70 protein-coding genes and 2 tRNA genes (2 of these 72 cut by a window edge) are annotated in these 115343 nt (G+C 42.4%); 40 read left to right on the top strand and 32 right to left on the bottom strand.

Annotated features, from left to right (window positions below; all coding sequences use genetic code 11):
• The 13 genes from ACTJKG_RS06115 to ACTJKG_RS06055 form a co-directional block, all read right to left on the bottom strand.
• On the bottom strand, nt 1–218 hold the 5' end (the start) of the coding sequence (locus ACTJKG_RS06115; RefSeq protein ID WP_172333198.1) for an alkaline phosphatase family protein. It extends 1132 nt beyond the left edge of the window; 218 of the gene's 1350 nt are visible here — the first part of the coding sequence; its start codon is at nt 216–218; its stop codon lies beyond the left edge, outside the window.
• Between the two features lie 11 nt (nt 219–229).
• The gene (eboE, locus tag ACTJKG_RS06110) at nt 230–1441 is read right to left on the bottom strand and encodes a metabolite traffic protein EboE (RefSeq protein WP_440738639.1); all 1212 of its coding nucleotides are present in this window, start codon (nt 1439–1441) and stop codon (nt 230–232) included.
• On the bottom strand, nt 1438–2622 hold the full coding sequence (locus ACTJKG_RS06105) for a 3-dehydroquinate synthase (RefSeq protein WP_440738638.1): 1185 nt from the start codon (nt 2620–2622) through the stop codon (nt 1438–1440). Before ACTJKG_RS06105 ends, eboE begins: the two co-directional genes overlap by 4 nt.
• Nucleotides 2623–2664: 42 nt before the next feature.
• Complete coding sequence (gene eboC, locus ACTJKG_RS06100; protein WP_253952130.1) at nt 2665–3549, bottom strand: UbiA-like protein EboC; 885 nt, start codon at nt 3547–3549, stop codon at nt 2665–2667.
• Between the two features lie 7 nt (nt 3550–3556).
• Nucleotides 3557–4462: a TatD family hydrolase gene (locus tag ACTJKG_RS06095; RefSeq protein WP_253952131.1), complete on the bottom strand. Its 906-nt coding sequence runs from the start codon at nt 4460–4462 to the stop codon at nt 3557–3559.
• Nucleotides 4463–4551: 89 nt separating this feature from the next.
• Nucleotides 4552–5382 carry an EboA domain-containing protein gene (locus tag ACTJKG_RS06090; protein ID WP_253952132.1) on the bottom strand — a complete coding sequence of 277 codons (831 nt, stop codon included), beginning with the start codon at nt 5380–5382 and terminating at the stop codon, nt 4552–4554.
• Nucleotides 5383–5484: 102 nt separating this feature from the next.
• Nucleotides 5485–5850 (bottom strand): transmembrane 220 family protein, encoded by a 366-nt coding sequence (locus tag ACTJKG_RS06085; protein ID WP_172333203.1) that lies wholly within the window; start codon nt 5848–5850, stop codon nt 5485–5487.
• A 265-nt stretch (nt 5851–6115) separates the two neighbouring features.
• On the bottom strand, nt 6116–7330 hold the full coding sequence (locus tag ACTJKG_RS06080; RefSeq protein WP_172333204.1) for a DUF4998 domain-containing protein: 1215 nt from the start codon (nt 7328–7330) through the stop codon (nt 6116–6118).
• 53 nt (nt 7331–7383) lie between these two features.
• Nucleotides 7384–8613, bottom strand: coding sequence for a DUF5000 domain-containing lipoprotein (locus ACTJKG_RS06075; protein WP_172333205.1), 1230 nt, complete (start codon nt 8611–8613; stop codon nt 7384–7386).
• Nucleotides 8614–8648: 35 nt separating this feature from the next.
• The gene (locus ACTJKG_RS06070; RefSeq protein WP_172333206.1) at nt 8649–10574 is read right to left on the bottom strand and encodes a RagB/SusD family nutrient uptake outer membrane protein; all 1926 of its coding nucleotides are present in this window, start codon (nt 10572–10574) and stop codon (nt 8649–8651) included.
• A 27-nt stretch (nt 10575–10601) separates the two neighbouring features.
• Nucleotides 10602–14075 carry a TonB-dependent receptor gene (locus ACTJKG_RS06065; RefSeq protein ID WP_440738637.1) on the bottom strand — a complete coding sequence of 1158 codons (3474 nt, stop codon included), beginning with the start codon at nt 14073–14075 and terminating at the stop codon, nt 10602–10604.
• 252 nt (nt 14076–14327) lie between these two features.
• Nucleotides 14328–15455, bottom strand: a complete 1128-nt coding sequence (locus ACTJKG_RS06060) for a FecR family protein (protein WP_172333208.1) — start codon at nt 15453–15455, stop codon at nt 14328–14330.
• A 107-nt stretch (nt 15456–15562) separates the two neighbouring features.
• Nucleotides 15563–16150 (bottom strand): sigma-70 family RNA polymerase sigma factor, encoded by a 588-nt coding sequence (locus tag ACTJKG_RS06055; RefSeq protein WP_440738636.1) that lies wholly within the window; start codon nt 16148–16150, stop codon nt 15563–15565.
• A gap of 422 nt (nt 16151–16572) precedes the next feature.
• Between ACTJKG_RS06055 and ACTJKG_RS06050 the strand changes: the two genes are divergently transcribed.
• From ACTJKG_RS06050 to ACTJKG_RS06020, 7 genes are all read left to right on the top strand, one after another.
• Nucleotides 16573–17184 (top strand): TetR/AcrR family transcriptional regulator, encoded by a 612-nt coding sequence (locus ACTJKG_RS06050; RefSeq protein WP_172333210.1) that lies wholly within the window; start codon nt 16573–16575, stop codon nt 17182–17184.
• A 144-nt stretch (nt 17185–17328) separates the two neighbouring features.
• The gene (locus ACTJKG_RS06045; RefSeq protein WP_440738635.1) at nt 17329–18708 is read left to right on the top strand and encodes a TolC family protein; all 1380 of its coding nucleotides are present in this window, start codon (nt 17329–17331) and stop codon (nt 18706–18708) included.
• Nucleotides 18709–18713: 5 nt separating this feature from the next.
• On the top strand, nt 18714–19790 hold the full coding sequence (locus ACTJKG_RS06040) for an efflux RND transporter periplasmic adaptor subunit (RefSeq protein WP_440738634.1): 1077 nt from the start codon (nt 18714–18716) through the stop codon (nt 19788–19790).
• Nucleotides 19787–22843 (top strand): efflux RND transporter permease subunit, encoded by a 3057-nt coding sequence (locus tag ACTJKG_RS06035; protein WP_440738633.1) that lies wholly within the window; start codon nt 19787–19789, stop codon nt 22841–22843. The genes ACTJKG_RS06040 and ACTJKG_RS06035 overlap by 4 nt, the downstream gene beginning before the upstream one ends.
• Before the next feature lie 342 nt (nt 22844–23185).
• Nucleotides 23186–26212, top strand: a complete 3027-nt coding sequence (locus ACTJKG_RS06030; protein WP_440738632.1) for a SusC/RagA family TonB-linked outer membrane protein — start codon at nt 23186–23188, stop codon at nt 26210–26212.
• Between the two features lie 37 nt (nt 26213–26249).
• Nucleotides 26250–27794: a RagB/SusD family nutrient uptake outer membrane protein gene (locus ACTJKG_RS06025; protein ID WP_440738631.1), complete on the top strand. Its 1545-nt coding sequence runs from the start codon at nt 26250–26252 to the stop codon at nt 27792–27794.
• A 99-nt stretch (nt 27795–27893) separates the two neighbouring features.
• The gene (locus tag ACTJKG_RS06020) at nt 27894–29177 is read left to right on the top strand and encodes a glycoside hydrolase family 71/99-like protein (protein WP_172333216.1); all 1284 of its coding nucleotides are present in this window, start codon (nt 27894–27896) and stop codon (nt 29175–29177) included.
• Nucleotides 29178–29245: 68 nt separating this feature from the next.
• Here the strand turns inward: ACTJKG_RS06020 and ACTJKG_RS06015 are convergent, their stop codons facing one another.
• Entirely contained in the window at nt 29246–31855 is a 2610-nt protein-coding gene (locus ACTJKG_RS06015) for a galactose oxidase (RefSeq protein ID WP_440738630.1), read from the bottom strand.
• Nucleotides 31856–32262: 407 nt separating this feature from the next.
• Here ACTJKG_RS06015 and ACTJKG_RS06010 point away from each other — a divergent pair, with 407 nt between their 5' ends.
• The 20 genes from ACTJKG_RS06010 to ACTJKG_RS05915 all read left to right on the top strand — a co-directional run bounded on the left by ACTJKG_RS06010 (nt 32263) and on the right by ACTJKG_RS05915 (nt 64514).
• Entirely contained in the window at nt 32263–35499 is a 3237-nt protein-coding gene (locus ACTJKG_RS06010) for a SusC/RagA family TonB-linked outer membrane protein (protein ID WP_440738629.1), read from the top strand.
• Nucleotides 35500–35503: 4 nt separating this feature from the next.
• Nucleotides 35504–37231 (top strand): SusD/RagB family nutrient-binding outer membrane lipoprotein, encoded by a 1728-nt coding sequence (locus ACTJKG_RS06005; RefSeq protein ID WP_440738628.1) that lies wholly within the window; start codon nt 35504–35506, stop codon nt 37229–37231.
• A 14-nt stretch (nt 37232–37245) separates the two neighbouring features.
• The gene (locus tag ACTJKG_RS06000) at nt 37246–38376 is read left to right on the top strand and encodes a glycoside hydrolase family 99-like domain-containing protein (protein WP_172333220.1); all 1131 of its coding nucleotides are present in this window, start codon (nt 37246–37248) and stop codon (nt 38374–38376) included.
• A gap of 89 nt (nt 38377–38465) precedes the next feature.
• Nucleotides 38466–42092: a glycoside hydrolase family 2 protein gene (locus ACTJKG_RS05995; protein ID WP_440738627.1), complete on the top strand. Its 3627-nt coding sequence runs from the start codon at nt 38466–38468 to the stop codon at nt 42090–42092.
• 309 nt (nt 42093–42401) lie between these two features.
• Complete coding sequence (locus tag ACTJKG_RS05990; protein WP_440738626.1) at nt 42402–44135, top strand: glycoside hydrolase family 71/99-like protein; 1734 nt, start codon at nt 42402–42404, stop codon at nt 44133–44135.
• A gap of 74 nt (nt 44136–44209) precedes the next feature.
• The gene (locus tag ACTJKG_RS05985) at nt 44210–45751 is read left to right on the top strand and encodes a GDSL-type esterase/lipase family protein (RefSeq protein ID WP_440738625.1); all 1542 of its coding nucleotides are present in this window, start codon (nt 44210–44212) and stop codon (nt 45749–45751) included.
• Between the two features lie 250 nt (nt 45752–46001).
• Nucleotides 46002–46895 carry a family 43 glycosylhydrolase gene (locus ACTJKG_RS05980; protein ID WP_440738624.1) on the top strand — a complete coding sequence of 298 codons (894 nt, stop codon included), beginning with the start codon at nt 46002–46004 and terminating at the stop codon, nt 46893–46895.
• Between the two features lie 679 nt (nt 46896–47574).
• A complete protein-coding gene (locus ACTJKG_RS05975; RefSeq protein WP_440738623.1) occupies nt 47575–50682 on the top strand; it encodes a SusC/RagA family TonB-linked outer membrane protein in 3108 nt (1035 codons plus the stop codon).
• 18 nt (nt 50683–50700) lie between these two features.
• A complete protein-coding gene (locus ACTJKG_RS05970; protein ID WP_440738622.1) occupies nt 50701–52044 on the top strand; it encodes a RagB/SusD family nutrient uptake outer membrane protein in 1344 nt (447 codons plus the stop codon).
• A gap of 19 nt (nt 52045–52063) precedes the next feature.
• Entirely contained in the window at nt 52064–52954 is an 891-nt protein-coding gene (locus ACTJKG_RS05965) for a cyanophycinase (protein ID WP_440738621.1), read from the top strand.
• Nucleotides 52955–52968: 14 nt separating this feature from the next.
• A tRNA-Cys gene (locus ACTJKG_RS05960) sits at nt 52969–53039 on the top strand.
• Between the two features lie 28 nt (nt 53040–53067).
• A complete protein-coding gene (locus tag ACTJKG_RS05955) occupies nt 53068–54429 on the top strand; it encodes a DoxX family protein (protein ID WP_440738620.1) in 1362 nt (453 codons plus the stop codon).
• 24 nt (nt 54430–54453) lie between these two features.
• Nucleotides 54454–56073, top strand: a complete 1620-nt coding sequence (locus ACTJKG_RS05950; protein ID WP_440738619.1) for a hypothetical protein — start codon at nt 54454–54456, stop codon at nt 56071–56073.
• A 43-nt stretch (nt 56074–56116) separates the two neighbouring features.
• Complete coding sequence (locus ACTJKG_RS05945) at nt 56117–57370, top strand: YeiH family protein (RefSeq protein ID WP_172333228.1); 1254 nt, start codon at nt 56117–56119, stop codon at nt 57368–57370.
• Nucleotides 57371–57382: 12 nt separating this feature from the next.
• Nucleotides 57383–58000, top strand: coding sequence for a c-type cytochrome (locus ACTJKG_RS05940; protein ID WP_172333229.1), 618 nt, complete (start codon nt 57383–57385; stop codon nt 57998–58000).
• Nucleotides 57978–59258 (top strand): sulfite dehydrogenase, encoded by a 1281-nt coding sequence (gene soxC, locus ACTJKG_RS05935; protein WP_440738618.1) that lies wholly within the window; start codon nt 57978–57980, stop codon nt 59256–59258. The genes ACTJKG_RS05940 and soxC overlap by 23 nt, the downstream gene beginning before the upstream one ends.
• A 76-nt stretch (nt 59259–59334) precedes the next feature.
• A complete protein-coding gene (locus ACTJKG_RS05930; RefSeq protein ID WP_172333230.1) occupies nt 59335–59613 on the top strand; it encodes a hypothetical protein in 279 nt (92 codons plus the stop codon).
• Nucleotides 59614–59627: 14 nt separating this feature from the next.
• The gene (locus ACTJKG_RS05925) at nt 59628–60512 is read left to right on the top strand and encodes a hypothetical protein (protein WP_172333231.1); all 885 of its coding nucleotides are present in this window, start codon (nt 59628–59630) and stop codon (nt 60510–60512) included.
• Nucleotides 60513–60699: 187 nt separating this feature from the next.
• A complete protein-coding gene (locus ACTJKG_RS05920; RefSeq protein ID WP_440738617.1) occupies nt 60700–63804 on the top strand; it encodes a ligand-binding sensor domain-containing protein in 3105 nt (1034 codons plus the stop codon).
• 65 nt (nt 63805–63869) lie between these two features.
• On the top strand, nt 63870–64514 hold the full coding sequence (locus ACTJKG_RS05915; protein WP_172333233.1) for a response regulator: 645 nt from the start codon (nt 63870–63872) through the stop codon (nt 64512–64514).
• A 35-nt stretch (nt 64515–64549) separates the two neighbouring features.
• Here ACTJKG_RS05915 and ACTJKG_RS05910 read toward each other — a convergent pair whose 3' ends face one another.
• From ACTJKG_RS05910 to nirB, 6 genes are all read right to left on the bottom strand, one after another.
• Complete coding sequence (locus tag ACTJKG_RS05910; protein WP_440738616.1) at nt 64550–66019, bottom strand: rubredoxin; 1470 nt, start codon at nt 66017–66019, stop codon at nt 64550–64552.
• Nucleotides 66020–66021: 2 nt separating this feature from the next.
• The gene (locus ACTJKG_RS05905; protein WP_440738615.1) at nt 66022–69555 is read right to left on the bottom strand and encodes a molybdopterin-dependent oxidoreductase; all 3534 of its coding nucleotides are present in this window, start codon (nt 69553–69555) and stop codon (nt 66022–66024) included.
• Between the two features lie 5 nt (nt 69556–69560).
• Nucleotides 69561–70856: an MFS transporter gene (locus tag ACTJKG_RS05900; protein ID WP_440738614.1), complete on the bottom strand. Its 1296-nt coding sequence runs from the start codon at nt 70854–70856 to the stop codon at nt 69561–69563.
• Nucleotides 70857–70880: 24 nt separating this feature from the next.
• Nucleotides 70881–72422, bottom strand: coding sequence for an alginate export family protein (locus tag ACTJKG_RS05895; protein ID WP_440738613.1), 1542 nt, complete (start codon nt 72420–72422; stop codon nt 70881–70883).
• A gap of 574 nt (nt 72423–72996) precedes the next feature.
• The gene (gene nirD, locus ACTJKG_RS05890; protein ID WP_172333238.1) at nt 72997–73347 is read right to left on the bottom strand and encodes a nitrite reductase small subunit NirD; all 351 of its coding nucleotides are present in this window, start codon (nt 73345–73347) and stop codon (nt 72997–72999) included.
• Nucleotides 73348–73398: 51 nt separating this feature from the next.
• Nucleotides 73399–75888, bottom strand: coding sequence for a nitrite reductase large subunit NirB (nirB, locus tag ACTJKG_RS05885; protein WP_440738612.1), 2490 nt, complete (start codon nt 75886–75888; stop codon nt 73399–73401).
• A gap of 284 nt (nt 75889–76172) precedes the next feature.
• Here nirB and ACTJKG_RS05880 point away from each other — a divergent pair, with 284 nt between their 5' ends.
• The gene (locus ACTJKG_RS05880) at nt 76173–76523 is read left to right on the top strand and encodes a DUF7009 family protein (protein WP_440738611.1); all 351 of its coding nucleotides are present in this window, start codon (nt 76173–76175) and stop codon (nt 76521–76523) included.
• 64 nt (nt 76524–76587) lie between these two features.
• On the opposite strand, the gene ACTJKG_RS05875 is transcribed toward ACTJKG_RS05880, so the two are convergent.
• Nucleotides 76588–76661, bottom strand: a tRNA-Ile gene (locus ACTJKG_RS05875).
• Nucleotides 76662–76725: 64 nt separating this feature from the next.
• Here ACTJKG_RS05875 and ACTJKG_RS05870 point away from each other — a divergent pair.
• A complete protein-coding gene (locus tag ACTJKG_RS05870) occupies nt 76726–77355 on the top strand; it encodes an HAD family hydrolase (protein ID WP_172333241.1) in 630 nt (209 codons plus the stop codon).
• Nucleotides 77356–77375: 20 nt separating this feature from the next.
• Here the strand turns inward: ACTJKG_RS05870 and ACTJKG_RS05865 are convergent, their stop codons facing one another.
• The gene (locus ACTJKG_RS05865) at nt 77376–78248 is read right to left on the bottom strand and encodes a nucleoside phosphorylase (protein ID WP_172333242.1); all 873 of its coding nucleotides are present in this window, start codon (nt 78246–78248) and stop codon (nt 77376–77378) included.
• A gap of 255 nt (nt 78249–78503) precedes the next feature.
• Here ACTJKG_RS05865 and ACTJKG_RS05860 point away from each other — a divergent pair, with 255 nt between their 5' ends.
• The 11 genes from ACTJKG_RS05860 to ACTJKG_RS05810 all read left to right on the top strand — a co-directional run bounded on the left by ACTJKG_RS05860 (nt 78504) and on the right by ACTJKG_RS05810 (nt 97772).
• The gene (locus ACTJKG_RS05860; RefSeq protein WP_440738610.1) at nt 78504–79595 is read left to right on the top strand and encodes a phosphatidylinositol-specific phospholipase C1-like protein; all 1092 of its coding nucleotides are present in this window, start codon (nt 78504–78506) and stop codon (nt 79593–79595) included.
• 122 nt (nt 79596–79717) lie between these two features.
• Nucleotides 79718–80329 carry a GDSL-type esterase/lipase family protein gene (locus ACTJKG_RS05855; protein ID WP_440738609.1) on the top strand — a complete coding sequence of 204 codons (612 nt, stop codon included), beginning with the start codon at nt 79718–79720 and terminating at the stop codon, nt 80327–80329.
• A 32-nt stretch (nt 80330–80361) separates the two neighbouring features.
• On the top strand, nt 80362–81090 hold the full coding sequence (locus ACTJKG_RS05850) for an esterase family protein (RefSeq protein WP_440738608.1): 729 nt from the start codon (nt 80362–80364) through the stop codon (nt 81088–81090).
• A gap of 189 nt (nt 81091–81279) precedes the next feature.
• Nucleotides 81280–81819, top strand: coding sequence for an RNA polymerase sigma-70 factor (locus ACTJKG_RS05845; protein ID WP_172333246.1), 540 nt, complete (start codon nt 81280–81282; stop codon nt 81817–81819).
• A gap of 87 nt (nt 81820–81906) precedes the next feature.
• Nucleotides 81907–82980, top strand: coding sequence for a FecR family protein (locus ACTJKG_RS05840; RefSeq protein ID WP_440738607.1), 1074 nt, complete (start codon nt 81907–81909; stop codon nt 82978–82980).
• A 298-nt stretch (nt 82981–83278) separates the two neighbouring features.
• The gene (locus ACTJKG_RS05835; protein ID WP_440738606.1) at nt 83279–86551 is read left to right on the top strand and encodes a TonB-dependent receptor; all 3273 of its coding nucleotides are present in this window, start codon (nt 83279–83281) and stop codon (nt 86549–86551) included.
• Nucleotides 86552–86555: 4 nt separating this feature from the next.
• A complete protein-coding gene (locus ACTJKG_RS05830) occupies nt 86556–88040 on the top strand; it encodes a RagB/SusD family nutrient uptake outer membrane protein (RefSeq protein WP_172333249.1) in 1485 nt (494 codons plus the stop codon).
• A 136-nt stretch (nt 88041–88176) separates the two neighbouring features.
• Complete coding sequence (locus ACTJKG_RS05825) at nt 88177–90378, top strand: alpha-N-acetylglucosaminidase (RefSeq protein WP_172333250.1); 2202 nt, start codon at nt 88177–88179, stop codon at nt 90376–90378.
• Between the two features lie 3 nt (nt 90379–90381).
• Entirely contained in the window at nt 90382–93327 is a 2946-nt protein-coding gene (locus ACTJKG_RS05820; protein ID WP_440738605.1) for a beta-galactosidase, read from the top strand.
• A 15-nt stretch (nt 93328–93342) separates the two neighbouring features.
• The gene (locus ACTJKG_RS05815; RefSeq protein ID WP_440738604.1) at nt 93343–94470 is read left to right on the top strand and encodes an acyltransferase family protein; all 1128 of its coding nucleotides are present in this window, start codon (nt 93343–93345) and stop codon (nt 94468–94470) included.
• 17 nt (nt 94471–94487) lie between these two features.
• A complete protein-coding gene (locus tag ACTJKG_RS05810; protein ID WP_440738603.1) occupies nt 94488–97772 on the top strand; it encodes a GH92 family glycosyl hydrolase in 3285 nt (1094 codons plus the stop codon).
• Nucleotides 97773–97777: 5 nt separating this feature from the next.
• On the opposite strand, the gene ACTJKG_RS05805 is transcribed toward ACTJKG_RS05810, so the two are convergent.
• The 10 genes in view from ACTJKG_RS05805 to ACTJKG_RS05760 are tightly spaced (at most 36 nt apart) and all read right to left on the bottom strand, a layout consistent with a single transcriptional unit that may run on beyond the window.
• A complete protein-coding gene (locus ACTJKG_RS05805) occupies nt 97778–98299 on the bottom strand; it encodes a hypothetical protein (RefSeq protein WP_440738602.1) in 522 nt (173 codons plus the stop codon).
• The gene (locus tag ACTJKG_RS05800) at nt 98292–99566 is read right to left on the bottom strand and encodes a phthiocerol/phthiodiolone dimycocerosyl transferase family protein (RefSeq protein ID WP_440738601.1); all 1275 of its coding nucleotides are present in this window, start codon (nt 99564–99566) and stop codon (nt 98292–98294) included. The genes ACTJKG_RS05805 and ACTJKG_RS05800 overlap by 8 nt, the downstream gene beginning before the upstream one ends.
• Nucleotides 99563–100843 (bottom strand): condensation domain-containing protein, encoded by a 1281-nt coding sequence (locus ACTJKG_RS05795; RefSeq protein ID WP_440738600.1) that lies wholly within the window; start codon nt 100841–100843, stop codon nt 99563–99565. The genes ACTJKG_RS05800 and ACTJKG_RS05795 overlap by 4 nt, the downstream gene beginning before the upstream one ends.
• Nucleotides 100840–102123 (bottom strand): condensation domain-containing protein, encoded by a 1284-nt coding sequence (locus ACTJKG_RS05790; RefSeq protein ID WP_440738599.1) that lies wholly within the window; start codon nt 102121–102123, stop codon nt 100840–100842. The genes ACTJKG_RS05795 and ACTJKG_RS05790 overlap by 4 nt, the downstream gene beginning before the upstream one ends.
• A gap of 36 nt (nt 102124–102159) precedes the next feature.
• Nucleotides 102160–103365 carry a glycosyltransferase gene (locus tag ACTJKG_RS05785; protein ID WP_216650443.1) on the bottom strand — a complete coding sequence of 402 codons (1206 nt, stop codon included), beginning with the start codon at nt 103363–103365 and terminating at the stop codon, nt 102160–102162.
• Nucleotides 103366–103386: 21 nt separating this feature from the next.
• A complete protein-coding gene (locus ACTJKG_RS05780; RefSeq protein WP_440738598.1) occupies nt 103387–104592 on the bottom strand; it encodes a glycosyltransferase in 1206 nt (401 codons plus the stop codon).
• A 26-nt stretch (nt 104593–104618) separates the two neighbouring features.
• Nucleotides 104619–105380 carry an alpha/beta fold hydrolase gene (locus ACTJKG_RS05775; RefSeq protein WP_440738597.1) on the bottom strand — a complete coding sequence of 254 codons (762 nt, stop codon included), beginning with the start codon at nt 105378–105380 and terminating at the stop codon, nt 104619–104621.
• Nucleotides 105371–105670, bottom strand: a complete 300-nt coding sequence (locus ACTJKG_RS05770; RefSeq protein WP_166086025.1) for an acyl carrier protein — start codon at nt 105668–105670, stop codon at nt 105371–105373. Before ACTJKG_RS05770 ends, ACTJKG_RS05775 begins: the two co-directional genes overlap by 10 nt.
• Entirely contained in the window at nt 105658–109941 is a 4284-nt protein-coding gene (locus ACTJKG_RS05765) for a beta-ketoacyl synthase N-terminal-like domain-containing protein (protein WP_440738596.1), read from the bottom strand. The genes ACTJKG_RS05770 and ACTJKG_RS05765 overlap by 13 nt, the downstream gene beginning before the upstream one ends.
• 29 nt (nt 109942–109970) lie before the next feature.
• On the bottom strand, nt 109971–115343 hold the 3' portion of the coding sequence (locus ACTJKG_RS05760) for an SDR family NAD(P)-dependent oxidoreductase (RefSeq protein ID WP_440738595.1). The gene runs 1674 nt beyond the window's last position; the window shows 5373 of its 7047 coding nt (coding positions 1675–7047); the start codon falls outside the window, past its right edge; the stop codon is at nt 109971–109973.

Genomic DNA, 115343 nt, shown 5'->3' with positions numbered 1-115343 from the left:
CTATCGGCATGATCATACCAGCCATTACCCACAATACCCGTGTCTGATGGGAATTTCCCTGTTAAATAGCTGGATTGAACCGCGGTGGTAACTGCAGGTAATAACGGCTCAATGGTAGTAAGATGCCTTTGACTAATATATTTTTGAAGAAAAGGAGTGTGTTGCCCTATTACTGAAGATGATAATCCTACAATATCAATCACTACTGTTTTATTCATGGTATTTGTTTTTATGATGATAGTTTTGTTTTAACCCACGCCAGCTCCCTGATGATCGATTCATTCAGAGGGACTTTTAACGACGAAGGCAAAACTTCCCAGGTATAAGTTTCTACTTCCAGATGGTTGGTGAAAGGGCTGCTTTTTTGAAGCGAAAGTACTTCTGTAATATCTGACTGGGTAGATTTAACCAGGCCCATGTCTTCGACAAAGATGGGCACGTGAAAATGAGCCCGCCACTCTGTAACTTCAGGATCAGGAGCATCAGCTAATGCTTCTGAAAGATCAGGATAGCGTATCAATGAGCTATCATTGCGTTTAGCGATAACCTGATGGAGGTAGGTTGGCTCGTCAAATTTTGAAAGCTCATTGGTTACTTTCGATCTTTCTTCTAACAGCTCCGGAAACTGTGCTTTTAATGCCGCGCTGATTTGAATTTTGCCGACCTTAATACCTTTTGTCCTGAGCTGTTCAATGATGGTTGTGTGCGGCTCATAACCAATAGCAAAGTGACAAACATCATAACATAAACAAACGTGCCTTTTCAGTAGCTCCACTGCTTCATCTTGGGTTATGCCCAACTTTTCCGAACAGTAGATTTTACCTTTCGCAAGCAGATCGTTTTCAAACCAGTTAATAAACTCCGGTCCCGATTCCAGGAAACCATCTGGTTCTGGTTCAATATCGAGGTGTAACAAAGTACCGGTAGATTCATAGATATAATGTAACGCTTCTACAACAGACAGAATATTTTGTGTGGCAATATTTTTAGCTTGTTCACTTTCTTCGGCGGTTGTAAACCAGGGCTTATAAGTAAGGGGAGAGGTTGAAATGCCGCCATCCATTCCCTCGGGTAATAGCACTGCCAGTATATTAAATAACCGGATGGTATAAGCCATGCGTTCCTTCGTAGTCCAATCGGGCGCATGTACCTGATCTTTAACCCGGGTATGATGAAAGCCACCATAGGGAAAGCCGTTCATAGTAAAAACATAGCCACCAACAACTTGCAGCCATTGTTTAAACTCTTCAAGATGACCGTCGTCTAATATTTCTACACTGGCCTGGTTAGAAAGACGCAAACCGATTCCCATGGGTTCATGGGGAGATAGCGATTTTTTAATTATCGGAAAACTTTCTTTTAAAAGGGTAAAATGCGCGGCCCAGCTTTCACCTGCGTAGATGTTTGTACAGAAAGTTAAATGGCCTGAATTTAATTTCATAAGACAGAAGATGAAAGATTGTGCGCTGTTTGCTGGTTGAGCTCAAATAAAATTTCACCTGCTTTTTTAACCAGCGCGGCATCAATTTCATGAGCTTCTTCGCCTTTGCCTATAGCTGTCAGTAAGGTGACGGTCAGTTGCCCGCCCAGATGTTCGCGGAACTCCTGTAAACCTAATAATATAGGGCTGTTATCATGTTCAACCTGAAGTAAAGGGTGGGTAAGTTCAAACCCTAACTTTTGGATCAGGTTTAGTACTCTGTCTGATTCATCGCTTGATAAACGACCTGATAAATTGGAATATACGGTATCTAAAGCGATCCCCATAGCCACGGCTTCACCATGCCTGATCTCATAATTGGTGAGGTGCTCTAATTTATGTGCACTCCAATGCCCAAAGTCAAGCGGGCGTGAAGAGCCGCTTTCAAAAGGATCGGCACTGCGGATATGTTCCAGGTGCAATTTGGCGCATTGCCATATTTGATAGTTCATAGCATCCCGGTCTCGCTGAGCTAATAAGGTGGCGTTTTCTTCTAACCAAGTGAAAAAAACTTTGTCTTTGATCAGGGCGACTTTTATGGCTTCAGCTATGCCCGATCGCCAGTCGCGATCGGATAGTGTTTCCAAAAACAGGTCATCATTAAAAATCGCGACAGGAGGGGAGAATGTACCCAGGAAGTTTTTCTTGTTAAAATAATTGATGCCGTTTTTAACCCCTATACCGGAGTCATTCTGCGACAGAACGGTAGTGGGTATCCGAATATGCTTAACGCCCCTGTGGCTAATAGTAGCCGCATAGCCAACCATGTCCAGTACGGCACCACCTCCAATTGCAGCAACGAAAGAATGCCTGTCTATACCATAGCTGTTAATGGCTTCCAGAACCAGGTCCAAATAGCAGGTATCGTTCTTTACCGTTTCGCCACCCGGAATAATCAATATATCCTGCACTAACTGCGTTTGGTTATACTGAATAAAATAGTCTTTTATCTGGCCAATTAAAGCAGGATGATTATTTGCTACACCCTCGTCAATCACAAAAAGTATCTTTTTTACAGAAACGGAAGGATTGTTACCCGTTAAAAAGTCATTAATAAGTTTATTAGCAGGATCAAAAAGTGCCGATGTGAAAAAGACGTTGTAACTAAATTTTACCGTAAATGATTGGTGTAGCGTATCCATATAGTATGGTATTGGGAATGATTATTAATGAGCATTATGAAATTAGGTAACAGCAAAAAGCTTAGACAACCACATAGATACCGGTAATAAGGCAGCGATGCCTAAAGCCGGGTAGATGGAACTAAAAGTAACTGCCCAGGCAGCATCCATCAATATGAGTGATATAACCCCTGCTTTAACTGCCGCGCCTATATTTTTACCAATAGGTTGCTGTATGGCTTTGCTAAGGGGCTTAAATATCATCCATGCAAATGGCAACAGAAAAATAAGTGACCATAACCATTGTTGGTTGATAAAGGAAAAATACAGAATGGAACCTATAACCAGTGCGTAAAGGCAGGCCGCTATATACAGGTTTTTTTGGTTACCGCCATGCACTTCGCCCCGGCTTGTCATGGTGATAGAGAATATGTAAATAACGGGTATCAAGGCAAGCCAGTAATGGCTGTAGAGCATGGCGGGGATGATACTTACGCCCAGTAACAGATTCAAACCTCTACAGATTCCCATGCTTAATGGGCCAAAAAAGGAGTGATGCTTACCGACCTTATTATACAATAAAGCAAAAAATGCGATAGCGAGAGCAAGCACACCTGATGTTAAGTTATGTAGTGCTGCCAGGATCACGCCTGTTAAAAGCAATATTGTACCGAGTAGCGCCGCTTCTGTTAAAGTTACCAGCCCACTTGGGATGGCTCGTTCAGTGCGTTCTATACGATCTAAATCGGCATCAAAAACATCGTTGAAAACTATCCCGCCACCATATAAACAGGCTGTTGAACAGCACAACAATACTATGGAAAGCCAATGATCTGTAACCGTAGCTGTAAACACACCGGCAATAGCAATACCAGCCAATATATCAGCCACCGAAGTGACGATATTGGCAGGCCTCATCATCCGTAAATAAATGAATAACTTTTTCAACGCTGTTTTAACTGATGATAATAGAAGATTTATCGATACGTGGTTGCTGCCCTCCGCGTAAAATGGTATTTCCCTCAAATTTTCCGCTTTGATCGATGCTTTTTTGGTTTGTGAAATCGGCTTCGTCGATCTGGCCGCTTTGGGCAAATGCGGTTATGGCATTGCGATAGGTTATGAGTTCAATATCCTGATCGCTCAGGCCCCGCATTTTCATCAATGCGGCAGTTTTAGGCACTGCCAACGGATCACTAATACCCCAATCGGCAGCTGAATTGATCATGATACGCTCCGGTCCGTATTGGATGGCGATGTCAACCATGCGCTCATTTCCCATTTTTGTGAATGGATAGATGGTAAAAGCAGCCCAAAAGCCACGGTCGAGCACTTCTTTAACGGTTTCTTCATTGTTATGATCAACAATCACCATATACGGATCCAGGCCATGTTCCTGGGCAATATCCATACTGCGCTGCGTGCCTCTCTTTTTATCGCGGTGCGGGGTATGAATTTGTACAGGCAGACCAGCTTCTTTAGCAAGCTCTAATTGTAGCCGATAATATTTTTCTTCGGCTGCAGTCTGATCATCAAAACCTATTTCGCCAATACCAACTACGCCATCTTTGTAAACAAATAATGGTAAAAGCTCCATCACCTGTTCGGCTAAAGGTTCATTATTTGCTTCTCTTGAATTTAACCCGATTGTACAGTAATGTTTGATGCCAAACTGAGATGAACGAAATCTTTCCCAACCTATCAAGCTGCTATAATAATCTCTAAAGCTGTCCAGCCCGGTGCGCGGTTGACCGAGCCAAAACGCCGGCTCAATGAGAGCCACAACACCGGCATCGGCCATAGCCTGATAATCATCGGTAGTGCGGGAAGTCATATGGACATGTGGGTCAAAAAACTTCATCCCTTTTACCGAATTTAAATCAAATGCCTCAAGAGTTTTTCTCTCCTCCTTATCTTTTTCTATCGAATGACTACAACACATAATATATTTTAATTTACAGATACCTTAGTCCAATTTAATGCTTTATCAAAAACTACCATCTTTAGCTCAGGAATATTACTTAACCATTGCTTTGCAGGCTCAAATCTGGATTCTGAAATGGCCAACGCTATAGCTTCTTTTTCTATCATATCATCGCGGGCGACGCCTATTTTAATATCTTCAAAAATTTTCTCATCAATAAATCCCGATACCAATCGCCATAATGCTGGATTTACTTTGCGCCCGGCAGCCCAACGTTCACGGGCATAGTCGCTCAATACCAGAGCTAGCTCTTTATTAGTCCGTTCATCCAAACCAACTATTGATGGTATATTTTTTTCAGTAAAGAAGGCCTTTAGCACCAGTTGGTTCCAGGCGGCCTCATCCAGGTATTGTGATGGATACGGATTGTTATACATAATGGCTTCTAAAACCGAGCCGATATTACTGCGGATGCCTTCGGCGCATCGCTTCGTCCACATCTCGGGATAAGCAAGAAAAGGTAAAGCTGAATATAATGCTACTGCCTCATTCATTTCGGCCGATAAAAACAGATTTTCGATGGTTTGATAATATTTGTCTTTATCTGATGTGTCCCATTGCAAAAGCAACCATACCCGACATAACCTGTCAATAGTCCAATTTGTAAATGGGCCTGTAGTTACTTCGGTAGACGGGGCGGATTGTGGATTGTTTATTGTAATCGTGGATTTTCCAGTTTTTCTGGGAATGATCATAAATCCTGTATTCAGAGCCGAATAATTATTGGGCAACTCATGGAATTGTTGAAGCCACGACCAGGTATCCGATGAAACATTAGCCCCGATAATATTAGCCATAGAGGCTTCCACTTTTGTTATATCATAAACAGGCATAAAAAGTCAAATCAAGGGATGAGCGTAATGAAATATTGAGGGTGTGTAAAAAAGCCCATGAAGTACTCATGCAATAAAATAATTGATCAGCAAAGCTGCCGAAATGATCAATAGTCCGAAGAACTCGCGCGTTTGCTCGATGTAAGGTTTGGTTGCCTGCATGCTTTCAACCAGGCTTGGTTTCTTATATTTTGTTATCCAATCACGTACGCCATCTTTCGCAAAAAACAGGATTATCGCATAAATCAGGTAAAAAGCTATTAATAAAAGCCATATGGTAGGATAGTATTTGCCAAAGACAACCAGTCCGCAGCTAACAGATGCACTCAGGTAGATAGGCACCCAAAGCCAGGGGTCAACATCATTTAAATTAAGGTATGCAAATACCAGAAATGATAAACAAAAAAAAATGTTTAAAATAATTAGGATCATAAAATTTGAATTAATGCGGTATGCAACTACAGTGCTGGAAACCATGCATCCTAAATGCTGTGAGATCCATCTTGCTATCGATTGCAAAAGCTAATATGAGAGTAAAAAATCTGAAAAGAAAATTTCAATTTTTTTACTTGGAATCAAAGATGATTTTTCGGGCTCCTTAGTATCCTCTAAAAGGAAAATATGATGATTCAATAAAACAAAAAAGGTTCCCGGGGAAATCATTCCCGGGAACCTTTTTTGTTAGTTCATACCATACTTACTCTATATTCCAAAAAGTTAGTTCACTCATGTTGCTATAGTTAGGATCGCCGCTTGCTGTTTTTAAGATCCTTATTCTGATGTAACGCACCGGCGGCGGATTGCTTTTCAGATCAAACTTCATGGCTTGCTGACCATCGTCTGTCCTTACGCATTCCTTAAGCTTGGTCCAGCCTTTTGATACCATCTCCGCTTCCCAGCCCGGATCATTTCCTTTTAAAGTTGTAGCAGCATTTTTAATATCTGCAATGCCCCATACTTCAAAGTCGATGGGGTTGTGAGATTGATTTCGGCCTGTTTCTTCAATTCTACCTAAATTGGTATAAATGGCGCCCATATCAAATGTAATGTGATGCGGTAAGGGGTGATCGCCATCGCTATGGAAAATATTCGGATAAGATTGCGGGCCAACGCTTCCGTCCCAAAGTTTACTTATACTTGTCTGCCCCTCATAAGTCCCCACATCATTAGGGAGTGAATTTTCATTAAACAATTTTTTATCGCATTGAACGTAAAGCAACGTGATATCCGGAAAATCATCAAACCTGTCAACTGCGAAGGTATCAATAGCTGTTCTTTCGGGTATATATGATGATTGGTACTGAATCTTGGTTCCCTGCTTATAATGGGGAAGCGTGATAGAATTACTATCGGGCGAAAGGTTCATGGAAACGGTTTCACCAGAAGTGTTGGTATATCTGATCACTGTATTTATATTGATGGTATCAGGGCTATTAAAAATCAGGTTTACTGATCCGTCGGCATTATTTTTAAACGGGCGTGTTCCGTTATAGGCCCTGTTGAGTAAGGTGCTGGCATAAACAGGGCCATAAACCTTCACGTTATTTACCTCGAACGGAATTGATTTATTACCTTTTGCATCAAATGAGTAAATGGTAAAAGTGTAAACAAACTCCTTAAGCCCCGTTATAGTGGTGCGTACACTATCTGTTTTAGTTGAAATTTTAACTATTTGAGAGTCAGCTTTATTGTTCCAGTATACTACATATTTAACAATGCTTGGGTCTGAGCTTGATTTCCATTTAAGGCCTATCCGCAGATCTCCGGGCTGCGTAATTACAGCGCCCACCGCTCCTGTATAAACAATTTCCTGATTGCCCAGAAATTTTTTAAAATCTGTTTGCGTTTTATTACAACCGTATATTGTTATTAATAATATACAGCCAAACAGCGTATATAGAAGATTTTTCATACTCTTATTTTTAATAAGTAATTAATTTATTCCTGCTTTTTTAAGCCGGAATATCAATCAGGTTTACCATAAAATGATACTTCAATTATATGTGCAAGCGTACCGCCTGACCATGTTTTAGCTATAGAGATACGTAAGTATTTAACTGAAGGAGCATCAAATGGAATATTGAACTCCGCACCCTGATTAAAGAAATCCTTATCGCTTTGGTTAACAGCTGTTGGTGGTAAACCCGATGGAGGTGCCGGCCAGTGGTAATTACCCAGATTTGTCCAGTCGCCTATAACCGTTCCTACCGGAGCACTAATTGGTAGTACAGCATCGGCAGGTAAGGTTTTGTTGGAGCCCCAGATACTAAAATCACGCGGATTACCATGTCCATATTCAAAACCTTTGCGCCCCCACATCTTAAAGCGGCTTAATTTATAGGTTTTACCTACGCTAAAAGTACAGGTAAAAGGTGGTGTTGAATTTGAATTGGTGTGCCATCCGGGGTCATCTAAACTACCGTCCCACAATTTGTTCACCGTCCAGCCTCCGCCTTCATAAAGCTCATCATCACTTGGCAGCGCATAGGTAGCAAACAGCCCCTTATCCAGTAACTCTTCGTATAATGGGGTCAAATTCTTTTTCAAAGTATCTGAGATATTACCCCATTCATCGGTGATGTACACACCAAAATTTCTTGGAGTTGATTTAAAGCCCCTGATAGAAAAATCAATGGTATCGCCCTTAGTAAAATGCTGCTCCTGTACCTCCATTGATTTTGTTACGTCATCAAAAGCGGTAACTATTATACCGATATCTCTTTTTAGCGGATTCAATGCTTTTACATTAACCCCACCAAAGTCTGCCGATATAGCTGCGGTTGGTCTTACTAATTGATAAACAGGGGTTTTAGGGTGTACGGTAACCGTAACCGGATCGGACATTACTTCTGCTTTGCTTACAGCATAAAGGGTAACCTGATAATCCTTTGATTCGGCAAAACCGTTAACTTCCACCGTATCTTTATAGTATGATGATTTGGTTTCCCTGGCAACCTTATCTCTTATACTGTATTTGGCTAATACATAAAGCAGGTTTTCTGAATTTGGGAGGTTATATGTTATGTATGAACCACCATTAAAATTATCTACTTTAATATTGGTAACTACCCCGGGTTTTGTTTTATCTGTAGAGATGGGGCCGGTATTAAATCCATCGTTTCGCTTACAGGAAATTATACCTATCATTAGCAAACCCATAAGGAGCTGCAACGAATATCTATTTATATTTTTCATGACTTTTCAATTATCTGTTGAAATCCTTTGTAGGCCTACCAGTTTGGATTTTGAACGAGGTTATTATTAATTATCAGGTTATCAGCCCTTATTGGCCACATGTAGTTCCTGTTATTGAAAACAGGCGTTAAAATGGTACGCGGACGGTAATAGTTTACAAATGATTCTTCAAAAACGCTCCATCCCTGCAGGGGCCTGGTCATTACGTTTTGTAATTCCTTCCAACGGCGCAGGTCCCATCCGGCTTGCGCTTCAAAGGCCAGCTCAATACGTCTTTCCTGGTGTATTATTTGACGTAAACCATCTTTATTGGTAAACTTAGTTGGAGTTTTGGAATAATTTGTCCACGCCTCAACAACACCCGGTAAACCTGCCCTGATTCTAACTTTATCAATGTAGGGTATAACTTCTCCAGATGATTTTCCCTGCTCATTTAGTATTTCGGCATAGAGCAGATACATACCAGCAAGCCTTATTACCGGAAGATGAAAATCTTCCCAGGTCATGGTTTTATCATAGACTGTTAAATAATTAACCAGTTTTTTGGGCCAGTATCCTGTTACATTTATCCTTATGTTATCTTTAGGGCCCGCGAATGATGATGGGCCTTTGCCTGCAACATACAAGGCGTTTTCACCATCTCCTAAAACTCCATTACCATACCATACGCCGCCATCAAAGGCCAAATCAGCGTAAAACCTGGGTTCGCGGTTAAAATGTGCTTTTACGGTTTCGTAACCATTGTGGATGTAAAATCTATTAGCGTCGTTGCCGATTTGTTTGTCATACCGATTTGCATAATCCCATGTTTTATCTTCATTAATGGGCACCCCATTATTGGTATAAAACAGTTCCTGCTGGCTTATTGGAGCTGCAATTGTGCCCTGGGCGATTAAATTACCTGCTGCTCCGGCTGTTAGCCTCGGCATAAAATACTCCTGGTTACCAAACCCGAAATGCCCGTTCAATGCCCATATCAGTTCGGGGTTTGTTTCCCATTTATCGGTAATGGTAGTTTGTAGGTTTAATACTTTTTTTAATGAATCGGTAAGGGTTGCGGGAATGTTAGCTGTAAGATCACTCGGTACATGCAGCCTGTATCCGTTTGCCTCTGCCGCTTTAATGGCATCCAGACATGCTGTGGCCGCTCTGTCCCATTTTGTAGCATCATAAGCCGCATTAAAAAGCGCCTGACCATCTTTGTTCTTTAATGATGCCAGATCGGGATTACCATTAAACAGGGGACTGGCAGCGGTTGTCAGAACCTCGGCCTTTACGCATAAGGCAATTGTTTTGGTTATCCGACCCAATTCCTCTGTCTGGTTCTGGATAATTGGAGGTAGGCCAGGTATAGCCTGATCCAGCAGTCTGACTATGTAATTTACTACAGAATCGGCAGGCGCCCTTTTTACTTTTGTTTCTTCTGTAGTGGCTGTAATAGGCAGGTTTACATCAATAATAGGGATTGGGCCATACATCCTGAACAGGTAGTAATTGTAGTAAGCTTTTAAAAATTTTGTTTCAGCAATCCATCTTTCCTTTTCAGACGGGCTCAGATCAATGGGCTTGTTAATATTTTCGAGCATGGTATTGCATTTCCTGATGGCTACAAACAATGCCTGGCCGCTATTCTGCCCATCCCAATAATTAAGTGCTGGATTTTGAGCACTTTGAGTTCCGCGGATAAGGTTAAAACCAATGGGGTTAACGCTATTGTTATCCTGAAGGTCATTAGGAAAAAGAACTTCACCCGAAGTTACAAAGCCTACATTGGTTTTTACGTCAGCAAAGTTTTGCAGCGCGTTGTAACATCCAAAAAGATAATTTTCGGCCTCGTTACGGTTTCTGAAGGCGTAATCAATAGTGCCGACATTGTCAGGTACAACGTCAAGATACTTTTTACATGATACACCCACCATGGCCAGTGTTATCACGAGTAAATATTTGTAATATGATCTCATATTCTTAAACTAGTAGTCAGTTAATGATTATAGGTTAACATTTATACCTACGTTAAATACCTTTTGTATAGGATAGGCAAAACCATTACCACCTAATTCAGGATCCCACATTTTAAAAGGGCTCCAGGTTAGCAGATTCAATCCATTAAAATATACGCGGGTTTTTCTTACTCCTAAGCTTTTAGCAATTCTATCAGGCAGGGTATAACCGATCTCGGCCGATTTGAGGCGCAAAAAGCTACCATCGCGCATCCACCAGGTACTCTGTTGCCTGTTGTTTTCGATTTGAGCGCCGTTAATACCTAATCTTGGATATAAGGCATACAAATTCTGGTTATCTTCTGACCAGTGATTATCGGCATAAGCTTTTAGTAATTGTGTATTGCCATTGTAATAGTTATCCGGACTTTGTATAAAAGGGCTGGTACGTGCAGGGTCGATAAAGAAGGAAACCTTGGCTTGTCCCTGGAAAAATGCCGAAAGGTCAAAGCCATGCCAGCCTCCGCTTACACCAAAACCATACACTATTTGCGGAATATACGGATCGCCCAAAAATGTTTGATCGGCGCCGTCTATTTTACCGTCACCATTGAGGTCGCGGTATTTAATATCACCTCCCTGAGGCGGGAAGCCGTTTGTACTGAAAATTTGTGTTGGCGAGTTTCGTGCTTCCTCATCATCAACAAATAAGCGCTCGGCTACGTAGCCATAATTACGGTTAAGTGGTTGCCCGGTTAAAAGCCTGTATTTTTCGTTGTAAGCGGGCTCTTCATACTGAACATATTTGTTTGCGGTATAAGTAAAGTTTGCTCGTGCTGATAAAAAGCCTCCATTACCAATACTTTTTTTACCATCAATCTGAATATCAATTCCTTTTGATTCTACTTTACCAATGTTTGCAGCTATGGGTGCTTCCAATCCCATGGTTGAAGGAATATTGTTCCGGTTTTGCAGTACATCATATTTATCGTTTTTGTAAACCTCGGCAGTTACATTGAAGCTTTTCAAAACAGTGAATTCCACACCCAGGTTAAGTTGTTTGGATTTTTCCCAGGTTACATCATCATTTTCATAGTTATTGATCTTAACGCCCCCATGGCTATAACTATTATTGGTGCCGAAGGATGCGCCACCACCGCCATTAAGATTCACATCAGATAAGTAGAAAAATCTACGGTTACTGATCTGGTCGTTACCTACTAAACCGTAACTGGCACGTAGTTTAAAACGGTCAAACACGTTATACAGGTCGCCCCAAAACTTCTCCTCCGAAAGGATCCATGATGCGCCGATAGTTGGGAAAAATCCCAACCTGTGGTTATCTGAAAATCTTTCGGAGCCGTTATACCCAAAGTTAAACTCCAGAAAATATTTGCTTTTGTAGGAATAGGTTGCCCTGCCGGCAAGTGTTTGATTACGGTAAGGCAATGAATATTGCAGCGTATATTGATTAAGATCAGGATCTTTATTATTTGAATATACTTGTTGCTGACGGGTGCCAATTAATGCTCCGCTTATGGTATGATTAGTGCCAAAAGTTTTGTTGTATTCTAATACCCCCTGCAGATAAAGCTGGGTTTGCAAATTATCTGATCCTGGATCCCGGTTGTAATTCAGATATTCCTGAGCTTGACTAGGTTGGGAGTTTATCCATTGCAATGTGTATTGGTTTGATGCTTTATCATAATTGCCCACTGTGTAATAAAAAGGGTTATAAGCCATGCTTGATTCAAAATAAGCATAACGGTTTGTACTGAAGATGGCATGAAAATTTAATCCCTGGGTTACAAAATCGAGGTTTTGATTTAACTCCAATTGAGCCAGAAGTCTTGATTCGTTTGAATTTTTGTGCCCTCTTAACAGGTCGGCATAAGGATTACGGGTTTGTGTGGTATTGGGGCTTGTTCCCGGAACATTACCAAAAAGGATGTGTTTAACATTAAGGTTTGCAGAATCCGGCTCAAAATAGGCTGGAAATAAAACTGGACTGGTGTGTGTGGCCTCATTATAAAGGTCGGTTGAAAAGCCTCCGTCGGCACTTTGCGGCCCATTATACTGGTTAAATGTGCCTGATAGACGAACAACAAGCTCGGTTTTATTGGTTACGTTTATATTTACATTTGAACGCAGCTGATAATTGGTGAACTTAACGTTATTGTTATTATTATTCCTGATATCGGTTCTTAATATACCATTATCATTGCTGTATGATCCGGCAACATAGTAGCGTGCTGCGCCACCACCGCCTTGTATACTCATATCGGCACGCTGCGTATTTGTATGTTTCTTAAATAACAAACCGAGCCAGTCGACAGCAGGATAAACAAAGGAGTTGCTTCCTGGATCGCCTCTCATAGCTGCCTCTGTGTTGGCTATTTTGTTTGCCGTAAAGGGGCGTTCGGCTAATGGATTACGGGTAATGGTAGCCTCGTTATAAAGTTTCATGTAAGTGATGGGGTCGGCAAGCTCAATGCTTTTTACAGATTGCGATCTGGCGTTTTCGACCCTGACATTAATTTGTGCTTTACCCGCTTTACCTTCTTTTGTTTTAACCAGAATAACACCATTACCTCCCCGGGCGCCGTATAAGGCGGTGGCACTCGCGTCTTTTAATATCGAAAAGCTTTCAATATCATCCACATTTAGCCGGGCCAGATCATTTGACGTTAACTCCACGTTATCAATCAGTATTAAAGGACTTTGACGATATCCGAATGTAGTTACCCCTCTAATAAAAAATTGCGCGTTATCCTGTCCCGGTTGCCCGCTAGGTGTATAGGCTATAATACCTGCAACCTGGCCTGCCAACGCGTTGGTAAGGTTACTTGCAGGTATTTTTAAATTGGCGGGTTTTACTGTAGTAACAGATCCTACAATGGCCTCACGTGATTGTTTTCGGCTGTAAGCGGTTACAACCACTTCGTCAGCGGCTTGTACGTCTTCGTCCAGCGCTACATTAAACACCTTATTTTGTGGGGTTACTGTGAGCGTTTGTGATTTAAAACCAACAAAGGTTATTTTAATTACAGCATTGTCCTTTACATCTAAAATAAATTTACCATTAACATCTGTCACTGTACCCAGCTTAGAATTACCAACCACCGAGATGCTCACCCCCGGCAGCGGTACACCCTTGTTATCCTTGACCGTCCCTGTTATGGTTACGTCGGCAACAATTAAAGCTGGTGTAACTGTTGGTTTTGCTACTGCCGACTCTTTAATGATGATAGATTTGCCATCAATAATATAAGAGAGATGGAAGGTTTTCAGAGCACTGTTCAACGCTTCTTCAAGAGATGTGTTTTTAAAGTCGACACTCAGTGTATAGTTCTTTTGAGGCCCTTTGGGCGACCAGAATACATTATACCCAGTTTGGCGATTTATTTCACTGAATAGCTGTTTTAATGTGACATCGTTTTGTTTGTAAGTTATTTTTTGTGAAAAGACCGATGCACTAACCTGCATAAATGCAAGCAGGAGTATAAGGCTCGTTATTTTCATTATAAGAAGGAATTTCTTGGTGTAGCACGAAGGCTTACAAATGTTTGTAGTAAAATTTTTGTACATTTGTTTAGGCTGGTTAATGTTAAAATTGTTATCTCCAATAGCGTTTTAGTTTAATAAGCTTTAAGATCAGAGACATCGCGAGTGTCTCTGATCCTGCTTTTAAACTATTTCCTTTTTATTAGCTGGAATCTTTCATTTTCTTCTCGGTTTAAATGGTTTAAAAAGTTTATAATTAATTTGGTTTATTTATTTTTTAGCGACTCTGATTGTAGATCCGCTAATGATGAACCGGTCATTTGTAATCTGCTCCATTATTTTTAACAAGGCTGATAGATTAGCAAAGCGGGTAGTAACCGCAACGATCGTTTCTTTTTTTACACTTTCATCTTCATATACAATTTTTACATCGTACCACCGGGCTATCTGCCTCATGACGCTTTCCAGCGGCTCTTCATTAAACCTGAAATTACCATTCTTCCAATCTATGGCTTCACGTGGATCAACTGTTGATATTTTAAACGTTGTTGTAAGATCAGCTTCCTGCCCCGGTTTTAATGTTGCATTTTTATCTCCTGCTATAATTTTAACAGCCCCCTCTAAAAGTGTGGTTGTGGTGTTTTGCTCATCCGGATAGGCATTTACGTTAAAATGAGTTCCTAAAACCTCAATTACCTGTTTATTGGACACTACCCTGAACGGGAGAGCTTTATTATGTGCTACTTCAAAATAAGCCTCCCCGGTAAGCTCAACCCTGCGTTCATTGAACGAGTCAAAACTTACCGGATATTTTATTGATGATTCCGCATTAAGCCATACCCGCGTGCCATCTGATAACAGCAATTGATATTGGCCACCTTTGGGGGTTTGCATCGTATTATACTGCGGAAGGGTATTTTTAACAGCATTGGGGTTGGCGCTATAAACCAGTTTACCATCGGCTGTTTTGGTGATTTGGCTTCCACTTTGTTGCGCTATTTTACCGGTTGCTACATCGGTCAGAAGCACCTTAGATCCATTTGCCAATACTAAAATGGCTTTATTGCCACCAGGTCTAATAGGATGTTCCTGTGCTATCGTCTGGTTTTGGGCTGTTTTGTATTTATTAAAAAATAAAATAGTACCTGCAGTAAGCATAATCAACAGCGATGCCGCAACGGCCCATCCCTTATAATTAACGGAGCGTTTTTTTTGAAAATCTATCTCATCGAGGAGGCGCATCAATATTTCTTCGTGAACATCGTCTTCCTCCTCAGGGAACTCTGAATCCTGACTGGAAACAGAACTATACCAGTTTGCCAGCGCCTGTTTTTCGGCATCCGTGGCTATCCCTTGCTGGTGTTTTTGTATTAAGCTATAAATGGTTTCGCGGTTCAATTGGTATTGCGCTTTATATAATGGTATGTTACATGAAAAGGGCGTTACCCTACATCAGTGATAAAATAAATTTAAAAATTTTGAGGAGTGATGTTAAAATGGCAGTTTTAAAGGAGGGAACGGTATAATAGAATAGATGTCAATGCTAATATGCCGTATTTTTTGAGTCCACCTCGGATAATCTTGAGAGCCCGGGTCAGATTGGCTTCGACACCTTTTTCGGAAATTTGCATCTGGATGGCAATCTCTGAATTCTTCATACCAATTTCGCGACTATACCGAAATACAATCCGGCACTTTTCAGGAAGTTCCTCCACTATACCATCAATGTATAGCTGCAAAAAGCGCGCGTCTAATTTGTGTTCATCGTTGGTGAAAAGTTCAAAATCAATATTTTTATTGGCAAGCGCAGCCCGTCGTTGCTCTTTCTGATAGTAATGGTATATACTTAACTTAATGGAGCCCGCCAAAAAAGCGGGTAGGTTTTGAATATCGGTAAGATGACGTTTTTCCCATAATGAAATAAACACATCATGTACAATATCTTTAGAAACAGTACTATCCTTACAATGATTCCATGCAATGGCCAGCATTTGTTTCCAATATCTATTATAAATTTCGGTAAACGCGGCCTGCCCATCCTTTTTTAAGGAAAGGGCTAATCTTTCATCGCTGTATGTGCTATAATCTGGCATAAAAGTACAACTCTAATTAAGAGACATTAAAGAGTACCTAACAGCCTAAAGATGGCATAACATTCCAGGCATTCAAATAAATAGCGCTTTTTGTTTCAAGTAAAAGTTTTATCATAATTTTTATTAGGGGTGAATATAATTATATCTGCATCTGTAATGGCAATTATACTATCAAGATGATTTTACCTGAGTAGTAAATTAAAATTCCAAAGCAATTTCAAACTTATTGATTATGTATGAGCTAATTACTTTTTGCTTGTAATGGTTTAAAATTGGTTATGAACGAACAAGTCAGATGGCTAATATAGTAAAATTCGGGAAATCATAATCGTTTTTTAAATGATGAACAGAATGAAAGCAGAAAAAACCATTATTTGGATAATGAACAACGTTCAGTATATTTGCGCGACATTTTAGCATTCATGGGAGTTACAGAAAGAAAAGAACGGGAAAAAACGGAGATGAGGGAGCTGATCACAGCTGCAGCCATGAAAATGTTCCTGGAGGATGGCTATGCTAAAACTTCCATCCGGGGCATAGCCGATGCAATAGAATATAGTCCGGGTACCATTTATTTGTATTTTAAAGATAAGGATGAGCTATTGTATGAAGTACAAGCTGATGCCTATGGCCGTTTGTTTGAAGTGTTTAAAAAAGAAGCAACAAGCACCGATCCGCTTGAAAAACTCAATCAGCTTGCCCGTGCCTATATCAATTTTGGGTTAAACAACCCCGAACTTTATGATTTGATGTTTATCATTCGTGCTCCGATGAACGTAGACGAGGAACTTCACAAAGTTAATGGAGCGAACTGTCTGAATTTTTTGATCGATTGCCTTACAGATTGTATTAATAAAGATCTGCTTCGTATGACCGATGTGCAACAAGCTACTTTACAAATTTGGAGTACTGTACACGGGTTGGTATCCCTTAATTTACGTTGCCGTTTAAAAATTATGGTCGAATCGGAGGAAGCTGTGCCTCTGGTATTAATAAAAACGATGGAAGATTATTTAGCGGCTGTAACAAAATAGATTTTTTTTAATCTATTAATAAACAGTGTTCATTATATAAACATTGAATATTTTTAAAATAAGTTGATAGAATAAAAGTATGTGAAACACCATACCAAGTAATATTTAATAATTTTTTTACTTTTTAACTAAACATAGTTCATTATGTATACGAGGTTCATAAAAGGATTAATTCCTGTTTTTTTATCGCTATGCCATATAAGTGCATTTGGCCAAAGCGATCATCGGCAACTTGACGAATATGTGAATATAGCATTCGCACAAAATCAGGGACTAAAAGAGCAACAGTTTGATCTGGACAAAGCCATGTTTGCCTTAAAGGAGGCGCAAGCTATGTATTTTCCAACCGTAAGTTTACTTGGAAGTTATACCAAGTCGGCAGGGGGGCGTACCATAGATGTACCGGTTGGTGATCTGGTAAATCCGGTTTACACCGCGCTCAATCAGTTAACCAATTCAACCAGATTCCCTCAACTTAAAAATGAGTCTTTTCTGCTAAGCCCCAACAACTTTTACGATGCCAAGGTGCGTACCTCGTTGCCGCTTATTAATGCGGAGATCCGCTATAATAAGCTGATTAAGCAGCAGCTCATCACCAGTCAGCAAGCGGCTGTAAATGTTTATAAAAGGGCTTTGGTAAAGGATATTAAGACCGCTTATTACCGGTACTATCAATCATTACAGAGTATTGCTACCTATAACAGCGCTATGTTATTGATAAAAGAAAACATCCGGGAAAACGAAAGCATGCTAAGAAATGGTGTTCGTAACGGCACTGCATTATTGCGGTCAAAAACCGAACAGGAAAAAAACAATGCTGCTTTGATACAGGCGCAGCATGCTATGCAAAATGCGAAATTGTATTTCAATTTTCTACTCAATCGCCCGTTACCGGATTCTATAATTATAGAAAGTAAAATGGTTACAGCTGTAGTTGCGATACCCGATACTTCCCTTGGTACCAGTCGTCGTGAGGAAATAAAACAACTACGTACCATGCAGCAGGTTTACACGCTTGATTATCGCTTGCAGAAATCAGGTTTTATACCTAAGGTTAGTACTTTTATAGACCTCGGTTCACAGGGAAATGATTTTAATGTGAACAACAAAACCCGGTATTATTTATGGGGTGTAAATCTGCAATGGGATATTTTTACCGGTGGGCAGCGTAAATATCGTGCCGAACAATCAAGAGCTAATGTAAATGCAACAACTGCCCAGCTCGATCAAACCCAGCAATCTTTACAATTACAACTTGATCAAAGCTTTAATAACTATCAATCTGCCATAGCGACTTATAAAAGTATCACTGCACAGCTCTTGTTTGCAGGCAAATACTATAACGATCAGTTAAAAGCCTACCGGGCAGGGCAATTGCTTTACCTGGAACTGGTAGATGCGCAAGATCAACTAACCAATGCACGCCTGCAAATGGCAGACGCGGAAGCTAACGTACAAATTGCCCTTGCCGAACTTGAACGCGAGCAGGCTACTTATCCCATTAACAATCCTAATCAGCAATAAAGTATATGAAAACCTTTAAATACACCAGTTTATTATTATGCATTCCTTTGATGTATGCCTGCAAATCGCACCCGGCATTCGTAAATAAAAATGAAGGAACTGATACTATCCCCGTGCAAACTCTACCACTAAAGCAACAGAATAATAATGCTGCTATGAATGTATCCGGGCAATTCACTACCGATGATGAAGTAATGCTATCTTTTAAAACAGGAGGGATTATTAATAGCCTCAATGTCAAAGAAGGCGATGCGGTAAAAAAAGGCCAGCTGCTAGCCACCCTAAATCTTACCGAAATTGATGCACAGGTACAACAGGCAAGTCTTTCTGTTGAAAAAGCACAGCGCGATTATCAGCGCACACAAAATTTGTATAAGGATAGTGTAGCCACGTTGGAGCAGCTACAAAATAGTAAAACCACGTTGCAACAGGCACAGCAGCAATGGAATATGGCTAAATACAATCGCCAATATTCAGAAATACACGCGCCCAAGGATGGTTATATATTACGTAAACTGGCTAATGCCGGGCAATTGGTAGCTGCAGGAACAGCCGTTTTGCAAACCAACGGCGCAGAAACCAGTAAATGGATATTACGTGTCGGTATTAGCGATAATGAATGGGCAAGACTGCAATTGAATGATCGTGCCCAGATTCAAACCACGGCATTACCTGGCCAAATGCTTCAGGGAGCAATCAGTCGTAAATCCGAAGGGGTTGATGCCGTTACCGGTACTTTTAGCGCCGATATTACGCTCGACGGTAAAAAAGTTAAAGGGATAGCGGCAGGTATGTTTGGTAAAGCCGTCATTACACCGTCGCGAACAACCATGGGTGGAAGTGAGTGGCAAATTCCTTACGAGGCATTGCTTGATGGAGATGGTACCGCCGGTTATGTATTTATTACCAACGATAATAAAACAGCGCACAAGGTAAAAGTAGCTATTGCCGGAATCAATAAAAACACGGTTACCATTAGTGCCGGGTTGGAAGATGCTAAAGCGCTGATTATTTCAGGTTCGGCTTATCTTACCGATAACGGTGCTATTGTTGTTCAATCACCTAAAACCGCAAGCAAATGAAAATATCAGAATATGCTGTAAAGAACAGCCAGTTTACGCTGGTGATCTTTATTATGATTATTGCTTTGGGGATAACCACCATGTTAAATATGCCCCGGTCGGAAGACCCCGAGATGCATCCGCCTGCTTTTTTGGTTATTGTTAATTATCCGGGAACAAGTCCGCGTGATATTGAAGATAGGGTGGTAACACCATTAGAAAAAACGATAGGAGGGTTAGATGATATTAAACGCATCCGTACCAATATCTCCAACGGGGTTGCTGTATTAAGGATTGAATATAAGTATAGTAGTAATATCGACTCTAAATACCAGGAGATAGTACGGGAGGTAAATAATAAACGAAGTGAGCTCCCCGCCGATATTACCAGTATTGAGATTCAAAAACAACAGCCAACCGATGTAAATGTATTACAGGTTGCCCTGGTATCAGAAAATGCTCCCCGTAGCTTATTGCAGCATTTTGCCGAGAAATTGCAGGACGAATTGGAAAAGGTATCTTCATTAAAACTGGTGTCTATCTTTGGTTTACCGGGGCAACAGGTTAGGATAGAACTTGATCTCGAAAAAATGGCTCAAATGCATTTACCTGTAAGTGCTGTAATTAACAGTTTACACAGTGAAATGGCCAGTGTTCCTGGTGGTAGTATCGATGCTGCCCATCTTACCTTTAATATTAAGAGTAATGATTATCGTACACTCGACGCGGTAAACAGTACGATTGTTTATGCTGCGAATGGTAAAAATATCCTACTAAAAGATATTGCCCACGTGTATTATGGCTATGGTGAAGAAAAGCATATCACCAGATTGAATGGGCATCGCTGTGTATTTGTAACCGCGGCCCAGAAGGATGGCGAAAATATCAATAAAACCCAGGCAGATTATAGTAAGGTGCTTGCTAGTTTCAAAAAGTTATTACCCGCCAATATCGATCTGGTACAAAATTTTGATCAGGCGGATAATGTAAGCAGGCGCTTAACCGGTTTGAGCCATGATTTTATTATCGCTATTTTACTAGTGGCTGTTACTTTGTTGCCTCTGGGTATCCGTCCGGCGATTATTGTGATGATCTCTATTCCGCTTTCACTTGCAATTGGCATTGTGCTTTTACAATTGTTTGGCTTTAATTTAAACCAGTTAAGTATTGTGGGTTTGGTGGTTGCTTTGGGACTTCTGGTTGATGACAGCATCGTGGTAGTAGAAAATATAGAGCGCTGGATGCTGGAAGGCCATAGCCGTTTGGAAGCGACCTTGAAGGCAACCGGTCAAATAGGGAAGGCCGTAGTGGGGTGTACCGTTATCCTAATCATCGCGTTTATGCCCTTGGTATTTTTACCCGAAGGATCGGGAGATTTTATCAGGTGTTTGCCATTGGCTGTTATTTTCTGTGTATTAGCATCTATGCTGGTATCCTTAACCATTATTCCGTTTTTATCAAGCAGGTTATTAAAAAATCATACCGGCAATCCCGAGGGAAACTTCCTGATGCGCGCTTTGAAAAGATTGATCCATGGAAGTTATGCCCGTTTGCTGGATAAAGCGCTTCAACGCCCATTTTTAACCATAAGTGTAGCGGTTGTTTTGTTTGTATCTGCCATCTATCTGTTTGGTGTTATTGGGTTCAGCCTATTCCCGTCGTCAGAAAAGCCGCAATTCCTGATCAATATTACTACGCCTAATCAATCCAATTTGCCTTATACAGATAGCGTTTCTCGGGAAATTGAAAAGCAGTTAAAAAAAGAACCGCTTATTCAATATTATGCTACTAACGTAGGGCATGGTAACCCACGTATTTACTATAATGTAAATGCAGAAAATAACCGTAGCGATTTTGCCCAGCTTTTTGTACAGCTCGACAACGATACCAAGCCCGATCAAAAATTAGCCTTAATTCAGCGCTTACAGCACAGATGGGCGCATTACCTGGGCGCCAAAGTGGAAGTGAAGAACTTTGAACAAGGGCCACCGGTGGTGGCCCCTATAGAAGTACGTTTGTTTGGCGATAATTTGGATACCCTGCGGGCTTACTCATTAAAGGTTGAACAATTGCTGCATCAAACAGCGGGAACCATGTATATCAACAATCCCGTAAGTTTATTAAAAAGTGATATACGGATAGCTGTAAACAAAGAAAAAGCGCAGCAACTGGGCGTAAATTCTTTAGCAGTAGATCAAATTGCAAGATTAGCGGTTACCGGTTTGGATATGGGAACATATTACAATAACGATAACAAATACGGTTATACCGTTTTACTTACCCGGATAAAAGAAGGTCGCCCAAGTATTGATGCTTTCAGGAACCTGTATGTAAATAATGCGCAGGGGAATGCTTTACCTCTAAAACAGGTTGCCGATCTGCAATTGGAAGCTTCGCCTGCGGTTATTAATCACCAGGAAAAAAAGCGGGTTGTATCCATACAGGCCAATGTGCAGAAAAGTTTTCTGGTTAGCCGTGTGATAGATGATGTAACTCAAAACATGGATAAGCTAAAGCTCCCTGCTGGTTACAGCTATGAAATGGGAGGTGAAGTAGAATCAAAAAACAATTCCTTTGGTGGTTTTATGAGTATTATCCTGGTTACGGTGTTTGTATTTATCGCTGTTCTTGTACTGTTATTTAAAACATTTAAAAGTACGCTGATCATCCTTTCGGTGATACCATTAGGAGTAGTAGGAGCGGCGGTAGCGCTTTGGGTTACGGGTAATTCTTTATCATTTGTGGCTATCATCGGGTTAATAGCCCTGGCTGGGATCGAAGTAAAGAACACGATTCTGCTGGTAGATTTTACCAACCAGTTAAGGCAGCAAGGTAAGGGATTGCAGGATGCTATCCGCGAAGCTGGTGAGGTGCGGTTTTTACCTATTGTATTGACATCTCTTACCGCGATAGGCGGGCTGATCCCAATTGCCACATCCACCAATCCTTTAATATCCCCATTGGCTATAGTGCTTATCGGTGGATTAATAAGTTCTACGTTGCTATCCCGGATCGTAACACCGATTGTTTACGAACTGATCCCACCGGCGATAGATGGGGTTAAAGACAAATAGATCTGAAGATAAATAAATCTGAAAGCTAATGAGGGTACAATAGTCAAAACTATTGTGCCCTTTGTCGTTTCATATCTCTTTTTATCTAAACAGGTTTGATCGCGAAGCTTTATCGCCGATAGTTTCTTACAAAAATAGAACGATAGGTTAATGCCCGGCAGAAGCCTTTAAAGTAAATTCTAAATTTATTATTGATATAAATATTTGAATTTAAGTGCGTTGTGTTTATTGCTTTTCTGTTATCGCTACATTAATCTGTTATTAAGATTTTATTAATGCCCGAGAGGTTATTTACTCCCAGTTAAATAAACCAATTTTCTATAACCCAAATTTCAATAGAGCATGAAAAGATTTTTATGTATGCTGTTGGTATGTTGTATAACATGGAGCAGTTATGCCACGGCCACACATTTAAAAAGTAATAAATATACCATAGCAGCTTCGCCTGTCAGCGGTAAGGTTAAGGACAGTAAAGGCGTACCGCTACCCGGTGTATCGGTAAAAATAGAGGGAAGCAATACTGTGGCTTTAACCGATGTAAATGGGGGTTTTAAGATAGATGCGCCAGCTGGTGCTACGTTATTATTCACCTATGTGGGTTTCGAAGACCAGAAAGTTGTTTTGAATGGCCAAACTACTTTGGATATTACCCTGGCAGAGAAAACCATAGGCTTAAATGAGGTAGTAGCCGTAGGTTACGGTATTCAACAAAAAAGAGACGTGACCGGAGCGACCAGTACGGTTACATCTAAAGAGATAGCTAAGCGGCCCCTGGTTAGGGTTGAACAAGCCTTGCAAGGTACTACCGCAGGCGTAACCGTATCCAGTAACAGCGGTCAGCCCGGTACAGGCTTGAGTGTGAAAATACGCGGAGCCAACTCTATCACCGGCTCTACAGAACCTTTGTACGTTATAGATGGGTATGTCGGAGGTAATATCGAATCTATAAGCCCGAGTGATATTCAGTCACTGGAGATATTGAAAGATGCATCCGCGACAGCTATTTACGGGTCACGAGGTGCCAATGGCGTGGTTTTGATCACTACCAAAACCGGTAAAATAGGCAAGCCGGTTATCAACATCAACACCTGGGTTAGTAAGGCAAGTGTTCCCAAAGAACTTGACCTGATGAATGCCTACGATTTTGCCCGGACGGTAAACGCACAATTTGCTACAACAGGAAACCCTCCCGCGTTTTCTGATGACGCTTTGAATAATTTTAAAAACAATCCGGGTACCGACTGGCAAAAAGCAGTACAGCAAAAGCCCTGGATAAGGAGTTACCAGGGTGATATATCAGGTGGTGGCGAAAATGTGAATTACCTGGTATCATTCAATCATCTTGATCAGCCGGGTTTGATCCTGAACCAGTATTACAAAAGAACCACACTGCGTGCCAACCTGGGTATCAAATTGAACGATAGGATGGACCTTAAAGTAAACCTGACCGCTTTATTACCACAAGGTCGTAACACCGGTTATTCGGGAGATATCACTGATCCGTTTGCGCAGGCTACCCAGTGGGATCCTACATCGCCCATACGTGATGCCAATGGTAATTATATTTTACGGGCACAATATGGGTCCATTCAAATAAATCCTGTGGCCCAGGCTAATAACCAGTTGGTTGATGTAAATACTACCAATATCACAGGTACCGGTGTGTTTACTTACCGCATCACCAACGATCTGACGCTTACATCTAATAATACCTATGAAAATCAATCACAGTTAACCCAAACGCTGTATGGGCCACAAACTGGCTTAGGTTTGGCCAATGGTGATTATGCTGCCGCGGCAACCGGCCGGTACCGTGCTTATCAAACCAGTGATTTCTTAACATACAAGAAAAAACTGGGTGATCATTCATTAACGGTTACCGCACTGTATGAGTTTCAGAATCATCAGAACACCAATATTAATGCGCAATCAAAAAATCTGTCAACTTATGCATTGGGTTATTATAACCTGGGTTTAGGTACCACCCAGCTCACCACATCTGGTTATTACCAGGACGCCTTGCAATCATTCATGGGTAGAGTAAATTATACTTATAAAGATAAGTATCTGCTGACTGCCAGTTTACGTTCCGATGGTTCGTCGCACCTTGTTCAAAAATATAGTACTTTCCCTTCTGTAGCTTTGGGCTGGAATGCAGCCCGGGAAAGTTTTGTTGAAAAATGGAACGTTTTCTCCGACTTGAAATTACGTGCAAGCTGGGGTAAAACCGGTAACCAGGCCGTAGCTCCCTATGCTACTATACCGCAGTACGTAACAGGTGGACCGGCCTATTATTTTGATGGCACAACCTCATCTATCACGACACCATTAGGCACACCGGTATCTAACACGCTGAAATGGGAAACTACTACTACCACGGATGCTGGTTTAGATATGTCGTTTTTTAAGGGCCGTTTAACATTTACGGTTGATGCTTATCATAAAAAAATCAGCAATTTGTTGTACGCCAAACAAGTGCCGTCCTATGATGGCGGTGGCACCTATCTGGCTAATATAGGCAGTTTGGACAATAAGGGTATCGAGTTTGCCTTAGGCGGAACTCCCTTAGCCGGTAAAGTGCATTGGTCAACTAACTTTACTATTTCCTTTAATAAAAATAGGATAACCAGTTTAGGTGGCGATGATAATATTGTGGTAAATAACATCGGTTCGGCACAAACTGGTGTATCCATATTAAAAGTGGGCATGCCATTGGGCGAGTTTTATGGCTATCAATTTTTAGGTACCTGGAAAACAAACGAAGCTGCACAAGCTGCACAATTTGGTATGAAACCAGGGGATGCCAAATACACCGATGTTAATGGAGATCATAAATATACTGGCGCCGATTTGATGCCTATTGGTAATGGTACACCTAAGTACAGTTTTGGCTTTATTAATGATGTAAGCTATGGTAATTTTACCTTAAGCTTTATGTTCCAGGGAACGCATGGCAACCAGATCTATAGTGGTACCATTCCTTATACTTTAGGCGGTTTAGGTGATGCCCGTAATGCTACATCAACAACGGCATTAAATATCTGGACACCGACAAATCAAACGGACAACCCCACATTCAGTAGTACCAGCCAGAACTTTATCAACAGCAGTCGCTTTGTTTATAATGCAAGCTATATCAAGCTCAAAAACCTGTCATTAGGCTACACTATACCTACCAACGTTTTAAGTCGCGCAGGATTTAAAAGTGTTGAAGTTTATGTGAGCGGACAGAATATCTGGACGATCACCAAATACCCGGGTTATGATCCGGAAGTTTCTAACTCAACCAATGCTATTACGCAAGGCTTGGAAACAGGTGTTATACCCAACCCCAAGACCTATACATTGGGTTTAAGAGCCACTTTATAATTCACTAACCAATTGCTTTCTATATAAATTATAAAAGATGAAAACAAGATATTCCATAACGGTAGTTTTATTTTTGGCGACATCCATATTCGGATGCAAAAAACAGCTTACCGAAGATCCCAAAGGTAATCTTACACCGCTTAATTACCTCAAAACACAGGCAGACCTGGATGCGGCTGTAGCATCTATTTATGCCAAATATGCGGTGGATGGCGCTTATGCATTTACCAATAAAAGTACTTCCTATTTCGGAGCCGACGATTTAACAACCGATCCCGGACTTAATAAGGGTGATATGCGAGCCTTTGATCAACTAAACGGCAGCAGCACCAACTCCAGTATGCTGGCTCAATGGAATGGCCCGTGGACGGCCATTTACCAGGCTAATAACGTAATTACCAATTACGCACAGGTAAATTCAACTGATGACCTGAAGCGTAAGGCGGCAGGACAAGCTTACTTTTTGCGCGCCTGGGGATATTACAACCTGGTGCGTACCTTTGGCGGTGTTCCTTTGGTTGATAAGTTGATCTCTGTGAACGACAGGCCACCACGTGCTAGCGTAGGCGATATCTATAATCTGATTGTAAGCGATCTAAAGATAGCGAAAAGCTGGTTGCCGGTTAGTTACAACGATCCTAAACAGATAGGAAGGGCTAACCAAATGGCTGCCAGGGCTATGCTTGCTGATGTATATTTAACTATGGCCGGCTGGCCACTAAAGCAAACAGCCAATTATGCCTTGGCAGCGTCTGAGGCTGATACTGTTATCCGATCCGGCGGCTATACGTTGATGAGCAACTATGCATCTGTGTTTACAACAAACAATAACTCCGAGTCTGTATTCGGGTTGCAGTTTAATGTCGGTGGTAGTTCACCAAATCGTACTTACGGAGCATCAAGTGTACCTTTAGATGAAGTGGCTGCCGATGGCTCAAGTGGCTGGGATGATTATTACCCCGAAATAAACTTCTTCCTTAACGCACCCAAGTGTGTCCGTACTGATGCTACTTTTTATACCACGCTTAAATTAAGACAGGGATCCGGTAGCAACGTTACCTTTAAATTGGTGCCATGGAACTCATCCGAAACGCATGCTGGTCACCCATATTACAAAAAATTCAGGACAGCATTGGGCGATGGGGTAGTTGAAACGGCAACCACACTGCAATCCATCAACCCAAGTACTAATAAAACAACAGATATTATCAGATACCCGTTAGTATTGCTGGATTATGCCGAAGCACAAGCCATGTCAGCCGGTGGGCCTTCAGCGGCAGCGTATGCAGCAATTAATCAGGTAAGAACAAGAGCCGGTTTGTCTAATCTGCAAACGGGATTGTCAGCGGCTGATTTTCAAAAAGCCGTAGTTAATGAACGCGCCTATGAATTTGCAGGTGAATTTGGCATACGTTGGTTTGATATTGTGCGCCTGCAATTGCTATCAGAAGTTATAGCAGCACGTGCCAGTAATGAGAACCCGATTAATTTTACCGGCGATATCACTCAGCGTTACCTGGCGCCAATACCTCAAAACGATATGTATATCAATTCATCCTGGTCACAAAATCCGGGTTATTGATCACGCAAATCTTATCACTATAAAAAATGCTTGTTCGTGCGAAAACATGGACAAGCATTTTGAATACTAAAACAATAACCTAATAAACCTCATACAATTATGAAAAAAATACCCTTTGTAGTCATGTGTTTTTTAATGTTAAATGTAGCCGTCTACGCGCAAAGTAGGCATTCAAAAGTTACTCGTTATCCTACTTATCATGGTCTGGTGATGGCCGGCTACCAGGGTTGGTTTAGGGCCGAGGGTGATGGCACAAAATCGGCTTTCAGTCACTATTTTGCATCTGAAAGCCATTGCGGTGTTGATGCCTGGCCCGATGTAACCGAATATATCAATACTTATACCACACCATTTAAGCTTGCCGATGGCAGTAACGCCAAGTTATTTAGCTCTCATGATAAAAGTACAGTTGATCTGCATTTTAAATGGATGCAGCAATATGGTGTTGATGGTGTTTTTATGCAGCGTTTCATGGGCTATGCCAAAAACGTAAAAGATCGTCGTGAAACAGGTGTGGTTATTAAGAATGCGCTGGATGCCGCTTCAAAATATAACAGAGCCATTGCTATTATGTATGATCTTTCTGGACTTAATGCTACCGGCGAAGATTGTTCGGCTATTATAGCCGACTGGAAATACCTGGTTGATTCGTTAAAGGTGACCAACCAGCCCGGTAATAAAACATATCTGAATAACAATGGTAAACCTGTAGTGGCTATCTGGGGCCTTGGCTTTCCGGACAGGCCGTATAATACCCGCAATATTGGTATCCTGAAGTTGATAGATTTTTTGAAGAATGATCCGGTTTATGGTGGTTGCGCGGTGATGCTGGGTGTGCCAACTTTTTGGCGAGATCTGAATGCCGACTGTTTGAACGACCCTTTCTTGCATGAGGTAATCAAACAAGCAGATATCGTTTTACCCTGGACAGTACAGCGTTTTTCGCCCTTACTGCATAACGATATGGATCGCTACCGCGACTTGATGATGGGTGATATGCAATGGTGCAAAGCCAATCATTTAGAGTATGTACCCTGTGTTTATCCTGGCTTTAGCTGGCATAACCTCAGTACCTATGAGTTTCCGGATGATGTAAAACCTGTAGCATCTATACCAAGGCAGGGAGGACGCTTTTATTGGCAGCAGATATCTACCGCTTTGCAGGCCGGTGCATCCATGCTTTATGTAGCGATGTTTGATGAGGTTAATGAAGGTACCGCGATATTTAAAGTAACTGATAAACCACCTGTAAGTAACAGTGCCAAATTTATTGATATGGATGGCAAACCCAGCGATCATTATTTATGGCTAACCGGCGAAGCCGCTAAAATGTTGCGTAATGAAAAGCCGTTAAGCTATACCATGCCAGTACGCGCTAATTAATCATTACACCCCAAAGATTAATTAATAATGTTTGATAAATGATACTGCCAAAGCAGTATCATTTATCATTACGTAACTATCGAATGAAAATCCTTCTTAAATTCTTCGCCATACAGGGCTAAATATTCTTTATTGAAAGCTTGAAAGGTAGATTTGGCCAAGGAGTGTTTACCGAGGAACGATAGGGCTTTACACTTCATGGTCATAGCTTCTTCATTCACCAAGTCAAAATTAAATATGCAATTAGCCAGTTTGATCTGCATTTCCGGGTCGTTTTCCAGGTTTATCTGGCTTGCATATTGCAGCAGGATATCAATAATTTCGTTAGATAGATCAGATTTGATCTGGTCAAGCCATGGGTAATCAGCGCTGGGTAAAAAGCCGCCGCGTTGTGTAATTTCTATCAGCGCTGTTATTTTTTCCTCATTTATCGGTTTGCGATTAGCCATTAACTGCAAATAGTTATAGTAATCCACGTAAACCTCATTAAAATCAATTTCTATTTTCCAGTTACCGGTTTCTTTTGATAGGTGCACATACTCCATTTGGGTTAATAGGCTCCTGAGTTTGGATAAATTTGCCGAGCGGTTATTTTTTGCGCTGTTTTCCGATTTATCAAACCAAAGCAGTTCAATCAGTTTCTCAGGACTAATACCCCGACCAGATCTTAAACTATAAATCAAAATAACCAAGAATAGCTCTTTTATCAGCGAGGTAAACTGCCCTGTAATATCATCGCCTTTAAGGGTATAAAGTTTTAGGTCACCAAAAAGCAGGATGGTTCTTTGTGGGGGTGTAGTAATACCTGTCGCGGTAATTTCCTGAAGCAGCTTCGTAGGTGCTAAGTATTCTTCTGAATTAACTTTTCCGGTTGTATCCGAAATCTCCGGCTGTAATATGGATTTGCGTCGTTTATAATAAACAAAGCCGGCCACCGCGATGATGATCGATAAGAACCCGGCTATATAGTATTTGATACCGGATTTATTTGTTGGCAGAACTATGGCCAGCGGTTGCGCATCAGGAGGACTCGACAGCGTGAAAACACTCACGGTGGATACATTATCCATAGACCGGGCTAATGTCAGGGCAACAAATTGCTGCGTTAAAGGACTATAGTACAAATTGGCGAACGCATGTGTATCAAAAAAACTGAAGGGTATTTTACTGCTGATAGTGTGGTAGGAGGGCTGGTTCAATGAACCGATCATCAGTTGAAGATAGGTGTTATATTTATGGTTGGAGAAGGCCAGTGCCGTATAGGTTTGCGCTTTTTCGTCGATGATCATGGAGTTGGCCAGGGCAAAATCTTCATCAGGCGTTTTAAGGGTATAGATCTTTTTAAAAGTTTTGGCTTTTACGTCATATTTTACCAGGTCGTAAATATTCTTTGGGTTTAACATTTGCTGACCACTTAAACTGCCATACCCACCTAAAAAGTAAGCGTAGCGACCACTGTCTGTAACTCCGCAAGCAGCCAAATAACGAGGGCAAAAGCTGTCGCCCCCGGTATTTACCTCAGCCCATTTCCCCGTGGGGATATGATAGCGGTGTACATTATTTTTATAGGTAAGCTGCCCGTATCCGGCAACTACATATAAGGAGGTATCAGCAACAGAAAAAAAATTATTGGCGTGCCAGTAATCAATGATGGGAAAATAGGGTTCGTCCCTGTTCCAGATATGCGTATTGAAATTATAGGTTGCTACAGTGGCATTTTTGCGGTCGATATAGTAATTATACAGCCTGTGGTCATATATGTTATATACCGACTCATTACTGGGTTTGAGGTTAAACCGGCCATTAGCATAGGCAGCCGCGGTTTGTTTACCGTTTTTAACCGAAATGCTCCACAAAGAGTCGCTGCCTATCACATACACTTCGGCAGTTAACGGATTAAAGGCCATGCTGGCCATACCCTGTGCCTTTACGGTTCTTATCTGCGCCCAGTTGTGGTGCTGGGCCCTGATCCAAAGCGGGTGATTTATAATGCCTTGCTGATTGTTTAATATATCATGCGCTATATATCCTTGCGCCTCATTTAAGGGCCAGTGAAAGCGAGGTTCGCCACCAACATCGATCCTGATATCCCTGAGCTTGAATGGGGGAGCGTCGGTGGTTTTAAAATTAGGATAGTTATTAATACCGAAGCATAGTTTATAAATGTCCTTTTTATTAAGGTGAGCATTAGGTTCTACATATGTATGTCCATTTACATTAAGCAATAGTTGATCATGATCAATATCAAACTCCAGCACCACTTTACTCCATTGGCTTAATAGTCGCTTTTGGGGGATATCAAATCCAATTTTAGTGAAACGATCGTCAACTACTAATTTAAAGTGATTATGGTCTGTGTCAGGACCATCTTCCACCATATCCCTTTTGTTATAAATGAGATCAATATTGCGGTTGCTGTTTTCGATGATACGAAAGATATATCCGAAATAATCGATCTGATCAGGTAAAAAAGAGATCTCAAAAGATAACCGGAAGTTTTGTGTGGGGGTAAATCCTTGTCCGGGGAAAAGATCAAGGCTGGTACGTTGATCGGCTACTACCTCATGACTGTAAAAGCCTAAACCATAAGATTGTTGCCCCCAGATTTTTAAGTGGCAAAGTATAATTATTAAGAAACAGGAAATGGTAAACTTATAGCAATAAGAGGGGAGTTTCATTAATAACTATATTAACAATTTTAATTGGTTTATTAAATTTTTCCTTAAAGTTTAAGTCAGATAAAATGACCTTCCCTTAGGTTTAGATATCGCAGAATCTATATACTCAAAATTAAAAGTATAAACTCACAATCACAACGTAGCGAACATATTTACAATAATGGCAATTTAATACATCCGGTACACTAACATGCGCTTATTATCAGTGAGTTATATTGTTTGATTAATGTTTGTTGAGGTTTTAAATTCTGGCTTTGTGTTGTAACGTGTTGATTGCCTTTGTTTTATGTAAAGTGAAATATTATTGTGATTTTTTGCTGGTTAAGGAATGTTTAAGGTTTCATTAAGGATTGCGGTTTATTTAGCGACACCAATTAGTCCAATTTTAAACCTATTAAATCTTAAACATGAAGAAACTTTTATGTATTCTGTGTTTAACATGGTCTGCGTTAAGCAGTTTTGCACAAAGCCATGTTATTAAAGGAAAGGTGATTGATGAAACCGGGGTTCCCTTGCCCGGGGTTACTGTCACCCTCAAACAAACCCAACGCCGTACGGCATCCGATAAAGACGGTATTTACGCCATTGATTTGGGAACTCTTAACAATAATGTGCTGGTATTTTCATTTGTAGGTTACCAGACCCAGGAAGTAAGTATTACTGGGAAAACGGTAATTGACATTAAGCTGCTGCCCGATTCCAAAGATCTCAGCGAGGTGGTGATCAGCGCGCTAAACATTCCCCGGGCAAAAAAATCATTAGGTGTTGCGCAACAAAGTGTAAACGTAAACGAGATGACAGAGGCTCGCGCGGGCAATATTGCCGATCTGCTTGACGGCAAGGTTTCCGGGTTACAGATATCAACCAGTGGCCAGCCGACGGGATCAACAAGGGTACAGATTCGTGGTGCTAATTCCATTACAGGTAATAACCAGCCGTTGTGGGTGGTTGACGGCGTCCCTATCGACAACAATGACTCCAATGGCCAGGTAGGTAACCTTGACTATGGCAATAATGCAGCCGACCTTAACCCCGATGACATTGAAAGCATCGAGGTGCTGAAAGGCCCGAATGCCGCGGCGCTTTATGGTTCAAAAGCCGCTAACGGAGCTATTTTGGTCACCACAAAAAAAGGCAAGAAAAATGCTGGCATGGGCATTTCAGTGAACAGCAACTACATGGCGTCAAGGGTATTGCAGTTTCCCGAATTTCAGAATGTTTACGGCGAAGGGGGGAACGGCCGGTTATCAGGTACGTTGGTAGGGCCATTAGGATCTGGTGTGATACAAGCCGGTACTGGTGGCGGTCGTAACTGGGGGGTACCCATGCTGGGGCAACCATATTTAACTTTTGACGGTAAACAAACCACCTACTCGCCAAATCCAGAAACGGTTACCGGGTTGTATAAGGTGGGAGTAGCATCATCACAAAACGTGGCTTTCAGTAACGCTACTGATAATTCAGCTATTCGTTTTTCTTATACCCGGTATGATGCTAATGATGTGGTGCAAAAGCAAAACCAGGTGGCTAAGAATAATTTTCAGTTAAGTACCAGCAAAGATTTTACCCCATTTATTAAGATCGAAACACGCCTGCAATATATACAGGAAAGGGTAACCAACCGTACTTATCGTAATGAGGATCCGGCAAACCCACTAAATTATCTGATCAACGCGGTAACCAGCATACCATTGAGCAGCTTGATCCCCTGGAAAGATGCCAATGGAAATGCTTTTAACGGAGGTGGTAACGGAGGGATTGAAAATCCATATTGGGATATCAATGAGAATGGTAACCAGGATGTGCACAATACCATTATCGGCGGGGTAACTGCTACGGTTAAGATTTTTAAAGATCTGCAATTTCGCGCACAGCAATCAGGTAATTTATTGTGGGGCAACCGGTATACTTTTATTCAGAAAGGCTCACTGTCCAACATTAACGGATCATATAACGAATTTCAGCAAAATAATAGGGTATGGAATACCGAAGGCTTGTTGATGTACAATAAACGGATCTCCGATTTTTCGATTGTAGCTAATGTGGGTGGCAACCTACGCAAAACAGATTATTACAATACCAGCGCTGGTACATCATCGCTGGCGGTTCATGATGTTCGCAGTTTGGCCAATACTACCAGTATTATTACGGCTAATGAATCTTTTTTAAGATCTCAGGTAAACTCCGTATATGGCACCGCCAATTTGGGGTATAAGGACTTTCTTTATCTTGACCTGACCGGCAGAAACGATTGGTCGTCAACGCTGCCTCCTGCAAACGCATCGTTCTTTTATCCATCGGCAAGCGCCAGCTTTGTATTTACGGAGCTTTGGAAAGGTATATCACCTAACTTTTTGAATTTTGGTAAAATTAGGGCGTCTATAGCACGTGTGGGTAATGACACAAGTCCGTACAATTTGTATAACGCTTTTGTAAACTCAGGCAACTTTAACGGTATTAATTATATGACGTTTGAGTCGCAACTAAAAAACAAAAACCTGAAACCGGAGCTCACTACCTCAACCGAATTGGGGCTGGAGCTGCACTTTATGAATAATCGCCTTAGCATTGATGCCGATGTTTATAAATCAAAAACTATAAACCAATTGCTTACCGGTAACACTCCACCCGAGTTTGGTTTTACTACGCAAATATTAAATGCCGGCGAGATTCAAAATAAGGGTGTGGAAGTTACGCTCACCGGAACCCCCATCCGCACCAAAAACTTTAGCTGGGATGCTACCTACAACTTCTCGCTCAACCGGAACCTGGTTAAGTCTTTAACTCCGGGTATACCATCTGTATACCTGGGTGGAGCGGTTACTGCAGGTGTTTATGCCGAGGTTGGTAAACCCATAGGTGTAATCAGGGCGCAGGATCAGGCTTATTCGTCTGATGGTTATGCTATCATTAATCCCACTACCGGAATACCTTATTTTACTACTATAAATCCTATTGTAGGCTACGCAAGTCCGCGTGCTTTGATGTCATTTGGATCAAATTTTAGATATAAGAATTTCTCGTTTAACTTCCTGGTGTCAAGCCGTATCGGTGGTTCATTATTTTCCGGAACGGGATATCGTTACTTCATATCTGGTGTGGCGACACAAACGTTGGGCGGACGTGATGCCTGGCTATTTAGCGATGGCGTGTTAGGTGAAAATGCCAACGAGCAAACGGGTATAACCAGTATATATAACCTGCCATATCTGGCAGCTGGTCGTGTAAAAGGTTCCATTTACCCTGGTTACTATCCTGTATTGGGTAGTAACGGACAGCCTATTGTGGATGCCAACGGTAATTACGTAGCTAACTTGTCAGCACCAAATACCAAATATATCTCGCCACAAACGTATTGGCAACAAACTAATCATATATCGCATCTATACACCTATGATGCCTCCTATGTGAAGTTATCGCAAGTAATTGTGGGCTACTCATTGCCGGCAAGACTGCTTAAGGGTATGCCGTTCCGATTGGCGACGCTGTCATTAGTAGGGCGTAACTTGTGGACAATCTTCCAGAAAACGCCGCGCGGTATCGATCCGGAATCCGCTGCTTATTCGGGCAATGCCCAGGGACTTGAAGTGGGTGGATCGCTTCCTTATGCAACCTATGGTGCCGACTTAAAATTTTCGCTATAAAATCATGAAAAAGATCATCATATATTTAACGGTATTACTTGTTGCCTTTACCGTATCCTGTACCAAGGATTTTACCAAAATCAATACAAACCCTGCCAGTTTCACATCAGCAGCACCCGAAGCTGTTTTAACCAGTGCCTTTGTAAATACTATCAATAAGTTTGAATCCAATAATGTGGTTTATCTATGGGAATATTCCCATTTGATCGATCCTGTTGGTCGCTATATTGGTGGTGATGATGGTGGTGGCGCCACCTGGACCTTATTTTATGCCAATGTATTAGGTTCTACACGTCAGCTAAAAAAACTATACCAGGGCAATCCGGCCTATACCAATCGCATGGCTATCACCGATATATGGGAATGTTATGTATACACTTACCTAGTGGGTTGTTATGGCCCGATACCCTATGATAATGCAGGTAAAACAGACAACACCGATGTGGAATACAACGATGAAAATAGTATTTATACTTCGCTGCTTGCCCGTCTTAAAGCTGATGCTGCAACCATCAACACCTCCGGAGATAAATTTAATCCGGATGTGATATACAACGGCGATATGACCAAATGGATAAAATTTGCCAATACCCTACGCTTACGGATAGCTTTAACGGTACAAAATAATCTGCCCGATGTGGCTGCTGCTAACATCAAAGAACTGATGGGTAATGAAAGCACGCTGATTAGTTCAGAGGCTGATGATCCTAAACTAACCTATGGCACAGCTACAGGTAGCCAATCGCCTTATAACGTGATGTTGGTTCAGGGCACATCTTATCAAGGTACGGCTACGCCCGTTATGAGCGATTATGTGTTCACTTATTTCCGTTCCTATCATGATCCGCGTCTGGATGCTTATTTTAACAAGGCTGCAACACCTTTTAATATCCAGGATACGCTGACCAGTAAAAATGACAACCTGCATTATGTGGTTATTTATCCTATTCCGCACCTGGGGCAACCCAAATCACCCGCGCTATTAAGCCAATGGGGACTTCAAAATCCGCCTTTTGCCGGGTCTACGGTGCCGGTTAACTTTAGCACGCTGCCAGCAGCATTGACGGCTGCAACCAGGCCGTTTTATATGATGACCTATGCCGAGGTTTGCTTTATGAAAGCCGAAGCAGCCCAGCGCGGATACGGAGGCTCGCAAACCGCCGAGCAGTATTACTATGCTGGCATCAACGCTAACTTTGCCTTTTGGGGATTAACACCAGCTCAGGCTGCCGCCTACCAGGCGCAGGATGGTATTAAATGGAATACCGCGGGTAAAGGGTTTAACTATGATCTGGGTTTTATCAATACCAGTATTCCCGCCGATAACCTGACCAAAATATGGATACAGGAGTGGATAAACTTTTTTGACGATGAAGCTTTTGAGGCCTGGGTATTACAGCGTCGCACACGCAATTTAGTGCTGCCACCGCATACCAATCCAGGTAGCGTTAACGTCCTTACAACTTACTCTAACCTGAACGATCGTTGGTCTTATCCTATAAAGAATGAAGTGCAGAATAATCCAATAGGTTATGCCAACGGTGTAAAGTTACTGGGGGGGGGCGGCGATTATGTATTTACTCCCTTGAAGATAGAACCACAGTACACTCCAACTGATTGGACGAAGGCGCATGCGTTTGTAGATCTGAGTTTTGTGCAAAAATGGTATGGCAACAACATTGAAGATCTTACCGCGGCAGGTATCAAATACACTGTACTATCTACTTACTAATCAATGATAATAAAATGAAAAAGAGACACATATATCGCTACAGTCTGCTGCTATTGTTAATATCGGCAGGGTTATTTTCCTGTAAAAAAAACGATCCCAGTGTAAAAGATAATTTTTTAAACTATCAGATACCCGATGTTCCTGTAACTTCCAATTATACGGTAGGGGCGTTCTATTACACCTTTACTACACTTAATGCCAATGTTACGCAGATACCAACGGTTGGCAAATATGGCTATACCAACGGCTTGCCGCCTGCCGGAATAATGCAGCAACATATAGCCGATGCGGGAATAGCTAAAATTGATTATTTTATATTTTCGGTACGCTCTCCTACATTGGATAACAAAAACTACCTGGTTGATTCAACCACAGTGAACGCATTTTTAACAGCTCCAAACAGTGCGGGCATAAACTTTGCACTTTCCTATAACCTCAATACGGGGCTGCTGGGTATTACCAATTCTGGTGGTACTACGGGTAATGGCGTAACCATCGAAACTGACCCGGTAAAACTGGCTGCATTTTATAATGATTTTAAAAGGTTGGCCTTTTTTCTTGGCAAAACTAATTATCAAAAAGTTAACGGAAAATATCTGCTGATCATCAACAATGCGCAGGATCTGAATTCCAAAGATAACGTGGCTTTGTATAAACAACTCCGGGTTAATTTATCGATCTTGGGTTTTGATCTGTACATCGTAGGGATGCAAAACCGATGGTCGCCGCCTGAGCGTTATTATTATCGTTTTCAAAACTGTACGGATGCTATGTATGAGGCCAACATGGGTGATGTGGCTGGAGATAATGACCGTTATTGGAATTTTCCCCAATATACCGATCAGAACTGGGCTTACTGGAAAAAGACCATCGAGGCCTGGAACATGGAATTTGTGCCTTGCGTAATGGGCGGTTACAATTACCAGATCAATAATCCAACTACCAATCAGCTCAGCGTTCAACGTACCGCTGATGGTAGCTGGTACAAAACATTTACCAATGTAGCCAAACGTAACGCCTCTAAGAGCAGGCTCATTTTTGTCGACTCGTTCAATAATTTCTCGGTCGATTCGCAAATTGAACCCACACAAGCTTACGGTAACACTTACCTGGATATTACTCGAAAGGCTTTTAAATTGAACTAAAATAAAGCAAGAAGCAGGCATGCTATTAGCATGTCTGCTTCTTGCTCATAGCATCCGGAGAGCTGCAATAACATTAATATATCTACCTAATGAATGTACTTACAAAAACTTTAAGCACGCTGGTATTGCTGGGTTTAACTACCAGTAGATTATACGCACAGGATAATACATTAACTGAAAACTTTGAAAACCCCGGTCATCACTATCAAAAAACAGGTCGGGGGGAATGTCGTATCTCCAATGGGGTATTAACCACCAAAGATGCCTACCTGAGTTTTGGCGATGCCAATTGGAAAAATTATGAGATCAGTTTCAGAGCGAGGGTACCCGATACGGTAAAACAGGTCCAGATATGTGCAGGATTTCGGGCCGGTAACCGCGACGACTGGTATATACTCATGCTCAAAGGAGGAATTCAGCAGGATATCTACCTCGCCCGGTTGGGTTATATGGGTAGTGATGACTTCCTGGCCCTGCGCCGATTGGATTTTCACCCTGAACCGGGAAAATGGTATAATTTCAGAGTACAGGCATGCGGCAAACGTATCAGAGTGTTTTTAAACAACGAAAATTTGCCGCGTATTGATATTGCCGATTCATTAGCTTATTTATCGCCACAAGGGCAGGTAACCTTAGGTGGCAGTTGGATTACCAATGAGTTTGATGATCTGGTGATTAAACCATTAGGGGAAGATCAGTTAAAAAATACGCGTATAGAGGAATATTCAGTAGCCGTAAAAAACAAAGAGGTATTACGTCGGCAACAGCGCAGTACTTATAAACCGATTTCCGTTGAACAGATGAAAAGTGGTCGTACGGTTGTTTCTCTTAATGGTCAATGGCTGTTTTCGCCGGGGTATGAAGCAACAGAACAAACTAAAGCAGTAGACCCCGAAGAAAGTGATCGAAACTGGCATGTATTAACCGTTCCCAATTTTTGGAACCCCACCCGCGTTTGGCTTCACGGAGAAAAATATAATAATGACAGCAAAGGTGTGGCCGATAACTACTATCAAAAAGAAACTGCCCGTTGTGAGGCTTACACATTTGATTATAAAAAAACAAATGTAGGTTGGTACCGCCAATGGATCACTCTGCCAAACGATATCGATGCCAAAAATCTGCAGCTTTCATTTGATGCGGTATCTAAAGTAGCCGAGGTATATATCAATGGACATAAGTCCGGAAGCCACATTGGTATGTTTGGCAATTTTGAATTAGATGGTACGGGTTTATTTAAACCGGGGAAAAACCTGGTGGCAGTAAAAGTAATCAGGGATTATGTAAAGGACATTAAAGATGCAGATAAAGTAATGGACGTCGCAGTTACCGTACCTGTTACCCAAAAAATGATGAAGGATCTGGCACATGGGTTTTTTGGCGATGACCCCGCCGGTATCTGGCAACCTGTATCGTTGATCATTAGCGATCCGATGCGGATACAGGATGTGTTTATTAAACCCAATCTTAGTGGTGCTGATATGGACATCACGGTGAAAAATTACACCGATAAGGCGGTGCCGTTTTCAGTTGCCGCTGATATACATGGTGTGCCGCTTAAAGATGCATTATATAACCATACCATACTTGATCAGCAGCAACTTCAACCAGGCGAGGAACGGACTTTTACCGCAACCATAAAGGGGCTACAACCCAGAATCTGGTCGCCAGAACATCCTGACCTGTATGATTTTAATTTTAAGCTTACAACGGCCGATGGTCATGAAACTGATTCGAAGGTTATCCGGTCCGGCTTCCGCGTGTTTAAGGCCGAAGGTGATTACTTATACCTGAACGGCAAGCGCTATTGGTTGCGGGGTGCTAATCAAACACCACTAGGATTAGCCCCCAATGACACTTTGTTGGCAGATACCTTTACCAAACTCATGAATAAAGGCAATATGCTGGTTACCCGTACGCATACTGTACCCGGTACTGAAACCTGGATGGATGCCTTTGATAAAAATGGTATTGGTGTAAGTTATGAGGGTACTTGGTCGTGGCTGTTTCTGAGTAGCAGTATGCCTTCACAAAATCTTATCGATCTGTGGAAACAGGAATTTTATGATCTGTTAAAAAAATATCGCAACCATCCTTCCTTATGGATCTGGACGGTAAATAATGAAATGAAGTTTTATGATAACGACCCCGACACGGAGCGCGCCAAAGTAAAAATGAAGATCATCTCTGATGTGGTAAAACATATGCGGCAGATTGACCCTACACGCCCAATAGTATTTGACTCTAATTACCATCGCAATACCAAACGTTTTGGTGACGATTTTTATAAAGATATTGATGACGGTGATATCGATGATCAACACGCCTATCTCAACTGGTACGACTATTCTATATTCGATTATTTTAAAGGCGAGTGGCAACAAAAGTACAAAAACAGCGGCCGTCCGCTTATCAGCCAGGAAATGTCGACCGGTTATACGGATGAAACCGGTCATGCCACGCGTTTTTATAACTATGTTCACCAAAACCCGGAGTCGCTGGCTGGCAAATTTACTTATGAATATAGCGATCCTGCTTATTTCATGAAACCGCAGGCCTTTATTACCAAAGAACTGGCTGAAGCTTTACGCCGTAGCGATGACCGTTCTGCCGGGATATTGCATTTCGCCTTGATCACCTGGTTTACCAATGTTTATCAGCATGATCATATCAAGCCGTTCCCGGTATTTTACGATATGCAAAAGGCCTTGCAGCCTGTGCTGGTATCTGCTGAGCTTTGGGGACGGCACTTTTACGCTGGTACAAAATTGCCTGTACGCTTTTGTGTTATAAACGACCAGGAGGATGGTTCTGTATTGCCCGCATCAACACTGCAATGGAAGCTTATGGGTGACAAGGATGCTGTATTAGCGAGTGGAAATATAGCTGTGCTACAGGTTGATCATTATAGCCGTCACTGGATAGAGCCGCAGATCGATATTCCAGATAAACTGCCTCAGCAAAAACAAAATGCCCAACTACAACTGCAATTAATAGTCAATGATAAAACTGTTTCAGTAAACAGTTATGAAGTTTTGTTGGCGGCGAAACCCAGTCTGCAGGCTCGTAAACTGGCAGATAAAAAAATAGTTGTATTTGATGCCTTTAGCAACATAACTACTGTGTTGAAATATTTAGGCATTCAGTATACGGCTTTACCCACGTTGGCAGATGTGCTGAAACAAAAGGCGGATGTATACTTACTCTCCGGACTTGACTCGCTGAGCACCACAACGTCTGATATTGAACAGATCAGGCAGTTGGTTCATAACGGAGGGAAGGTTTTGCTGTCTGGTTCGGGTAGTGTGGCGCACATTTTATATCCGGAATATATCAGGAGTTTGCTTAAAGAGAAAGGCGAGATCACCAATATAGATATTCCCGAGTCTTCCATATTTGATGGCATTGAACCTTTGGAAATACGTTATCTGAATAATAACCAGCCCGAAAGTCCGTCGGTGATATCAGGTGCTTATCGGATTAATCGTGATGCGCATGTGGAGGCACTGGCATCATTCATCAAAATACACGGTTATCTCTCGGGTAATGTTAATGAAAGAATGCGTGCGCTTGATAAGATCAAAGGATTTCCGATTGTTAAAATCAACGACGGCAAGGGAGCAGTGCTATTGTCCGAGATAAGACTTGATAAGGCGATTACCGATCCTGTTGCAGGTAGGCTGTTGATCAATATGCTGCTTGATTTAACCAGGTAAACACATTGGGGCATCTAAATCTCAAAATAAATAATATTGAAATTTATTATATCATATATCTTATTAAGATTTTTTTAAGTATTGATTAATGTTTTAAAAGAAATTAGCAGTTATAACCAATTATTATGCTGTCTGTGATGATACCTTGACAGCGTGTGCTAACCTTAATTAATAGTGTTTGTTCTACTTCCCGTCGTGAAGATGGTGGTTTATGTACGTGATTGGTAGTGGCCTCCGGTCTTAAGATCGTGTTGCGCTTTACCGATAGGAATAATCTTTTGCATTTACTAACCAATAAATACAAACCAAATGAGAAAAATGAACATTTTATGCCTGGCGGCCATCATGGGGCTGTCCGTTAGCTGTACTAAAAAAAACGCGCCCGCCGATGCGCTTAATGCTGCAAAATCGGGTAAACTGAACACTCAAGGATCGCCTCCGGGCGACGTAGTAGGTAAACTGGTGGTAGGCTATCAGGGCTGGTTTTCGGCTACCGGAGATGGATCGCCTAATAACCATTGGGTGCACTGGGCTGGTAATGCCGGAGGAGCGGCACCATCACCCGGGCACCAAACCTTTGAGCTTTGGCCCGACATGCGCGAATATACCAACTCCTATCAAACAGGATATGCCAACCTGGGCAACGGGCAGCCAGCCAAGCTGTTTTCGCCATGGGATGTGCAAACGGTAAATACACACTTTTCGTGGATGCAGCAATATGGTATTGATTGTGCCGCCCTGCAGCGCTTTGGCAAAGGCAACGCACAGTTGGATGGTATTGCCACCCGGGTAATGAATGCAGCTCAAACCTATGGTCGCAAATTTTATGTGATGTATGATATCTCTGGCTGGACTAACTTCCAGTCCGAAATAAAAACCGATTGGACAAATGATATTGTAGGTACGCTCCATCTTACCTCGTCATCTGCCTATGCCATGCAAAATGGCAAGCCGGTGATTTGTATTTGGGGTTTTGGCGTATCCGGGCGGCCAGGCGACGTGAATTCTTATACCGATGTGATCAACTACTTTAAAAATCTGGGTTGCTATGTTATTATTGGGGGGCCGCGCAATTGGCGATCACAAACTGCTAATCTGCCTGCCTTTAATCTGGCCAATATGATTATGCCCTGGGCTACCGGTACTTTTGGGGATGTTGCCGGGGCTGATTCCTATGTGCCTACATTAAGTGCTGATTTTGCCTATTGTAACACAAACGGTATAGACTATCAGGCAGAAGTATTCCCTGGTTTTTCATGGTCAAACTGGAACGGCGGTGCGCAAAACCAGATCCCTCGCCAGCATGGCGACTTGATGTGGGAGCAATTTGCCAACGTTCGCAATCAAGGTATAGGCAATGTATATGTAGGTATGTTTGATGAGTACGATGAAGCTACAGCCATCGCCAAAGCTGCTGTGGATGCATCGATGATACCAACCAACCAATATTTTTTAACGCTTGATGCCGATGGTGTACATGTATCGTCCGATTATTATCTGCGGCTTACCAATGATGGGGGCAAGATGATCAAGGGCCAGATACCACTTACTTTTACACATCCTACACCTTTTGTTGTGGGCGGTACAACAACCACTGTATTTATTGATCATTGCGATACTGCTACTGGTTGGACATCCAGTAACACACTTTCGGTAAACACAACAGATAAGAAGGAGGGAACCGGGGCTTTACAGTCGGTTGGCAGTGGTATAGATGAGTTTAGGAAAAGCTTCACCGCGGTCAACACCGGTGCAACGGCAGCTAATGGGTCTATCCAATTCTGGTACTACGTTTCTGATGCAAGTCAATTTGGCACCAACAACCAGATAGAATTGGGCAGCGGTGGTGCGGCAGATGTAAATGAATACAGTTGGAACATCGGTACACTGGTAAACGGCTGGAATCTGATCACAAAATCATTCAATACGGCTACTGTAACAGGAGGAACGCCTAATTTGGCAGCTATCAACTGGTTTCGCATTTATCATGCAAAAACAGCTAGTATTACTACTCGTGTCGATGCTGTAACAGTTATACATTAATAGTTTATTAATATAAAAATCTAATTCAGGAAGAATCGGGAACGGTTCTTCCTGTTCATGGTACCTATTCAATAATGAAAAAAATAACACTTACTCTTTTAGTTGTAATTGGCTATCTGTGCATGAGCTGCGCAAAAAAAGATTTGGCTTTATCACAGAGCACACCAACAATAAAAAACGTAGCTATTAATGCAGTACCCGGTAATGGTTCCTTGGGCGATACTAATATTAAATATTTTGGCCGTTGGGATTTTAGCAGCACCACACAGTATATAAGTTATTGGGGGGGAGCCTACATCAAGGTGAATTTTACCGGTACTACCGTGAAGATTAAAGTAGTTAATACCACCAACTACTATGCCCGGATTGATAATGGTCCATGGGTAAGCTATATTGGTGCCAGCGGAACTATTGATTTAACATCCACACCATTAGCGGCTGGGACCCATACGCTCAGCGTGGCACAAGGTAAAGATTACAGTTACGTCTTCAACTTTCAAGGTTTGATATTGGATGACGGGGCGGTTACCAATGCACCATCAACTGGTACCGATCTGATAGAATATATTGGTGATTCCATTACAGCAGGATATACCGACCCGCAGGCTAACGTATCTGACTACGCCTGGGTTTGTGCCGAAGCCCTGGGTACCGAACATACGCAGATAGCCTATCCTGGTATTGCTTTAGTAAATGGGTTTGGCTTAAATGCTGATAAAACAGGCATGGATTTACAGTATTTTAAAGCACGTTCACTGGCAAATGCAAATTCGCCTGCATGGGATTTCGGCACATACACACCGAAGATAATCGTAATTAACCTGGGGCAGAATGATAATAGCACGAGTGTGCCAGACGATACATTCCAGGCTGATTATATATCGTTTTTGGCCAATGTACGTGCAAAATTCCCCAATGCCGAAATATTTGTGATGCGTACACTTGCGGGCGTTAAAGTGGCCCCAACTTTGGCCGCCGTGAACGCAAGGGTAGCTACAGGCGATACCAGGCTGCATTATATTGATACTAACGGTTGGTTAACTCCCAATAGTGCCGACTATACCGGAAACTCGGGCGTGCACCCCAGTGTAGACGGTCATATTAAGGTAGCCAATTTGTTAAAACCCATTTTAGCGCCATATTTAACAGGCGGTACACCGCCCGTTTCGGTATACCTTGACCATTGCGATGCCATCAGTGGATGGGCATCTGGAAACACTTTGAGTTTAAATACCTCGGATAAAAAAGAGGGGAGTGGCGCACTACAGGCAGTTGGAAGCAGCATACTTGATTTTCAAAAAGTATTTACGCCGATAAATACCGGTGCTGCAATAACTAATGGATTTATCAGATTTTGGTATTATGTGTCTGATGCCAGTTTGCTTGGTTCCAATAATCAGGTAGAGTTAGGCAGTGGGGGCACAAACGATGTCAGCGAGTATAACTGGGATATTGGTCCGCTAAGTAATGGTTGGAATTTGATCACCAAAACATTTGCGAGCGCGGGTACAACGGGTGGCACGCCAAATTTAAATGCGATCAACTGGTTCCGTATCTATCATGCCAAAACAGGTAGCGTTATTACCAGGATAGATGCTATACAAATATTGCATTAATACTTTATCGAAAACAGGTATTAAAAGGTGTTTTATTACCTGATAAGCCTTCATATTAAGGGAATATTAACTTTTTTTTAATTAGCTGAAGGTTATTTGCTCATGAAACGAGTGGCCAGATCATTTGGCTCCAATACAATTAACCTGTAATAACAAACAAGCTGGATGAGCTAAGCTCAAGTGATACAATATGAAAATAAACAGAACAACGCTAGTTGGGCTATTCCTAACTTTTTATCTTTTTTTTCCTTTGACCGGTAAGGCACAAAATCCAATTATAAGGAACATTTATACAGCCGATCCGTCTGCGCATGTTTGGAGCGACGGAAGACTATATGTTTATCCATCTCATGATGTCGACCCTCCAAGAGGATGCGACCTGATGGATAAATACCATGTGTTTTCGACAGATGATATGGTACACTGGAAAGATCATGGTGAAATACTTAGCGCAAGTGATGTCTCTTGGGGGCGAAAGGAGGGTGGTTTTATGTGGGCGCCGGATTGTGCCTATAAAAACGATAAGTATTATTTTTATTTTCCGCATCCCAGTGGAACCGATTGGAATAAAACCTGGAAAGTTGGCATTGCTACCAGTTCAAAGCCTGCTGAGGGTTTTGTTTCGCAAGGATACCTTGATCTGGGTGATGATAGCCGCTCTATGATCGATCCATGTGTATTTGTTGATGACGATGGGCAAGCTTATTTTTATTACGGCGGAGGCGGTAGATGTGTCGGCACGAAATTAAAAAGCAATATGACGGAAATAGCTGAGCCGTTAAAGACAATGGATGGATTAAAGGATTTTCATGAAGCTACCTGGATATTCAAGAGAAATAAAATCTATTATCTGACTTATGCGGATAATCACACGATAAATGGCAAAGGAGCCAACAGACTGAATTACGCGACAAGCAAAAGCCCTTTAGGACCCTGGGTTTATGGAGGCGTCTATCTTGACCCAACGGGTTGCGACACCAGTCATGGTTCTGTAGTGGAGTATAAAGGCCAATGGTATGCTTTTTATCACAATAGCGTTATCTCCGGTCGTGGGAATCTCAGGTCGGTTTGTGTTGATAAGTTGTATTTTAACAAAGATGGATCAATCCAAAAAGTAATTCAAACGGGCATGTTAAGCCAATAATTGTATTTTTTATTTCCGGGCGAATTGTGGCTTATGTTTCGTCATGATCTTCACTATTTCAACGTTGCCTGTACAATTTCTTTATAGATAGTGTAAAAGCCCGATATTGTTTAACACAGTATCAGGCTTTTCTTTTACGCCTCAGAGTAGTTTAATCTACTTTATTTCTTAGGATTTAATTAAATGCTAAGCATTGGTGTAGTTGAGCAAAGATCTGTTGAACGCTTAATATTGTTATGTAACAAATCTTCTACATAAATTATATTTTATCTATAGATTTTGTAGTATTTAAATTAATTTCTATGTTTGTCGCGTCAAATTAAAAACATAAGTAATGTTAACGTCTTCAAACAGACCACTGGTACATACTTCAAAAATGATGATGAGCTACCATAAGGCAATGCTGGTCATGTGTTGTTGTTGCTGGTAATTACTTTTTCAACTAATACTTTTTTCCTGATAAAAAACACTTAAATGTGCTTTTAAGGTCAAGTTGCCTTGAGTGCATAACTATGCAAAAAAATCTCCAGATGAAGTTATAAAACAACAGAAAAACCGGCAAGGAAGCCTCGCCGGTTCATTTTTCCGGAAAAGATCAGCTACGTAACGCCAATCACTTACTGACCCTTCCGCTAAGTTTCACCTAATAATTAAATTATTAATAAAACCTGTTAAATATATGGAAATATATATCCATGCTAAATCATTTTATAAAAAGCTCTTTAAGTTACTTCTACTCTTCTTTATCCCCGTTTTATCGTTTGCGCAAACAGAACAGCAACCCACCATCAATTCTCATTTAAACGGTACTGTAGTTGACGCTATTACCCGTGAACCATTACCCGGTGCGGCAGTATTGATACTGGGTACAACACATTCGGTAGCGACAGATAGGGATGGTAAATTCTCTTTTGTAACCGGACAGAAATTTCCGTACACACTTATAATTACTTATATAGGATATGATAAGCAAGAAGTTACAGCAAATGGCAGCCCGGTTACTATACTTTTAAAGCAATCTGTGCGTGCATTAAATGATGTGGTTGTGGTGGGATATGGAACTCAAAGCCGCAAATCATTAACAGGTTCAGTATCCACTGTTAGTGCCGATGAGGTACGTAACAAACCAGTAGCCAGTTTTGATCAGCAATTACAAGGTAAGGCGGCAGGTGTACAGGTATCTGCCGGCACCGGGATTCCCGGTGATGGTTTGTTTTTCCGAATCAGAGGGAGTACATCTATCAATGCCGGTAATGATCCTTTGTATGTTATTGACGGTGTTTTTATCAATAATCAATCGCTACAAAAGATTACTACCCAGGGCCAGGCTAATAATCCGTTGTCAGACATTAACCCTGCTGATATCGAAAGCATCAGTATATTGAAAGATGCCGATGCTACTGCAATCTATGGCGCACGTGCGGCTAACGGCGTGGTACTGATCACTACCAAACGGGGTAAATACAACACTGCTCCAAAGGTGAGCTTCAATACCTATTTTGGATTTGCTAAAGCCCCTAAACTGTGGGACCTTGTAACTGGTCCGGAACATGCGGAACTGGTAAACGAACTTTACCGCAATACCGAGGCTGATGCTATTGCCACGGGTAATACAGCGGCAGCTACTACTTATAAATACCAACCTTTTAGGGCACTAACAGATAACCCTGGCGCTTCGCCTGCTCCGCGTGGATTACCACAGGATCAACCTACTTATGATCGTTTGCATGATGTGTTCCGGACTGGTTTTTTGCAAAATTATGACGCCTCGATCTCCGGTGGTAACGACAAAACACGATATTATGTAGGCGGTGGTTATAACAGCCAACAGGCCGACTTGAAAACCAACGATTTTAATCGCGGGAGTTTTAAGTTCAATCTTGATCAAAAAATAAGCAATGTTTTTAGTATCGGCACCAGTACTTTATTATCACAAACTTATCGTACTAACGCCCGTGTAGGTGATGGGCCTCAGGGAGGAATTTTACAGGCTGCCTTGCATACACCAACCTATTTGCCAAAAGTAAATGCAGATGGCAGTCCGGCTAAATGGGCAGGTTTTGACAACCTGGATGTGCTGATCAATAATACTAACATGCACTCCAAAAGTGATCGTTTGATCAGTAATATCTATGCAGATGCCAATATTACACCCGACCTGAAATTCCGCACCAGTTGGAGCGTGGATTATAACACTTACAACGAATATCAATACTGGAACAGCCTGACCAACCTGGGGGCGGCTAATCATAACTTGGGTACATCAAGTATCAGTACCAATTCTATCTGGACAAATGAACAAACGCTTACCTATAATAAAGTTTTCGCCAACAAACATGCTTTCAGCGCGCTGATTGGTAATACGCTGCAAGGCAGTGTGAATTCCCAAACCTTTGCGCAAGGAACAAACTTCCCTAATGATTCTTTCCAGCAGATCGCTTCTGCTGCTACTACAACAGCCTCATCAACAGAAAATAAATACAACCTCTCGTCCTTTTTCTCCAGGATTACCTACAACTACGCCGGTAAATATTTTATAGAAGGTAATTTCCGTGCAGATGCGTCTTCCAAATTCGGTGCAGATCATCGCTGGGGATATTTCCCGTCGGCAGGTGTTGCCTGGCAGGCAAAGGAAGAGGATTTTCTGAAGAATGTCAATTTCCTTAGTAACCTGAAAATACGTGGTAGTATCGGTTTAACCGGTAACCAGAATGGTATCAGCAATTTTGCATCACGCGGCTTATGGCAGGCAGGCTCCAACTATCAGGACAACCCCGGTACGGTACCTTACCAGTTAGCCAATCCCGATCTGAAATGGGAGAGTACCCGTCAGATCAATGTTGGAGTGGATGCAGGCTTTTTTAATAATCGTTTAAGCCTGGAATTTAATGTATATGATAAATATACTACCGGCTTATTATTAAACCTGCCACTGCCTCAAAGCTCGGGCTTTGCTACCATAACCAAAAATGCGGGGGAGATGAGCAATAAAGGTTTTGAACTGGCTATTAACAGCGTCAATATCAAGAACCAGGGATTTACCTGGCAAACCAGTTTCAATATCTCGCACAATGCCAACAAGATTGAAAAGCTACCTATTCCTATCGATGCTTCGTACGCGGCTATACGGATGCAACAGGGGCAGTCCATGAACTCTTTTTATGTATATAAGCAATTGTATGTTGATCCGCAAACAGGTAATGCTATTTATCAGCATGCTGATGGTACCAGCGGCCCAACCGTAACTGCTGCTGACAAAGTGTTTGATGGTAGCGGCTTACCTAAGTTCTTTGGCGGTATCAACAATACTTTTACTTATAAAGGATTTGACCTGAGCATCTTCTTCAATTTTGAAACCGGTAACAAGGTATATAATAACAACGCTTACTTTCTGGAGGGCGGAGGTACACGTGACGACCGTCGGGCTATGGATACTTACCAGCTTAAACGCTGGCAAAAGCCGGGTGATATTACCGATGTGCCTCGCTTAACTGCCCTGGGCTCTAATTATACTTTAAGTCCGGTGAGCCGTTTTATCGAGGATGGATCATTCCTGAGATTGAGCAATGTAAACCTGGGTTATACCTTACCTAAAACTGTTGCCGAACGGATCAAAGCCGCATCGGTGCGCATTTATTTTAGCGGGTCGAACCTGTGGCTGTTAACACACTACAAAGGCCCTGACCCGGAGATCAATGTAACGGCCGATCCTAACGTGCAGGGGTACGATCTGGGTACACCGCCAATTCCGCGTACACTCCAAGTTGGCGCTAATATCACCTTTTAATGAATTAATGAATAAGACATGAAACGAATACTTTATATACTCCCCATTTTGCTGATATTTTCATCCTGCAAAAAGTTCCTGGATGTGCAGCCACAGCAACAGGTGGATGAATCGCTGGCCATAACTGATGCCGGTAGCGCCGGTACTGCGGTTAATGGCATGTACAACAGCCTGGGGGCCGATAACTATTATGGTTCTAATTTCCCGGCTATCTCTTACTTGTATGGCAGTGATGTGGTATGGACGGGCTCACAGGCGGCGCCACAGGAAATATCGGCACATAAAACCACCGCTTTTAACAGCTATATTGGTAATGCCTGGGGCGCCATCTACAAAACTATTTTATCAGCCAACTATATTTTAGAAGCAGTTCCAAAGGTTACTGATCCGCTGTTTACCACGGCTACCAAAAATCAATACCTTGGCGAAGCATATGCGGTTAGGGCATTATCGTACTTTGACCTGGCGCGTGGCTGGGGCGGTGTACAATTGATATTAACGCCAACGCATACACCGTCAGATCATGCCGGGATTAAACGCAGTAGTTTGGCTGATACCTATGCCCAGATTTTAAAAGACCTTAATGCAGCCGAAGGGTTATTGCCGGCTACTACCAACCGCAACCGCTTTACACAGAAAACCGTCTGGGCTTTAAAGGCCAGATTTTATCTGTACAATAAACAATGGGATCTGGCTGAGCAATACGCTACCAAGATCATTAGTGATAATGCCAATTACAATTTATTGAAACCATACAGCGCGTTTTTTGCCAATAATGCTGTCGCTACATCGGAGTCAGTTTTTGAGATCGCTTATAGTACCTCCTTCAAAAATGGCCATAGCGTATGGTTTTTGCCACCGGCATTGGGCGGCCGCAGGGAATGGGCGCCATCAAGCACATTGGTTTCTTTATTGAATGATCCAACTATAGGCGGCGGACGTAGCGCTTTGATAGCACAAACTGCGCCTCCGGGTAACTTATGGTATGGTAAGTTATATTATCGCAATCCTTTGGGAACAGACCCGGCCTATATTATTCGTGTGGCCGAGGTTTACCTGGTCAGAGCAGAAGCCCGTGCACAACAAGGAAATCTTTCTGGTGCTTTACAGGATCTGAATGCCGTTCGTGATCGCTCTGGAGTGGCTGCTACTACTGCAATTACTCAAGCTGATATCCTGTTGGCTATTGAAGCGGAAAGGAGAGTAGAATTTCCATTCGAGACCGATCGTTGGTTTAACCTGGTGCGTACCAATCGTGTGGCTGCAGTATTGGGTATTACCGATCAAACCAAATACCTGTTCCCGATACCGGCAAGCGAATTATTGGCCGATCCCGATCTGACACCTAACCCTGGATATTAATCATCAAAACATTATTATAATGAAAAAGATCATCAATTTATTCTTAGCCCTGGCATTTTTTAACGCAGCTAGTGTATTAGCACAAAACAAAACCAACCCTGTTGGTCCCGAAAAAGGCTCGTTGGTTATTGTAGGTGGAGGTAATGTTGGTCCGGAGATCTGGACCAGGTTTGTGGAGCTGGCCGGTGGGGCCAATGCAAATATCATTTACGTGCCTACCGCGGGTGATGACTCCACCGTAGTAAAGAACGATAAAACTGTTAAAAAACTTCAGGAGCTCGGTGTTAAAAATGTAACCACGCTGCATACCCGCGATCCGAAAGTGGCCAATACCGAAAAGTTTGTAGAACCCATTCGCCAGGCCACTGGTGTTTGGTTTGAGGGCGGTCGTCAATGGAAAATCGCGGATGCATATCTGGGAACATTGACCCAAAAAGAATTTAAAGCTTTATTGGATCGTGGTGGTGTTATCGGCGGTACCTCAGCAGGGGCCACCATACAGGGTTCGTACCTATTCAGGGGCGATACCAAGGGGAACACAATATTAGTGGGTGATCATACCCAAGGCCTGGATTTTATCCATAATGTAGCTATCGACCAGCATATCCTGAAACGCAACCGCCAGTTTGATCTGTTGAGTTTTATCAAAAGCCGCCCCGATCTGCTGGGTATTGGTATTGACGAAAGTACAGCCATCGTGGTGCATCAAAATACTTTTGAAGTGATTGGTGTATCCTATGTCGGAATCTATGATGCCCGCAACTTTGCCGGGGCGGTAAAAAATCCATCCAGTGATTCGGGCAACAACGGACCTTTCTACTATCTCAAAAAAGGGGAAAAATTCGACCTGCTAAACCGCAAGGCCATATTGCCCTCACCAGCATCAACTAAAACAGCAAACAATCAATAATAACAGGACATAATAGCCGGATGACTGAGTGGCTAAGTGAGGGTCTGCAAAACTCTTAACGGCAGTTCGAACCTGCCTCCGGCGTCTACAAACTACCAAAGCAAATTATAACCATGAATGCACTAAAAGGGGGCTTACCTCAAACAGACTGGAAAGGATATGAGAAATGGGCTTTTCGCATCTTTTCAATTTACTTCCTGTTACAAGCTGTTCCGCTCGACTGGAAGTACTATCGTAATCTATTCTCCATCAATTGGCTGCACCTGCGTTTTAGTGATATATTTTATATCAGCCGGTATACGCCGCAAATATTCGGGAATGGTACAACAACTGGCTGGGGGCTTAACTCTTATGCTGATTGGTTGATGATATTGCTTATTGCCATTATTGGTGCGGTTATATGGAATTACCGCGATAGAAATGTAAAAAACTATGACCGCCTTTATTATTGGGTGCGAGTTATTGTACGTTATCGCCTGGCTATAGGGATCATTGCCTATGGTTTTATTAAGTTTTTTCCACTGCAATCGCCATATCCTTCTATCAGCAACCTGAATACCCATTATGGCGAATTTAGTCGCTGGAAGTTATTTTCGTTAAGCTTGGGTATTGTACCCAATTATGAATCATTCCTGGGTTTGGTTGAGTTGCTGGCAGGCGGGCTGCTATTGTTCCGCAAAACATCAACTATTGGTGCCCTGATAGTAGTAGTGTTTACTGGTAACGTGTTTATGTCAAACCTTGCTTATGAAGGGGGAGAGGCTGTTTATAGCCTTTACCTGATCACGTTGGGACTATTCCTGCTGGCTTTTGATATAATCAGATTGTTTGTGCTGATAGGTTTAGAAAAGAAGGTAAAGGCAAATCATTTTAAATTGGAATTATCAGTCAATTGGAAACGCAACCGGTTAGTAATCAAAACAGCATTCATTTTCTTTTTTGTGTTCTTATACGGCTATAAAACCTGGTCGGCTTATCATCAGTCGGTTTACCAGTATCCGCAAACAGCGGGTTTAAAAGATGCTGCCGGTTTGTATGATGTAAGCGAGTTTAGAGTAAACAGTAAAGTATTAGCTTATTCGGCAACAGATACCAGCCGCTGGAAGAATGTGGTATTTGAAAAATGGGCAACAATCAGTATCGGTACCAATAAACAGGTGAAAATTGATTCGGCTGTTACAGAGGAAATTAATGATAAAGATGCCGACCGCAGATATGAAGAAGCGGGTTCCATCGGAAGGCAATACTATAGTTATCAGATTGATGCAGCCAAACAGCAGCTTGTTCTGCAGAATAAAAACCACAATTATCCTAACGATAAGCTGGTATTGAACTATACCAGGCCTGATATCTCAAGTCTGGTATTAACAGGCGTCGACCGACGCGATACAATTTATGCAGTACTTCATAAGATCAATAAAAAATATCTTTTGCAGGAAGCCGCAAGTGGCCGCAACCGGGCAATTAAACTTTAATGACCACCATTTAAAGAATTTATCATGTCAGTAGAAATTCAATCAAACGATATCAATATTTCAGAAGTATCCGGGCGGTATCAGACAGCATCTGCAACTATCTCGGCACAGACAGTAAAGAAAGTATGGAAGCCATATCAAAAAGTGCTATTCCGTATTGCCTTTGTGTTTTTTGTGCTCATGAGTATCCCTATGACGAGCGAATGGTATAAGAATCTGATCGGGATCAACTGGTTTCATCTGCATTACCGCGACCTGTATGATATTGCCCGTTTCCAGCCATCGCTGGTGCGATTCCAGACACCGGCTTATAATTTGATGGGATATGCCGATTGGTTGGCTGTATTAGCTATAGGTATTGTTGGCGGTTTGATATGGACAGCTATTGATCGTGGTAAAACCAAAAACTATGAAACTTTGTATTATTGGCTGCGGGTAATTGTACGTTACCGGGCAGGTATTGGCATTATTGGTTTTGGCTTTACCAAATTATTCCCGGTGCAGCTACCTTATCCTTCGCTGGGTATATTGAATACCAATTTTGGCGATTTGACGGCGCAAAAAATATATTGGCTGTCTATCGGCATTGTACCTTGGTACCAGGTATTCGCCGGCGTGGTTGAAGTATTGGCCGGTGCTTTATTATTTTTCAGAAAAACCACTTTGCTGGGCGCTATATTGCTTTTCGGTGCTTTAGGCGATATTACCTTTGTGAACTTTTCTTATGATGGAGGCGTACATGTTTATGCTTCGTATTTTGTACTGTTTGCGACATTCTTAATTATTTACGATGTACCGAAGCTATATAATCTGCTGATATTAGAACGAGACACAATACCAACAAATTTTTACCCGGTCATCTCTCAAAAGTGGTTGAAATATACCCGCGTAGTTTTAAAGGTAGCCACCATCTGGATATTCCTGGTTGTGTTGTTTTATATCCAGTACATCAACTTCAGATATGACCCTTACAAACAACCCGCAACAACAGGGGTAAAAGAATTAAGAGGTAATTATGAGGTAAGTACATTTAAGATCAATAATCAGGAGATCTCTTATTCACCACTGGATTCTGTACGATGGAGTGAAGCTACGTTTGAAAACTGGTCTACACTCACATTTAAAGTCAATAGGCCTGTGCCTCTTGATCTTTCCAATGGAGGCGGTTCACCCATGCGAGATATTAACCGGACATTTGAACTTACGGGTGTAGCCGGTGGTCAGCGGGTGTTTTATTATGAGGCTGATACTGTAAATCACGTGCTTTACCTACAGGATAAATATGTAGCATCAAACCGGGGGAAAAAGGGAAAGGGAAAATGGGATAAAGCCAGTGCAAAAGGGAAAAAAGGTAAAGGCGATAAAAAAGACTGGATACCTAAGGAAGCCCGGGTAAACATTCGCGATGAAAATACAGCTATTGATAAAATTGCTCTCTCCAACCGTCGTACCCTGGGCATTGCAGAAGAATTAAAAGACAAACGTAAGCGAAATCACATGATATTGAGCTACACTACTACCGATGGCAGTCATGTTATTTTAAAAGGCATCAATGAACGTAAGGATTCCATTTATGTAGTGCTTGATAAAGTGAACAGGCCTTATGCTTTAAAAGATAGTAAATTGCAGGCAGGCAAATATTAAACCTGTCAATTAATTAGCCACCAAATTAACTTATAATAAATTTATGTCATCCACCAAAAAAATAACCTTACACGAAGACTGGACGGTAGTAATCCTTGGCTCGCTGATCATCCTGCTTAGTATCGGCGGCCTTACTCTAACTGTGCCCAAATTTGGCTGGGCCACTACCGATCAGCTATTTAGTGATGTGCTCAAGCCCGCAAATCTGGGTGCTGTCGGCGTTCAATTCCTGTTTGTTTTTGTGATCGCCGCTGTCGGTGCTTTAATTATGGGCAAATCGCTCAAAAACTTCCTGATCATGTTTCCTTTGGTTTACGTGCTTACCATTATTGCACTAATTATAGCGGGTAATAAACAGATCAAATATTATGGACTGGAAGCTGTGATATTCAGCCTGGTGATCGGATTGCTCATTGGCAATCTCTTCAAGCTGCCCGATTGGTTTAAATCGGCTTTGTCAACCGAGCTTTACGTCAAAATAGGTTTGGTTTTGTTGGGTACCAGCGTTATCTTTTCAGATATATTAAAAGCTGGTTCATTAGGGCTTATTCAAGCCTTATTGGTGGTAACTTCAGTTTGGTATTTCGCTTTCTGGGTTTGTAAAAAGCTTAAGGTCGACGATGAAATAGCCATGATGATATCCAGCGCGGTATCTATTTGCGGTGTATCCGCGGCTATTGCCACGGCCGGAGCTATCAAAGGTGATTCCAAAAAGCTATCGTATGTAATATCTATGGTACTTATTACGGCGGTACCTATGATGATATTTATGCCGATGATCGCCCATTATTTTCATTTTAAGGATGAAGTAACCGGTGCATGGCTGGGCGGTAGTATTGATACCACGGGGGCCGTTGTAGCATCAGGATCATTAGTGGGCGAAGTAGCTTTGAAGATAAGTACCATCGTTAAATTCTCACAAAATGTGCTTTTAGGTTTGGCTGCTTTTGCTATCTCCATCTACTGGACATATACCAAACATCCTGCTGGTACTGATCCGGATAAAAAGCCTACGCTAAAAGTGATCTGGGAGCGTTTCCCCAAGTTTGTTTTGGGCTTTATTAGCGCATCACTATTATTCTCCTTCTTTATTTCGCCGGAAACCGGCGCCCATGTAAAAGACAGCTTAAAAAACTTACAAGGTCTATGGTTTGCGCTTGCGTTTACCAGCATTGGCCTGGAAACCAACTTTAAAGAACTGTTTGATCAAAATAGTAAAAAGCCTTTGTACGCTTTTTTGATAGCACAAACCTTTAATATATTTATTACGCTGGCTATCGCCTTTATCTTATTCTGATGTCAATGAATTATGCCAAAGCGGTTTAATATTGGTAATACATTTTTGGCAATTGCCCTGGGCTTGTGTGTTATTGTCATACTTGGGGCATACAATAATAAACTGGCGACTGTAAACGTCTCCGGTTTTGGGGCTGATACTACACAATGGCCCACCAGCTTTGGCTTTGGTAAACCAGCTACCCAGCAGCAAATAATGGCTTGGGATATTGATGTGAGGTCAGATGGATTGGGCCTGCCTCCGGGATCAGGTACTGTAGTTCAAGGCAGAGTGATTTATAATACTAAGTGTATGGCCTGTCATGGATCGCTAGAAAAAGCTTTACCACCAGACGCGAAGTTACCTGCGCCTGTTTTGGTAAGTGATAGCACTTCAAAGGTAAAGGCCATAGGAAATTATTGGCCCTACGCTAGTACTGTATTTGATTATATCCGCCGGGCTATGCCTTACAATTTACCAGGCTCGTTGACAGATAATGAGGTATATAGTGTAACCGCATATTTGCTCAACGCCAATAAAATTATTAAGGCTGATGCCATGCTTGATGCTAAAAGCCTGCCGCAGATAGTAATGCCAGCTCAGCAATTGTTTATTAATGACGACCGTCATGGCGGCCCCGAAGTACGTTGATATGGAAAGTCAGGACAACAAAGTGAAAGAAGATCAACCATTTACCCATAAAAAGATAAGTCGGCGCTTACTATTGGGCGGGGCCGCAACCACGGCCATTGTAGCTATGCAGTCCTCATTGGGTAAGTGGATACAGGTATCGGCCCAGCAACCATTATTAAAAATTGATGACCCTACTAAACGAATAGGGCCCGGGCCAAGTGTGGCAGGCAAACGCTCACCATTTGAGCATCCGGTGCGTATAAAGTCTGATACATCATCACGTACACCTTTGCAGGATCTGTACAGTTCGTTAACCCCATCCGATCTGCATTATGAACGTCATCACGCGGGTGTGCCACTTATCGATCCGGAAAAACATGAATTGTTGATACATGGCATGGTCGATAACCCCATGGTTTTTAAGCTGACCGATCTGAAACGTTTCCCTTCTGTAACGCGTACCTGTTTTCTGGAGTGTTCAGGTAATTTTCGGTCGGGTAAAGAAACGATGAACCCACAGGAGATCTGTGGTCTTACAAGTCAGAGTGAGTGGACAGGGTTAATGCTTTCCACTTTGTTTCGCGAGGTAGGCGTGCAGCCCAAAGCCACCTGGTTTTTAGCTGAAGGCTCGGATGCAGCAGTGATGACTCGCAGCATCCCCGTAAAAAAGGGTTTTGATGACGCTATGATTGTTTATGCACAAAATGGTGAGGCTATACGACCGGAGCAAGGTTATCCCATGCGTTTATTATTGCCAGGATGGGAGGGGAATACCTGCATCAAGTGGTTACGCAGATTGGAACTGTCTGACGCTCCCTTCATGACCCGGGAAGAAACCTCAAAATATACTTACCCGGTAAAAGACCGTATACGCCAGTTTAGTTTCGAGATGGATGCACGCTCCATCATTACTTATCCGGCATACCCCAATCAATTGGAACGTGGGTGGGTAGAGATACGCGGTATAGCCTGGTCGGGCAGGGGTAAGGTGGTTCAGGTTGAGGTAAGTACCGATGCTGGTAAAACCTGGAATGCCGCCCGGCTGCAGGAACCGGTATTGGATAAAGCCCACACATATTTTCGTTATTTATGGCAATGGAAAGGCGATGAAACAGAGATCATGAGCCGGGCAATTGACGAAACTAATTATACTCAACCAACACTTCAACAGCTAATTGATGCCAGGGGATCCCAGATCAATGGGTATCATATGAACCCAATAACCGCCTGGCAGATCAAACGTGATGGCCGGGTATTGTTTAAGTACATAAATTAAAAATTTCCAGCTCTAAATTTCATACCCTCATGACCTGCATTTTGCAATAGGCAAATTGATAACAACACATCTATGCGTGTACACCTGCCTTGGTATTTTATACCGGGCAGGTTTTGTTTTAAAGAGCCTGGTTAATAAGCATCCCCATTTTGGGGGATGTATCCCTAATTGTGGTGATACCGATGCCCCTGAATTGGTGGCAGTAGGGATAGGGATAATGAGCCACCTTTGTGATGTAATAATTAACAAAAGTTACCCTTATAAGAACGAGCTTGGAGTAACTAAATATGAACATAAAAATGATCAGGCTGGCCAGCAAGAATTTTTATATCAAGCAGAAAAAAAAATAATTTGAAAAACCATTTAACCATGAAACTTAACTTATTAAAATCAAGCACCTTTTTTGCCTTAACACTGGTTGTTGGCCTGGCTTCATGCTCAAAAGATAATAACAACAACGGATACAACCAGGGTAATCCTCCACCAAGTCAGCCACAAAATCAGCCAGCAGCTACAGTTCAATTAGCTAACAATGCTAAATTCGGCAGCATATTAACCGATAAAAGCGGTCGTACTTTATATAGTTTTGCTGTTGATGCAGCAGATAAATCAAACTGTAACGGTAACTGCGCGGTTACCTGGCCTGCCTTTAACGCCGCCGATGCTTCGGTAGCGACAGGCCTTAATACTGCCGATTTTGGTACCATCACCCGTGCCGATGGCAGTAAACAAACTACCTACAAAGGATGGCCACTATATTATTACTCTGGTGACACCAAAGCCGGCGATACCAATGGCGATGGAATTGGTAAAACCTGGTTTGTATCAAAACCCGATTATACCGTAATGCTGGCTAATGAGCAGCTAACCGGAAATGACGGCGTTCAGTACACCAGTCAATACGTTGCCGGAACCGAAGTTGTGCAATACATTACTGACGACAGAGGCAGAACGCTATACAGCTTTAAAAAAGACAAAGCCAATACCAATACCTACACCAAAGCTGATTTTTCAAACAACAGTGTTTGGCCTATTTTCGAAATCGCTAAAGTTTTAAACGTGCCTTCAATTTTGGATAAATCACAGTTTGGAACAATTACTGTTTTTGGAAAAACACAGTTAACTTTTAAAGGCTGGCCAATGTATTTCTTTGGCGCCGATGGCGGAATAAAAGGAAACAACAAAGGTGTTAGCGTAGGTCCGGGTACATGGCCTGTTGAAAATACTGTTACAGCAGCGGCACCAGCAAACTAATCTCTTTTTTAACTTATAATAGCAATACAGGCTGGTTTATTAACTGCCTGTATTGTTATTTAAACTCAGGGATTGTAAAAAAAGCAGATAATATAAATTAAAGTCGCAGGCAACTATATCTTTGCCGATTACGTGATAGAAGTAAAATATACACCTATTTCGAAATAGCATAATACCCCTGGCTTTAATGAAACATCGTTCCGCTCCGCGACTGATCAGTTTGATCATCAACTGTATCAGTTTATTATCCCTGACCATCTTTTTATTAATTAATACAGCTTCAGCACAAACCGAGAAGCCTTTTTTTAGAAACATTGGGACAGATAACGGCCTGTCACATGATAAAGTGAATTGCATAATGCAGGATAAGCGTGGTTTTTTATGGTTTGGTACCGAGGATGGTTTAAACAGGTATGACGGTCAGTACGTCACCATATTTAAAAGTCAGCCTAATGATACCACCTGCATTTCGGGCAATATCATTACTGATATGCACGAAGATAAAAACGACATTATCTGGATAGCCACCTCTGATGGTGGATTAACCCGCTATAATTATCATTTATCTGCCTCCAGGCAGTTTAAACAGTTTAAGTATAATCCACGTAAACCCAACGGCATTCCTGATAATGGCATTAGCAAAATAGCAGACGATGGAATAGGTAATTTGTGGCTGGCAACGGGCAATAATTATGCAGTAAGGTTTAATAAACAAACAGAAAAATTTGATATCCCGGTAAAAAAAGGTGGCAGCGGTATTTTATCATTGGCTATGGCGGGCACTGATACGCTTTGGGTTGGCCGCGCTGGTGGTGGGCTTTTGAAAATTAATGTCCATACGCTGCAATATAAGGTTGATGAGCATTATAAGAATTATTATACCAAAATGCCACATACCTCTATCTCTTCTATTTTCCAGGATAGTAATCATAATATGTGGTTTAGCGATTGGGACAACATATTATATCATTACGACCCGGTAACGCACATCGAAAAAAACATCAAACCGGTAATAGGATCAACTCCCTTATCTCGGGATGAGGTAACCTCATTTACCGAAGACAAGCATAAAAACATCTGGATGGCTTGTAAAAATACGGGCGTTCTAGTTTATAATATGCCCGAACATAAATTTATCAGCTATCAGCATGATCGTTTTACGGATGGATCACTGATTGATAATCATGTAAATACCGTTTTTATTGACCGCAGCGGTATTGTATGGATAGGTACCAATAATGGCGTAAGCATTCATGATCCGGTTTATTCGCCGTTTAAGCAATATTATTTACCCATCGATAAGGATGCCACTGTTTATGATTTTTATAAAGATGAGCATGATAAGCTATGGATAGCTACCAGCCGTGGGATATTTACCAAACTGCCCGGAGCAGAAAAATTTGAATACCGTAAATTATCCTTTAATGGGGAACCCTTGGCTGTAACTAAGTTTTTTATTGATAAAGATAAAACGTTTTATTTAGGTACCGATTATACCTTGTTTACATATGACGCGATAAGCAATAGGGTAACTCTTTTGCCCAACACTTCATCCGATGTGGTGATGAAAAGGCTCATCAACTCGCGCATAGTATCCATTGTTCGCGATACGATTGATGCTCACCCTGTACTGGTGGTTTCACCCTACGGGCATTACATCACTTATTATGACCTTACTGATAAAAAATGGATTTCAAGAGTTGATTCGGTAAAAAAAATTATAAGTAAACTAAATATCAAGGATAACCTGATCAAAAAATTCTACAAGGATAAAAAAGGTGGTTTGTGGCTGGCCACTAATAAATTTGGTTTGGGTGACTGGTCGCAAAATATTCCTTCCATTAAATATTTTACTGCTGACCGTGGTGATAATACCTCTATTAGCAGTAACGATGTTTATGATATTGAGGGAGATAAAAAAGGTAATCTCTGGATAAGTACCTACGGCGGCGGACTTAATTATTTTAATACCGTCGATGGTAAGTTTACCCATATCAAAGAATCGAGTAACTTAACCGAGGGTATGCAATCGGACCCGAGCGGTAATGTTTGGATGATATGTAACGGGCATATGCATCAATATAACCCACTTACACGTATATATAGCTGTTACGATTTGCCCAACCTTCAAAAGAATGGCGGCGTTAAAGGTTATGTTTATACTGATAAATACAATAACATGTATGCCGGCGGCTCAAATTTTTATATTGAATTTAATCCTGCCAATATCCACAAAATAACCAGCGACCCAGATGTTTACTTTACCGATTTTAAGATATTCAATACCTCTTTTAGTCATTTGCTCGAAAATAAAACCATTAAACTAAATTATCGCGAAAACTATTTTTCGCTGGAGTTTTCAGCTCCCGAATACAGCAGCAACCATGTGCATTATGATTACATGTTGGAGGGATTTGACAAGGGCTGGATCGAGGCTACCAAACGTAACTTTGCAAGCTACTCCAATCTGCCCGGCGGTAAATATCTGTTCAAGGTAAGGGCCTGCAACTGGAAGGGTAATGTAGTAAATAAATTTACATGTATTACCATTATCATAAGGCCTCCATTTTGGCGTCAATGGTGGTTTTACCTGCTGATAATTATTACTATAGTGCCAATTGGTTATTTCCTTTACCGCTACCGTATCAATGAATATATGAAAAGGCAGGCCATCAGGAACGGTATAGCCCAGGATCTGCATGATCATATAGGATCAACGCTAAGTAGTATATCCATTTATAGTCAGGTAGCTAAAATTTACCAGCAACAGCAAAAAGCAGATAAGTTGAGTGAGTTATTAAATACTATAGGTGATACCGCAAATGAAACCATCAGTGAAATGTCGGATATTGTCTGGACTATCAATCCAAAAAACGATCACATGGATAGTATTGTGCAGAAGATACGATCTTATGCCCAGCCTCTTTGTGTGGCTCAAAACATCCATTTTGCCTTTAATTGTGATAATAAGTTATTGAGACTTACGCTTGAAATGGCTGCCCGGAAAAATTTCTTCCTGATACTTAAAGAGTCGTTGAATAATGCTATAAAGCATTCCGGTTGTAAAAATTTAACAGTTGATATCCGGCTAACTAATTACGATATTGAGTTGCAAATAACAGATGACGGTGTAGGCTTTGATCTGGCACGAAAGGACGCCGAGGGAGGAAGCACCACAGGGGGCAATGGCTTATTTAATATTAAGTCGCGGGCCGATGAATTGAATGCCCGGCTTAAAATAGATAGTGGAATACAAGGTACTAAAGTGAGCCTGGCATTTAGTATCCTCTAAAAGTTATACTAAAAATGTTTTTGAATTTTATAATTACCCTAATAATCATAAAATAAATCGAAAGAATGAGTATTCGAATAGCCATATTTGATGATAATAAAAACATCCGTAACAGCATAATATTGTTGTTAAACACCGACCCGGCTTTTGAAGTAGTGGGTACTTTTAGTGATGCTCAACACTGCGTTGATAATGTAATAACCTCAAGACCCGATGTGGTTTTAATGGATATTGAAATGCCCGGTATAAATGGCATTGAAGCTGTAAAAATTCTAACTAAGGAGTTTCCTCATATCCAGATCCTGATACAAACCGTATTTGAAGATGATGAACGTGTTTTTGATTCGATATGTGCCGGCGCCTCTGGTTATATTTTGAAAAATCAGTTAAACAGTTCTTTAACAGACGCTATTAAAGAATTGCAAACAGGTGGTTCGCCCATGAGTCCTTCTATTGCCAGGCGTGTGCTAAACATGCTGCAGCAGGGGTATCAAAATAAAAAAGTGCCATCAGAAGAATACAACCTAACCGCACGTGAAAAAGAAGTATTAAGTGGTATTGTAAATGGGTTGAGTTATAAAATGATTGGATATGAGTTGAATATCAGCTATGAAACGGTACGCAGCCACATCAAAAAAATATATGATAAGCTCCATGTAGCCTCGCTTACAGAGGTTGTTGCAAAAGCTATTAATCAAAACATAGTTTAATTATTTACGAGCCTGCTACTTTAAAAGAACTGACATTAGTTCAATGGGTTAGGATTAAAGCTTTTTTCAATACGATTGAAACTGCTTTTTGATGATTCACAAATAGGGCATGAATAATTCGCTAATGATTCAAAATCTACTCCGGGAGCAACATTGTTCACGGCATCGCCGTAGGTTTGGTCATATATACTGAAACAATTTTTGCATTGATAGGCGAGGGGAGCTTCTTTGCCGGGTTTTTCTTCAGCTTCCTTTTCAGTAACGGATAGTACGATGTTGTCATTAATTAAAATGCCATAAAAGTAGTTGCATAGCTCTATTAAACATTGTCCAAGGTTGGTTATGGGTACTTTTTCCTTGTAAATAACATCATCTTTCGAGTTCGGGTTAAAATCCCGTGTATGTAAAATATCAAAAACACCGGGCTCCTTTTTCTTGATAATGATGGCACCGGTTAACCCTGTTTTGGGCTGCATTTTGATGGCAAAACAAAGCCGGTGGGTGCGTAAGTCATATTCTTCAAATTCACGTACAAGCTGCCGTTTAAGCTCCAGGCTCTCGCTATTCAGGTTTTCGAGCTGCCAGTTTAGTTCGTTAGATGCATGGCGTACATTGATGCGGTATTTATTGAGGATGATGCCCCAATCTTTACGGTTACTTTCGCTGATACCTTTGATCAGTAACGATTTCCAGGGTGTAGTGTACACCTGCCCGATTCGGTTTTTAAGGCATATGGTACAGATATCTTTCATGAATTCCAGTGGGAACAGTTCATTGCGCCGGTAAATACCCAGCCAGTGTTTATTGTTCGCATACCGGTTAAAGCCTTCATAGTAGGGGAGTTGAAACTCCGGGAGTTTTAATGCCTCGGTGATGGGTTGGGTAACCAGAGCCTGCTGAGCGATAACAAGGTTGTGGAATTTTTGATGATTGATCTTTTGCCGGTCATAAAACAATGCTTTATGGTCCATGATTGTTTTTTCGGCTATCCGGCTCAATACAGGAATATCGTCCGAGTAAACCAGCGATGGCCAGCAGTAAATATCGGTTGTTTTAGGGAAACGGATATATAGGTGCCAGTAGTTGCTTACTGTAGAGGTAATGAAATTGAAGTTGCCACTAAAAAAAGGGACAAAGGTTTGATGCTGATCAACCAGGTTGACCTTTAATCGGGGTTTAAAATTAAACAGGTCAAATATATCTTTATAAACACCTTCCTTCATCCAGCTTTCTGTGTTGAAAATAGCGTCAGTAACATAGGAGCTAATGATGTTTGGAAACTCATCTTCATCTATTTCATAACTGATTTCGGCCCGCAGCATATCCATTTCCAGATCTTCCAGTTGACTTGCATCGATGCAAAAAAATAACTGTTGCCTGTTTCCGATACGAATAGACTGTGAACCAGCATTCTCGGCTATCAGCAAAAGCTCATAAAGATCGCCGGCAGATACTACACCACCAGGCAGGTTTACTTTGATGCAATAAGTTTCTTTCTCGTCCATGGTTATTTTACCAAAACATCTTTAAGCATTTCTTCCAGTAAGCGTTTTACTTCAGGGCGACATGATCCACAACCCGTCCCAGCACCTGTAGCTGCGCACAGATCTTTTAGATTATTACAGCCTGAGGCTATTTTGTTCTGGATATTTTCGCTACCCACATTATTACAGCTGCAAACCAGCTTACCCAGTACCGGCTCGGCCTTGTTGCCGCTGCGTAACAGTTGGATGCGTTTTTCACTAAGTTCAGTTTTGTTGGCTATCAGTTCTTTAAATTCCAGAAATTCACTTTTATCACCTATGAGGATGGTGCCAACCAATCTATCCTGGTGAACGATACACTTTTTATAATACCGCTTGGCTTTATCAATAAATACAATCTCTTCATAGTGTTGATTATCAGGGCGCTCAGATAAGCCGATACTGCACAGATCAAAACCATGAATTTTGATGATATTCATAAACAGTGTGCCCTTGTAATAACTGGCAATGTCACCATTCATGTATTTGGCCATTACTTCGGCCTGTTGCTCGGCGGCGGCGGTAATGCCGTACATGGTGCCTTCAAATTCGGCTATTTCGCCTATAGCATAAATGTCAGGATCGCTGGTTTGCATGCGTTCATTTACGATAACGCCACGTTTACATTCCAGACCGCAATCCTTAGCTATTTCGAGGTTGGGCGTGGTTCCTATAGCCAGGATCATGGCATCGCAATCTATTTTCTTACCACTTTTTAGGCCCACCCCGGTTAATTTCGATCGACCGTAGAACAGCTGCACTTCATCATCATAATAAATATCGCAACCTTGGTCGGTCATTTCTTCGGCCAATAACTGGCTACCCAATACGTCCAGCTGCCGGTTTAAAAAGCGCGACACCCGCTGTACAATGGTGATACGCATACCAATTTCGCGCAATGACGCAGCCATTTCCAGCCCGAGTAAGCCGCCACCTACAATAACCACATGGCCACCCTGCGGTACATGTTTTATAAAGCCATCGGCATCGTTACGGCTGCGCATGGTGAATATGCCTGGCAGTGACGGCACATTTTTGGGCACTGATGCCCGACTGCCTGTAGCCAGCAACAGCACATCATATGAAGTTTTAATCCCACGCGAATCGATGACTTGTTTAGTAGCACGGTCAACTTTCTCGATACTTACACCCCGCAGCATTTTAATGTTATAGGCAGGCTCTTCCGAATCTTTCATTTTTATCAATTGTTCCCAGGATTGTTCACCACTGATGTAATCGGGTAACATCACCCGGTTGTAAAATGGGTGGTTTTCTTTACTGAATATGGTGATCTCATCGTCGGGGTTTAGCTCCCGGTACGATTTTACGAAGCCATAGGCCCCCGCACCAGCACCCACCACCACAATATGCTGAAAAGGTTTCTTATACTTTTTAAGATTTACGGCGCAGTACTTAAAATCGGGCTCTTTAGATATGGGATCAACCTGATCGCTGGTGACATTATTAGCCCGGTTTAAATCATTATTTAAAATTTTACCCCAATGCATGGGCAAAAAGACCACACCTTGCTTTATCTGCGTGGTTAACCGGGCTTGTACGCGTACCTCGCCACGGCGAGAGGTAATCACAGTAATATCACCTTCATTAAGCTGTAAAGCAGCTGCATCATCAGGATGGATCTCTAAAAAAGCCTGTTTATAGTGCTGATTAAGCTTGTTTACCTTGACCGTTTTACTCATGGTATGCCATTGATCGCGGATGCGGCCCGTGGTGAGGATAAAGGGGTAATCAACGTCCGGTGCTTCACTGGTTAAAGTATCTGCAACCGGACTGATCACCGCTTTTGTTGAGGGGGTATAAAAAATATGATCTGTAAATAAACGTGTTGTGCCTTTGACCGGGCTTTTCTTTTTATAAGGCCATTGCACTGTTTTTTGTTCTTTCAGGATCTCGTAACTCAATCTGCTGATATCGATATTGGTTTTGGCGGTAAGCTTTACATGTTCGGCATAAATAGCTGCCGGGTTTTCAAAATCAAAACCTTTATAACCCATTTTGCGGGCAAAACGACAAATGATCTCGGCGTCGGGAAGGGCTTCACCGGGGGGATCAATTAACTTATTTAAATAACTGATACGCCTCTCGGAGTTGGTCATGGTACCTTCCTTTTCGGCCCAGGCAGCAGCTGGCAAAATTACATCGGCATAAGCCAGCGTTTCGGGTTTGTTACTGATCTCCTGTACCACCACAAACTTCGCTTTCTTTAAGGCTTCTTCGACCATGCGAACGTTGGGCAGGCTGGTAAGCGGATTGGTGCACATGATCCAGATGGCTTTTAAGCGGCCATCGTTTAAGGCCTCAAACATTTCAGTTGCTGTTAATCCCGGTTTGGGTTGAATGGTTGTACCACCCCAAAATTTTTGCACTTCTTCCCGGTGTAGCGGATCAGCCAGGTTGCGATGGGCCGGGAGCATGTTGGACAATCCACCAACTTCCCTGCCCCCCATAGCATTGGGCTGCCCCGTTAATGATAAGGGGCCAGAGCCGGGTTTACCAATATGCCCGGTGATCAGGTTTAGATTAATCAAACTCAGGTTTTTATTTACCCCTATAGCGCTTTGATTAAGCCCCATCGTCCACATGGTAATAAAGCCTTTGGCCTCGCCAATATATTTTGCAGCCAGGCGGATGCTGCTTTCGCTCAATCCGCAAATAAGGGCAGCTTCGGTCAATGTTCTTTCAAAAACAATGGCGCTATATTGTTCAAAACCTTCGGCGTGATTATTTATAAAATTAATGTCGATGTCTCCATTTTCGATCAACAGGCGACCAATGGCGTGATTGAGCGTAATATCGGTTCCGGGATTGATCTGTAAATGCAAATCGGCAATGGCGCAGGTATCCGTAGCGCGCGGATCAACCACAATGATTTTTGTATCGGGATTGGCGGCTTTGTGGGCCTCAACCCTGCGCCATAAAATGGGATGGCACCAGGCCGGGTTGCCGCCCATTATGTAAAAGCAATCGGCCAGTTCAATATCATCATAACAAAGCGGTACGCTATCCTCGCCCAAAGCAATTTTGTAAGCGGCTACCGCACTGCTCATACATAAACGCGAATTGGTATCCAGGTTATTACTGCCGATAAAACCCTTCATCAGTTTATTAATCACATAGTACTCTTCGGTTAAACATTGACCCGAAGCATAAAAGGCAACTGAATCAGGGCCATATTTATCGATAAAAGTTTTAAAAACAGCAGCGGTGCGATCGAGCGCTTCATCCCAGCTTACCTGTTGCATGGGCATACTTTTATTGTAACGCATTTGGGGGTACCGCAGGCGGTCACTTTTATCATTCACGGTATGGTGCAGGTTCATGCCCTTACTACAAAGCATCCCCTTGTTTACCGGATGATCTTTATCGCCCTGTAGTGTAACATTGCCATTCTTTTCTTTATTCAGCACAACGCCGCAACCCACCCCACAATAACAGCAGGTAGAGGTTACGGCATTGACGGTTAACCTGTTTTTTGATGATGATGCTTTTACGCTCATTATGTTTATGCCATACTGCCCGCTATTACCGGGTCAGTTTCTGTACTGGGAATAGTTTGTTTATAAAAACGGGTAATGAAAACAATTACGGCCACAGCAATAACCGTGTAGCCGATATAGGTAAATGCCTGCACATAAGTAATAGCGTTAGATTTGAACAGGAAACCGAACAGCATTCCTCCAAAATTTCCTCCGGCGCCAACTATGCCGCTTACCAACCCCACATTTTTGGTATTTACAAATGGCACTATACCATAGGTAGCACCGTTAGCCATTTTAAGGAAAAGCGCGAATGATAACATGGAAACGATAGCCGCCAGCAAGGTGCCCGATTGCGCGAACAGTATCAGGCCCAGGCCTTCAAACAATAATACACCGGCCAACAGCAAACCTTTGCCGCGCATACCAAACTTACGACCAACCTTGTCTGATACAATGCCACCCAATGCACGGGCAAACAGGTTCATAAAGCCGAATATGCCCGCCCAAAAACCGGCTTGGCTTTGCGACAGGTGGAATGAATCTACAAAGTGAAGGGAGGCCACGTTATCAAAAGTGATCTCCATACCAAAACACATAGCATAAGCCATGGTCAGGGCCCAGATACGCCAGTCGGCCAATACACTCCAGTCGGTTTTAGTTGATTTGCCTTGGGTATATCCAATTTCATCATAGTTACCATTGGGGGTATCCTTGGTGTATTTATAATATAGGTAGGCGATAACCAGCATCATTACTCCGGGTACGATCATGGCATATCGCCAGGCTTCGGCCTTGGTATAGCCAAAACCCACTATGGCTGCAAATATTAAAGGCATCACCATATTGGTTACACCTCCGCCCAGGTTGCCCCAGCCGCCGGTTACCGCATTTGCCGTACCCTTTAACTGTGGTGCAAACATCATAGAGGTATGAAACTGCGTGATCACAAATGAGGCTCCGATAATGCCAATAGCCAGTCTGAACAATAAAAAGGTGGTGTAATCGTGTGCGAGCCCTACAAAAAATACAGGCAATGAACCCACCAGCAATAACCTGATGGCGGTTTTACGCGGCCCCCAGGTATCGCAAAGTTTACCAATAATCAAACGGGCTATAATAGTTGCCGATACTGAAGCGATGATGATATTACCCACCTGGCCCTTGGTTAAATGTAGTTCGGCGCGAATGGTGGGCATCAGCGGAGCCAGGCCAAACCAGCCAAAAAAGCACACAAAAAACATGAGCCAGGTAATGTGGAATGTGCGCATTTGCACGCCTTTTATTGAGAATATATTGAGTTTAGTAAGTTGATTTTCCATAATTCTGAATTTTAAAAGCAGGGGTTATTTATTTAAAAATTCGGGTTTGATGTTAAGCTGCAGGTAGGCCCATACTGGTTTTAAATTAGCGGCGCCGGGTGTGATATTTTTGGCGTACTCCATACTGCGGGTAGCCGCCATGTAGGAAAAGCCAAGGTCGATTCCTGTAAACTTATTGAGCTTATAGCCGGTAGTGAGGTCAAACTCAGTACCGAGGTATTTACTTACCGGTTGGCCATTAATGTCTTTCTGGTCTTTAGCCAGCATAAAATAGTGATTGGCCAGTTCGGTGCTGAACCTGCCGTTTGATGAGGTATACTTTATTTTTAAGTACGGATTGCTCAAACCGCCAGTTGGCGAACCACTTACCGCGTAAAAATAATCCATGTATCCCCAAAACTTATGAGGTGTGCCATACAGAGGATCAAAACGATGATTGGTTTTTGAGGTTGAAAAAGCATCATTACCAGAAAGATAATCCCAACCGGCAGCATAGCATAGCTGATTTGGCTTATAGGTGATTGATGTTGTAATAGTATAGGCACTTAATTCCAATCCATCACGGTCATGACCACCCTGGTAATAAAAACCACCGGTTAACGCCAGTTGATTTTTATCGCCAAAGGCCGGATTGATTAACAGCCCGGTGGTATAACGGGTATTTACACCAGTTTGATTAAAACGTTTACCATATACATAACCCACATCGGTACCCGAAGTGTTTTTTACCGAATCCAGTATGTACTTACTAAATTGATCGGCCAGGAACAAGCCTGATATTTTGGTTTTACTAAACTTTTTGGCCACATACAAATACTCCAAAGCCTTATAATTTTGAGTTGCCGCGTTACTGCCGGGAGAGTTTAAATAAGCCGGGCTGCCATTTTTAGCGCTCAGTCCGGTACTGTTGATCAGCGGGATGAGGTTTGCAGGGGTATTGACCAGGTTGCCTTTACTGTCTTTTACTGTAGCAGGAATATTTGCGGGTGTATAAAAGGTACCATTATAATTAATAGCGTCGGAGTTTTGGTTAAATGCCGCGCCAAGATCAAGCTGCCAGCCATTTTGCAGTAATTTTAATACGATGGCGTCATGACGCCGTCCCTGTTGTGTCCAGTCCAGGTTACCCAGCAGGCGTTCATCGTCATAAACCAGTTCCTGGCGCCCGGCTTTAATGGCAAAATAATCAACAGGGGAAATTTTAAAGGAAGTGTCTTTTTTGTTGGATAAAATAATTTCGGCCCAGGCTTCATGCAGGCCCAATTTATTACCATCGGCAGCGGTTATGGTCGATGCATCCTGCCCCCATAATCTCACATCCTGAACCGAGGTATGGAAAATAAGCTTGCTCGATTTATAATCAAGCGTTAAACGCGTTCGCTGGGAAACAAACGCAGCATCTTTGAATCCTGTAGTTTGCAGGGTTCCATACCCATCCCTGAATTCGCCCCTGGTGCGTAACTGCCCTGCGAACGATAGCTGTGCATTTGCATTTAAAGAAGAGAAGCAAACAATAATAAATGCAATAGCAGGAATAGTGTATTGGTTTAATACATTTTTGTACATTTGAGATAGTTTTTTATTTGTTAAAGCAATGAAAACTGTTTAACCCTGTCTGGGAATGCGACCTCCCGGCAGGGCTTTTTTATGTTTTGTGTCTAAATGTTTATATCCATAGGCATTTATTTTGCTATTCTTTCTTTTTTAAATTTTAATTGTCATAAATATATCCAAATTGATGTTATGTATCAATTTTTATAATGTTAATTTGAAATTTTTATGATTTAAATCATAAAAACTAATTTTTTTATAAAATTATCAATTTATTACATCGTAAAAATCATGTAAATAACATTTTCATAATAATAATTTCATAATTGTTAAATAAAAATCATCATTATGTTTGTTTTATTTAATAAATAATGTGTTTTTTTGATTTAATTTATTATGAATTGTTAATATTGTTGATTAATTGTGTTTAAATTTGTGTTATTTTCAATAAAATTAGATTTATATCGATAATTGTATTGTTTTTGTGGCTTAAAAATAGATTAAAATAAAAATCCCTCAAAAAATTCGAACTTTGAGGGATTTTTATTTGTAAAAGATAGAAGTGATTTGAATTTCAAGTAAATTTAAGCTAAATAATGCCAATATAGACCCTTTCGTTATCTACTTTTACGGGATAAGTTTTAATTTGATAGTCTTCATCTGTTAGGCACTCGCCTGTTAAAAGCGAGAATGTTTTTTTATGAAACGGACAAGCCACCTTGGGATTGCAATCATCACCGGTGCTGCCAATCATCCCGCGCGAAAGCGCCATCTGTTGTTTATGAGGGCAGAGGTTTTGTGTAGCGTACCATTCTCCCCTGCGGGAGAAATTATATAACGCTATTTGCTCATTGCCGTGTTTTACACATACACCCCCGTTTTCGGGTACGTCATCTGTGTAGCAAGCTAATATCCATTCAATATCTGTTACTGTTTCCATGATAGTATTCTTTAGTCTGGAAGTTTGTTTTTTTTAAAAGATTTATGATATTTACCATTGCGCTTTTACCTGCTCGCGCATGGCTTCAAATTTTATAGAAGGATCTTTTTCTTCGGGCGCATTGATAAAGTGAGCGAAGCGCTTGCGCACATTGGGGCTTTCAATAACTTCCTTCCATTCGCAATGATAGGTGTTAACCAGTTGTTGCATTTCCTCGTCCAGCTTTTCGGCAATACCCAGGCTGTCATTGATTACCACATTTTTGAGATAGCTCATGCCGCCTTCCATTTTATTGAGCCAGGTAGCAGTACGGGTTAGCGGATCGGCGGTTTTGATATAAAACATCAGGAACCGGTCTATGTATTTGATACAGGTGGTGCTGTCAATATCTGTGGCCAGTAGTTGTGCATGTTGCGGCTTGGAGCCTCCATTGCCACAAACGTATAGGTTCCAGCCTTTTTCGGTAGCTATAATGCCAAAGTCTTTTGATTGTGCTTCAGCGCATTCGCGGATGCAGCCGCTTACGCCACCCTTGATCTTGTGGGGGGCACGGATGCCTTTGTATCTTTCTTCAATTTCAATAGCAAAGGATACGCTGTCGTGTAAGCCGAATCGGCACCATGTGCTGCCCACGCAACTTTTGACAGTTCGTAGTGCCTTGCCGTAGGCGTGTCCGCTCTCAAAGCCGGCGTCTATTAGTTCTTTCCATATCTCGGGCAGGTCATTTAAGTGAGCTCCAAACATATCTATACGCTGGCCGCCCGTTATTTTAGTATAAAGACCGTATTTTTTAGCTACTTGTCCGATTATGATCAGCTTGTCAGGGGTGATCTCACCGCCGGGGATTCGAGGCACTACCGAGTAAGTGCCGCCTTTTTGTATATTGGCCAGGTAGCGGTCATTGCTATCCTGGATGGTATCCTGCTTTACGATTACATCATTCCATAAGCTTGACAGAATGCTGGCCACGGCGGGTTTACAGATTTCGCAGCCATCTCCTTTGCCGAAATGGTCAAGTACTAGGTCGTAAGTTTTAACTTTGTTTATTTTAACCAGATCAAACAATTCTTGACGGGAATATTCAAAATGCTCGCATATTACATTTTTAACATATTGACCATTTTTCTTCATAGTGCCGGCTATAAGGTCTTTCACCAATGGTACACAGCCACCACAGCCCGTACCCGCTTTAGTGCATTTTTTAATATCATCAATGCTGCAGGCTCCATCATTAACTGCCGAACAGATAGCCGACTTACTCACCGCTTCGCATGAGCAGATCAATGCATCATCAGGCAAACTTATTACACCAGTACCCTCGCTATCCTCAGTACCCCTGGAGCCCAATATTAGATCCTCCGGATTGGGCGGCAGGGTGATTTTATTATTAACGGTTTGCAGCAGCATATTATAGGTATCTGCATCGCCAATTAAAATGCCACCCAGCAGGTATTTGCCATTATTACTGATATTGATACGTTTATATATACCCTTGTGTGTATCTTCAAATATGATGGTACGACAATCTGGCTCTGTGATAAAAGCATCGCCAAAGCTTGCTACATCAACCCCGATCAGTTTGAGCTTAGTGCTCATATCATAGCCGTAAAATCCTTTCTCATGCCCTGTTAAATAAGAGGCCACCACATCAGCCATTTCATAACCCGGGGCAACAAGGCCATATATCATACCTTCGTAAAGGGCGCATTCGCCAATAGCGAAGATGTGCTCGTCGCTGGTTTGCATCTTTTCGTTAACGATAATTCCGCCACGGGTACCTGTATGCAGGCCTGCTAGTTTGGCTAATTCATCACGGGGACGGATACCAGCAGAGATGACCATCATGTCAATGGGGAGGCTGGTATCGTCATTAAATTTCAGCGCTTCAATTTTGTGGTCCCCAACAAATGCTGCAGTGTTTTTATTGAGGTGGATATTTAAACCCAGGTTTTTTAGTTTAGATAAAAGCATCCCGCTGCCCGTAGAGTCTATTTGTCGGGGCATTAGGCGAGGGGCAAATTCAATTACGTGTGTTTCTTCGACGCCAAGATCTATCAATGCTTTTGCTGCTTCGAGGCCTAATAACCCTCCGCCCATTACGGCGCCAACTTTAGCATTGGTGGCGTAAGTTTTGATCAGTTCCAGGTCATCAATGCTACGGTAAACAAATACGCCTTCTTTTTCGACACCCGGGATGTCGGGGACGAAAGCTGATGATCCCGTGGCTAATACCAGATAATCATATTTGATGGTAAGTCCTTTGAGGGAGTGGATTGTTTTTTCTGAGCGATTTATTTCCTGAACGGGATCATTAAGATGTAGTTCTATATTGTTGTCGGTATACCATGAAGTGGTAGATAGCGATAAGTCGCTTGCTGTTTTGCCGCTAAAATACTCACTAAGATGCACCCTATCGTAAGCAATACGGGGCTCTTCACCGAAAACAATGACATTGAAATGAGATGATCGGGTTAATAGTTTTTCGCAAAACTTGTAACCCACCATTCCATTGCCAACAACTACGATGGTTGGTTGAAACATGATGTTTTTTTTAAATGTTAAAGCAAAAACTGTATCTATAATGCATTGTAGTTGCGACCTTAATGCGTTATGATAACAATATTAACCAATTAAATTAATATTTCAATTTTTTAGGCGGTAAAAAATTAATTTTTTGAACATTTTTATGATATTTATAATATTTAAATGTTTTTTTTATTTTTAAAATTGAATTTTTTTATGATTTTGGTCGTTTTTGCATAGTTTAAATTGATTATAATTGATAGAAATTTGAATTTTTGTTTGAATTAGTTGTTTTTTAGGATATGAAAATTAGAATAAAAGGAAATTCAATACGCTATCGGCTCACTAAAACCGATGTGGAACGTTTTTCGAATAATGGATATTTGCAAGAGCAAACGGTTTTTGGTAATGGTGTATTAACTTACGCTTTGCAAGTTTTTGACTCCAATCAGCTTTCGGCGAGTTTTGAAGATAATAAAATAACCATTTTTATACCAGATACTATGGTTGAAAGTTGGGTGACGACAGATAAGGTAGGATTTGAAGACATCATTGCGCCGCTTCACCTGCTCATCGAAAAAGATTTTAAATGTTTAGATAATGTAGCCGAAGATCAAAGTGATAACTACCCTAATCCTTTATTACATTGTTAAATAGAAAGAAATTGGTAGTTGTATAAGAAATAAAAAAGGCCTTAGCGGATGCTAAGGCCTTTTGTGCGCCCACCTGGGCTCGAACCAGGGACCAAAAGATTATGAGTCTTCTACTCTAACCGACTGAGCTATAGGCGCGGTTATTTGTTTTTGTTTGCGGGTGCAATTTTACATATTTGCCGTCAAATTACAAAACGCTTTTATGGAAAACATTAAAAATATCATCTTCGATTATGGTAACGTTATATTCAGTCTCGACTTTTTGAAAGGGCAAGCCGCCTGGAAACAGTTGGGAATCAATAATCCCGCGGATTTTTTTGGGCATAAACAGCAGGATGAAATTTTTGATAAATTTGATAGGGGAGAAGTCACTGCCGATCAATTCAGAGACTATGTCAGGAAAAAGATCGGCAATCTTGAGCTAACCAATGATCAAATTAATGCAGCCTGGAACAGTATGCTACTCGGAATTGAGTCCGGGAACCATGAATTATTGCTGCGTTTAAAGAATAAGTACCGCACCTTTTTGCTCAGTAATATCAACGAGATCCATTATGAGTATATCATGAACTATCTGAAAAATGATTTCGGGTATGATGGTAACGATCACATTTTTGAAAAAACTTACTATTCCCATTTAACAGGTAAGCGTAAACCCGATCCTGCGATTTTTGAGATGGTATTAAATGAAAATAATCTTAATCCATCCGAAACGTTATTTATTGATGATAGCCCTCAGCATTTGGCAACTGCGCAAAAACTGGGTATACAAACGTTTTTAATGACAGCGCCCGATACTTTACAACAGTTTTTTAAAAGAGAGAAACTTTAATTTCAGTAAACGATTTAGATTTACCCGCTGATGGTATCTAATATTAACGCTATAAAATTATCCATTGTGGTAAGCGGATCATTACTGAATTTATTTGTAGAACGGTTTGCAAGAATAACATTACAGGAAAGTGCCTGATGTCCTAAACAGGCTGCAAGACCATATATTCCTGCGGTTTCCATTTCCAGATTAGTAATTTGTGAGCCGTTGGAGCTTTTGAAAGATGAAAGCCTGGATAGAAGGTTAGGAGTAGATGATGTTGCACGCACCTGCCGGCCCTGCGGGGAATAAAACCCTGGAGCGGTAAGGGTTATTCCATGTGGAGCTATATTGCCGAGCAGGTCGAGCAATTTTTTTCCAGCAGGTGCATAATAGGGTTTAAGATTGAAGTGAGAGGTAATCACCTCATGGAATTCTTTTAAAAGTTGCTCATCGTTATTATTTAGTTGGTGTTCATAAAAATGCATAAGGGAATCTAAACCAAAAGCCCCGGACGATACCAAAAGGCTATCGATGGGGATATCTGCTTGTAAGGCACCGGAAGTACCGATGCGAATAATATCGATACTGCGAAACTGAGGGTGGAATAGGCGAGTGCTAAGATCGATATTTACCAGGGCATCCAGTTCATTTAGCACAATATCTATATTATCAGTGCCTATGCCTGTGGAAATAACCGTAAGTCGCTTGTTGCCAATCCAGCCTGTATGGGTTATAAACTCACGTTTGCCTTTTTTTAATTCAATATGATCAAAAAAACTACTAACCCGGGGCACTCTGTCCGGATCACCAACCAGGATAATGGTGTCACTTATATCTTCGGGAAGTAGGTTTAAATGATAAATACTGCCATCACTATTTAAAATTAGATCGGTTTCTGAAATTCTTTCCACGTGGTTTATTATTGGTTGATATAAAATTAATCAAATAAAATCAATGGGTTTTGAAATACCGGATGTTGCGATGTAATTATCCTTATTGAATAGACTTTATATTGTAATTTCAACAATTATCATTTTTAATGAACAGTTAACTTCAATTAAACATTTGAGGGGCAATTTTGACACAATTTTTAATTTTGATTACAACACCACAATAAAAGTGGATAGTTGTAAATTGCTAAACTAAGTAACAACTCTATAATAAACATGAAAACCCTTTTAAGCGTATTCCTGATACTGATTTTACCTCTGCGCCAGTGGAGTGATGGTGATGATAATGTGCCTATGAATAAAATACAGGTAATAGGGTCGCACAATAGTTATAAGGAAGCTATATATCCTACTTTGTTTAAAGCTTTTAAGCAACAGAATCCTGAAGCAGCCGATAAGATCGATTATGAACATATTGGTTTATCGGATCAATTGGATATGGGATTGTTGAATTTAGAGATCGATATTTATGCAGACTCAAAAGGTGGTAAATATGCGCATCCTAAGGGTTTAGATTGGGTTAAAGATCAACCATCTTTTGACCCTAACGGTGAGATGAAACAACCGGGCTTTAAGGTATTTCACATTATTGATCTCGATTTTCGCAGCCATTGCTTAACGTTTAAAGATGGATTAAAGCAATTAAAAACATGGTCTGATGCGCACCCTGATCACAACCCAATTTTTATTACTTTGGAGCCCAAGGATGAAACGCCGAAAGACCCCAATCGTACAGTTCCTGAAAAATTTACAGAACAAACCCTTGATGATTTAGATAAAGATATCAGGGATGGTTTAGGTAACAGCCTGATTACTCCGGATATGGTTAGGGGTAAGTATGCAACGCTTGAAGCCGCGGTATTACATCGTAACTGGCCAACATTAAAAGCGGCCCGGGGCAAGTTCATATTTATAATGGATAACACCAAGGAGGATAGAACTCTGTATATTCAAGGCCATCCATCACTAAAAGGCAGAGTTTTATTTACCAATACAGATCCCGGTAATCCGGAGGCTGCTATGATGATCAGAAACAACCCCAATGATCCCGAAATTAAGGAGCTGGTTAAAAAAGGTTATATCATCCGCACTCGTGCCGATTCTGATACGGAACAGGCCCGTGCAAACGATAAAAGCAATTTTATTGCAGCATGTAATTCAGGAGCGCAAATCATCACTACCGATTATTATCTAAAAAGTACGCATTTTAGATCTGATTATGTGGTGAATTTTGACGAGGGTAATAGATATTTTCGTTTAAACCCTGCATTCAATAGCAGCAGGCAAAACAACGGAACCGGAAAATAAGACTGGCTTGTAATAGGTTTCTGATCTGATCAAAGACAGTAAATACAAAGTAACAACGCGGTACATCTTGGCATTTAGCTGTAATTTTATACTTTTATCCCTATATTATTATAGCTAAGTGTATGTATTGGTATGAAGATGAGGTTAAGGGGCTTGAGAAAGAAAGGGTAAAACTAACCCATGAGCCGTCGACGTTGTTTTATGGAAGTTCATCTATAAGGTTATGGGATACTTTATTTGACGATTTTAAATCCTTTAATCCAATTAATTTAGGTTTTGGAGGTTCAACACTTGCTGCCTGCTCCTGGTTCTTTGATCGCATTGTTGCGCCTTACGATGCCAAATCCATAGTAATTTATGCGGGGGATAATGATTTAGGTGATGGAAGGCATCCGGAAGAAATATTTATTTTTTTTGAACAACTTGCCAATCAAATAGCACAAAGATTTGGGACTATACCCTGTTATTATGTATCCATTAAACCTAGCATAGCCCGCTGGGATCTGATTAATTCGCTCAGATACACCAATAATATTATTGAAAATGACATCATCAAACGTGATGATAACTGGAAATTTATCAATATATATCATAAAATGTTAAATAAAGATGGGTATCCTGATAAAGAATATTTTCAGTCAGACGGACTCCATCTAAGTAAAAAGGGCTATGCTTTATGGAAACAAGCAATTTATGCCAGGCTTTCGGAGAATTTTCATGCAGAATTAATATAAATATCACACCATAGAGGCATCTTGCATAAGGTATGGACAGAGAATACACGCAATGGTATAGCCCCGTTCTTCAAAAAAATATGGAGATGCTGATATTTGGCTATGGCGGAGCTTCTGTTTTGTTTTTTCCAGCAAGAATGGGGCGGTTTTATGATTATGAGAACTGGCGAGTGATCGAAGCGCTGCGTCATAAAATTGAGAGTGGATATATTCAGGTTTATTGTGTCGATAGTTTCGATACCGAAAGTTTTTATAGTTCTGGCTTTCACCCCTCGATGAAAATATCACGGCATATTCAATACGAAGAATATATCCTCGGGGAGGTTATGCCATACATGGATGTTAAAAACCCTAACTCCTTTAAAATCGCAGCAGGATGTAGTTTGGGCGCTTATCATGCGGTAAACATTGCGTTAAGGCATCCCGGAGTATTTAATAAGGTTGTTGGCATGAGTGGGAGATATGATTTGGCCAGCAAGATAGGTCATTATGAAGACCTGTTAGAGGGGTATTGGGATGAGAATGTATATTTTAACATGCCTTTACAATATATTCCCAATTTAACGGATGCAGATAAGCTTGAAATATTAAGACAACTGTACATTGTTCTGGCTGTTGGTAAAGAAGATGTATTATTAGAGAATAACCAAATCTTAAGTAATCTGCTAACAAGTAAAGGTATTAGCAATTCCTTGTACATATGGGATAACGAAGCACATCAGGCTCGTGCATGGCGACAAATGGTAGCCAACTATTTATGATGCGCCTAAATTTAGCTGAGCATACCAACCCACATGCGTGTTACCTAATTATTATAAAATGATGGATTATATTTTGCTTGATGTATAAATATGCCAATATAGTCCATTATTATGTTATAATAAATTTACACTTTTGCTTGTAAAAGCATTTCTCAATTAATTAAGCCCCTATTAAAAATGTCGTCTGTTGTGGATACACAGGAACATATTCGTCGTATTCAGATTCATGGAGACGAGACTGCATTTAGTGAGCTGTACACACTGAATGAATCCAGGCTTAATAAATTTGCTTATTCGATTCTTGGCGATCGGGAAGTTGCACAGGAAATTGTAAATGATGCATTTTTGAAAATATGGATAGGTCGTCAAGATCTGGATACTATCCGGAATGTGCAGGTGTATCTGTATGTATTAATAAAAAATGCCTGTCTGAATCACCTGCGCAACACATCTACAAAAAAAATAAAAGAACTTCAGCTTGTTGAAACCTATTATTTTCGATTATCAGTTGATCCTTCTCATTTATTGATCAGCAAGGAATTGGAGGCCCGGGTTTTAAATGCTGTTAATCAATTACCGCCGCGCTGCAAACTTATATTTAAAATGGTTAAGGAGGACGATTTGTCCTGCAATGAAGTTGCCGATATTCTTGGCCTTTCCAATAAAACTGTTTTTGCGCAATTGGCCATCGCCCTTAAAAAGTTAGATGACGCGCTTAGGGGTAAATAATATTCTAAAATGTCTTCTTCAATTTTTTTTTATTTCTTTTAGGAAAAACCTAAGAGTTGTGTGTCCTTACGGGGTATACTAATTATTATGGGCAAATCCAGGTTTATTGAGTTAATGGCTAAAAGCATGGGCAAAACCGCCACTGCTAAAGAATTAGCCGAACTTAACACATTTCTTGAACAATTTCCGGAGTCTAAAAAACTGCACCAGGTAACTGATGCTTTAAAAGGCAACACAAAGCAAGCCGACGCAACAAAACAGAAAGATATCAGCACTAAACTTGAAGAGCTCTGGTATAAAATAAAAAACACCGAGGAAAACTCCGGCACTCTTAAAAACAAAGTAAGATTCCTGTTTTATTGGCGGTGGGCAGCAGCGGCTGTAGTTGTGCTAGGTATCGTAAGTGGTTTATGGTATACCCGGAACACTAACCGAACAGATGAGGCTGCAAAACTGGTTGAACATGAGGCACGCGTTCCCTATGGCAAAACTCAAAAGTTAATAATGCCCGACGGTACTAAGGTTATGCTGAATGCAGGAAGCACGCTGGTTTATCCCGAAACCTTCTCAAAAAATACCAGGGAAGTGAGCCTGACTGGAGAGGCCTTTTTTGAAGTAACCCATAATGCTAAACGGCCATTTTTTGTACATACCAATAAACTAACTATAAAAGTACTGGGAACAGTATTTAATGTTAAAGCCTATAATAACGACAAAAACATCGAGACCACATTGCTCAAGGGTAAAGTACAGGTTGAACTGAAAAATAACCTCGAGAAGAATATAGTACTGTTACCCAACGAAAAGCTATTGGTAGCTAATCAACCACAAACTAATTCACAGCGTTCTGGTGATCTCAGGGAAGCCAAAATAGAATACCAGGTAATTACATTGCCCATTGTAAAGGTCGATGAGATCAAAGAAACCGCGTGGCTTGATAACCGGATATTATTTACTAATGAGCTGTTTGAAGATGTTGCTAAACAGATAGAACGAAAATATAATGTACAGATTGTGTTTGAAAGCCAGGTACTTAAAGCAGAACAAATAAGTGGTCTGTTGGATAAAGAATCATTACAGGATGCTCTTAGGATCATTGAAATAACAACCCCATTCAATTACCGCATGGATGGGAAGATGGTTTACTTGTCAAAAAAATAAAAACAAAATCAATTTAACTAACCCCTAAAACTAACGCGTATGACATTGAAAAATTACTTATCAGATTCCTGACATCTCCAAATAACAAGGGAAGAGCTGGCACTCCTCCCTGTAAAAACAAATAGGACTTATTAACAAGAGTAAGGTATTGTAACACAGTGCTTACTCTATCCATTTAATTTTCAAAACAAATGTAATGAAAAAAACAAGAAGGGTATTTCCGCTTCAGGGGGCTCCCGTATGTCTAAAAGTTATTTTGCTGATGAAAGCAGTTTTCCTCCTAATTCTGGTTACATGCATGCAAGTTTCGGCAACAGTGTATTCTCAACAAAAGTTTACACTCAGCGTAAAGCAAACCGATGTGAGCAATATTTTAACCAAGATTCAAAAACAAAGTGATTATCGTTTCTTTTACAACTACTCGGCCATCAAAAAATTGGGCAAGGTTGATCTGGATGTAAAAGATGCCACGATAGATCAGATATTGAACAGCCTTATTGATAGTAAACTTTCCTACAAAATGGCGGATGATCATGTGATTATCATATCCAACCAGGAAGATGCCAATCGTCAGGCTATTATTAAAGGTAAAGTAGTTGATAAAACAGGCGAGCCTTTAATTGGTGTAAGCATTAAGTTGCAAGGAACAAATATTGGTGTAACATCAGATGTGAATGGCAATTTCAGTATCAACGCGCCCGACGATGGTACGCTGGAGCTAACTTATATCGGCTTTGCCAAAAAAATAGTACCCATTGCCGGCAACAAAAGCTTAACTATTACTATGGATGCTTTGCCATCAGCCCTAAATGAGGTGGTTGTGGTTGGATATGGTACCAGTAAAAAAGTAGACCTTACAGGTTCAGTAGCCAATGTTAAGGGTAGTGATATTCAAAATTTGCCGGTAGCTTCGGCAGCACAGGCTTTGGATGGCCGTGCCAGCGGTGTAAACATTGTAAGCAACAATGGTTCACCGGGAGCAGCCCCAAGTATTCGTATTCGCGGTACTGGTACTATCAATGACGCCAATCCATTAATTGTAATTGATGGTGTACCTACATTTGACCCTAATGCATTTAGCGATCTTAACCCCAATGATATTGCCAGCGTTGACGTTTTGAAAGATGCATCTTCAAGCGCTATTTATGGTACCAGGGCGGCAAACGGGGTGGTGATGGTAACTACTAAAAAAGGTACTTATAACCAGAAACTAAGCACTACAGTTAATTTTTATAACGGCTTTTCAAAATCGGTTAAGTACCTGGACCTACTCACAGCCCCTGATTTGTATAAACTGAAAAGAGAACGTTATACCAATGATGGTGTTGCTATTGACGCGCCATGGAATGATAGTTATTATGCCACCCAAAGAACCGACTGGCAACGCGCTATTATGGGAACAGGCCATGTAAGCAGCGGCGATATCAATATAAATGGTGGTAATGAGGTATCAAACTATTACTTCTCAACCTCTATTTACGATGAAAGGGGGATCATTGACAAAAGCGACTTTAAGCGTTACAGCGTAAGGATCAATTCTGAGCATAAACTGAAACCATGGTTAAAAGTGGGCGAAAACATACAGTTAACTTATACTGATAATAACGGGTATGATACTTACAGCTCACAAACAGGTTTGGTTTTCTCGGCACTTCGCTTTAATCCGGCTATACCATTGGTAAATCCTGACGGCAGCTTTGGAACATCAAGAAATTTTGCCAATCAATTGGGCGATATCAATAGCCCGTATGCAACCATTCAGGAAACGGACGCCTATAAACGCAAATACCGGACATTAGCAAACGCTTTTGCCGAAGTGCAGTTTATCAAAGATCTGAAATTGCGTGTCAACTATGCCTTTGATGGCGATATAGGCCGTCAGTATGAGTTTGATATTAAGGATATTAACCAGGCACGACCTACCAACAGTTCTTCACTAAAGCAATCTGAAACAGACGAATATTCCCAATTGCTGGAAGCTTTTCTTACGTATGATAAAGTCTTCGGAAAAAGTCACCTAACGGTTACGGGCGGTTATTCGTACCAAAAGTTTAATACCAATAACGGCTTTACCGCGCAAAGGATTGGGTTTGATGATACTTCACCCGATCAGCGGTACCTTTACCTGGGTCAAGATCAGTTTGCTACAGCTTTGCCACCCGATCAATCGTCATTGCAATCGGCTTTTGGAAGGGCTTTTTATAACTACGATGACAGGTTTCTAGCTACCGCGACATTCCGTGCTGACGGCTCATCAAGATTCGGACCTACCAATCACTGGGGTTATTTTCCGGCTTTTTCACTGGGCTGGCGCTTATCACAGGAGGAGTTTATCAAAAATATCAGCTGGATCAGTAACCTGAAACTAACCGGAGGCTATGGCCGCTTGGGTAACCAAAGTGTCGATACGTTTCAGTACCTAAGTTTAATACAGGTTAACAATACCTATGGCAACGGCGGCTATGCCTTTGGCGGAACAAGCGCCAGCGGAGGAGCCGTTACCCGGATAGCCAATCCCGACATACATTGGGAGGTTACCGCCATGACCAATGTAAGTTTGGAAGCGGGCTTTTTAAACAATAAGCTTAACACCACCATTACTTATTTTAATAAAAATACCAGCGACATGCTTTACTCTCCGCCTACGGTAGGGACTTTTGGCCTTGTTAATATTCCGAGCCAAAATGTTGGTTCCATGAATAACAAGGGTATTGAGGTTGAAGCAAATTATCAGGGCGGTAACAAATTAAAGTTTAGTGTTGGTGCTAACGCATCATTTATTAAAAACAAGGTTACCCATCTTGATGGCGAGGGTTCATATATTGGATCGGTTCTTTACGGACGCTCTAATCAGGAGATCTCCAGAACTTACCAAGGTCAGCCGATCGCGTCTTTCTATGGTTGGAAAACCAATGGCTTATACCAGACTCAGGCCGATATCGACAATGATCCGGCCCTGAAAAACGACCCGCGTAAAGGAAATATTAAACCAGGCGACGTACGTTTCCGGGATCTGGACGGCAATGGGCTGATTGATGGTAACGACCGTACCAACCTGGGCAATCCAAATCCAAATGTAACAGCAGGTTTGCAGGGAAGCTTATCGTACAAAGGGTTTGATCTGTCGGCAAATTTTACGGGTGTTTTTGGTGTTAGTTTATACAATGCCGATAGGATGCAGGGTATTGACCCAACCTATCCGTTTAATATGTACGCATCAACGTTGGGTCGCTGGACCGGACCGGGTACCAGCAATACTATCCCCCGCATGTCTTTAGATCGTGCAAATGATAACTATCGTACATCTGATCTGTTTGTTGAGAGTGGTAACTATTTTTCGCTTAAAAATGTAACCCTCGGTTACACACTGCCAGCAGAATGGAGCAAAAAGGCAACCTTTAGCAGTATAAAGTTATATGCATCGGGTCAAAATGTATTTATCATCACCAAATACTCCGGTTATACGCCTGAGTTGGGTTACAACAATGGTGGTAACCTGCAAAGAGGGGTTGATGTGGCCCAGTATCCGGCAGTACGCACAATAACATTTGGTATAACCGCAAAACTATAACCTCATGAAAGCAAAAAACATATTATATATAGCAACAGCGGCACTGTTATTTACAAGCAGCTGTAAAAAAGCACTTGACCTGAATCAGAAAGGTGCTTACAATAGCGATAATTATTTCCAGAACGAAGCACAGGCGGTTAGCGCTATAACCGGTATATACAGTTTACTGGAGGGAGAAGATTATATAGCCCATGCCGAAACTACTTTTGATGTGGCCTCTGATGATTACTGGCGCTCAGGTGACCACAGTGAGGACGAAGCTATAGAGAATTTAACATACGATGCCTCCAATGCGCAGGTTAACTATAGCTGGAAATGGAAGTATGAAACAGTCAACCGATCTACCAATTGTATCATCAATATCCCTAAGATCGCCAATATAACCCCTGCCATCAAAACACGCAGCATGGGCGAAGCATATTTTTTCAGGGCTTTTGGTTACTGGCGTTTGATGGTAATTTATGGCGATGTACCCATTATTACCGAGGATGACTACACCAAACAAAACTTCAATGTGCCTAAATCGCCTATTGAGGATGTACGCAAACAAATTGAATCAGATCTGAAACTCGCTATTGCCAATTTGCCCGAAAGCTACGGCCCGGCCGATCGCGGTCGTGTAAACAAGGGCACAGCGCTTGGTCTGTTAACCAAATTGTATATGTACTGGGAAAAATTCCCGGAAGCTATAGCAACCGGGCAACAAGTGGTAAGCAATCCTAACTATGCGTTAGCTGCTAATTACCAGTCGAATTTTACCCGTGCCAATGAACTTCCTGCCAATAACACAGAATTATTATTGTCCATACAAGCCATTCAAAATGTAATACAAAACGACTTTACCGTGTATTACATTCCTCGTCCATGGGGCGGCTACGGCTTTAGTCAGCCATTACAAGGACTGGCCGATGAGTTTGAAGCCAATGACCCACGTAAGCAAGCAACGCTTTTAGGGGTTGGTGACCAAATTGATATTGGTGATGGTAAAGGGTTGACTACATTTACGTCAGATCTTTCTGCCACTGGTTATGTTTTCCGTAAATACGCGGTATTTAACAGTGCAACGGCAGGTGGTGGTGTTGATCACTCTTTTGCCGTACCATTAATGCGTTCTGCAGATATTTACCTGTTGGTTGCCGAAGCCTTGATCCGTACGCAAGGAGCAGGGGCAGGGGATGCCCTGATCAACCAGGTGAGGCATCGCGCATCGCCTTTGCTAAAACCGGTATCAGGCGCGGGCATGAAAGAACTGATCCATGAGCGTCGTGTGGAACTTGCCGGCGAAGGCGAGCGTCACCAGGACCTGATGCGTTGGGATAAAGACAAAATAGTTGATATTGCCGCTATCTACAATTTATCGATATCTAAAGCTCCAATCGATCAAAATAAGAATGTAATTTTTGTTAGGCCGAAACATTACTACTACCCAATTCCTCAGGTTGAAATTGACAAGAGTAAAGGTGTTTTGAAACAAAATCCTAATTTCTAAAAGATGATAGTATAAATTGCCGGTAATCAGGATAAGGAGTCTCCCGCAGGATTTTTTATTTTGGTTGCCGGCATTTTATAAAACACATCTACGTTATTCTCGTATCATCACGATTATTATTCAATAAAATTATTAAATGAGAAAGTATTTACTTGTACTCGTTGTTATGGCATCTGCCTTTAAGGTTAGTGCCCAGGTTGATCAAAAGGCACTGTATGCCTTTATAGAACGGGTTATTCCCGGCAAAAGCAGTTCCTTTATTATCGAGGCTATTCCACAGCAAAATGGTAAAAATGTTTTTGAACTTGACAACAAGGATGGTAAAATAGTTTTACGGGGTGATAATGGCTTGTCCGTAGCCTCGGCATTAAACTACTATCTTAAAACTTATTGTTTTAGTGATATCGGGTGGAATGGTACCAACCTGAATTTACCGGCGACACTGCCTGTAGTAAAGGGACTGGTACAGAAAGCCACGCCATATCAATATCGCTATTATTTAAATTATTGTACCTACAATTATTCCATGGCCTGGTGGGATTGGGCCCGCTGGCAAAAAGAAATTGATTGGATGGCCCTAAACGGCATCAATCTGCCATTGGCCATTACCGGCGAAGAAGCCGTTTGGCAAAACGTATACAAAAGCATGGGCTTTACCGATAAACAACTGGATGAGTTTTTTAGCGGTCCTGCTTATTTTGCCTGGTTTTGGATGGGTAACATTGATGCCTGGGGTGGTCCGCTGCCACAGCATTGGATGGACTCCCACAAAGAGCTGCAAAAGAAAATATTGGAGCGTGAACGTTCCTTTGGTATGAAACCTGTACTGTCTTCATTTACAGGACACGTTCCGCCATCCTTTAAAGAAAAATTCCCCGATGCAAAGGTTAAAAAAACCAACTGGGATGCCGGTTTTCCGGATGTTTATATACTCGACCCCGACGATCCGATGTTTGAAACCATCGGTAAAAAATATATAGAGGCGCAAACCAAAGAGTTTGGTACAGATCACCTGTACTCTGCCGATACTTTTAATGAAAACGTGCCGCCAACAAATGATTCTACTTACTTGGATGGCATGAGTAAAAAGGTTTTTAATTCCATGGCCGCAGCTGATCCCAAAGCAATTTGGGTGATGCAAGGCTGGATGTTCCACTATAACAACAAATTCTGGCAGCCCCAGCAGATCAAGGCGCTGCTAAACGCGGTACCTAACGAACAAATGATCGTTTTGGATCTGTATAGCGACGCACATCCGGTTTGGAACCGTACCGAAGCATATTACGGCAAACCATGGATCTGGAGCATGCTGCAAAACTTTGGCGGCAATATCAGTCTGTTTGGTCGTATGCGCCATGTGGCGGCCGATCCGGCGATAGCCCTGCATGATCCCGAATCAAAAAATATGCGGGGCATAGGCATTACTCCCGAAGGTATCGAGCAAAACCCAGCGCTGTTTGCCCTGATGTTGGAAAATGTTTGGACTGATACCCCGATTGATGCGGATAAATGGTTGACTAACTACGCGCAAAGACGTTATGGCCAAAGCAACACACAGGTAAATGAAGCCTGGCAAATATTATTAAATACCGTGTATTCCGGGGGCCTAACAGAAGGTGGCCCGGAATCTATTATCGTGGCCCGGCCTACCTTTAAGAAAACTATCGATAGGGTACTAACCAAACTGGACTATGACCCTGCGCAACTGGTTAAAGCCTGGGGGCTGTTCATCAACGCTTCGGACAGTCTAAAACAAAGCGATGGCTTTCAATATGATCTGGTTGATATTACGCGACAAGTGCTGGCCAACTATGCAAGTCCGCTGCAACAGCAAATGGTAAAGGCATACCATACGGGGGATAAGGCACAATTTAAGTTATACAGCAGCCAGTTTTTACAACTCATGGATGATATGGATGCGCTGTTGAGTACCCGTAAAGATTTCCTGTTGGGTAAATGGATAGCTGAAGCCAGAGCTAACGGCATCACCGAAAAAGAAAAGAACCTGTATGAGTTTAACGCCCGCGATCTGGTTACACTTTGGGGCGATAAAGAAAGTGGCTTGCGAGAATATTCCAACCGTCAATGGGCTGGATTGATCAACGGATATTATAAACAGCGTTGGGTTCTGTTTTTTGACCAGTTAAATAAATCACTGGCTTCGGGCAGTAAATTTGATGAGCTTGCTTTTGACAAGCAGGTAAAAGACTGGGAATGGCAATGGGTAAACAAACACGATAATGCATATCCAAATACTATCAGCGGTAATTCTGTAGAAAAAGCCAAGCAATTATTTAAGAAATATAGCCCTATAATTCAGCAAGCTTATCAACGGTAAATAATGAACAAACGTTTTTATACCGCGCTTTTGGTTGTTGCAATGCTGGCTGGAAGCAATCGGGGTTACAGCCAGGCTATAAATGATCATATATTTCCTGCGCAGGAAACAGCTAAGCCCTTCATCAATTTTGATAGTAAAGGGTTTTTAATAAATGGAAAACGTACTTTCCTGGCATCGGCAGGCTTAGAATACGCGCGTATTCCACGGCAGCTATGGTATGATAGATTGTTACGATTAAAGAGGGCCGGCTTTAATTGCGTGGAAGTATACACGATATGGAATTTTCATGAACCACTGGAAGGTAAATTCAATTTCGCAGGCGATCATGACCTGAACGCATTTTTAACTACGGTTAAGAGCCTGGGTATGTATGCCATAGTTAGGGTAGGGCCCTACTATTGCGCCGAGTGGGATCTGGGCGGCTATCCATTATGGTTGAAATTTAAACCAGGCCTCCGTGTGCGGGAAGATAACCCGGAGTTTGAGAAATACGTTGACCGTTTCTTTGATAAGTTATTACCCATCGTTTTTAACCAGCAGATCAACAAAGGCGGCCCGGTAATTTTAGTGCAGCTGGAGAATGAGCATAATAATGGATGGGGAACGGTAACACCAGATAATTATTTTAAACATCTGCAAAGCAAGGCACTAAGTTTAGGTTTACAAGTGCCGTATTTTTTTAGCGGCCTGCACCATGCCAGTGACCCTGCAGGCGATGGTACATTGGATGACCCAAAACGACCTAATCCATGGTTTTCAACCGAGTTTTGGAGTGTATGGTACTCTCAATATGGCGCTAAGCCAACAGATTCGGCAGTGTATGCCCGTCGCACCTGGAAAATAATAGCGCACGGTGGTGGTGGATACAACTATTACATGGCTCATGGCGGCTCGAATTTTGGTTATACCAATAATGATGAAGATGCAGCATCCTATGATTACGGTTCGGCAGTTGGGCAGACTGGCGATATCCGGCCTATTTATTACGGTTTTAAGCGCGCCGCTTTTTTTGCCCGTAGTTTCCAGGATATATTAGAGAATGGCACCGATGCTACTGCCGCTTATAAAGATATTGCAACAGACGGCAGTTTAAAAGTTACCGCAAGATCGGCCGATATTGGTGATCTGGTCTTTTTAGATAATCAAGGTAAGAAGGCACTCAAAGCAGTTGTTAAAGTTGATAATGACATACCTGTAGCCACTCTAATGCTGGCTCCGGGTGAGATATATCCTTTGGTGCACAATTACATCATCAATAACCAGATAACGCTTAATTGGGCGTTTACACGTATATATGGGCTGGTAAAGCAAGGTAATACCACAACCATCTTGGCCGAAACCGAAAAAGGCAGTCCTGTAGCGCTTTATTTTAAGGCGGGAGGAAAAGCGATCGTACCTAAAGGAACAACCGGATTTAAAGTAAGCGATGGTAATATCGATCTGTTAACTACTCAGTCAGACAAACCAGGCGAATATTCATTTGAAGTAGGTGGGCAGCGTGTTCGTATTTTAACCATGGATGCCAAAACAATGGATAAAACCTGGATAGTAGAGCAGGCGGGTTCAAATGCTATTATCAGCGGTGTATCTTACCTGGCCGATGTTAAACTGAAAAATGGTCAGTTACAAGCCACTGCCGAATATCTTTTAACAGGTAAAAAAGATGGGCAGATCTGGTTATATCAAAATAATATTTCATCTCTTTTAAAATCTGTATATCAGCATGATATAAAATATAATTCAAACATAAGTTTATCTCCATGGCAAAACAAAGATGGGGCTGTTTATGCGGCGCCAGCTTATAATGATACCAACTGGTTTAGTTCCGCCGATCCTCAACAAATGGGCGCTGATGGCAACCTGACTGCCGATGCCTGGTATCGTAGCTCGGTGGATGTACCGACATCAGGAAGGTATACCATGCAGGTTGATGGTGGAGATAGGGCTACAGCTTTTGTTGATGGCAGGAAGACTGTTCAATGGAAAGTTAGGGACGGCGAGGTGACATTTGATCTGGAAAAAGGCAAACACACACTGGCTGTATTTACTGCGCACGATGGTCGCGATAAGCTGGCTGCATACATCGGTTCGATAACTGATGTGGATAAGAAAGGCTTATCGGGTCAGGTTCAGCTCAAACAGGGTGGACCGTTTATATCTACTATCGGCAATTGGTATTTTACCAAAGCCGAAAAAGCTGCTGATGTAAAAAACAACATCCCGGTTTTTGACACTATCAGCTGGAAAAAATATAAAATTGGTGATGATGTATTTAACAAGCAGGAGGGCTTTGGCTGGTTTCAAACTACTATCCCGGTTCAGGCAGGCAATCCTAATAAGCTTACCATCAATTTCAGAAGTGTGGACGAAGACGCCACAGTATTTATCAACGGTAAGCAGGTAGCACAACATAAAGGCTGGAACTCGCCATTTGCTGTGGAAATTAATGATACCGCTACGCTTAAAAAGCCGATCATGCTTACACTATTCATCGAAAACTACTCCAACGAAGGCGGTATTGATCGGCCTGTAAAAATAAACAGCATAGGTGATGCTATGATCATCAATAATTGGAAAATGTTTGGGGGGCCGGGCAATCCGGATGCTGTTGATGGCTGGAATAAACCAGTGCTTAAAACCTCATTCGCAGGTCCACAGTTTTTCCGGTCACAATTTACTGTGCCGCAACCAAAAGGTAAACATTTGATATGGCGGGTTTATACCGATGGCTTGAGTTATGGTTCTGTTTGGGTGAATGGCCATAACCTGGGCCGTTACCCCGAAAAGGTGGGCAATATTGGCATGTACATACCCGAATGCTGGTTAAAAGCTGGCATCAATCAAGTGGTAATTTATGACGAAAATGGTAACCGGCCAGATAAGGTAAGCATCAGATCAGAGAAAGAGGCCGGTAGGGTAACTTATATACTTCAGGGAAAATTATAATAAAATTAAAAAGATATGGCTTTAGCAAAAGACAGGTTTATAACGCTCGATATTTTCAGGGGCATGACCATATGCTTCATGATCATTGTAAATGCTCCCGGTTCTGGCGCGGTTCAATGGGCGCCGCTGGATCATGCAGCATGGTTTGGTTTTACACCAACAGACCTTGTTTTTCCGTCTTTTTTGTTCGCAGTGGGCAACGCCTTAAGTTTTTCTAAAAATAAGTTTGAAAGTAACAGCGCTTTTCTGCGTAAAATAGGCAAACGTACGCTCATCATATTCTTGTTGGGTTACCTGATGTACTGGTTTCCCTTTTTTCACCGCGAAGCCGGTGGCTGGGCATTTAATCCGCTGGGCAATACCCGTATTATGGGGGTGTTACAGCGTATCGCGCTTTGCTACTTTTTTGGCTCGCTTATCGTGCACTATTGTTCAAAGCGTACGGCTGCTATTATCTCTGTTTTACTTTTATTGGGATACTGGGTGTTTTTGCTGCTGCTCGGCGAACCCGGAAAAGAGCTGACCATGTTAGGCAATGCGGGCACACGTTTGGATATATTAATTATGGGCAACGCGCATTTATACCATGATAAAGGCGGCCCCATAGCTTTTGACCCGGAAGGGTTGCTGAGCACTTTACCTGCCATTGTAAATGTAATAGCAGGTTACCTGGCAGGGGCATACGTACAACGCAAGGGACGTAACTATGAATCGGTAGCAAAGCTAATAATAGCCGGGGTTTGCCTCATTGGGATAGCCTTGTTCTGGGCTCAGTTTTTTCCGCTGGCTAAAAAGTTATGGACAAGCACATTTACCTTGCTTACCACCGGTATCGACCTGGTGATTATTGGTGTATTGATCTACGCCATCGAACTAAAGAATATCAAGCGGGGTACCAACTTTTTCCTGGTTTTTGGCCGGAATTCGCTGGCGATATACCTGTTGTCGGAATTGCTATTTACCGTTATTTCAACTGTTTGGGTGAAGCCAAACCTCAGCTTTTATGATTGGGTGAACCAGGTATTTTATCAGCCGCTTTTTCCGGGTGCATTTGGTACGCTGGTTTTTGCCCTATGTTATATGATGCTTTGCTGGCTGGTAGGCTATGTGATGGATAAAAGAAAGATCTATATCAAAATATAAGTTTACGTATGTTTAAAATGCCCCTCGTAGCAAAAAAGATCGCTGGACTGCTGTTGCTATCGCTTGTTTTAATTTCCAATACAAAAGCACAAAACAAGTCTAATTTATCATATGTAAACCCTTTCATCGGCACTACCAAAAGTGGTGTACTTACCCATTGGGGAGGTGATGGCGGTACTTATCCCGGTGCAGTTGCGCCATCAGGATTTATACAGATCAGTCCGGAAACACGGGTTAGCGGAGCAAGAGGGTATAACTATGCCGATTCATCCATTTATTATTTCAGCTGTTTAGGCCACCGTAGTGGTTTTCCCGAAGGTTCGGCGGGGCGTTTATTTATCATGCCTGTTATAGAGGGGCGGAGTTTTGAATCTGGCGTATATAAAAGCCGCTTTTTACATCGCGACGAGATCGCACAGCCGGGATACTACCGGGTGAAATTCACTGATAATAATATCATAACCGAAGCAAGTACATCTACCCGTACAGGGATACTACAGTTTACATTTCCTGCCAAAACAAAAGCGCAGATTTTTATTGGGAATGCAGGGGATATAAACGTTGTTTCAGGCGAGGTGATACATGGCTCAGCATCGAATACAGTGATCAATTTTAGTGAAGGCTTTAGTGAAAAGAGGCAAGTAAAAGATGGTTACTTATTTACCTTTAAAACAACAGCCTCAACAAAAGTTATTGAGTTAAAGCTGAGCACATCAACAGTGGACTTCGCGAGTGCTCAACACAATATCGATAAAGAAATAGCTCAACTCAGTTTTAAAGCCTTTGCTTCACGCACAGCCAGCGATTGGAGTAAACAATTATCTACTGTTGATATTACAGATAGCAACGAAAACAATAAGACCATATTTTATACAGCCCTTTACCATTCGCTACTGATTCCCTGGGTAATTTCTGATGTGGATGGGAATTATAGGGGTGAGGACGGTGTTGTTCACCATGCTTCGGGTAAGTATCAATACGGCGGGTTTTCTCCATGGGATACCTTCCGGTCGCTGCACCCTTTGTTGAGTTTATTGTATCCCGAAAAGCAGAAGGACGTCATCTTGTCCATGCTGGATATTTATAAGCAAACCGGCCATTTACCCACCGAAAGCATGACCGGTAACCACGCGATCCCCATTATTGTAGACGCCTATTTAAAAGGCATCACCGACTTTGATAAAACACTGGCTTATAAAGCCATGAAAAGCAATATCGTCGATTCGCCTTTTGTGCAGAAGGATATGAGCATATATCACCGTTTAGGTTATGTGCCGTATACCAATTCAGAATCGGTTACGCGTACGGTAGAGTACGCTTATGACGACTGGGCTTTATCCCGGTACGCCAAGCTGGTCATGAACAACGAGGCAGATTATCAACTCTTACAACGCAGGGGGCTTAATTATCAGAACCTGTTTCATCCTGATGATTTGTTTATGTTACCCCGGGCTGGAAATGATTTTAAGGTGAACCCGGGCATGTCTGGCTACAAAGAGGGCGACAAGTGGGTGTACTCATACTTTGTACCTCACAATGCCAAGGACCTGGTTAACCTGATGGGCGGTAATAATGCCTTTGCCAATCGTTTAGATTCTGCTTTAAGGAATGATGTAATATTGTTTGATAATGAAACGGTTATACATGTTCCTTATCTGTTTAATGCAGCTGGCAGGCCCGATCTTACACAAGCCTGGTGCCGGGATATTATGCTGAAACGTTATCAAAATAATCCGCAAGGGTTGCCGGGGAATGATGACCTTGGAGCGATGTCGAGCGCTTATATATTTAATGCATTGGGGATATTTCCCATGAGTCCGGGCAAACCGGAATATGCTATTGGCGCGCCCTTGTTTCAATCGGTAACCCTGCATTTGGCAAATCATAAAACATGGACAATTGAGGCTAAAAAACAATCGGCTGGCAACAAATATGTAAACTCATTAATTGTTAATGGTAAGGCATATGAACAATTGGTTTTGCCTCACGAGACCATTGCAGGTGGCGGAGCAATGCAGTTTACCATGAGCGATAAGGTGCAAAAATGGCCTGTCGATAAAAATCCCATCATATTATCGGAGACTAAAACGGCATCGGATATAAAAATTATCAGCTATAACTTGCAAAAAACAAGAGTCGAACCGAATGAGCAGTTATGGTTGCGGTTTACAGTGCAAAACAGGGGCTCGGCCGGTACTAAGAATATCAGGATATATGCTGATGGAAAGGTTGTCGCCAGCAAAAATTATCTTGTTCCAGAGGGAAGCACCGTCACTGATTCTATCGGCTGTAGATTATACAGGTTTGGAAAAACAAGAGTGAGCTTGAATGAGGCAGGCGATAATATTGTTGATATTATTGAGCCAGGACAACCGGTACAACATCCTTTTGAAATATCCGGGATCGAGACTAAGCCCTTGATACATCGCGACAGCTTGCAGCAGATCGGTTACACCATTAAAAATCTGACTGGTAGGGATCAATCATTTTCTATCCCTGTAAAGTTGAACGACTCTCTTTTATATACTGATCATCTGCAGCTTGCTCCGGGAGAAAGTAAGATTCAGAATTATCATTTTGAAGATAAAGTAAAAGGAATTAAAGTATTGACTATTAATAATTTATCATCTATATATAAAGTATTTAGTGATGATGTAGGTTCTCTGCTGCTTGATCTTTCACCTGTTGCAAAAGATAATGATCGGCTTATTGCAGATCATTCAGGATTTAAGAACAACGCGCGCATTATTCGCTCCAACTCTCTGGAAATTGGAAAAGGAAAAAGGTTATTGCTGGGCGATGGTTGCTTTGTAGAAGTGCCTAATGCACCGAGCCTGGATAAGCTTGGGCAAACTATTACCATGATGACCTGGGTTTATCCCGAAGGAAAAGAAACTGGGCTTACGGATATGCTTACCAAAGGCGATACCCATGTTTTACAAATGAATAATAACGAAACACTTACCTTTTTTGCCGGTGGCTGGGGGCGTGGTGATTGTACAGTAAAACTGCCTGCAAACTGGAAACAAAACTGGCACCACATAGCCGGTGTTTGCAATGGCAATGTGCTGTTTGTTTACATGGATGGTAAATTGGCCGGCACGTCAACGGTGGAAGTGCCAGTGAACTTATCTGTGTCTAATAAGTGGCAGATAGGGCGCAACGAAGAATTTCCGTCAGAACGGGTATTTCATGGTTATATGGATGGCATCAAAGTTTTTGCCCAACCGCTTTCAGCTACCGAAATTCAGGAGATTTTTAACAAGGAACAAAGCCTTTATAAAGATCAGCCCGGAAATTGAACCCGCTAGGCAGATACCGGAACCTCAACCTGTTTGGACATATGTTTTCTTAATTTCCTGATGGGGAAATAAGTAAAGATGATAGAATAGGCAGCCGCCAGCGAACCATCCAGGTAGGCCATTATTGGTCCGTTGAATTTATAGTGCGCGGGTAGGCTTACTTGCGCTATTAACATCACCGCTAAAACAAGTAGAAAAGTACCCACACCATTGATGATGGCCGTTTGCATGGCAAATCTGTTTTTATTCAGATCGTCACTAATAGTCAAATCAAGCGCCCCTTGTTCAACGGCCAGTATCGTTTTTTTGAGGATGTCCAGACTAAGGATAAAGGGTAAAAACAACGACATGGGCAGCGTAAGCCTCGCTATGCTTTGTTGGCCTTCAAACAGATAGGTATAGCCTAATTTGGCAAAGCTGGCGTAAGCAATAATGGTATTAAAAAAAATATTAGGAATGATGTATTGCAGCAGTTTCTTTTGTACAAACCGTCGTAAGGTAGTTTTTTGTATTGGTTTTTCAGGCATGCGTTAATTGCTGTAAGTTGGCAAATAATAGTTCCATTGCGGCATCTTTTATTTTCAATGCTTCGGTCTCCTCCAGGAAATTATCATTCGACATGAAAGAGAAATCCATCCTGTTTTTAAAGGTGGTTGTTACCAGTGTATTAGGATTGCGCCATGGAAAGGCTACCGTTGGGCTATAAATCGTTTCTACTTCAAAATTCTGGTATTTATCGGCAATAGACAACCTGCCCATGTTTGATAGTGTAACGTCGTGCGATCCATCCGTTGCCTTTAAAAACCTGATCATCCTGTTTACCGTTTTATGCATGTATTCGCCCATCCATAACATTTCATAGGCGTTCATGGTTTCAATTTTGGCAGTCAGATCAGTTTTTATTTTACGAGCCTGTTCCCAAAAATCCATATTGGGATTTTTTTTATCAATAGTCAACTCCACAATAGGCGCAAAGGCAAACATCGTATCCGCTTTTATCTCGGGTATAAAACGCCTGATATCTACCGGGCTGATCACCTTACCGCGGGCCTTAGCACCTCTTACTTTTTGAAATGCCTTGAGAAAAGCCACACATAAAGCCGCATGCATTGATGTACCTGCATTTTTAGTAGCTTCGGCTATGGCAAGAGTTTGTTCTTCATCCACTTTCCAATGTATGGCGTAGTTTCTGCCGGTTCCAAATTTGTTACGGGTACTTTTAAGCAGAAAAAATAATCGGCCTAAAAACGAATAGATCCTGCCTTTGCGTTTGTTTTTAGTTATATCAAAGTTATCGGGCATTAATTCCTGTACCGAATTGAATGGTGTATAGGTATCCAATTCCTGTGCCGGGTTATCCAGCAGGTTTAATATCTCGCTAAGCAGAGCTACGCAAGTGCCTCCGTCGCAAACACAATGGGGCATCACCAGTAAAAGCTCTGATACAGCGGCCGATCTTATCCATACCACACGCGCCAGCGGTACATTGTCGCCGTCAAATAACTTATACCATTCTGTTTCCGATTCCTTTAGCCAATCGTTGTCGGTAAGACGCTCAGCTATACGTACCGGGATCGATCGTACATATTCATTGGTAACAAAATAGGGGCCGCCTTCCTGTTCTTCGTCTATACCTACCCTTAGTAACGGATGTTTTTGCTGAACCTTTGCCAGGGCGGTATGCAGATTCTCGGGATTGATGCTCCCGGCTATTTTAACGGCAAACACACAATTAAGCGGCGTAGAAGCATCTACGTGCATAATTCTTTCCACCATCATTAGTTTTCTTTTCATGCTACGGCTACCGCTATATGATTAATCTGTTCTTTGATCATGGCTATCATTTTATCTTTTATAGCCAGGGCATCTTCGTAAGGAACAAAGCCCTCGCTGGCAATAAATGAAAAATCCATTTGGCCGCGGTAAGTAGAGGTTACCATGGTGGTTGTGTTACCCAATGGACCGATCACCGCCGGACTAAATATAGTTTCCAGTTCAAACGAGCGGTATTGATGCGGGATATCAACCTTACCAAGGTTAGAAAACATACAATCGTTAGTTGATTTTCCGTTTTTTAGCAGGTTGGTAAAATTATCCATCGCAGAGTGTGCCGATTCCATCATCATCATCGTAGCATAAGGATCAAGTTTGGCTGACTTTTGATCAACATCTTTCTGCATGGCCTTAATATTATCTAAAAAACTCAAACCAGCATGAGCCGAAACCACGATCATCAAACCGAACGCGAATATCTGGTCTTTCTTGATCTCGGGAGCGAATCTGCGGATATCAACCGGGCATGATACCTTGTTATGCGCCTGATCTTTCCGCACCTGCTTAAAGGCTTCCAGTAATACGCCACATAACATGGTATTTACCGTAATGCCTGCCGATTTACAATAAACTATCAGCTCTTTGCTGATCGCTTCATCAAATTTCCAATGTATGAGATAATCCCTTTTCCTGTCGATGCCGTTTTTTTTCACTGGTATCAGCTTCAGCGCTACAGCGGCAAGGCCACCAATGAATTTAGCCTTTAATTGTTTGGTTTTGTTATTTAAAATAGCCGATGGAATAATATCTTCTACACCTTTTATCGGGTCTTCTTTGCCGATATCTGCAGCCGGATCATCCAAAATCTGCAGCAATTCGGCTAATATGCTCATGGCCGAGCCACCATCGCATAAACAATGGTGAATGGTAATGATCATGTCAGATACGGTTTCATCCTTTATCCATACTACACGTAAAAGCGGACCTTTGGCAGTATCAAATGGCGTAAGCAATTCCCTCATTGATTCTGCCTGCCAATCGTTATCACTTAAGCGGTTCTCAATTCTTACCGGAATCTTAACTGGTTTGGTTTCATCAATAATAAACCAGGGGCGCTGCTTACTATCATTTTGCACAAAGGCATTCAGCCAGGGATGTTTTTCCTGTACTTTTCCTAAAGCGAAATGTATGTCGGCCTCTGCAAAAACGCCGCGCAGCCTGAATGGTATAACACCATTGAAAGGCAGCGTACCGTCGCCATGTAACATTCTTTCGCCAAATAGTAGTTTTCTTCTCATGCCACACTAAGTTCTTCCGTTGTTCCGGTTAATGTCGAAATTGTTTCCATCATTTTATCTTTAATAGCTATCGCGTCCTGGTAAGTGAGGCTTCCTTCATTACTGATGAACGAAAAATCCATCTCTCCGCTATAAGTGGTTGTGGTAAACGCTGTAGCGTGCCCTTCAGGGACCATAACCGATGGGCTAAATATGGTTTCCACCTCAAATTGTTTATAATGCTGCTGAATGTCCAGCTTACCCAGGTTAGAAAACATGCAATCTTTATTGGCTTTCTGATTACGTAAAAACTTGACTATTTTACGTAAAGATCCGTGGGCTGCCTCTAACAGCATAATGAGCTTATACGGATCAAGCTTGGTCATTTTGTGCTCGATATCTTTTTGCATAGCCCGTGCGTTGCTGAAAAAATCAAGACCCGGAAAAGCTGTTACCAGTATCATTAAAGGAAAGGCAAAGAGGTTGTTCTTTTTTATCTGCGGGTTAAAATTGCGGATATCAACCGGGCACATGATCTTGTTAAGCGCTTTTTTGGGCAGAACCTGTTTAAAGGAATCTAAGAGAATAGCGCACATGATAGTGTTTACCTTGATGTTTTCGGCTTTGCAGCAGGCCAACAGGGCCGAGCTAAGCTCTTTATCAAGCCGCCAATGGATCAGGAAATCTCTTTTTTTCTCTACCGGTTTATCCTTAGCTGGTATGAGTGATAAGGCTATGGAAGCCATACCAAACAGCAATTTGGCCATAAACTGGTGGATCTTATTATTCAGCATCGCCGGCGGAACAATATCTCCAATATCGGCGATGGGGACTTCGACAGCTATGCGGGCATCAGGATCATCCAGGAATTGTAAAAACTCTTCGAGCATAACCAATGCCGAACGGCCATCAAAAAGACAATGATGCATCACCAGCAAAAATTCTGAAACCGGTTCGCCTTTGATCCATACCAGGCGCATCAGCGGTTCCTGGTAGCTGTTAAAAGGTACCGACCACTCTTTTACCGATTCTGTTTGCCAATCATCACTGTCTATACGTTCCATAATACGTAGTGGGATATTAACCGGGTGTTCGTCATCAACTACAAACCAGGGCTCTCCATTCTTATCATTTTTCACCACCGCATTCAGCATGGCGTGTGTTTTTTGCAGACTTGCCAGCGCAAGCCGGATGTCTGTTTCTGAAAAATTACCGCGTACTCGTACCGGTAAAAGCGCGTTAAATACGTAGTTCCCATCTCCATGCATAACGCGTTCAATCAAAAGTAATTTTCTTCTCATAGGCAACAAATTGTGATAAAAGGTTTAGGTTGGTGGTTAGTTCAAAGGCGCCAGGACAGATTCTGCCGCGGCAAAATCTTCCAATAGCTGTACAGCCTTATCATTACCACCGGCGGCTACAAAGGTTTCATTTACCTTTATGGCAGCCTCCCGGTATTTCGGGTTTTGTAATAGCTCAAAAACGGTATCGCGCAGATCAGCAATACGCAAGCGCTTATACCGTATACTCACACCGGCACCTGAGTTCTCGATCAGTTTTGCAGTGTGGAAATGATCATAAGCGATAGGGGTGATCAGCATAGGTAATCCATTGATAAACGTATCATTTACCGTGTTGAAACCACCATGGCAGATCACGGCGTCCATATGCGGCATCAGTTCGGTTTGAGGTACAAAGCCGTTTACGATAAAATTATCGGGCCATACCTCAAAAATATCAGGATTGGTGGCGGCTACTATAGTTACCGGCTGATCTGCAAAAGCGGTTATCAGTTTCTGGAAAAATTCCTTGCGGATGTCAACCAGTAACGTACCTAATGATACAAATACCTTTGGTGTGGTAGCTTTTGCCAGCCTTTCCCAATCAAAAGCGGCATTGTTGGGCCTGCCTTTTACAGGGCCAACAAATTTCATGTGCGGTGATACTTCATCAAAACCAGCAAAGGCCTGCGAAGTAAATACCATGTTGAGCTTGTGGGAGTGGATAACGATCTCATCGCCATAAACACCAAACTCCTGCTGCAAGCCTTTTACCAGGTTTTGCTGCCATTCAAAAATTTTAGGTGCGCTGTTGGCGGTATCGCCCATCACATCTGGTGGTACAGGTGTAGTGGTTACCGATGGGATGCCTTTGATGTGGGCGCACAGGGCGCCTGCAAAGGTGATACAATCGTTAATGATCACATCGGGTTTCCAGGCATCTACAAAATTGCTTAGTCCGGGCATCATGATACGGGCAAAGGGCACGTAAGTTTCTTCCAAAGCCAGTTTCATCACCTCCGGACCTGAACAGGCAGGGCCATCATCCTGGCGTTTCAGGATCCGGTTTATTTCATCCAGGTGCTCTTCTAATTCGGCCGCGGGGTATATGAATTCGCCGCCAGCAGGGATATGTTTATCGGCCAGTGGTGTAATACCCAGCCACTTTACTTCATGACCGCGGGCAATAAGACTTGCACCAATACTTAATGTTGGACTGATATGCCCGAAAAATGGTGGAACAACAAATAAAAACTTTGCCATGGTAGATTGATGATGATATTGTTAGTTTTTTAATACTTCCAAAGATTGTTTTGACGCGACCTGCTCCAGCAGGTCGGCCGCGGTTGCTGTGCCGCCAGCCTCCAGGAATGATTGTTTGATCACTTCTGCTGATTCTTTATAAGCAGGGTTATTCAATACGGTGTTAACGGCTTCTTTCAAATGATGGGCCTTAAAACGGTTAAAGTTTAAGCGCTCACCGGCACCCGTGCGCACCACACGACCAGCCACATGTGATTGATCATAGGCAATAGGGATTACCACCATAGGTAAACCATTTGACAGCGTTTCGCAAACAGTGTTGTGACCACCATGACAAACTACGGCATCCAAATGAGGCAGCAGATCGAGCTGGGGTACGTGGCGCTGTACAATAAAGTTGGCGGGCCATTGCTCAAACAGGTCGGGGTCAGAAACCACAACTGCGGTAATATCCTCGTTACCAAAAGCTTCTATCACTTTGGTAAAGAAGCTCTTTTTATGCTCGTGGTCAAAAGTTGTACCTATGCTTATCAGTATTTTAGGATTGTTGCTCTCTTTTAGTTTATCCCAATCAAATGCCGTTTTGGTAGCCGGGCGATTGATCACCGGGCCGGTAAAACGGAAGTTTGGCGTTAATTCCATATCGCCAAAAAAGGCCTGCGAAGTAAGCACCATGGTTAGCAGGTCAGAACAAACAATAGGAGTAGGAACGTCAACCCCAAACTCCTGCTGTAAACCTATTACCTGGTTCATTTCCCATTCATGTACTTTAGGCAGTTCCTCCATTACTTTGATAGCAGCAGGTGCAGTTACCGATGTAGCATAGGGCAGCCCCTTATTGGTAGCTGCAATAGCACCCGCGAACATCTGATGGTCGGTGATCACCAGGTCTGGTTCAAATTGGTCGAGCAAATGGATAATGCCATCATAGCTATGACGGTTAAGGGGGATCAACACTTCCTCGTACAGGAATTTAAGACTATCAATCCCGTATACTATTTTTTTGGTGATGATGTCCAGGTATTGCTCGCTTTCCCGTTTCTGTTCGTCGTTTTCGTCGTAGCTGATGTGCAGCAGTTCGCCGCCTTCCGGAAGCCTGGCAGCCAGTGATTCGTCGAGCGTTATCCAGCCTACGCGGTGGCCGCGTTCCAGTAAAACAGCGCCCATGCTTAAAGTAGGGTTGATATGCCCGGTTAAAGGAGGTACTATAAATACAAACTTTGCCATAGGTATAAGTTTTTCGCGGGTAAAGTTTAGTTCCTGAAAAATGTATTGATCATATTAGCGATCAATACAGGTTCTTGTATCGGTATGTTATGGTCACCAGGAACCGGGGTTAGTTCTGATGTTTTTATCTTTTCATTGAGCTCTTTGCCGGTTTCCAGGCAGTTGGAATCTGCTCCGTAAAGCAATAGCGTATCTTTGTTCAAAAGTGATATCTCCGGCTCATCCAGAAAATCCTTTTCGGCTATCATATCACTTTTGATACTGGTTTGGTAAAACAGGTATTCATACATGCGGTGGTTACGTTCCATCTGCCGTTTACCCATTTTTACCTTGGTGGTATCGGTAAAGTTCTCTACGTAATGCTCCAAAAACTCACGACTGTAATCGTCAATAATACCACGTGCTTTCTCGTCCTTTGGATCAGGTGCTTCAATAACTACGAGCTTCTTTACCTTATCCGGGAAACGCAGCGCCATTTTCAGAGCGATCAACCCGCCAAAGCTGTAACCGGCCAGATGCACCGTGTTCAAGTTCAGCGCTTCCATCAGACCGTTCAGGTCATCGGTCATGCTGTTGAGGTCGTAACCGTGAAGGGTGCGTTCGCTCATGCCATGGCTTTTCAGATCGTACATCACCACGTGGAAATGCTCGGCCAGAATGGGGGCGATATTAAAATAATAAACAGAGAGGTTACTAAACATGCCATGAACCAGCAGCACGGTTTCGGCCGCGCCTTTGTTAAGCTCCTGGATATGCACATCCCTGTTATTTACTTTGATTACTGGCATTCGTAAATGTAATTGATGATCATACCTAAGTTCAGATTGATGAGCTGATCAAGATCCATGGATGACAACCAGCCGGTAAAATCGATCTGGTCACCAAAATGGGCTTTAATTTTTTCGGAAAAAGACACGATCTCGATGCTGTCCATTTCAAGGTCTTTGGTGAATGAACTTTCGGTAGTGATATCCATTTCCTCCACAAATTCCTCACCTATAACTTCGGTGATGAATTGCTTCATCAGATCAAATATTTCTTCTTTGTTTAGTTTTCCTGTTGATGCTACTGTGTCCATCCGATTATGTAGTTTTTATGTTTTAATGTTTTGATGTAAATGTCTTTAATGCGCAGTTCGTCGCCTTTAATCTCCTCAACTACGTATGCTTTGGGGTTACCTTGCAGGCCTTTGCCCAGGTATTTGCCATAAGCTTCCTTGGCCACCCAGAAACGGGTTGCCCATTCGGCTGCATCCTTGTCTTTTAACAGGGCTGTTTCAGTTTCGGTAAATACCATGTCAAAAAAGCCTGTGCCGCGATTTTCGATGGTTTCCATGTCGATACCCACCGGTTTATCATATTGGGCAATACCTACGGCATCTGTTCCTTTATGGGCAATGGATATGTGGATACCATCGGCAAGGCCACCACTTGGATAGGGCTTACCCAGCTCATCAGCCTTTATTTCGAAGGTGATAGGGTAGCAGGCCTGTTGTTTTTGTTTGTTGAGCAGGTTCCTCACAGCATCTTTTACCGCCACGCGACTGATCATCCAGATCTTGCGCTTGTTTGGCATCAGCGTGTTGTGGTGTTTTTTCTCGTCCTGGTTGAGATAACGTTTCAGGATAAAATCCCAGGATACCACGCGTGAGTAAGCCTGATGGAACATAAATATACCCGGCGCTATCTCTTCTGATAAACGGTTGTGCAATGGCGACATGGATACGTTCCACAGTGGTTCGTCAATTTCCAACCGTCGGTTTTGCCAGCCGGTGATGATGGCCCAGATCTTGCCGTTACGCTTCATCACAAAATCGGCAGTGGCAAATTCATCATTCAGTTCGGTGAGTACGCAGGTACACTCAAACTGACCTTTCTGGTCTTCCATTGGTTCAAAAAACTCGATCTCCTGAATTTTTACCGGGAATGCGATACGGTCTTTGGTGAGCGTTAATTGCAGCCATAAACCGAACAGTTGTCCGGCGTTATCCAGCAGGGAGCCTTTACCGGCATCGCCTTCAATAATACCGGTGATACCTTTTTTGCCTACAGCCGTTAGGGAACGAATACCCTGGTAACGCGGGCCATGGAACATATGCGCGTCATAGATCTGCTCGGCAGTGCGCTGAATATCCAGCAGTTCGCCTACATCAAAACGCCGGTCTGGTGCAGGGCTAAGCTCGCGGGCCAGTTGTACTTCGGCGTTGGCAAATTTATCCAGATCGAGGTAAACGCGTTGCTGATCTTTCCATTCACCGGTAACGGTTTCGCGGAAAGGTTTCACTACGTTCATCCATTGGAACACCTTAATGTTCATGATCTTTTGCACCTGTTCGCCGGGTGATTGTTCGGCAGCTATTTCGCCAAACATTTCAAATATCATGGTCATCGGTATCACCGGATCCATATCTTCTACACAATGCCAGCCTTTTGGCTGACGCAGCAGGGAGTGATCAATCAAATAAGGGCAGTTATCCAGACTAACATCCAGTTGTTTAGAAAAAGGAACCCTTTTTACCGGAGCATCAGTAGTTATTTGCGGTGGAGCCACAGGTGGTGGTGCCTGAACAGGTATTGATGTTGTCGTAGCTCGTACCACCGGTTGTGCAGGCCTGTTCTGGAAAAGCTGTAGCATCTCGTTCTGTATGCTCACCATTTCGGCCACGTTTTCGCTGAAGGCTCGCATAATCGGATCAGCAACGTCAACCAGCATAGCTTCGTGATTTACCGGTACCTGCTGTTTAACCGGGGCAAGATTTTTCAACCCGGTCAGGTTATGTACAATGGGCGAACCCAGTTCCAGTTTGATACCTTTTGTAGCAGCGGGTGAAGAGGTTTTTTGGCGACCCATAAAGTCAAGCGCAACCTCTTTACCTTCCACAAACAAGGCTGCCAATACCCGTTGCAATTGGTTTAAGCCAGGGCGCGTGGGTACGTTTGACGCTATAGTACTAAAGCTTTGGCCTTTTAAAGTATCGTCAATAAAACCTATCAAACCACCCGAGCCAACTTGTATAAAAACACGGGCGCCTTCGCTGTATAGTTTCTCGGTAAGCTCACGGAAACGTACCGGTTTGATCAAGTGCTCGGCGCTCAGTTGCCTGATGGCCTCAAAACCCTCCGGATAAAGCTCCAATGTAGTAGCCGACCACAGCGGCGTAGTTGTTTTGCGGAACTGCATGTTGCGCATCCCATCCAATATCAGGTCCAGCTTATCGGCCACAAAAGGGGAGTGGAAGCCCGATTGAAATGGCAGTATCTGGTGAAAGATCTGTTTGGCTTTTAATATCGGCACCAACTCATCCAACGCGGGTTTGCTGCCGCAAAGGATTACCTGTTGCGGGCAGTTATCGTTCGATAGGTATACATCCTTAATCCCGGCCATTATAGGCTCCAACTGATCAATACCGCAGCCCACCGCTATAAAGCGCGAATCTTTTAATTCAAATGTTTCGGGATTTAGTACATCCAGCAGTTCCAGTACCGAACTTTCCTCAGCCAGTTCGGATGAACGTGCCGCCAGCCACTCGCCCAGGCTGTGCCCGGCATTCATATCCGGTTTTACACCCAATTGTTTCAGGGCGGTATCCAGGATGCTGCTTTTATTGAGTATGCCTAAGGCTTCACTCAGTAAACCATCAGTTTCTGAACCGGTATCGTGGGTGATGTTGAAATAATTGGATACGGTAGTTACCTCACCACCTGCCAGACCATCAAGTCCGGGGAAAACGAAGGCTACCTTGCCACCATCGTTAAGCAACGGAGCGTTGGTATACCAGATATCCTGTTTATTGCGCCATGGATTGTTTTTGGCGGCTATTTTGGTTGCTTTTTTTATTCTTTCGGGTGTTGGGTCAAATAAGGCTATGCGGAAGTTGCCTTGGCCTTCGCTGAAGTCTCCTGTTTCCAACGCGGTGATCAGTGCCTCGTGCGTTTCACGGGCCAATAATAATACCTCGTCCTTTTTAGGCGCATTAAAGCCTTCCAATACCACGTGAGCATTAATGCCGCCAAAACCAAAGGCATTTACACCGGCAAACTTGGGTAAACCAGATGCCGACCAACTACGGGATGCCTGTACCGGTGAAAACCGGGTTTTTTCCATTTGAGTCAAAGGCGTTTCGCAATGCAGGGTTGGCGGCAAAGTATCATGATACAAAGCCAGGCAGGTTTTGATAAAACCAGCAATACCCGCGGCAGGCATGGCATGACCGATATTTGATTTTACCGAACCGATTCCTGCATCAGGCAGTTCGGGATGGTAGCCAAAAAACTGGGCCAGGGTTTGCAGCTCGGTCTTGTCGCCAAGTGGGGTACCTGTACCGTGCGCTTCCAGGTACCCAATCTTATCTGTAGGTACACCTGCGTTTTCCCAGGCCTGCTCAATGGCTTTAAGCTGGCCTTTTACCGCAGGGCTCATTACGCTGGTGCCGCTGCCATCGCTGCTGACACCAATACCTTTTATAACTGCGTAAATTTTGTCTTTATCGTTTATGGCGTCTTCCAGGCGTTTTAAAACTACAAAGCCGCAGCCTTCACCAATGATCAGGCCATCAGCTGCAGCGTCAAAAGGCTTTATTTTTTCCTGGCGGGATAGAGCTCCCAATTGCGAAAATATGCTCCAGAAAGCAGCGTTTTGCCCGGTGTGCACACCACCGGCTATCACCATATCGCAACGGCCGCTGTTCAGTTCTTGTACACCATGATCGATAGCAATGAGTGAACTGGCACATGCAGCATCCAGAGTGAATGCCACACCGCCCAAATTTAAGCGGTTAGCCACCAGCGATGCTACCAGGTTGGGGATAAGCCCCATGGCGGTATCGGCGCTAAAACGCCCCTTGCGTAGTTGGAATTCCTGTTTTACTTTTTCTACTTCGGCATCGCCCAAGCCGGGTAATATTTCTTTTAATAAGGAAGCGATCTGCTCGCCGGTACGTACTATCTCAATGGCACGGGTTGCACCGGGACCGGTATAATTACCTTTACCAATGATAATCCCCGTTTTATCCAGCGTAACATTGCGGGCAAATACACCTGCATCTTCCAACGCTTTGTAGGCCAGATCGAGCGTGAGCAGATGATCTGGCTCGGTGCCTTCAACAGCTACCGGCAGAATGCCGAAGCGACGAGGGTCAAATTCATAATCAGGAATAAAGCCGCCGCGGTTACAGTAAAAACGATCTACTGCCGACCCCTCTTTACTAAAATGCACCGGATCAATACGATCCGGTGGCACTATTTGAGTTGAGTCGACCCGGTTAATTATATTTTGCCAGAAGGTTTCTACATCGCCCGCTCCCGGAAAAATGCATGACATCCCTATTACTGCTACATCCGTTTTCTTCATATGTGGAATGTGGTTTAACCGATGTATAATTACCAGTTGTTACCTGCCATAATTAATACCTGGCTCTCTTTGCCGTATTTTAATTCATTTAAAAATATTTCACGACCATGTTGCAGCGGTATCAGCGCTATGCCACGGCGTTCGTATTCTTTTTCGAGGGTTGGCGATACCATGCCGGCACCTTTCCATGGGCCCCAGTTGATAGACATTACCTTACCATTGATGCGTTTGTTAAGCACCCATGCATATTTGTCTAACACGCTGTTAGCTGCCGCATAATCTGTTTGTCCGCGGTTACCATAAACCGAAGCGATACTCGAGAACAGGATCACGAACTGTGTTTCCGGACGCAGTTGCTCGGCCAGGATACGCAATGGTTTTACCTTGGTATCGAAAACGCGGCCAAATGATTCCGGGGTTTTGCTTTGGAATAATTTATCTTCCAGTAAGCCTGCACCGTGTACCACACCATCTATACGGCCATATATTTCATAAGTATCATCGATAAAGCTGCTCAGGCGTTGCTCATCGCACAGGTCGAGTGATTTGTACACTACGGTTGAACCACCGGCTTCCATTTGAGCGATGGTGCGCATCACCTGGTTGTTTTTGTAGATACGGGCAGTTTCCTGTTCAACTTCGGCAGGTTTTTTAATAACGCCTTGTTTGATCACGAATGCACGAATCTCATCTTTTGATTCCAGCGCGTCGGCAGCGCTTGCTTCAGCTTTTCTTGGATCGGCAGAGCGTCCCACCAGGATATAAGTACATGGATAATCCTTAGCAAAATGGATCATCAGCTCTGAAGTGATACCCTGGGCACCGCCAAATACGATCACTACCGATTTTTTATCCAGTTTAATATGTGATTCTTCCAAACCGGTGATCAGTTGCGACGGGATCAGTTCCATTACATGTCTTTGATGATCACGGTAAATCACTTCCGATGGTTTATCGGGATTAAGGATCTCTTTCAGGGTAACGTCAGCTATCTCCTCAGTGGTCATTGGCGTGCCTACGCTTACTACACGGCATTTGGTTTGTTCAAACTCGCGGTCGAGGCTTTTAAAGAAGCCCGGATAACCCTGGTAGCGTCTTAACAAGCTGATGTCCGTAAATTCATTCAGATGCAGCATGGTATCTGATATGATATAAACCCATTTTACAGTGTCAAAATCCAGTTTCTTGATCAAAGCGAAGTGATCGATTATACCTACTGTTTTTTGAGAAGCAAACATATTAAGGATGATCAACCCTTGATAGCCCTGCAGGTTACCACCGGCATACACAATATCGGCCAGTGCGCCGTGCTGTTCCAGTAAATGTTTGATCTTGATAGCCTGTATACCACCATCGTCAGTAATTGCAAAGCGTTTACCTTTAATAATGGCGTCTTCGGCAGTTGCCTGTTTGGTAGGGGTAAGCTCGAAACGTAAACGTGACAATGTTTCGTCGGCTGTTGGTTCGGCTACGGGCTCTTCTATGATCTTTTTAGCTTCGGTCACCAGTCCTTCTGTTTCTGATTCAATTTCAGCAATCCAGTTGGCCAGGCCATTCAATGTTTTAATGGCTGCCAGTTTTTCCATCATATCATCTGCCTGTTCATTGGCTTTTCCAAAACCTATCTTTAGTTTCAGATCGCCGATGATCTCCATACGTTTGATCGAGTCGATGCTCAGGTCGGCTTCCATATCCAGGTCCATACCCAACATTTCCTGCGGATAACCTGTTTTATCGCTTACTACAGATAATATGGCCGCTTTCAGGTCTTCAATAGAGAATTTAACTTTTGAAGTTGTCTGCACATTAACCTCCACATTAACTGCAACAGGTGCAGCTGCGGGTGCCTGTGCTGTATTTTCATTGATCCAGTTTACCAAACCGCTCAGGGTTTTGATACCGGCCAATTGCTCCATCATGGTGTCCTCGCTTTTTTCGCTGTTGCTAAAACCGCCCAGCTCGGTGCGTAAAGTACCAATGATTTCCACCCGTTTAATAGAGTCGATGCTCAGATCGGCTTCCAGGTCCATCTCCATACCCAGCATATCCTGCGGATAACCGGTTTTATCGCTCACTACCTGTAATAATACCTGTTTAACATCTTTTTGCGCGGCAACTTGTGCTGCTACCGGTTGTGCGATAGCTTTTACTTCCTGTTTAACTTCAACAGGGGCTACCGGGATAGGGTGTTGCTGCACATAAGCTTGTTGCTGATATTGTGGCGCCTGCTGCTGGTAAATCATCGGGCTGCCCGGATTTTGTCCTAAAAAGGACATCATCACATCTCTTTGGGCCTGTATCAGCATTTTCATGCTGTTCAGGTATTCCTGCATCATCAGTTCCGCACCCGAATTTACGACGGTGTGCGTTTGTGTCGGTACTTCGTTGTTTTTCATTTTAATAGGTTCAATGATAGGTAGGGCTCCGTTAGCCGGCAGCTTTCCATTAGCAGGTATGGCTTGCTGGCCGTTTACGTACCAAACAGCAGCGCTCTTTTTGTATAAAGCTGGTTCGTCCAGGTTTAATAATTTGGCGCCGCGGCCTTCAAATAATTTCTCGATATGGATGTTACGGCCTGTAGCCATATAGTCGGCCAGCATACAAAGCAGATGGGTTAGCTTGTTGCGGCTGTTATCTTCGGCAAATAACAATACTTCGTCTTTACCCAAACAGGCTTTAGTTAAACCGGTTAATACTTTACCCGGGCCAACCTCTATAAATATCCGGGCGCCTGCGGCGTACATTTGCTGTACTTCTTCCACAAATTTTACCGGTTTTACCAGGTGATCGCTTAAGCGTTCTTTTATTTCTTTGGCTTTAACAGGGTAGGCAGCTGCGGTAGTGTTTGACCATACCGGCAAGTGCAGATCGTTAAAGTTTACACCGGCAAGTACTTCGGTATACAGTTCTTTTGATCTGGAAACCAGCGGGCTGTGGAATGCACAGGCTACTTCCAGTTTCCTGGCCGATATTTTTGCCGTTTTTAATGTTTCCATTAAGCTGTGTATGGCAGGGGTTGTACCAGCAATTACACATTGTAACGGAGAGTTATAATTAACCGGGTAAATATCTTTTAATCCCGAAATGATTTTTTGTAATTCGTCCTGAGTAGCGTTTACGGCTATCATCGCGCCCGCGTCGCCATCAACAACGGCGTCTAATATTGATTGGGCACGTTTGGCGCTCAGGTTTACCAGTTCGTTTTCGTCAAACGCTCCGGCAAAACACAGGGCTGGCAATTCGCCATAGCTATGACCGGCAACCATATCCGGCTCAATGCCCAGGTTTTTCAGGAAGTTGGCCAAAGCAAGGTCAACCATACCCAGTAATGGCTGTGCCATGCGGGTATCTTTAATGGTCTCTTTCTGCTCTTTGATCAGTTCCGGATCGAAGGCCGCGTTCGGGAACAGTACTTTTTCATATTCAGGGTACTGCTTTAATAAAGTACGCATAGCCGGGAACACCACGAACAGGTCGCGTGCCATATTGATACGCTGACTTCCCTGGCCAGGGAACATGAACGCTACTTTACCATCCTGCTTTTTAACTATATAAGTGTCTTTGCTTTCGATGCCTGAAAGGGCCAGTTCAACCTTCATCATCAGGTCATCGGCATTGTCGGCAACGATGCTCAATTGTACCGGTTTGGTACTTGCAGTTGCTAAGCTAAAGGCTATGTCTCTCAGTTCGATATTGCCGTTGATCTCCAGTAAAGCTTTTACTGAGTTTAGTTTTGCTTTTGCTTCGTCGTAAGTATCACCACGGAAAACAAAAAGCTCTGAAGGCCATGACGTTAATGCCGGGTTTTCTGCCGGTACCGGGGTGCCGCTTTCAATTACAGCGTGGAAGTTGGTACCGCCAAAACCGAATGCACTTACACCAGCATAACGTTTTTCTTCCATCCATAAACCAGCTTCGGTATGGAAAGCGAAGGGACTTGTCTCCGGATTATAAAACGCGTTTGGTGATGTTAAATTAATGGTTGGTGGTTTTATACCATGATAAACCGCCAGGGATGCTTTGATCAGTCCGGCTAAACCAGCGGCGCATTTGGTATGCCCGATCTGTGTTTTTACCGAACCCAGGTGTGTTTGACCCGCAAGGGCACCCGATTGGTTCAGCATATCGGTCAATGCGCTTAACTCGGTTTTGTCACCAACTACGGTACCTGTACCATGTGCCTCAACCAAACCTAATAACGATGGAGTGATACCGGCTTGTTCATAAGCACGTTCCAATGCACGAACCTGACCGATCTTGCGCGGAGCGGTTAAGCCCAGCGCTTTGCCGTCGCTTGATCCGCCAACACCTTTGATCACCGCATAAACGCGGTCGCCATCGCGCAGGGCATCTTCATGTCTTTTTAATACGATCATGGCAACACCTTCGCCTAAAGCTATACCATCAGCCTCATCATCAAATGTGGCGCAACGGCCTTTGCGGGATAGGGCATGGGTACTCGAGAACATCAGGTAATCATTGATGCCATTGTGTAAATCGGCACCACCGGCCAGTACCATGTCTGATTTTTCGAGGAACAATTCCTGGCAAGCCAGGTCAATAGCGGCTAACGACGATGCACAGGCGGCATCTACCGTAAAGTTACGGCCACCAAAGTCCATACGGTTGGTGATACGACCCGAAATTACGTTGGCCAGGATACCCGGGAACGAATCCTCGGTAGTTTTTGGCAGTGCGGCGTCTACTTCCGCAGGAATCTCGCCAAATACCTGTTTGTAATATCCTCTGAAACTGTAGCTGTTGGCCAGGTCGTTACCACCTTCGGCACCAATAATTACAGAGATATTATCACGATCAAAATTGCCGCTGCCATAACCTGCATTTTCCATAGCCTGTTTGGCCACCAATAAGGTTAACAGCTGTGTCGGTTCAATTGCCGCCAATGATTGCGGCGGGATACCAAACTCCAATGGATCAAAATCGATCTTTGGAATAAAGCCACCCCACTTAGAATGCGACATATCGTCGGCGGTAGATGTAGGATCGTAATATAAGGCTTTATTCCAGCGCTCATCAGGCACTTCGGTAACGCAATCTTTTCCTAAGATGATATTGCGCCAGTATTCTTCAATATTTTTTGCTTCAGGGAAAATACAAGCCATGCCCACGATAGCCACATCAAGCGAACGCTCGGTCGACTCTGGCGCTGCTGGTAAAGCAGCTTCCTGGATATGCTGATAATTGTTTTCGGCAACATCCTGGTGTAGTTCCAGTAAAGAAATAACTTTATTGTGCATCACGGCCACCTGACCGATCATGTACATGCCCAGGCTCAACTGATCGGCCTCGTTGATGGTAACCAGTTCGTCGCCGCGACGCTCGATGCCTTTGGCGGCGATGCGCAGACGGCCTACGTTCAGGCTTTCCAGTTTTTCCCAAAT

Origin of the sequence: Mucilaginibacter sp. 22184 (assembly GCF_052045695.1) — a bacterium.
Taxonomy (GTDB): Bacteria; Bacteroidota; Bacteroidia; order Sphingobacteriales; family Sphingobacteriaceae; genus Mucilaginibacter.
Note: the sequence above shows the minus strand (reverse complement) of the source record. Positions and strands in the feature narration are given on the sequence as shown.

Excerpts from the sequence above, each read along its gene's own strand:
- ACTJKG_RS05880 (WP_440738611.1), top strand. The coding sequence starts at position 76,173 with ATGAAAATTAGAATAAAAGGAAATTCAATACGCTATCGGCTCACTAAA.
- ACTJKG_RS05805 (WP_440738602.1), bottom strand. The coding sequence starts at position 98,299 with ATGCCTGAAAAACCAATACAAAAAACTACCTTACGACGGTTTGTACAA.
- ACTJKG_RS05790 (WP_440738599.1), bottom strand. The coding sequence starts at position 102,123 with ATGAGAAGAAAATTACTTTTGATTGAACGCGTTATGCATGGAGATGGG.
- ACTJKG_RS06005 (WP_440738628.1), top strand. The coding sequence starts at position 35,504 with ATGAAAAAGATCATCATATATTTAACGGTATTACTTGTTGCCTTTACC.
- ACTJKG_RS05800 (WP_440738601.1), bottom strand. The coding sequence starts at position 99,566 with ATGAAAAGAAAACTAATGATGGTGGAAAGAATTATGCACGTAGATGCT.
- ACTJKG_RS06105 (WP_440738638.1), bottom strand. The coding sequence starts at position 2,622 with ATGGATACGCTACACCAATCATTTACGGTAAAATTTAGTTACAACGTC.
- ACTJKG_RS05940 (WP_172333229.1), top strand. The coding sequence starts at position 57,383 with ATGCCAAAGCGGTTTAATATTGGTAATACATTTTTGGCAATTGCCCTG.
- ACTJKG_RS05825 (WP_172333250.1), top strand. The coding sequence starts at position 88,177 with ATGAGAAAGTATTTACTTGTACTCGTTGTTATGGCATCTGCCTTTAAG.
- ACTJKG_RS06000 (WP_172333220.1), top strand. The coding sequence starts at position 37,246 with ATGAAAAAGAGACACATATATCGCTACAGTCTGCTGCTATTGTTAATA.
- ACTJKG_RS06020 (WP_172333216.1), top strand. The coding sequence starts at position 27,894 with ATGAAAAAAATACCCTTTGTAGTCATGTGTTTTTTAATGTTAAATGTA.
- nirD (WP_172333238.1), bottom strand. The coding sequence starts at position 73,347 with ATGGAAACAGTAACAGATATTGAATGGATATTAGCTTGCTACACAGAT.
- ACTJKG_RS05995 (WP_440738627.1), top strand. The coding sequence starts at position 38,466 with ATGAATGTACTTACAAAAACTTTAAGCACGCTGGTATTGCTGGGTTTA.
- ACTJKG_RS05820 (WP_440738605.1), top strand. The coding sequence starts at position 90,382 with ATGAACAAACGTTTTTATACCGCGCTTTTGGTTGTTGCAATGCTGGCT.
- ACTJKG_RS06085 (WP_172333203.1), bottom strand. The coding sequence starts at position 5,850 with ATGATCCTAATTATTTTAAACATTTTTTTTTGTTTATCATTTCTGGTA.
- ACTJKG_RS05985 (WP_440738625.1), top strand. The coding sequence starts at position 44,210 with ATGAAAAAAATAACACTTACTCTTTTAGTTGTAATTGGCTATCTGTGC.
- ACTJKG_RS06070 (WP_172333206.1), bottom strand. The coding sequence starts at position 10,574 with ATGAGATCATATTACAAATATTTACTCGTGATAACACTGGCCATGGTG.
- ACTJKG_RS06045 (WP_440738635.1), top strand. The coding sequence starts at position 17,329 with ATGTATACGAGGTTCATAAAAGGATTAATTCCTGTTTTTTTATCGCTA.
- ACTJKG_RS05860 (WP_440738610.1), top strand. The coding sequence starts at position 78,504 with ATGAAAACCCTTTTAAGCGTATTCCTGATACTGATTTTACCTCTGCGC.
- ACTJKG_RS05835 (WP_440738606.1), top strand. The coding sequence starts at position 83,279 with ATGCAAGTTTCGGCAACAGTGTATTCTCAACAAAAGTTTACACTCAGC.
- ACTJKG_RS05775 (WP_440738597.1), bottom strand. The coding sequence starts at position 105,380 with ATGCCAGTAATCAAAGTAAATAACAGGGATGTGCATATCCAGGAGCTT.
- ACTJKG_RS05870 (WP_172333241.1), top strand. The coding sequence starts at position 76,726 with ATGGAAAACATTAAAAATATCATCTTCGATTATGGTAACGTTATATTC.
- ACTJKG_RS05975 (WP_440738623.1), top strand. The coding sequence starts at position 47,575 with ATGGAAATATATATCCATGCTAAATCATTTTATAAAAAGCTCTTTAAG.
- ACTJKG_RS05900 (WP_440738614.1), bottom strand. The coding sequence starts at position 70,856 with ATGGAAAATCAACTTACTAAACTCAATATATTCTCAATAAAAGGCGTG.
- ACTJKG_RS05895 (WP_440738613.1), bottom strand. The coding sequence starts at position 72,422 with ATGTACAAAAATGTATTAAACCAATACACTATTCCTGCTATTGCATTT.
- ACTJKG_RS06025 (WP_440738631.1), top strand. The coding sequence starts at position 26,250 with ATGAAAACAAGATATTCCATAACGGTAGTTTTATTTTTGGCGACATCC.
- ACTJKG_RS05810 (WP_440738603.1), top strand. The coding sequence starts at position 94,488 with ATGCCCCTCGTAGCAAAAAAGATCGCTGGACTGCTGTTGCTATCGCTT.
- ACTJKG_RS05945 (WP_172333228.1), top strand. The coding sequence starts at position 56,117 with ATGTCATCCACCAAAAAAATAACCTTACACGAAGACTGGACGGTAGTA.
- ACTJKG_RS06075 (WP_172333205.1), bottom strand. The coding sequence starts at position 8,613 with ATGAAAAATATAAATAGATATTCGTTGCAGCTCCTTATGGGTTTGCTA.
- ACTJKG_RS06040 (WP_440738634.1), top strand. The coding sequence starts at position 18,714 with ATGAAAACCTTTAAATACACCAGTTTATTATTATGCATTCCTTTGATG.
- ACTJKG_RS05965 (WP_440738621.1), top strand. The coding sequence starts at position 52,064 with ATGAAAAAGATCATCAATTTATTCTTAGCCCTGGCATTTTTTAACGCA.
- ACTJKG_RS05950 (WP_440738619.1), top strand. The coding sequence starts at position 54,454 with ATGTCAGTAGAAATTCAATCAAACGATATCAATATTTCAGAAGTATCC.
- ACTJKG_RS06050 (WP_172333210.1), top strand. The coding sequence starts at position 16,573 with ATGGGAGTTACAGAAAGAAAAGAACGGGAAAAAACGGAGATGAGGGAG.
- ACTJKG_RS05765 (WP_440738596.1), bottom strand. The coding sequence starts at position 109,941 with ATGAAGAAAACGGATGTAGCAGTAATAGGGATGTCATGCATTTTTCCG.
- ACTJKG_RS06065 (WP_440738637.1), bottom strand. The coding sequence starts at position 14,075 with ATGAAAATAACGAGCCTTATACTCCTGCTTGCATTTATGCAGGTTAGT.
- ACTJKG_RS05815 (WP_440738604.1), top strand. The coding sequence starts at position 93,343 with ATGGCTTTAGCAAAAGACAGGTTTATAACGCTCGATATTTTCAGGGGC.
- ACTJKG_RS06010 (WP_440738629.1), top strand. The coding sequence starts at position 32,263 with ATGAAGAAACTTTTATGTATTCTGTGTTTAACATGGTCTGCGTTAAGC.
- ACTJKG_RS05770 (WP_166086025.1), bottom strand. The coding sequence starts at position 105,670 with ATGGACACAGTAGCATCAACAGGAAAACTAAACAAAGAAGAAATATTT.
- nirB (WP_440738612.1), bottom strand. The coding sequence starts at position 75,888 with ATGTTTCAACCAACCATCGTAGTTGTTGGCAATGGAATGGTGGGTTAC.
- ACTJKG_RS05855 (WP_440738609.1), top strand. The coding sequence starts at position 79,718 with ATGTATTGGTATGAAGATGAGGTTAAGGGGCTTGAGAAAGAAAGGGTA.
- ACTJKG_RS05915 (WP_172333233.1), top strand. The coding sequence starts at position 63,870 with ATGAGTATTCGAATAGCCATATTTGATGATAATAAAAACATCCGTAAC.
- ACTJKG_RS05840 (WP_440738607.1), top strand. The coding sequence starts at position 81,907 with ATGGGCAAATCCAGGTTTATTGAGTTAATGGCTAAAAGCATGGGCAAA.
- ACTJKG_RS05795 (WP_440738600.1), bottom strand. The coding sequence starts at position 100,843 with ATGAGAAGAAAACTACTATTTGGCGAAAGAATGTTACATGGCGACGGT.
- eboE (WP_440738639.1), bottom strand. The coding sequence starts at position 1,441 with ATGAAATTAAATTCAGGCCATTTAACTTTCTGTACAAACATCTACGCA.
- ACTJKG_RS06055 (WP_440738636.1), bottom strand. The coding sequence starts at position 16,150 with ATGCCAGATTATAGCACATACAGCGATGAAAGATTAGCCCTTTCCTTA.
- ACTJKG_RS06095 (WP_253952131.1), bottom strand. The coding sequence starts at position 4,462 with ATGAAGTTTTTTGACCCACATGTCCATATGACTTCCCGCACTACCGAT.
- ACTJKG_RS05830 (WP_172333249.1), top strand. The coding sequence starts at position 86,556 with ATGAAAGCAAAAAACATATTATATATAGCAACAGCGGCACTGTTATTT.
- ACTJKG_RS05925 (WP_172333231.1), top strand. The coding sequence starts at position 59,628 with ATGAAACTTAACTTATTAAAATCAAGCACCTTTTTTGCCTTAACACTG.
- ACTJKG_RS05970 (WP_440738622.1), top strand. The coding sequence starts at position 50,701 with ATGAAACGAATACTTTATATACTCCCCATTTTGCTGATATTTTCATCC.
- ACTJKG_RS05850 (WP_440738608.1), top strand. The coding sequence starts at position 80,362 with ATGGACAGAGAATACACGCAATGGTATAGCCCCGTTCTTCAAAAAAAT.
- ACTJKG_RS06090 (WP_253952132.1), bottom strand. The coding sequence starts at position 5,382 with ATGGCTAATATTATCGGGGCTAATGTTTCATCGGATACCTGGTCGTGG.
- soxC (WP_440738618.1), top strand. The coding sequence starts at position 57,978 with ATGGCGGCCCCGAAGTACGTTGATATGGAAAGTCAGGACAACAAAGTG.
- ACTJKG_RS05920 (WP_440738617.1), top strand. The coding sequence starts at position 60,700 with ATGAAACATCGTTCCGCTCCGCGACTGATCAGTTTGATCATCAACTGT.
- ACTJKG_RS05905 (WP_440738615.1), bottom strand. The coding sequence starts at position 69,555 with ATGAGCGTAAAAGCATCATCATCAAAAAACAGGTTAACCGTCAATGCC.
- ACTJKG_RS05785 (WP_216650443.1), bottom strand. The coding sequence starts at position 103,365 with ATGGCAAAGTTTTTATTTGTTGTTCCACCATTTTTCGGGCATATCAGT.
- ACTJKG_RS05955 (WP_440738620.1), top strand. The coding sequence starts at position 53,068 with ATGAATGCACTAAAAGGGGGCTTACCTCAAACAGACTGGAAAGGATAT.
- ACTJKG_RS06035 (WP_440738633.1), top strand. The coding sequence starts at position 19,787 with ATGAAAATATCAGAATATGCTGTAAAGAACAGCCAGTTTACGCTGGTG.
- ACTJKG_RS06080 (WP_172333204.1), bottom strand. The coding sequence starts at position 7,330 with ATGAAAAATCTTCTATATACGCTGTTTGGCTGTATATTATTAATAACA.
- ACTJKG_RS06015 (WP_440738630.1), bottom strand. The coding sequence starts at position 31,855 with ATGAAACTCCCCTCTTATTGCTATAAGTTTACCATTTCCTGTTTCTTA.
- ACTJKG_RS05990 (WP_440738626.1), top strand. The coding sequence starts at position 42,402 with ATGAGAAAAATGAACATTTTATGCCTGGCGGCCATCATGGGGCTGTCC.
- ACTJKG_RS06030 (WP_440738632.1), top strand. The coding sequence starts at position 23,186 with ATGAAAAGATTTTTATGTATGCTGTTGGTATGTTGTATAACATGGAGC.
- ACTJKG_RS05910 (WP_440738616.1), bottom strand. The coding sequence starts at position 66,019 with ATGGACGAGAAAGAAACTTATTGCATCAAAGTAAACCTGCCTGGTGGT.
- ACTJKG_RS05780 (WP_440738598.1), bottom strand. The coding sequence starts at position 104,592 with ATGGCAAAGTTTGTATTTATAGTACCTCCTTTAACCGGGCATATCAAC.